The following is a 115,343-nucleotide window of genomic DNA, read 5'->3' on the forward strand; positions in this document are numbered from 1 at the left end:
GATTAGTTTTATCTCTAAAATATTAATCAAATAGGTGCATATATGTTTTTTCAGTACTTATTTTGTTACAAGTTTGATTTTTATATGCCTTTTTAACCAATCAAAAGGTCATAAAAGACTATTCTTCTATATCCTATTGCTATAAAGAAAGAGTTGATAGATATTGAGTATATTGTGTTGTCAAAGTGTCGGGGGACATCATGGATAAACAGACAGAGACGCGTGTAGAGTTTGATTACACAACATTTCTTGGCGCCTCATGCAGTAAAAAATGGACTTTTCTGGAAGCACTAACCACGATTGCGCCAGTATTTAGTACCGTCTGGCGAGATAGCATTAAAGAGCTCGCAAGCCCTGAAGATCGTTTATGGCAGATGGCATTGAAGTCGATGTCGACGCGTAAAAGTGATGAATCAAACATTGTTACCTTACTCAAGCTAGCCAAGCTAGAGGGGATCAATGAACTCAAAGTTGCTATGCCATATTCTCTTGAAGAAGAGCAGATCGAGTATATTGAATCGCGCAGTCATTTGGTGATTGCCGAGAATACTGGAGAAGAGTTTACTATCAAGCTGTGATCTTTCAGTATTGCTTAGAGCTTAGAGCTTAGAGCTTAGAGCTTAGAGCTTAGAGCTTAGAGCTTAGAGCTTAGAGCTTAGAGCTTAGAGCTTAGAGCTTAGAGCTTAGAGCTTAAAACATAGAGCTTAGAGCTTAGAGCTTAAAACATATAGCTTAGAGCTTAGAGCTTAGAGCTTAGAGCTTAAAACATAGAGCTTAGAGCTTAAAACATATAGCTTAGAGCTTAGAGCTTAGGCTTAGAAGCGAGCTCAAAGAATATTAAAAATCGTACACGTAAAAAGGGCCTCAATAATGATGAGGCCCTTTTAGTATCTGAAACTTGTGTTTAGAAGCTTTCTAACTTTCTAGAATGCAATCAATCAGTCGACTAGGCCGTAGTTGGCACGCAATACATCGATGATCTCTTGCTTCGGATTCTCACTCAGTACGATTTCCGCACCTGTAATTTTTGCCGCGATATCAAGATAAGTACGCGATAGAGACATCAATGAATCCAATGGAAGTTCATTGTCACGAGCTAACGCTTCACGCTCTGGCATACGTTCTTTGTTCAAAAGAATATCAGCATCAGGGAAGTAGTTAAGCAAGAACTGGCGGAAACCTTCTTTTGAATTCTCAACGATGTTGCCGTTGTTGTATTCCTTAGTGTCCCAAATGCGAGATGAATCTGGGGTACCGACTTCATCCATGTAGATAAGCTTTTCTTTGCCTTGAGCATCGTTGACGTAGCCGAATTCAAACTTCGTATCAACAAAGGTTTGATCGACTTTTGCTAGCGCTTGGCTGATTACGTTGAAGCCTTCTTTTAGCAGCTTCTCGTAATGCGCAATGTCACTTGCTTGAGTAAAGTTGAATGCTGCGAAGTTGTGTTCGATGTTGTGACGCGTGATGTTCACATCGTCAGCTTCTGGAACGCCAGGAATACCTTTCAAAATCCCTTTTGTTGAAGGTGTGATCAGTAGCTCAGGCAATTTCTTGTCTTTCTCAAGGCCTTCTGGCATCTCGATACCACAGAACTCACGTTCGCCATTCGCGTACGCACGCCACATTGAACCTGTGATGTATTGACGACAAATCGCTTCGATCATGACTGGGCGAGCTTTTTGTACAATCCATACGAACGGGTGAGGGATATCAAGAATATGACTGTCAGCGAGGCCGTTGTCTTTAAACAATTTGAACCAGTGGTTAGAGATAGCATTCAGAGCCGCTCCCTTACCTGGAACACCTTTAAGATTACCTTCACCACGCCAGATACAATCAAACGCAGAGATACGGTCACTGATCACCATGATTGCTAAAGGCGCATCTGGTGCTACATCGTAGCCTTTCTCTTTAATTAGTCGTTGGCTATCTTCTTCAGTTAACCAGTAGACTGAGCGAACCTTGCCACTGTGGACAGGTTTATCAGTACGGATTGGTAGGTCATCATTTACGGCAAGAACTTGATCAGCAAGGCTCATTTAGACATTCCTATCTTTTATCAAACGTCATACAGAGAAGTGCGGTGTGCACATGATTAGACGGGCATTATACCCAATCTACTATTTGCTTCCAGAGGAAAAGCAAACGATTGCTAAATATATTGTTCAATTAAAAACCCCCGCCTAACTAATCGCTAAAAAATTGGCGAATTGTAGGGCAGGGGAAGGCAGTATATTTGAACTGTGTTTTGGAGCTATTCTGTTAAGTTAACTTCAGTTTGTTAGCTAAAAGATTAAGCTATGTTTATGGGCTATGTTTATGAGCCAACAATGTTATTAAGCCAACATGATATTAAGCAAGGCGGTCTAGTGAATACGCTCTGAATTGGCATCAATAAAGAAGACTTCACACTGAAAGCGCAGTCCTAATGTTCTTAGGTATTGCTGACTGAATTGATCAATCGAAGCACTCGCAACAATCGCGCTCGCATTCTTAGAGCGAATAGCTTTCTCGACGGTTTCTACTTCTGTCATTTGATTAGAGGCTTTCATGTGGATAACACGATCACAGCAAACATTATGTTGCTGCAGCTGTTTAGCTGATGGTCTTGGTGTTTGAGCTGTAAACAGTAACCATTGATGTTGATTGGACAGCAACGCCATTTTGGCAAACAACGCTTCTTCGTTTGAACTTTTTGTTTCACGAGAGACGGATGTAAATGCGCAGTGAGTTAGCGGGCTAGAGTGTTGTGCTTTAACGTGAGCTGGAATCATTTTGCTGTCCTTATATACATGCTGTATGTGTATACAGTAGTTTTTGTTGCTTATAAGATCAAGCGTTTTTTGAGGGATTATTGGACGATCTTGCTTGGTTAGGGCGGTGGATTTTATTTAAGTAATTGAAAATATTATAAAAATTAAATTTTAATGAATTTGTTGTTTTGTCTCATAAGTTGAAGGAATGTGAGCTTTATACAGGTATACACAGTGGTTTTTACAGAAAAGTACTGTATACACCTGTGTAGAAGGTAGAAGATCTAAAACCACAGGCACAAAAAAAGCGCCTTAGGCGCTTTCTTATATTTCACGGTGTTGCTTATCTCAATGTCGCTTGGGAGATTTTTGCTCTCATTTCCATTTCACCAATATTGAACAGGCGAACATCAATGGTTGCCATATCATTGCACTCTTTACATGCATGATGACACTTACCATCTAGGTAATCGTGCTTTTTAACTAGGCTTGGCTTTTTGCACCAATCACAAACGCCTTCTACTGTGAACATATTCTCTCCTCACCTGTTTAAGTCAGGTGTATTTTCGGCGCAAATTATGACACAAGAAAGACTCATTAGTTAATAGTTTGTTACTCGTTTTTGAGAGGGGGATCGATTGCAACACTAATAAAATCGATACATTTGTGACTATGGAAATCTAGTTAGCGCATTGGTTTACGTTTTTGTAACACTTTTAAGGATGGTTTTTAGCGAATTGTTCAAACGTTTCATCTCTTCGTCACATCCGTAACCATCGGGGTGGTAGATTTTGGATAGCTGTTTATATCGAATTTTAATGCTTTTTTGATTCGGAATTGAACTCGGTGTATAGCCAAATAGAGCGCAGGCTACTTGTAAATTGTTCAGACTGTTGTCATTTTTCTGTTTTTTTAACTCATGGAACATGGTGTGTAGCTGACGTTTTTGCTGCTTAATAGTGAAGTCCTTCGAGCTAAGCTGTGCTTCAAGTGTCTGCTTTTGTTGCCCTAATTCCCCCGACTTTAGAGCGTGTCTTCTTTTTGATATCACCAGAGTCATGATAATGCTGACAATTGAAATCAACACGGCCAAGGCTGCGCCAATCAGATAGTCTGAATACGTTAGGTTAGAACGTGTTGCCTGATATCTAGGGGGCAGAGAAGAAGGGGAGCTACTTGCTCGCTCTGGATTAGATAGCTTCTGATTCGTGCTGCTTTCAGCAATGACGTTGTCATTGAGCTTCTCAATCGAAGAGATCTGCTTGGCACGTTGCTGGTTGAATTGCGCTTCCAGAATACGGTTATAGCCATCTTCGGCTTTTGGATTGTTTTTTAGGGCCGCTTCATACCATAACTGTGCTTCATCCAATGGTTTTAGGAGTTTTTTCTCTAGTGAGGATTCGTAGAGCTTTGCGACTTCGATAGGCGCGCGCGGGTTACCTTGCAAGGCTGATTTAATAAACCATTCCAAAGCAAGCTTATTGCTTTGTTCTACATCTGATCCTGCCAAGTACCATTCACCCAGCCTAAACTGCGCATTGGCATTGCCGTTTTCTGCGGATTGCGAGTACCAATAAAATGCATCGCTGGTGCTCAAAGGGACATCATTACCTGATTCATAAGCTTGAGCTAGTTGGTATTGAGAAACTGGATCTTGAGGTTGAGATTCTATCGAGAATGCAACGTTGCTTTCTGCATGAACGATGTGTGCAGTAGAGAACTGTATTGTAGAAAAGATGAGGGTGAAAAATAGAGTTCTAAGAAGTGATAATGACAGAAAGTTGGATAGGATAAACAATAGATAAGTCTCGTAAAAAAGCCCAGAGTCGATAGTTCAGTATGAATACATTTATGTTTGTTAGTCGTATTACTTTGAACAAGCAACACGACGGTAAGCAACTATATAGAGGTTAATTCAATAGATAAAGACGAGCTGGGCTTTAATCGTGCTACTTAAGTGGCAAGATTTGAATTTCTACGCGACGGTTACAAGCACGACCTTGAGAGGTGTTGTTGTCACATAGAGGGTAACGTTCACCGTTACCACGAGCAATAGCACGGCCTGCAGCAACGTCTTGAGAGATCAAGAATGCACGAACCGATTCAGCACGACGCTCAGAAAGTACTTGGTTAGAAGACTCGCTGCCTGTGCTGTCTGTGTGACCTTCGATTACTAGGCTAGTGTCTGGGTATTCAACTAAGATACGCGCAACGCCGCGAAGTGTTTTGTGGATACTTGACTCTAAAGCGTAAGAACCAGAATCGAAGCCAATGCCGTTCTCTAGGCGAAGTAGAAGTTGGTTCTCACCAACACGCTCTACTTGAACGCCTGAGTTTATGAGTTCTTCACGAAGTGCAGCTTCTTGTTGGTCAAAGTAGTAACCGATACCACCGCCAACAGCGGCGCCACCTGCAGCACCGATGAGCGCACGTTTACGACGGTCTTTAGAGTCGTCGCCCGTAGCAACACCAGCAACGGCACCTGCAATAGCACCGATTAAAGCGCCTTGAGTTGCGGAGTTAGTTTCAGATTCGCCGGTTGTAGCGTTTTGGCGCTGTGTCGCTTGACAGCCCGTTAGAGCAACAGTGAGTGCTAAGGCTAGTGTGATTTTTTTCAACGTATTTCTCCATCATGTACTTCTGTCAAACGCATGAATTACGAAAGACAACAATAAGTCCTATTGATGGTTTTTATCAATACGCTGAAGCATTGTAAAGTGGCTCTATGATTTAGTTATCTTTTTAACGGCTTGAGTTCCGCCAACTGGTCGATTTACAGACAGCTTTCGACCTTTCTTCAAACCAACTTCATAGTCTGCGGTGAGGTTTTTCATCGCTTCTCTGAGTTGTTGTTTGAAGGTTTCACGGTCAATATTTTCAAATTCTTTATCAATGTAGTTATTGATTTTGTTGTTTGACTCGTCGTCTGGGGTAATAACAGGCAGTTTTTCAAGCGCACCTTCTACCCAACCCGAAACGTAAGAGTTTACGCGACGTGTTACTTCTAGTGTCCCTGTTCCCGAGCCCGCAAAACTGTTTCTGAATTGGCCAGTGTGCTCATTCAGTTCGCGATAAATAATATCGAACGCAAAAGCTGCGAAGATAGCGCGATCGGCTTCACCAATGAATTCAACGCGTTTAAGGCCTTTGTGATTCAGTAACACGGCTTCTACGCCAAACTTGGTGTTAATACCACGAATAACACGCAGCAGTGTAGAGCTGATATTTGCAGGTAACAGGTGACTGGATTGAGTTTTTCCCATCTTGATAAATTCAATATCGTCCTTTTCGAGACCATATTTCATCATCAAGTTATGCGCCATTTTTATCGCATTGGCAGCTTCATTGACGTTCGCAGAGTTTCCAAGCTCAAGACACTTGGCAATTTTCTTTAGGGCTTTTTTCTTATCCATCGACAACTTAATCATTACCGCAAATTTTTAAAAGTCCAACATTTTACATGTTTTGGCGAGTAACAGCAAAGTCAAAAGTCATTTGTAGGAATGTGGTGAACGATTATGGAAGATAAGGACATAGGAAGGAAGCGGCGGGTCCCGGACAAAACAAAACGCCATCAAGAGGATTGATGGCGTTAGTGACACGATTTTCTTGATTAACTAGAGTATTTGTAACCTAGATTCCAAGTTCATCGAGTAAATCAGCTGCAGAATCGTTGCCTGAACTTGGCTCTGGCTGCTTTGGTTCTTGCATTTTTTTCTGAGTCGCTTCAAGAATGCTGTCTGGACATTCGTCTTCAGCGATTTCGAATTCTTCCAATTGGATGAATTCTGTTTTGTCCATTGCAAGCTCAAGGTAGAAAATGTTGTTGTCGGCAGTAGAGAAAGTAACACGACGAGCTTGCGGGCGATCTAAGTTAGTATCAACAGAAAGGTTCACTTGCTTGTTCAGTGCTAGCATTTTCGGTTGGTTTTGTGTGATGTTAGTTTGCAGTTCTTTACGGATTTTGTTGGTAAAGTCGCCAACCAACTGGTTCATCAACTCACCTAATACATCACCTACTTCGTCTGAAGTATGAAGTACAGCGAGTTCGTCTTCAGGCATGCCCATGTTACGCATGTAATTTGTGTAGATCTCTAGCGCTGCTTTCGACGTAAAATTGATCACAACAAGACCTGAAAAACCGCCGTCGAACAAGACGAAACAACCAAAATCTGGCTTAAGGCTTGTCTTGTTGATCTTTTGAACCATGGCTGAGTAGGACACCTGTGAAGCCGTCGCTGAAGTAAGTACGTTTGAGACTGATTGGCATAGCTTAAGAAGAATATCTTCAGTTGTGACTGTTTTGCTTTTTTTCATTGTTATTTGCTCATGGAGATGTCGTAATAAAGTTATTTACTATCTTACTACTGAATTAAGACGAAAGTGACTATTTCTCCATTCTTGCACCGAGATTCTTATTTGATCACCTTTTTATATGATCTTAATAGTAGTAAAGTGACGAAATTCAAAGAAAAATATTAAAAATCTCAGATAACCCAATGCTGATAGGATCAGCGAAGTAGGGGCAGGAAGCAAATGTTACCAAGACTTCAACTCAATGCTGATGTCGATCCAGTTGTCGTACGTTTTTTAGATGAATTAAAAACAGCGGGCTTTACTGGCGACATTGAATCTCAATATTCTAGCCGTTTGGCTGTGGCGACTGATAACAGTGTCTATCAGCAATTGCCGCAGGCAGTTATTCTCCCTAAAACAACTCAAGACGTTGTGTTGATCGGTAAAGTGGGTGCAAAATCTGCTTACGAACGCGTGACCTTTTCCCCTCGTGGCGGTGGTACCGGTACTAACGGACAGTCTTTAACAAAAGGCGTCGTGGTTGACCTGTCTCGTTATATGAACAAGGTTCTTGAGATTAACGAGCAAGAAGGCTGGGTAAGAGTTCAGTCAGGTATCGTTAAAGACCAATTGAACGATGCTGTGCGTCCGTATGGTTACTTTTTCTCTCCAGACCTTTCTACCAGTAACCGAGCAACCTTAGGTGGAATGATCAATACCGATGCTTCGGGTCAAGGGTCATTGAAGTACGGTAAAACGTCTGACCATGTGTTGTCGCTACAAGCGGTGTTCGCAGATGGTTCATGTCTCGAATCCGATTTATCACACGGCTTACCTGCTGAAGGTGAATTTGCTCATCATGCCCTTGCAGTAACTGAGGCCGTTTGTCGAGATAAGCGCGCTCAAATCCTCAATAAATTCCCTCCGTTAAACCGTTTCCTTACGGGCTACGACCTGAAGAATGCGATCAACGAAGAAGATGACAGCTTTGACCTGACTCGTGTTCTATGTGGTGCGGAAGGTTCATTAGCCTTCATCACGGAAGCAAAACTTAATCTAACGCCGATTCCCAAAGCGCGAACGCTGGTTAACGTGAAATACAACACGTTCGATTCTGCACTGCGTAATGCGCCGTTCATGGTAGAAGCGAAAGCGCTGTCTGTTGAAACTGTTGATTCAAGAGTATTGAACCTAGCGAAACAAGATATTGTTTGGCACACCGTGAGCGATTTGCTGATGGATGTTCCAAATAAAGAGATGCTTGGCATCAACATGGTTGAGTTTGCAGGCCAAGATGAAGCGGAAGTTGAACAACAAGTTCAAGCGCTGACCGCACAGCTTGAAAGCATGGTAGAAACTGAAGAAGCCGGTGTGATTGGCTTCCAAGTGTGCAGTGATTTGGCGAGCATTGGCCGAATCTACAACATGCGTAAAAAAGCGGTGGGTCTATTAGGTGCGGCGAAAGGCCGAGCTAAACCGGTCGCTTTTGCTGAAGATACCTGTGTACCACCGGAAAACTTGGCGGACTTCATCTCTGAATTTAGAGTGCTGCTCGATTCAAAAGAGTTGAACTACGGCATGTTTGGCCACGTTGATGCGGGCGTACTGCACGTTCGTCCAGCTTTAGATTTGTGTGACCCGATGCAAGAAGCATTGATGCATGAAGTCTCTGATGAAGTGGTTAAGCTGGTGGCGAAATACGGCGGTTTGATGTGGGGTGAACACGGTAAAGGCTTCCGTTCTGAATATGGTCCTGACTTCTTTGGTGAAGAGCTGTTTACCGAATTAAGACGTGTAAAAGCGGCATTCGACCCGCACAACAAGATGAACCCTGGCAAAATCTGTACGCCGTTAGAAAGCGATGCTGAGTTGGTGAAAGTGACCGATACCAAGCGTGGTTTCTACGACCGTCAGATCGACGTACAAGTCCGTGATAGCTTCAAGCAAGCGATGGAATGTAACGGTAACGGTTTGTGCTTCAACTACGATACTAGCTCGCCAATGTGCCCATCGATGAAAGTCACAGCAGACCGTCGTCATTCACCAAAAGGCCGCGCAGGCTTGGTAAGAGAGTGGTTACGTCAGTTGACGGAACAAGGTGTTGATATTCTCGATTTAGAGCAAGAAGCGCTGAAAGACAATACACCCGTTAAGACTATGATTGAGCGTGTTCGCAATACGATGAACAAACGCCATGAGTATGATTTCTCGCATGAAGTTCATGAAGCGATGAACGGTTGTTTGGCGTGTAAAGCGTGTGCGAGCCAATGTCCTATTAAAGTTGATGTACCGAGTTTCCGTTCTCGATTCTTAAATATCTACTACTCGCGTTACCAGCGCCCAGCAAAAGACTATTTAGTCGCCAACATTGAAACCATGCTGCCGCTAATGGCGAAAGCGCCAAAAGTAGTGAACGCGGCATTGGGTCAAAAGTGGATACAAGCCGCAACGGCTAAGACGGTCGGATATGTTGATGCACCACTGATGTCGGTGCCTACGCTAAAAAATCGTCTAGCGAGCAAAGAACTGCAACTCTTCGACTTACAGTACTTAGAAGGCTTATCTTCTGAAGAGAAGAAACAGCATGTGCTGATCGTTCAAGACCCGTTTACCAGCTTCTATGATGCTGAGGTGATTGAAGACTTCGTCACTCTGGCTCAAAAACTTGGTAAAACTCCGGTGTTGCTGCCGTTTAAGCCTAATGGTAAAGCGCTGCACATCAAGGGCTTCTTAAATCGTTTTGCTCGTGAGGCGAAATCTACTTCGGATTTCTTGTCGATGGTGGCGGATATCGGTATTCCTTTGGTCGGTGTTGATCCTGCACTGGTACTTTGTTATCGCGATGAATACGTCGAGATCTTAGGTGACAAGCGTGGCGACTTTGATGTGCTCACCGTTCATGAATGGTTAATGCCATCGTTAGGTGAGTTCGAAGCTCGCTCAGCAAGTGAAGAGATGTGGTACTTGTTTGCTCACTGTACTGAGAAAACCAAAATGCCGAACGCAGAAAAAGAGTGGGGCACTATCTTCAAGCACTTTGGTGCTGCGTTAACCAGCGTTCCGGTCGGCTGTTGTGGTATGGCGGGTACTTTTGGCCACGAAGTGGATAAGCTACAAATGTCGAAAGACATATACGGTTTAAGCTGGAAGCCTCAAATGCAGGACTTACCAAAAGATCGTTGTTTGGTGACGGGTTATTCTTGCCGTAGCCAAGTGAAGCGTTTTGAAGGTGAGAAGCTTGCTCACCCATTACAAGCGCTAGCAAAAATTCTTTAATACATTTAGCCCAGCAATTGCTGGGCTTTTTTCTAAACTAACAAAGGAATGTTAATAAGGAAAAGTATGAAATTTCTAGAATTAAAAGTACCACCCGTTGCACTGTTCATTATTGTATTCGTAGCATCATACTTCTGCGCTCAGCAGTTGAGCCAAGGAACATTGGCACTGCCTTATCGAATGGTTGTGCTCGGTATCGGGATTGTCTTGAGTGGTGTTATTGGAATATCAGGCATATGGGAGTTTCGCAAACAGAAAACCACCGTTAACCCGATCAAAGTCGACACCGCTTCTGCAGTTGTGGACAGTGGAATCTTTGGCTACACGCGAAACCCAATGTATCTAGGGCTATTTATCCTACTGTTTTGTTTTGGCTATTTCTTCCAAAACCTGTTCAGTGTTTTACTCAGTTTTGTATTCGTAATGTACATGAATCAGTTCCAAATTAAGCCAGAAGAACGCGCTCTAGAGCAATTGTTCGGTGCGGAATATGTTGATTATAAACAAAAGGTTAGGCGCTGGATTTAGTTCTGACTTGAGTGCTGGTTTAATGGTTTAATGGTTTAATGGTTTAATGGTTTAATGGTTTAATGGTTTAATGGTTTAATGGCTTAATGGCTTAATGGCTTAATGGCTTAATGGCTTAATGGCTTAATGGCTTAATGGCTTAATGGCTTAATGGCTTAATGGCTTAATGGCTTAGAACTTAGAACTTAGAACTTAGAACTTAGGGTTTAGTATAATTAGTAATCGAAATGAAAAAGCCCAGCTTGTGACACCAAGCTGGGCTTTATTGATCTTGTTTTAGCTATTTACACTAAGTGATGTAAATAAGGATGCTTATTAAGCGGCAGCTGCGAACTGAGCTAGAAACATCTCTTTACGTTCGTTGAAGCGGTTTACTAGGTCGTCAACAGAAGCTTGGTCGTATGGCTTAAGGCCACTTGCTACCATGCGTTTCACGCCTTTACCGACAACGCCGCCGTCTTCTTTGAAATCGAAGTTCAGTGTCACGATGCCACGCTTGCCTTCAACATTAAAAGTCGCACCAGAGAATTCAACTTCTGGGTGAGATAGGTCTAGGCGAGTAAATTCAACTTCCATGCTCTCGTAAATCACAAGAGGACGCTGGCAGTTGATCATCATTTGCTGTTCTTCCATTAGAGGAACCATGATGTGTGGGAAGTTCATACCAGAGAACTTAACGTAGTTTGTTACTACGTGTTCGATGAATGCTTGATCGTGGCTCTTTTCACCTTCACAAGACATGTGTAGGTACTCTTTGCCTTTCTCGTCAACCAGTGAGCTTTCTTTCTCACACTTGTTGTCAACGCTTAGCGCAATACCGTTACCCACCATACCTGAAAAATCAAAACGCATTTTTTGGCTGATGCCTTCTTTTTGCAGAAGTACTGCAAACAAAAGATCGCCAGGCACGCAGAAGCGCTTGTTGTCTTCATCGTGAATTGGGTTGAAGTCAGCAGCTACTTTTTTAGCAAAGTGGCTAGCTTGTTCACGAGTGAATTGAAATTGATTGTCTTCAGTAGAAAAGTAAGGTGTCAGAAACATAGTATCGCTATTAGTCATCAAATCTGGCGGGGATTATAGCTAACTAACTTGGTTTTAATGGTCTATCCAGTTTACGAGGGCCGAAAAGGAGGGAGATTGATGAGAAGGCGGGCTGGTGAGAAAAATAATAAAGGTCTAGAAAATCTAGACCTTTATTTATATAAGCTTATTTTTTATTAGGGAAGAACCACTTATCTAAATAATCACTCATTGGTGTAAAAGCAAGGTTCGCATAGTTAAATGGGTAATTAGCGGTTGTTGTTTCACCACTTGCGATTTTACCGACCGCAGTAAAGCCTTTTGGCTGGTTTGCGTCTTTCAGCTCATTCGGGAACTTACCGTTAGCAGGGTTCACTTTGTATTCGTAAACCAATCCTAAAAATGCGCCTGGGTTGAGGTTCTTTTTGACAGTATGGACTGAGTCTAATTTGCCATTCGAAATGTCATCACCATCGTCATTAATACTTGTACCATTACTTGAGAGACATTTGCTTGGAGTACCATCAATACGATCTGCACCTAACTGCCCGTTGCCGTAGTTACATTCATCGTATTTTAGGTAGCCTAAAGCTGGTGTGCCGGTTCCTATCTTATTGTTAATAAGGTTTTTGAATCCTGCGTAGCTTTGGGTTAGCTCAGCGCCAACCTCTGTGTTGTTGTCACCATCAACGTAGTAATCGAAAACTTGCAGTAGTTTTTGATATGTCGTGGTGCTTTTTGTTTCATCTACGCCTGACAGGTCAGTATAAATAAGCTCTAAACCATTGATGTTAGGGGTGCTCGCATACATATTTTGTGCAAGTGCAAGCACGAATTTACCATGAGCTGTAGAAGGATCTGGTTCTCCTTCTGTTATGCCAATGAGTATTTTTTTCTGGCTAAACTGTTTTCTCACATCATCATGAGCCCATTTAAGCAAATTTTCGACTTGCAGTTTTACGGCATCTTGCTGAACTTGAGTAATGTTTGGACCAATCGGCAGAATGTAAATACCTTTTTCAAAAGCACAGTTTGGCACTTCAGCAGCCGTTGAACAGTTATCGATACTTGTATAGGTTGCGACTTTAGTTAGCGTAGGTGTAGTAGGTGTAGTAGGAGCTGTTTTGCTGTCTGAGCCACAGCCTCCTAAAACTAAAGTGCTGATAAGGGCTGTTGTAAGCAGGATTGGGGATTTTTTTGTTATCATTGGTAATGAACTTTCCGACAGTGAGTGATAATTTTTCGGATAATATCATTCCTATCAATAAGTGTGTTCATTTTTATGGATAAGTGGGCTGTAACGAGAGTACAGCCCAGTATACGGAAAGTATTAAAAACTTGACAGCGTACCTTCTGGCATTAAGTGGTTATGGACGGATAACTTGAGCAACAGGTTAGCTTGTTCAATATCCGGTGCAAAATATCTGTCTTTGTCGTAGAAGCTCACTTTCTCACGCAAAATTTGCTTGGCTTCTTCAACGCGAGGAGATGACAGGTTTGGCGCTCGGAAATCGAGCCCTTGTGCTGCTGCTAAATATTCTACTGCCAATATCCCACGGGTGTTTTCAGCCATGTATCTAAGCCTACGAGCGGCAAAGGTGGCCATTGATACGTGGTCTTCTTGGTTTGCAGAAGTAGGTAGGCTGTCTATTGATGCCGGGTGGGCCAATGTTTTGTTCTCACTAGCGAGTGCTGCAGACGTTACTTGAGCAATCATAAAGCCTGAATTCACGCCGCCGTTATCGACTAAGAAAGGTGGAAGCTTGCTTAGTGCGCTATCAATCAGCAGTGCCATTCTTCGCTCTGACAAGCTACCGATCTCGGCAATGGCCAATGCAAGGTTATCTGCTGCCATTGCGACGGGCTCTGCGTGGAAGTTACCGCCCGAAATGATGTCGCCATCGTCAGCGAAAACTAGCGGGTTGTCGGATACTGCATTTGCTTCAATGTTTAAGGTTTCTGCTGAATTACGAATCTGCTGTAAACACGCCCCCATCACTTGAGGCTGACAACGCAGTGAGTAAGGGTCTTGAACCTTTTCACAACAAGTGTGTGATTCACCAATCTCACTCTTTTGATCAAGCATATGACGGTAAGCAAGTGCTGCATCCATTTGGCCACGGTGACCACGAACGCGGTGAATACGAGGATCAAACGGACGACGGCTACCTAGCGCGGCTTCTACAGACATTGCACCACACACGGTTGCAGACGCGAATAGGTCTTCAGCTGCGAATAGACCTTCTAATGCAAATGCTGTCGATGCTTGTGTGCCGTTTAACAGCGCCAGACCTTCTTTAGGTGCTAGCGTTATAGGCTCCAAGCCTGCGATCTGCATTGCTTCTAAGCCAGTGATGATCTTGCCGTTGTGGCGTGCTTGGCCTTCACCTAGCAGTACCGTACTCATGTGGGCGAGGGGAGCAAGATCTCCGGAAGCACCCACAGATCCTTTTTGTGGAACACATGGGTAAACCTGTGCGTTCACAAGATCGATAAGGGCATTAATCACTTTGAGGCGGATACCCGAGTAACCGCGAGACAAGCTGTTAATCTTTAACACCATCATCAAGCGAACAGTTTCATCAGACATGAATTTACCAATGCCCGCCGCGTGAGAAAGCACGATACTTTTCTGTAGTACTTCTAAATCCTCAGGGGCGATTTTGGTATTTGCTAACAAGCCAAAACCCGTGTTGATGCCATACACAGTGCGATCTTCAGCAATCACTTGTTCGACAACGTGCATGCTCGCTTCTATATCAGGAATCGCTGCAGGATCGAGAGATAAATTCACAGGGCTACGGCTAATCTTACGCAGTTCAGGCAGGCCTAGAAGTCCTGGCTTAAGTAATAAATTCAACATGTTTTCTCCAGACATTAAAGGCGACGAAGTTCTTCGTTTAGCATAGGTAAATCAAGCTTCTGCTCTTTAGCACACTGCTTGGCAATATCGTAACCCGCATCAGCATGACGCATAACGCCAGTAGCCGGATCATTGTGAAGTACACGAGCAATACGTTGTGATGCATCTTCGCTACCGTCACAACAAATCACCATACCCGAGTGTTGTGAGAAGCCCATGCCAACGCCGCCGCCATGGTGCAGAGAAACCCATGTTGCGCCACCAGCTGTGTTCAGAAGGGCATTCAAAAGAGGCCAATCAGAAACTGCATCAGAGCCATCCATCATGCCTTCTGTTTCGCGGTTCGGGCTTGCTACTGAGCCCGAATCTAGGTGGTCACGACCGATAACAACGGGTGCTTTCAGTTCGCCATTTTTCACCATTTCATTGAATGCTTGTCCTAAACGTTCACGATCTTTCAATCCAACCCAACAGATACGAGCTGGTAGGCCTTGGAACTGAATGCGTTCACGCGCCATATCTAGCCAGTTATGTAGATGTGGGTTGTCAGGAATCAGTTCTTTTACTTTTTGGTCTGTTTTGTAGATGTCTTCTGGGTCGCCAGAAAGGGCAGCCCAACGGAACGGACCGATGCCTTCACAAAATAAAGGTCGTATATAGGCTGGAACGAAGCCTGGGAAATCAAATGCGTTTTCCACACCTTCTTCCAGTGCCATTTGGCGAATGTTGTTGCCGTAATCTACGGTCGCAGCGCCACGGTACTGAAGATCTAGCATAGCTTGTACTTGAATGGCCATGGACTGCTTAGCGGCTTTCACTACTTTAGCTTCATCAATGGTTCGTTCTTGTGCTGCTTTCTCCATCGTCCAACCTTGCGGCAAGTATCCGTTCAGCGGATCGTGGGCAGAGGTTTGGTCAGTCACTACGTCAGGCGTGATATTGCGTTCAACAAGCTCTGGGAATACGTCTGCTGCGTTACCGAGTAGGCCAACAGAGATTGGCGTGTCTGATTCTTTAATCATAGCCATCGCTTCATCGATGCTGGTGGCTTTTTTGTCGACATAACCAGTACGCAAGCGGTAATCGATTCGTGATTCATCACATTCAACCGCAATCATCGAGAAACCTGCCATTGTTGCAGCAAGAGGTTGAGCACCGCCCATGCCGCCAAGACCACCCGTTAGAACCCACTTACCGTTTGCTTCGCCTTGAAAGTGCTTCTTCGCGATAGCAACAAAGGTTTCGTAAGTACCTTGAACGATGCCTTGAGAGCCAATGTAAATCCAGCTACCTGCTGTCATTTGGCCGTACATCATCAAGCCTTCTTTATCGAGCTCGTTGAAGTGCTCCCAGTTTGCCCAGTGTGGAACAAGGTTAGAGTTCGCGATCAGTACGCGAGGCGCGTTTTTATGAGTCGGGAACACGCCCACAGGTTTACCTGATTGAACAAGTAACGTTTGGTCGTCTTCTAAACGCTCCAATACTTCAACAATCTTGTCATAACATTTCCAATCACGCGCCGCGCGACCGATACCGCCATACACAACCAGTGCATGTGGATGTTCTGCCACATCAGGGTCTAGGTTATTCATCAGCATACGCAGTGGTGCTTCTGTTAACCAAGATTTAGCGCGCAAAGTGGTACCATGAGGTGCGCGAATTTCGCGAGTCGTGTCGAGACGAGGGTCACTGTTGTGGTGTTCCGTCATTTTGGAATTCCTTCTGTTTCACGTTATATCGTTGTAGTTGTAGTTGTAGTTGTAGTTGTAGTTGTAGTTGTAGTTGTAGTTATCGGTATAGCTGGATTAGTCGCTGGCCATTGCACTGGCTATATCCCAACACAAACGTGCCGCCAATCGAGCCGTTTGGCCATCGATGTCGTAGTCTGGGTTGTATTCCGCAATGTCCGCGATAATGAGTTTTTCTCTGTGTTGGAAAATCTGTTCTAGAAAAGGAGCAAGTGCTTCATAGCTCACGCCTCTTGCCGCTGGTGCACTTACGCCCGGTGCTGCCGCTGCTGGGAATACGTCAAGGTCGATAGTGAGATAGAGATAATCACACTCAGCGATGAATTTTTGCAACTTAACCAGTTGAGCGACTTGGTTTACTTGGGTCATGTTGCGGTCGTGTTCATACCAAACACCTAGTTGGTCAGCTTTGTTAAACAGCGCTTTGGTATTACTAGCCGCGCTAACGCCAAGACAAGCGTAATGAAACGGCCATTGATACGTTTGGCTGTAATTACTTATTTGGTTGAAAGGTGTGCCTGAGCTCGGTTTAACATCAGCGATGTCGCTTTCAAATTCACGAAGATCAAAATGAGCATCAAAGTTAACGATGCCAATCTTAGGTTTGCGTACTGGCTGATCTTTATCAAGGCGTTCCGCATTATGTAGGTGCTCCGTTTGATGTAAATGCTCAGCGAGGCCTTGGAACGATGCCCAAGCAACCTCGTGACCACCGCCAAGGGTAATCACTTTGTTGGTTGATAAAGCATTGGCAATAACCGAAGCACACTGTTTTTGACTGACTTCAAGTTGGCCATCATTGCACTCGATATCACCGAGATCCGCTATGTGTGCGTCACTGTGCCAAGCCATATTCGCCAGAGCTTGGCGTATCAGGTTAGGCGCTTGTTTCGCACCCACGCGTCCTTTATTTCTTGCAACACCGGCATCACTGGCAAAGCCAACCAAGGCGATGCCGCGGTCATTAAGCTCGTCACTTAAATCACTATGTTGCACTTGTTTGGTAATGTGATGTACGCGTGTGCCGAGTGCGCCATCTTCAAGATCATTACGCCCAGTCCACACGAAGTTATGTACGGTTTCTGAGTTCTTTTGAATGCCGTTGGAATTAGATTGAGTCATGACACACCTCGCCATTAACAATGCGTTTATGCAGATGAGGAACACCAACTTGATAGCTCAGATCTGCTGGGTGCTCGAGATTCCAGATAGCCAAATCAGCGGCATAACCCACTTCGACTTTGCCTTTGGTTTGTGAGTCGCCAATGGCAGCGGCTGCGTTACAAGTTACACCACGCAGTGCTTCTTCAGGCGTCGTGCCAAATAAGGTGCAGCTCATGTTCATCATCAGCGTCAAATCAGCAAAGGGAGACGTGCCGGGGTTTAAGTCGGTCGCGATCGCCATTGGAATGTTGTGCTCGCGAAGTAGGGCAACAGGCGGCTGTTGAGTCTCTTTCAAGAAATAGAAAGCGCCGGGTAGCAAGGTCGCAACTGTGCCTGATTCTGCCAGTGCCTTGACTCCGGTTTCATCTAAGTACTCAACATGGTCAACAGAGAGTGCGCCGTATTTAGCTGCAAGCGCACTACCACCCATATTCGAAAGCTGTTCTGTGTGACCTTTAATCGCGAGCCCATGCTTTTTGGCTGCTGCAAATACACGTTCGGTTTGTTCTAGGTTGAAGCCGATAGATTCGCAGAAGACGTCAACTGCATCGGCTAGGCCTTGCTCTGCAGCTTTAGGAATGATCTCTTGGCAAACCAGATCGATATAGCTGTCCGGTTGTTCTTTATATTCAGGTGGCACAGCATGCGCTGCAAGGAGAGTGGTGGTGATCTTAATTCGGCGATGATTCTCTAAGGCTTTGGCTGCGCGTAACATCTTGAGTTCGTCATCAAGCGTTAAACCATAACCCGATTTTACTTCGATGCTGGTTACGCCACTTCTTAGCAGGCCATCGAGTCTCGGTAGCGCCATTTCAACCAGTTCGGATTCTTGCGCTGCTCGTGTCGCGGTTACTGTCGCTAGAATGCCACCGCCTTGCTTGGCGATGTCGGTGTAAGACACACCATTCAAACGTTGCTCAAACTCGTTGGCACGATTACCCGCAAATATAAGGTGAGTGTGGCAATCAATCAGCCCTGGAGTGACGAGCTTGTTTTTGCAGTCATAGGTGATGTAATCCGCAGAGCTATCAATGCTCGGTTGTTCTACCTCAGAAGCAAGTACGCCTTGGTTTGAACAAGAGATGGACACGATCTTACCGTCTTCGATAACGATATCTTGAGGGGAAGAGGGCTGATAACCATCGGCTCCCGAACTCATGGAGACCACTCGTGCGTTTTTGAGGATCAAATTCATAATCACCTAGATCTTTGCTAAACATTAAATGTATATACAAATAAATAGGCTAAACGCTGACCCGAATCAAGTTGATGTTGCAAAAATGTGATCGTCGATCAGGATGATGTTCTTTAATCTAGAAGTATCTTGGAGCTTAATTTGTACTTAGAACCAGGATGGTAGAGCAATGCAAAGCTGATTAGGCGCTCTTTACTCCATGTTCTTCTATTCAAAAGTAGGCAAGGCTCTGATTCAGATAGTTTTAGTGACGTTCTGATTTGAGAGTCAGGAATAATGGCTTCAACCGTGTGCTCGATAGCACTTAACGGGCAGCTTTTTGAAAGGTATTCATTGGGTGTCGAGGTTGAAAAGTCTTGCTCTAGGTATTTTGGGGCGGCTTGAGAGTTCACCCAACGCGCTTCCAGTTGTATCGGTGCGTTGTCGGCAAAGTGTATGATTTCACTATAGAACACTTCAGCATTGATCATCACTCCTAACCGTGTAGCCGTGCTTTCATCAGCTTTGATGCTATCGTGTTTGATAACTTGGCTAGTATACGTTTGGCCACGGTCTTTGATCTCTTGCGCGATGTTGTTGATATCAAGCAGCGGAGATTGCGCTTTTTCGTCTGGTTCACAAACAAAAGTGCCGAGCCTTGGCTTCCTGATGAGTTTGCCTTCAGACACCAGATCTCGAATGGCTTTATTCACTGTCATTCGACTCACTTTGAACTGCTCAGTGAGTTCTAGCTCTGTGGTTATCTGGTAACCCACTGGCCAGTGACCACTGGTGATATTGTCGTCTATGAACTGTTTTATCTGAAGGTAGAGCGGCGCTTTCGACATAATGAAACCTTATTTGATTATACAAATAGAGTAACGGATTTATTCACGATTTCAACATTTCCTCGGGCAATGTGACCTTATTCAACATAGATGGGGCAAATTGCTTGATTCTGTGAGGCAAGTGTCGCAAATTGTCACGCAATAACTATTCGTAAATCAGATAATTAGAAAGGGAAATAATATGTTTAAGAAATTAAAGGCCTCGTTGGGCATCGGTGCAGCAAAAGTTGATACCGTCTTAGATAATGTTGAAGTTTTCCAAGGTGGAGAGTTGTCTGGCAATGTTCACATTGTTGGTGGTGACGCTGAGCAACAAATCGACCTGATTAACTTAGTTCTCAACACAGAAGTAAAAGTTGAAACGGAAGACAGCACCAGCTACGAAACCTTTTCACTGGGTCGTATTCAAGCGGTAGAGCCTTTCGTTATCCAACCGGGTGAAACCAAACTGGTTCCATTCCGTCTTAAGTTAAATGATGAAACGCCAGTCACCGCGTTGAACGCGCAAATGAATCAGTGTCACGTGTGGGTAGAAACCAACCTAGATATAGGCTTCGCGATTGACCCTAAAGACCGTGACTTCATCTCCGTACACCCATTGCCAACGGTCGCTAAAATTATCCAAGGTGTTGAAGCATCGGGTATGGCAATGGTGAAAGCAGACGTAGAGAAGGGCTTCTTAAAAGGCAACAGCTTTGCTTCTCGTTCGGGCTGTTACCAAGAGATTGAATTTCGCAGTGGTGGCTTTATGAATAATAAAGAGATCGAGCTGTCATTCATCGTTGAAGGCTCAATGGTTCACTGCTTAGCAGAAATCGACCGTTCAATGAGCTTCCGTGGCGACCAATACATCTCATTCAGCTTGCCTGCTAACGCTGCTGACTCAGACATCCGCAACGCTGTATCAAGAATCATGAGTGCGTAGTTGCTCTCTCTGTTAGTAGTTACTCTTTCTATTAGTAGAGACAAGACAGTAAGATTTCTAAAGCCGAACTTTTTAGTTCGGCTTTTTTGTTTCTACTCTCTCGACCTGAAACGTGTTTACCACTGATGCCGATAGGCCAATTGAAAAGCGACATCGGTGGAGTTGTCCATGTTGAAGATGTTCTCGATTATGGATATCTCGACCGCTGAGCGTTGCATGAGATAGCGATACCCAAACATCACTTCATTCGCGGCTTCTGAAAATTCAGTGTCACCGTCTTCATACCAACGATACTCAAGGTGCAACTCGTGGTGTGATATCCCCCCATTCAGGGCCAAATTATAATAAGAGATTTTGGAGGAACTGAGTTCCAATATCTTAAGTTGTGAGTTTTGATACATGTTGGTTAGAACTTATAGGAACCTAGAGGAATATCATGTATTTTTATAGCAATTCATTATATTAAAATCAAAGAGATAGCATGGGCTGTAAGACTATTGGGACAAGTTGGTATCCGTTACGTGAATCTATGTTTGCTAAACGAGCAGATAAAACCCTCGTTAGTGAAAAAAACAGTGGGCTTCCTAGTGAGCTCCATGAGTTTTTTGGCATTGATACAACAGTGAAAAGACAGGTTGTCGAGCTGGAAGTCAACGGTAAGCTGATAAGCGCAAATGTTACGCAAAAAGACCCGTCTAGGTATCAAATAGACCTAAGTTCGATTATTGCTGAGTTATCTCCTCTGAAGTTCGAAATTGACAAAGAAGCACTGATTTTCGAGAAGCATGCATCCAAAATTGAGGTTCGCCTCTCTAACCTAGATTTGATATATCAAAATTACTTTTTTAAGAGCCTGGAAGAGTGGCACTCGAAACGTCTTCAATGGGCAATGCAGAAACAGGGTGAAATCGTACCTTGGAAAGATATAAATCAATCTGATTTCATGATTTGCTCAACGGCGAAAGGTATATATAAGCCCAAAGATATGCCTTTTGCATTGTCAGTAAAGCAAACGTTAAGTAGTCCATATGCAGATGAATTACCCGTTTATGATGAAGATGGGAATTGGAGCTATAAGTATTACCAAGAAGGTGAACCAAATTCTAAGGCCGATAATTATGCGACCAATCAAGGTCTAAATTACTGCAAGCTGAATAATATCCCTGTTGTAGTTTGCATTCAGGAAGCTAAAAAGCCGCAACCTGTAACGTATAAGATTGTGGGTATTGGTCGAGTTGCGTCTTGGAAGGATGGAATTTTTACCATTCAAAGTATCAACACTCTCACGTATAAACGTCATCAAGATTTAGCTATTGATAAGATCTCTGATTCACAAAGTGCGAATAACCAATATGACCCGAGAGATGAACAAGATGGCCGTGAACGAGCTTATCGACAGATAGTCGCAAGACGCGGGCAGGCTGCTTTCAGACGTTCATTGTTAAGAGCTTATAACTCTCGTTGTGCCATTACTGGAACAAGCATTGAAGGTGTTCTGGAGGCCGCTCATATAACGCCATATAACGGCGCTGATTCAAACCATGTTACCAATGGCATTCTATTACGAGCTGATATACATACTTTATGGGATCTGGACTTATTAGCTATTGACGAAGAGACATACACGGTCCTGATTGCCGATGAGCTTAAAGGTAGTGTCTATTCTGATTTGAAAGGGAAGGCGGTGTCATTACCTGAAGACGTAAATGACAGACCTTCTAAAACTTGCTTGTCTATACATCGAAATACTTTTGGTCTGTAGGTACCTCTGACGCCTTAAGGGTTGCAAACGCGGACACACCGCGCGAAATAAAAATTTTTTGGGTTATATGGTCACCACCACTCCTAAGGGTTTTCCAATATGGTTGGAAAAACCAAGGTTGAGCATGATGCGTAACGCAGTGACAAAATCTGATTTTAAATCACAAATTAAGCAATTGGTTGAGTGTAATATTGATTGCATATTTTTATTTTAAAACAGAAGGAGTTAACGATGGAAGAGCTTCATCGACGTATAGCGCATGCTTTGCATAAAGATGGTTGGAATTTTGAAGGAGGAATTCGAGCCTCATTACTTAAAGGTGCAAAAAGAATCAAGCCAGATGAGTATGAGGTGGGTATGAAAGGTAGCTTGTTTTGTCCTATGTGCTTTACGAATTTAAATAGAGTGCCACATGACAGAGAACATACAACTTCCAGTATGGAAGCTCATTTTAGACATCTGCCCAAGTACAAAGGAATCTTTTGCGCTTTGCGCTCTGCTAAAGCCGAAGGTAAAAAGTACACTAGCTCAGAATCAGTAAAGCAAGCGATTGATAATGAGGAACTAGTAATAGTTAGCGGTTTTATGAAAGACAAGCCAGAACAACGCCTACCAGGAGAACCTAAACCATTTGACGACGCTCAAATTGAAGATGTCGAAGGGCCGGAGGCTGACGTACCTTTGGGGGTTCATGATGGGGAGTCATTTAAAGTTCCAAGTAAGGTTACTTCTTTAAGAGGCATATGTCGTAACTTTGATAAAAACTATTATCGCTATTATTTTTTCCCAGGCTATCAGCATGCAATTGCTCTGACATCGCTTATTCATGACGCTCGAAATGTTAAAGACGAAGACACAAAACCTAAACTTTATGTAGTCAAACTTAAGAATTCTAATCATTTTGGGAATCCACCAGGAGATAACAATATTCGTATGACTTTTATTGAAAAGTCTACAGAAGTGAAAGACTTTTGCATTAAAACTCCTCACTGGCTTCAGCATGAGCACGGAATCGGAGATGAGACGGAAGGGCGTTACGCTTTGGTCTATGGAAAAGCAACTGAGAATGGTATCGGCTTGTGTTTTGAGGACCTTGGATGGGGTGAATTAGCATTAATACCAGAGAAGTATAACTACCTAATTGAAGATGTTTATACCGTTGCTCATCAAGCTAACTAAATAACGTTAAAGGCACCAATCGGCGCCTTTAACTATTTTAAGTCACTAACTCTTTCCTTTCACTGTCATCAACTCCGCTAATCTAGAATTCGCCGTCTCAGCAATCTTTGCTATCAAAATTTCCCAATATGTAAAGTTTAACTTTTCAATTTCATTTCTTGTTTCTTCCTACTAAAGTAGGTTAAAATAGGAAATGAAGCGTTGCAGCTCGAATTACTCCAGAAGGAATATAAATGAATACGAATGTTGTAAAAACTTGGGAGTCAGATGAAAGCTCCCTACAAGAAGAGACAGTTCTTAATATCGATAAGCGTGTGTTTATTGATGCGATACAAAGTGGGATCTATCAGTATAAAAGCGTGAACAAATTTCATCCAATAACCGCCGCTGGTTCTAGAGCTTGGGAAGAGATCGTTTCTTCTTTTCGTCAAATGGTAGTTGATCAAAACCAAGGTTGGAAAGCCATACATAAAGACGGAATGCCTCTATTAGTTAATTCATCTGAACAACTTACTATCGTTATCACTAGCGGTGATTCTAATACTGGCATCGATGGTGACATACAACCAAGAACACGAAATCAAAAAGGGCAAGCGACCCAAAGTTTTGTAGAAGCAAACTATCCTCTTTTCGAAGATGTTGCTACTATTGATATATTACCTAGTACGGCAGATGGCCATGAAACATGGGTATTTCTATACCACATAGACAGAGGTAAATTAGAGGTGAGATTCGAGCTTGCTCTACCTACAGAAACTGCTTTGTCAGGCTCTAAAGGAAGAGTGAAGATTTCAAGCTGGTCTCATAGGCATTTGTTTGAAGCCGTTCCGTTCGATGGACAGATTTCAAACCCAATCCCACCTACATTTACTGATGATGAAGCAGATTTTTTCGACCCTATTAAGAAGTAAGTAGTAGAAAATATGTCAGTTAAATTTAATCCATCGAGGCTAAAGTTAGCCAGAACAAGGAGACAACTTACTTTCAAAACATTGGCTAGTGAAGTAGGTTTGACGCCTCGCATGGTATCAGAGTACGAGAAAGATTATTGTAACAGTGAGCCGCCAGAAGCGACTGTCGAGGCTTTTTCACGTGCTTTGAATTACCCACCAGAATTTCTTTTAGATGAAGATGCAATAGAAAACGTATCTAAAGATACGGTATCTTTCCGCTCGTTAAAAAGTATGAAAGCAGCTCAAGAGCACGCGGCCATAGGGGCTGGGCAAATCGGTGTAATCATCAATGACTTTTTTGAGAGTAGATACTCATTAAAAGATGCCGAATTGCCTGATTATAACGGCTATGAGCCGGAAGTTGCTGCAGAGGCATTGAGGCAAGAGTGGGGGCTAGGAAATTACAGTATTAGCAATATGATTCACCAACTTGAAAAGCATGGTGTTCGAGTGTATTCACTCGCAGAAAATACCCAAGACGTAGATGCGTTTTCATTTTGGAAAGGAAATGTTGCCTATGTTTTCCTGAATACTAAAAAATCAGGCGAGCGCAGCCGCTTTGATGCCGCTCACGAGCTTGGTCATTTGATCTTACATAAGCATGGAACAGCACAGGGTAAAGACGCCGAAGCAGAAGCAGATAAGTTTGCTTCCAATTTTCTGATGCCAAGAAGTACTATTTTGCCCTATAAGGGAAACAATATTTCTATCGAAAGCATTCTAACGCTTAAACATAACTGGAAAGTTTCCGCTATGGCGCTCATTGTACAGATGCGCTCTGTTGGTGTTTTAAGTGAATGGCAATATAAGTCTTTAATCATAGTTGCAAGTAAAATGGGGTTGAGAACGCGAGAAATTGATGGGATCACGCGTGAACAATCGCACGTCATTAGCAAGATTTTGGCAGCGCTAGAATCAGAAGGTGTGTCTATTGCATCACTAGCTAAGATGTTACACCTGCCTTTAGATGAAGTTACGAGCCTATTGTTTAGCTTTGGCGTAGTTCATAGTGACTTTACTAATACAGCTAACAGGCAAACACCCTCCCATAAGCCAGCACTAAGATTAGTGAAATAGATTAAGCCCCTTTAAATGGGGCTTTTTTATAACTGGAACTTTGCATATACAGAGACTAAAATCATGTTAACTGTATATATAGCCAGTTAATGATGAAATCTATACGCTACCGTCAAAACTACAAATACCATGTCTACACTAGAAATGATCGAGGTTTGATCCCTGCATTGCTACGTGATGGAGAATACGCCTTTAAGCCATTTGGCGGCTTTCTGCCGTTTGAAGATAGTGAAGAGTATCAGTTCGTAAAACTAGTGAGCCTGACAGCCTACACGGTTGAGAAGGAAGGGGTAGAGGTTTGGGAAGACATTCGACCTGGCTACTACGTACTCGGCTGCTATCGATTCGGCGCGTACTTTATCCTCGAAAGAAATGATGGTCTTTTTACACTTGAAAAATGACACATTTATGTACCTATTTACGTCCAAATAAATTTATGCGGATATTTTATAGTTAATAATATTTGTGGGTGCTCAGGTGGGCAAAGAATCGAAAAATAAAAGCGTTTAATAATTTACCATACGTATGATTTGTGACTACCACTTGCACTCAAGTGGGTGTATAAATGCATATAAAATTATGGGGTTATAGGAGCTGCGATGTCTGTTCGCAATATGAAATCAGTCTTTATGCCTGAAGATGATAAATATTTAGATGCAAATGAGTATTTAGACCATTGTGACGACGATGATTTTTTTAAATTCCGTCGACGAATAGAAGAGTCTCGGAAGAGTAACCCTATAGCTTTATGTGATGTCTGCTACCAGCCAGTAGTATTGAGGGGAACAACTGATCGGACAAAGTATTTTGCTCACCCCAAAAACTCTGAAGATTGCCCAATAAAAGTTACATCTCAATTTACTGTTGATGAACTATTGGCGATGCAATTTAATGGAAAAAAAGAGAGTCGAGCTCATCGAGAACATAAAAACCTTATCGCGGGAATAATACGAAAAGACACTTTTTTTGAAGATGAGGTTGCCATTGAGCCCACATATAGAGAAAAGCATAGTTTTGGAGTAGCTAAGCGGTGGCGTCGACCTGATATTAGCGCAGTGTACAAAGCTGGCAATCAAAATGTCGTCTTCGAGCTTCAAATCTCGACCACGTTTTTAGATGTGATTATTAAGCGTGAAGACTTCTATAGAGAAAATGACACTTATATAGTGTGGGTTTTTCTTGATTTTGACCCTGAAAAATTCACCTCTTTAGATATTAGCTATGCGAATCGAGCTAATGCATTTGAATTTGACGACGTAGCTAAAGAGAAGTCTCTTCAAGAGGGGAGGCTTTTTTTAACCTGTCATTATCGAGTACCACACCAGAATGATGATTTGACAATATGGTATAAGTGGGACTCCATCTTAGCTGATTTCTCAGAGCTTAATTTTGACCATTTAAGTAAAAAAATATATGCAGTGGATACCGAAGCTATACTCGCCAATGTAAAACAAAATATAACTGACGAAAAAAAGAATCGGGCCGAGCTGGCAAGATTGAAAAAAATCCAAGATGAAGAAGTTCAAGAGAAGATCCGTCTCATCATTGAAGATGAAAGAGAAAGGCAAAGAAAAGAACAAGAGCTAAGACTTTCGCGTCTTCGCGATACAAACAGAACATCTAACACTTCAGCTTTTGATAAACAATCAACTCGAAATACGTATGCTAATAGAAGAAGTTCCTCTATTAGCAGTAGTTTCGCCTCAGCATCAGGTGTAAGTAAATCATTTGGAGATACGCGTCTATGCTCTAACTGCGGAGTTAGAGAGACCCCAAGAAAAATTGGAAGTGCGCTTTTCTGCAAAAATTGTACATATGCGTTTGACCAATGATCATAAACTAACTGTCATTTAGAGATGACAGTTTTCCTCGACCTCATGTCTAGTGCATTATTGTCATTTCATATAATTTCGTTACAATGTTCGGCTACTCACAAATGAGGCATCTGTATTTGCTTTTATGTGGGTATCTTTATTATGCATATATCTCCGATCAACATACTTGTTGGTTGAAAAACATATATTAAACATTTTCATGTGTTGCTTGGTGTGCAACACCACTGTAAAGGACAAATAATGCCAATTATTACTCTTCCTGACGGTAGTCAGCGTCAATTTGACAACCCTGTATCAACTCTAGATGTTGCCCTATCAATCGGTCCTGGTCTTGCGAAAGCAACCATTGCTGGTCGTGTAGACGGCGAGCGTGTTGATGCTTGTGATCTTATCGAAAACGATGCAAGCCTAGAAATCATCACAGCTAAAGATGAAGTTGATGGCCTTGAGATCGTTCGTCACTCTTGTGCTCACCTTTTAGGTCACGCGATTAAGCAGCTTTTTCCAGAAGCGAAAATGGCGATCGGTCCTACCATCGATAACGGTTTCTACTACGATATCGACCTTGAGCACTCTCTAACGCAAGAAGATCTAGAAAAGATTGAAAAGCGTATGAAAGAGCTAGCGAAGACCAAGTATCAGGTTGTTAAGAAGAAAGTTAGCTGGCAGGAAGCGCGTGACGCATTCGAAGCTCGCGGCGAGACTTACAAAATCGAAATCTTGGATGAGAACGTTTCTAAAGACGATCGTCCAGGCCTGTACCATCATGAAGAATACATCGATATGTGTCGTGGTCCACACGTTCCACATATGGGCTTCTGCCAACACTTCACACTACTTAACGTAGCGGGTGCTTACTGGCGTGGTAACAGTGACAACAAGATGCTTCAACGTATCTACGGCACTGCATTCCACGACAAGAAAGCACTTAAGGCTCACCTAGTGCGCCTAGAAGAAGCGGCTAAGCGTGATCACCGTAAAATCGGTAAGCACTTAGATCTATTCCACATGCAGCAAGAAGCTCCAGGTATGGTGTTCTGGCACCACAACGGCTGGACTATCTTCCGTGAGCTAGAAGTATTTATCCGTCAGAAACTGACTGAGTACGATTACCAAGAAGTAAAAGGCCCATTAATGATGGACCGTGTTCTTTGGGAACGCTCTGGTCACTGGGATAAGTACGCTGAAGCGATGTTTACGACTTCTTCAGAGAACCGTGAATACGCGATTAAGCCAATGAACTGTCCTGGTCACGTTCAAATCTTTAACCAAGGTTTGAAATCTTACCGTGATCTACCGCTACGTATGGCTGAGTTTGGCTCATGTCACCGTAACGAGCCGTCTGGCGCACTTCACGGCATTATGCGTGTTCGTGGCTTCACTCAAGATGATGCTCACGTATTCTGTACTGAAGACCAAGTTCAGCAAGAAGTTAAAGCTTGTATTGAAATGGTTTACGATACTTACACAACTTTCGGCTTCGATAGCATTGTTGTTAAGCTATCTACTCGTCCAGAACAACGCGTAGGTTCAGACGAAATGTGGGACCGTGCAGAGGCTGACCTTAAGCAAGCGCTAGAGGCAATGGACATTGCATACGAGATTCAAGAAGGCGAGGGTGCGTTCTACGGACCTAAGATTGAATTTACTTTGCATGATTGTTTGGACCGCGCATGGCAATGTGGTACAGTGCAGCTCGATTTTGCATTACCAGAACGTTTAGGTGCAACTTACGTAGGTGAAGATAACGAGCGTCACACGCCAGTTATGATCCACCGCGCGATTTTAGGTTCACTAGAACGCTTCATCGGTATTCTTATTGAAGAATACGCTGGCTTCTTCCCAACGTGGTTGGCGCCAGAACAAGCAATTGTTATGGGCATTACAGACAAACAGTCTGAATATGTACAAGAAATTGCGAAAAAACTGCAAAAAAGTGGATTTAGAGTCAAAGCAGACTTGAGAAATGAGAAGATTGGCTTTAAAATCCGCGAACATACTTTGAAACGTGTACCGTTCATGCTTGTGTGTGGTGACCAAGAAATGGAAGCCGGCGAAATTGCAGTACGTACACGTAAAGGTAAGGACCTTGGCAAATTTAAAGTGGATGACTTTATTTCATACATCCAAGCTGAGGTTTCAAGCCGTAAGCTCAATCTGGAGGAATAGCTATTAAAGGCGGAAGACGTGGCCAACAACCGGCCAAACAAAACCAGCACCGTTTAAACGGTGACATTCGTGGCGTTCGTGAAGTGCGTCTAACTGGCGCAGACGGCGAAGCTGTTGGTGTAGTAACAATCGCGGAAGCGATGGAAGCTGCAAATGAAGCTGGTATGGATCTCGTAGAGATCAGCCCTAACGCCGAGCCGCCAGTTTGTCGTGTGATGGACTACGGTAAGTTCCTCTTCGAGAAGAGCAAAGCTGCGAAAGAGCAGAAGAAAAAGCAAAAGCAGGTTCAGATCAAGGAAATTAAATTCCGACCTGGAACTGATATTGGAGACTATCAGGTAAAACTACGCAACCTGACTGGTTTCCTTGAAGACGGCAACAAAGTGAAGGTAACAATTCGCTTCCGTGGCCGCGAAATGGCTCACCAAGAAATCGGTGTTGACGTTCTTAATCGTTTGAAAATCGATACTGAAGAATTTGCAGTTGTCGAATCTTTCCCAACGAGAATTGAAGGTCGCCAGATGATCATGGTGTTGGCCCCTAAAAAGAAGTAATTAACGGCTTTACAAGTAATTAAACCTTGCAGCCCTAGGCTGTAGGGTTTTATTCGCCCTAATTACTATGTTATTAACAACTCAACAATGCGGAGTTATTCATCATGCCTAAGATGAAAACCAACAAAGGTGCTGCTAAGCGTTTCCAGAAAACTGCTGGTGGTATTAAGTTTAAGCACGCTGGTAAACGTCACATCCTGACTAAGCGTACTACTAAGAACAAGCGTCAGCTTCGTCCGAACTCAATCCTTCCAAAATGTGAAGTGGCTGCAGTTCTACGTATGATGCCATACGCTTAATTCTTTTTAGTTTATAAATTCGTTTAGTTTAGGAGAAGCATAATGCCTCGCGTAAAACGTGGTGTACAAGCTCGTGCACGTCATAAGAAAGTTCTAAAACAAGCTAAAGGTTACTACGGAGCACGTTCACGTGTTTATCGTGTAGCTTTCCAAGCAGTTACCAAAGCTGGTCAATACGCTTACCGTGACCGTCGCAACAAGAAACGTCAATTCCGTCAACTTTGGATTGCACGTATCAACGCGGCATCTCGTCAAAATGGTCTATCTTACAGCCGTTTCATCAATGGCCTTAAGAAAGCATCTATCGAGATCGACCGTAAGATTCTTGCTGACATCGCAGTATTCGACAAAGCAGCATTTGCTGTTCTAGTTGAAAAAGCGAAAGCATCTCTATAATTTAGAGTTTGCTTAAAGGTTTAAGAAAAGGAGAACTTCGGTTCTCCTTTTTTATTGCCTGCTATTTGGCTCTTGATAGAGATTCCCTAATCCTTCCTTCGTCAGTCTATGGAATGACGAGATCAACGGCTCGCATTAGCGGTCGGCCTTTCTATATTTCATTCGCTTCGCTTTCCTTTCTGTTATATAACTTAGCCTCAATATTACCTTTAACTAATACTAGGTTTTTTATGAGCGCACCGACTACTATGACGTTCTTCGAGCGTTTTGAAACTGATATCCTTTCTGGCAAAAAGACCATTACTATTCGCGATGAATCTGAACGCGACTACCAACCAGGTAGCGTTGTGGAAGTATCAACACTAGAGCAGGGACGTGTGTTTTGTAATCTTAAAATCATCAGCGTTGAACCAATCTTGTTTGATGACTTAGGTGAGTTTCATGCTCAGCAAGAGAACATGACGCTGCAAGTACTCAAAGACGTGATTCAAGATATCTATCCGGGTATCTCTCAGCTGTATGTGGTTTCTTACGAGCTTGTATAGCCGGCTTTTAATTGAATTTGTTGATTAATACAGTGTATAACGCTGAGAAATAGGATGGGGAGGTCGCAGTGAGTGAATTACAGAACGGAACAGGTCAGCAAATTTTGCTTCAACTTTATTGTCGTGAGCAAACTGATCAGCCGCTAGTTTCTCTAACTGATCTCGACATTGCTCTTTATGAAAGCGAAGGCTTTCTCGCGTGGTGTGATACAAAGCGTGCCTTAGTTGTTAGCGACATCGAAAACCGAGTATGGGTCAAGAGTTGCCCCGGCGGCTACATCACGGAAGTACACTTCAATGCTGACGGTTCTCTAACTGAATACCGTTTGTTCGACCGATTTGAAACAACAGGGCAGTGGCAGTTAGCAGACGGTTTGTTACACGTCGAGATTCTGAAGGGTGACAACCGCTACCAGTTTGCTGTTGTGGCTCGTGCTGACCTTAATATTCACTCTGCGGTGGAATATAAAAATGGTGAGCTGCATTCGTATCTGAAATTGGTGCAAGCTGAACGTTAATCCTTTTTAGTAGACCTTGTTTGCCCATTAAAATGAGTGATGTTCCAAAAATAACAAAGCCAACAGTGATGTTGGCTTTGTTGTTTTCAATTCGACCGAGTATTTCTAATCAACGCGCTATTAAGTTAAGCCATTAAACCATTAAACCATTAAGCCATTAAGCCATTAAGCCATTAAGCTTCGAAGTTCGCCAATCGAGTATAAAGCTCGCTGTCTTGATCTTGCTTTGCACAAACCGTCAGTAGGTCTTCAATAAAGTACTTCAATGCACGCGCTTCAATTCGGCGAATGCCTTGTTGCTGCTCTTCAGTCAGGTAACCGTAGATAGTCGCCGCTCCGAAGTCACCAAAGATCATCTGACCTTGTTCGTTAACTAAAGTGTTGTGTGCGTATAGATCACCATGACAAACTTTGTTGGCATGCAGGTGTTCAAACACATCAATCATCTGAGCTGTAATACTGTTGATCTGAGCAATTGAAAGCTCAAAGCCTTCATTGAACGTATCGCGAGTACAGCTTTCAAGAGTAGGAGGTAAGCCTAGGTTGTAATAGCTGCTTGGGATAAGTTCCATCACCAATGCGAGATAGTCTTGTTCATCTACTTGAGCTATCGACTTCACTAGGTTGTTATGTTGGCCTGCTTGAAGACACGCTTCAAGTTCATCGTGTGGGTAGCCGTCACTGGTCACTTCGCCTTTGAATACTTTAACGGCCACTTCTTGTGGGAAATCAAAGTCACGGTTTAACCAGTTAGCATGTGAAATTACGCCAGATGCACCTTGTCCAAGTACTTGATTGAGTGAGTAGCATTGCGAACTCGCGGCTGGCACGCTATCTAAGCTGCTTGGGTGTTTGCAAAACGGGTTACCCGCAAATGCCAACCAAGCCAGTTTTGGTAGCTTGATTAAGAACTCAGGGAACTCAGTCAGTTGGTTTGCAGACAGACGAACTAGCTCAAGGTTTGATAGGTTTTCCATGCTTTCTGGTAAAACGCGAATCTTGTTACCCGCTAATGCGAGTTTTTGTAGGCGTGGTCTTTCACCTAAAGAGTGAGGGAGAACCTCGATCGCATTGTCTGTCAGGATCAACCAACGTAATTGAGCAGGTAAAGATTGCTCGCTAACGGTTTTAATGTGGTTAGATTTGAAGCCAACCATTTCGAGATTAGGAAGTGACCCCAGAACATCAGGCAGGTGCGTAAACAGGTTATTCGACGCGAAGATAATACGCAGGTTAGTTAGCTGTGATAACTCGACTGGTAGGTCTGACAGTTGATTACCTGAAAGGTCTAGGATCTCAAGAGAATCTGCAAGCTCTATGATTTCTAGAGGAAACTCGGTGAGACTTTCCGATAGTTTTAGACGCTTAATACCTTTAAGTTGCCCTGATTTAAGTTGTTCTAGAGTATGCAAACCTTAGCCTTATGAATAGATGTTCGAGGCGCGTAGTTTACTTGTCTCAATCAAGAAAGGCGAGCACCGGAACGATGCTCGCTCAACTAAGCTAAGTGAACGAATTTACGAAGGTTAAAGTCGTATATGATTTTGGCTGACGCCGACCTCCTCAACAAAGTCGCTGTCATGACTCACCAAGATAAATGCGCCTTGGTATTCACGCAGAGCCGAAGCCAATATTTGCTTTGAGTCTATGTCCAAGTGATTGTCTGGCTCATCAAGCAAAAGAAGTGGGGCATCCTGTTTATGACTGACGATCAACATCGCCAACTTCATTTTCTCGCCACCACTGAGGTGAGCGACTTTGCGATATACAGACTCTCGCCTGAATCCAATTCCCGCTAGCAGGGTTCGCGCGTCGCTCTCTGTTAATCCAAAGCTATGCGTTGTTAAACTATCGAACATCGTATCGTTGTTGTCTAACAGACCAAAGTGTTGATCCAAATAGACGGTCGCCTCCAAGCGCTTAATCGAGCCTTTATAATTGGCGTGTTGACTGTGAATCGCTTTTAACAGTGTCGATTTTCCGCACCCGTTAGCCCCGGTTAGATAGCATCGTTCCCCTTGTGATAGAGAGAAGCTAATAGGAGCACCAGAACCAAAACTCAGGCGACACTCTTCAACGGTTAATAGTGAGTGATTTTTAGAACTATTCGCTTGTTGTAGGTACAACGCTTGCGGCTTCAGTTGCTCTTGCTGTTCTTTAAGAGATTGAAGCTTATGTTGGTTTTGAGCCTTTAAGTTCTTGTGGCTTGTTGCCGATGCGCCTTGGGTTCGCCCTGCTTTATCTTTCATGGCATCCAATAATATCTTGGGTTGGCTACCTGATTTTCGGAGTCGGTTACCTTGAGCCTCACGTTGTTGAGCTTTTTCCTTGTTAATCTGAGCTTGGCGCTCGAGTCGTTTTTTTTCCGATTGATGATGTGTTATCTGCTTGTCCAGTGCTTCACTTTGACTCGACATTTGCGTGAAGTAATCATCGTAGTTTCCTTTGTAGAAACGTAATCCCAAACTGTTGAGATGATAGATCCCTTCCATGTGTCTCAATAAGCTTCGATCGTGACTGACGACAAGCACTTTTCCTTCAAACAACTGGCACTGTTCTAGTAACCAATTACGCCCGTCGCTATCCAAATGGTTTGTCGGTTCGTCGAGAATCAGTACGTCGTAGTTTGATACGAATAAGCGATGAAGCTGCAATAGGGATAGCTGCCCGCCGCTCAATGTATGGCACGGTGTGGTTAACCCACTGGTTATTTTCAATGCGGCTAAAAGTTGCTTTGTGTTCGCTTGTAAATCCCAATCCTCGCCAACGATATTGAAGTGCTGAAGTTCGCAGCTGCCTTGTTCTATGGCATGTAATGCGTCTAACTTTTCGGTGATCCCCAAGAAGTCAGCAATGCTGGTTGTGCTATCCAATAGCTTTGAAGGCAACTGGGAGTAAAAGCCGATCGAGCCTTGTCTGGAAACACTGCCTGATGTGGGTTGTGTTTGCCCGACCAGTAACGAAAGCAGTAGTGACTTTCCAGCCCCATTTCTTCCGACCAAGCCTGTCAGGCGACAGCTCAAACTAAAGGTGATGTCTTTGAATAACCACTCACCAGTATCGAGCTGGAATGAGAGATTGTTGGCTAATATAGTAGGCATAAAAATACCTCCCTTTACGTGTAAACGAGTAAAAGGGGTGAGGCGCTTTTCTACATAAAATCCATGTCGGACTCTAACAGCAGATCGCCAAAGACGTTACTTAGGTAGCGTACCAATCAAAGATAGGAAATAGAGTGCTGATCTGATTTCTGTTTTTAAGGTACTGATCTTAAAGATGTAGCTTGTCAAAAAACGGATCTTTAAGAGCTTGATTTGTCGCGAAAATAGATGACGAAGTAACGCCCACTAACCCCGAGTGTCCAAATGATTTTTATAAAAATAAATCGGATGTCAGGATGTTAGTACTTCATTATGGCGTTATTCTCTTTTGAAATGATGGTGGGATGGTACTGAAAGAACGTACTCTGAGTCAATATGCTAAAGTGATTAAATTGTGTTCAAATGATTAAAGCGCCAGTGAGGCGCTCTAGAACGTTCTTTGGAAACCAGACTTTTCGACGGTAGTTACAGTTTCTGCCCACCGACGGCACGCCAGCACATGTCAAAGCTATCGCTGATGTACTTGGCTGACTGCTCTGGTGGTAACTCATTCTGCTCAGTCAACCAGTTTGCACAAATCAAAAAGTGGCTGTGGATGAAGTGCCTAACAAGGTTGATGTCTAACACCATCAGCTCACCAGTTTCCTGTCCTTTCAAAATGACCTCGTCTAACGATGCGAACATCTTTGAGACGATGACTTCTCGAGTTTGAGTCGTTGGGTCGAAATGAACATTGGTGAAAAACTTCATCGCAACTGGATTTTCTAGCGCCCATTCAAGCCCTGTGATCCACATGAACTTAAAGGCTTGGTAGCGATCTTGTTCAGCGATTTCTGTGTGCTGGTCAAGGGTAGAAAATAGCTCTATTTTCAGTTCACGAAACAGTTCATCAATCAGTAGAGATTTGTTCTCGAAGTGGTGAAACAGTGTCGCTTTTGCGACGCCTGCTGTTTTCGCTATTTGTCCTGTAGATGTGCCCTCTAGCCCTTGTTGAGAGAAGAGCAGAAGCGCAGCATCTAGGATTTTTTGTCTTTTAGTGATCATCGATTGAGTACTTTGAACATCAGTTTTTTGATTGGGTTGTTGTAAGGAGGATGCATTAACTTGGTGAAGTTGATTTTTCCTCTACTTAGAACGGTTTTGGCATGACTAAAGGTCTTGAAGCCTTCGATGCCGTGGTAGTGACCCATGCCTGAAGGGCCGATGCCACCGAACGGCGCGTCTTCTGCTGCCACATGTACTAAAGAGTCGTTAATGCAAACGCCACCGGAATGTGTGTTCGACAAGAACTGGTCTTGGGTTTCTTTAGTATGGCTCATCAGGTACAAAGCAAGTGGACGTTCTCTTGCTGTGATGTAGCTGATCGCTTCTTCAATAGAATCATAAGGCACGATAGGCAGAATAGGGCCAAACAACTCTTCTTGCATCGCGACCATGTCGTCATTCACTTCGGTGAGAAGGTGTGGTGTCATTCTGTGGTTCACATCATCTTGTGCTTGTTCTGTCACCGTGTGAACAACCGCGCCTTTCGCTTGCGCGTCTTCAATCACACCTTTCAAGCGATTGTATTGGCGCATATTGATGACAGAAGTTAAGTCCTTACTCTCAATACCTGCTTTATACAGTTTCTTGAAATAACGTTTATAGGCAGTGATGAACTCGTCCGTTTTATCTCGCGGCAATAATATGTAATCGGGTGCCACGCAAATCTGGCCAGCGTTTAAGCTTTTTGCAAACAGGATGCGTTCAACGGCGTCAGCCACATCAAAGTCAGGGGCAATGATGGTTGGAGATTTGCCGCCTAACTCCAAAGTTACTGGCGTTAAGTTGTCGGCTGCTGCTCTCATTACGTGCTTACCCACAACAGTCGAGCCAGTAAATAGAATATGGTCAAACGGGAGCTGACTAAATTTAGCAGAAACATCTGCTTCGCCTTCGATAATCGCAACCTGATCTTCGTTAAATCCTTCAGCCAACATGGCTTTTAAAACTCGGTTGGTCGCTGGAGTGAACTCAGACATCTTGAGCATTGCAGTATTACCTGCCGCCAGCGCCGTGATGAGGGGCCCTAAAGAGAGCATCACCGGGAAGTTCCAAGGAACAATGATACCGACAACACCAACTGGTTGATAATGAACGGTGATCTTCGCGGGTGTCAGCATTAAGCCTGCTTTTCTGCGAGATGGCTTCAACCATTTCTTAAGGTTCTTCAGGCTGTAATTGATCTGGTGAAGAGAAGGGGTGATATCAGCAATCAAGCTGTCATGTTTTGCACGATGGCCATAATCTTCAGACACCGCCTCAATCAATTGCCCTTGGTAGCGCATTAGCAACGCTTTTAATTCCGAGAGGTTTTTTCTTCTCTGCTCAAGCGTTGGATTAACATTACTGCGGTAGTGATTTTTTTGTCGGTTGAATATTTTATCCATGTCGTTGATGTTCGACGTGGTTGGTTCAAGGTCTAGATTATGGCTCATAGTATCCCCTAAATTCGAAAGCTGACCGATTGGTTGGTCAGTTGAAATTACAAGAATATCCATGTGAATACAAGATATGTGCAATAAAAGTTCAATAATTGAGCGGTTTCGACATTGAAGTGAGTGAGTTTTAGTTGGAAGAACGAAGTGTTTATAGGTATCGAATCACGGGATACAAGTTGTGTTTGTGATAGCGAGGGTTCAGATTGGGAAGTGCTCTTATTCGTCACTACTCTGACTTAACCTCACCCAATGACTAAGGGTTTTATGCTTCCAATGTATTTTATTCAGCTGATTTTTTATTAGAAAGTGCTTTGTGTTTAATGCGCTGTAGCTTGTTTCTTACCCTAAAACCTTGTAATACCTTACCTGCCACTTTAAGTCGGATCGTCGATAAAAAAACGCAATCGTCACCACAAATATCAATGGTTGGACTCGCTCTTCATAATATCGGTTAATGCAGCCAACAAATCGTTTTCGAGCGTTTTTTGTTGGGTTATACCTCGCTATTCCCAAGAGGTATCTTCTGTTGATGGCCCTATAGTGTGAGGTCTCTAGAATTGGAAAATTCGGTTAATTTGGAACGCATCCGTGCTGAGTATAATGTAAAGCACTGGAGCCAAGGTTTTTATGGAATTGATGATAACGGCGAGGTGTATGTTTCACCGAGCGAAACTGATCATCAAGTTCCACTTAGTCAGATCGTAAAACAGTTAGAGCAGCGAAATATTGGTTTGCCTGCTCTTGTGCGTTTTCCTCAAATAGTGCATCAACGTGTGCACAATATCTGTAACGCATTTAACCAAGCGATCGACGAATATCAGTATGACAACCGTTACCTGCTTGTTTACCCGATTAAAGTTAACCAACAGAAAGAAGTGGTTGACGAGATCTTAGCGAGCCAAGCTCAATTAGAGCAAAAGCAGCTAGGCCTAGAGGCGGGCAGCAAGCCTGAACTATTAGCGGTATTGGCACTGGCTCAAAAAGCAAGCTCAGTGATCGTGTGTAACGGTTACAAAGACAGAGAATACATCCGTCTTGCGCTGATTGGCGAGAAGCTAGGGCACAAAGTATTTATCGTTCTAGAGAAGTTATCAGAGCTTGATCTTGTTCTTTCTGAAGCGAAAGCGCTTGGCGTGAAACCTCGTTTAGGTTTGCGTATTCGTCTTGCTTCTCAAGGCGCAGGTAAATGGCAAGCAAGTGGTGGGGAGAAGTCGAAGTTTGGTTTGTCTGCATCACAAGTGCTGACCGTTATTGAACGTTTAAAAGCAGAAGACCAACTCGATGTTTTAGAATTAGTGCATTTCCATCTTGGCTCACAAATGGCCAATATTCGTGATGTGCGAAATGGTGTGAGCGAAGCGGCTCGTTTCTACTGTGAACTGCGCGATATCGGTGCTCAATTGAAGTACTTAGATGTTGGTGGTGGTTTGGCGGTCGATTATGACGGTACACGCAGCCAGTCTTCAAACTCAATGAACTACGGTTTGCTGGAATACGCTCGCAATATTGTGATGACAGTAGGGGATATCTGTAAGCTCTACAATCAGCCACAACCTGTGATCATTTCTGAATCTGGTCGCTCACTGACTGCGCACCATGCAGTGCTTGTGACTAACGTGATTGGTACTGAAAGCTACTCGCCAGAAGACATGGCAGCGCCAGAAACAGACGCCCCAATGTTGCTAAACAACATGTGGAAGAACTTCTTAGAGCTAGATGCGGGTAATGATGACCGAGCGTTGATCGAGATCTACAACGACACGCAAAGTGATATCGCAGAAGCACATAACCAATTTGCCACAGGCATGCTGAATCTTCAGCACCGTGCTTGGGCTGAGCAGATGTCTTTGCGTATTAACTATGAACTTAGTTCTCGAATGAGCACTAAGAACCGTTATCACCGTCCAATTTTGGACGAGTTGAGCGAGCGTTTAGCCGACAAGTTCTTCGTGAACTTCTCGCTGTTCCAATCGTTGCCAGATGCTTGGGGTATCGATCAGGTATTCCCTGTATTGCCTCTAAGTGGTTTGGATAATGCGGATGAGCGACGCGCTGTAGTACTGGATATCACCTGTGATTCTGACGGTACGATTGATCAGTACGTTGACGGTCAAGGTATTGAAACAACGCTGCCAGTTCCTGCGTGGAACCCAGATGAACCATACCTGATGGGCTTTTTCTTAGTCGGCGCATACCAAGAGATCTTGGGTGATATGCATAACCTATTTGGTGATACCCACAGTGTCGTGGTGAATGTTGATGAAAGTGGCCAAGCGAATATCGACTACATCAATGAAGGCGATACGGTTGAAGACATGATGCGTTATGTTCATATCGATACGGATCTGATCCGTCAGAACTACAAAGAATTGGTCACGGCGAAAGTACCAGCTCAAGAGCAGCAAAGCGTACTTGAAGAGTTAGAACAAGGCTTGATGGGTTATACTTATCTTGAGGATTTTTAATGGACGATTTATTTACCAAACCCGATTACTCGCTGTACTCCAATGCGATGACGTTTATGCGTCGTCCGTTGGTACAAAACCCAATTGATAACGACGCTGATGTGGTTGTGTTGGGTGCGCCGTTAGATATGGCGACGTCGGGTCGTCCGGGCGCTCGTATGGGACCGGATGCGATTCGTCGTGCGTCAGTAAACTTGGCGTGGGAAGGCAAAAAATTCCCTTGGGACTTCAATGTATTTGAACATACCTCGGTGATTGATGCTGGCGATCTTGTGTTTGATTGCGGTGATGCTGAAGATTTAACTCAGCGTTTAGAAGCGGCTGCAAATGCGATTCTAAACAGTGGAAAAACACTGTTAGGTTTAGGTGGCGATCACTTCATTACATTGCCTTTGCTAAGAGCATACGGCAAGAAGTACGGTGAAATGGCTCTGATTCACTTCGACGCGCACACTGACACGTACAGTCAGGGCAGTCGTTACGATCATGGAACTATGTTCTACCATGCGCCAAATGAAGGTTTAATTTCGCCTGAACATTCAGTGCAAATTGGTATTCGTACAGAGTACAAGCAGGAAGGCCACGGCTTTAATGTTATTAATGCGATGCAAGCGAATGACATGAGCGTTGACGAGATTATTGCTCAAGTGAAAGGTATTGTTGGTGATAAGCCTGTGTATCTGACATTTGATATCGATTGTCTGGATCCTGCTTTTGCTCCGGGTACTGGCACACCAGTGTGTGGTGGTTTGAATTCAGATAAAGTGCTCAAAATCATCCGCGGCTTACAAGGTATCAACATGGTTGGTATGGATGTGGTAGAAGTGTCTCCAGCCTATGACCAAAGTGAAATTACCGCTCTAGCTGGTGCAACTATCGCACTTGAGCTACTCTATGTTTGGACAGCAAATCGCTTAACCAAATAAAATAGTTAGCGAGCCATATTGAACGTGACAATCTCGTTTTACGGATAAATACGATATTGCGGTACATGATCTTCTAAAAGCCGCCCGAGTTAAACTCGGGCGGCTTTTTTGTATCTATTTTTTGTCCTAAAACGTATTCCTTTTGATATGTGTATATCCAATGATAAGTCATGACTACTGTTCCTCCATAGCACTTTAATATGTTGATGGGTATATATGAAACTGGCAAAATATACGCTTAATAAATGGTTTTTCATCCGCTTTGTGCTGAACATTGTCTCAAGTTTGGGACTACTCTCTGCTTTATTGCTATCACATCGTTTGCCTCAAGCAATGTCTTATATTCGCTCATGATTTATCTACTTTATTCCTGTATATCTTTATAAGATTAAAGAGACGCAATATCGATGTGAGTTTATTTGCATATAAATCAATACACTACTAACGTTTAATTTGTGTTTTAGAAATCCATAGAGAATAAGTGAATTTGTGAAAAGGAGCCTCTTAGCACAGACATGGCATTTTTTATCAGGAAGACTAGGCTTAACAGTAAGTAAACTATAAAAAAACAGGCTAAATACTTATCTCTTTTTAATTCGACGAGGCACAACAATAGATTGGCCGTTGATGAGCGTTAAGTATGAATTTGATTAAAGCCTGTAATGACAAGCAGAAATAATTTGCACAGCTCTAGATAAGAGTACTGTGATAACGGGGGATATATGGATATTGAGGTTTCACGCCAAGCTGCGGTTGTTGAAGCAGTAAGTGGAGATGTGGTTGTAGTAAAGTCTGACGGCGCTCCAAGAAAAGTGTTAGTTGGCGATATCATCCGTGAAAATGAGATAGTTATTACGGCAAATAATGCAGAACTTGTATTAGGTGTTGCAAATGGCGAAGTCCTAGTTGGAGACAACTGCGTTGGATGTCTTGAACAAGAGTTATCTTGGGCTGATGCACCAATCGCCGGAGAAGTTAATTTCGATCTCGAGCAAGCTGACGACGGAGCCTTTGCTGCTGATGATATTGCGGCAATCCAAGCCGCTATTTTAGGTGGCGCTGACCCGACTGAAATTCTGGAAGCAACGGCTGCTGGTGAAGGGCTAGGGTCAGCAAATGCTGGTTTTGTTACTATTGAGTACAACAATATTCAAACTCAGCCCTCGACATTCTTTGAGACTTCAGGGCTTGCGAGGGAAGAGGTAGACGAACCACGCGAGGAATTTAGAACGATCACACGTTCTGCTGGTGGTCAATCAATCAGTGAATCACTCACTGAAGGTTCCATTTCTGGTAATACCTACCCCCAATCTATTACAACCACCGAAACCATTACAGCGGGCAGCTTAGCTTTAGACCCAGACTCTTTTGTACCAGACACATTATCCCTCGCTTCACTCCTCAGTGAGCTTAATAGCGACATTACCTCAAGCGGTCAAGTCGTCACGTTTACTTACGACTCGGTGACGAATTCCATCGTTGGTGTTCAAGGCTCTGACGAAGTATTACGTATCGATATTGATGCTACTAGTGTTGGCAATAATATCGATATCTCGTTAACCACCACGATTTCTCAATCTATTGATCACGTTCCGTCTATCGGTGGTGGTCAGGTCTCTTATACTGGCGATCAAATTAACTTAGCTTTTGATATTCAAGGTGAAGACTCCGCAGGAAACCCAATAGCATCACCAATTAATGCACTGGTTACTTTATTTGACGGGGCGAATCCGTCTGCTGAAAGCGTTAATATCAATAATGTAGAAACGAGTAGTGCACCTATTGAAGGCACTTTTTCTAATATTGGAAGTGATAAACTTCAATCCGCTGTCTTTGATGCACGTGCGTTAGAAGAGTTTGATGGATTGCTCAGTGATAACCAAAATACGGTTGCAAGACTGTCTGATGACGGAACAACGATCACTCTGTCTATTCAAGGGAGAGGTGAGGTTGTTCTCACAATCTCTCTCGATACCGATGGCACATATAATTTCCAACAGTTTAAACCAATAGAAGAAGTGAGCTCCGACACGCTTTCATTCTCTCTACCGATCACGGTTACCGATTTTGACCAGGATGTCGTAACGAATACGATTAAGGTTGATATCTCTGATGGTGATAGCCCGTTCATTATTAATGTTGATGGCATCGATGTTGATGAGTCAGGCATTGTTGGCGGGTCACAAGAGGGAACAGCCCCAGTAGGTGGTATTGGCAGTATCACAGCAAGTGTTTTTGAAAGTGACATTATTGACCATTACGAACTTGAACCGACTGAATTTAATACAACGGGAGCCTTGGTTTCTAATGGTGCTGCCGTTCAGTTAGAGTTAGTTAGTCAAACCAATGGTGTGAGAACGTATGAAGGTTATGTTGAGGTCAATGGATCTCGAACTACGGTCTTTGACATTAAAGTCGATAGCCCATCACTAGGAAATTACGAATTTACTCTGTATGAATCGCTTTCACACCAAGGTGCTGAAGGTGAGTTGCTAACCTTTGTATTGCCCATTTACGCGGTTGACGCGGATGGCGACCGCTCTGCACTATCTGGTGGGTCAAATACACCAGAAGCTGCTGAGATTTTAATCAGTGTAAAAGATGATGTGGTCGAACTCATCGATAATGTCGTTTCCGTCGATGAACCGACTTTGGCGGGTGATACTGTTGTTTCTTATAATCTATTCAACTTTGAGGGCGCGGATGGTTCGACAATCCAATCACTGTCTTACGATGGGGTCGAATACAAGTTAGACCAAAATCTACTCCCAGATACGGCACAAACTTTCCCATTTACAGAAGGGGTGGCAACGATTTCACTCAATGGTGATTTTAGCTTTGAAGTCGCTCGTGATATCAACCACTCAAGCAGCGAAACCATAGTAAAACAATTTTCCTTTTTAGCTGAAGATGCTGATGGCGACGAGAGCTTTTCAACGCTTGATCTTAGTATTACTGATGGCCAAGATCCGGTAATTAACCTAGTTCCACCAGTGACATTATCTGAAACGAATCTTGGTGATGGATCTTCGCCAAGCGGAAATGCGGTTAGCGCCACTGAAACGATTACGTTTACAGCCGGTAGTGATGATGTCGCGAGTTTTCGAATTGATCCAAACTTGTTCAATACTAATGATACGCTCAAATCGAATGGGCTTGTCGTTGAACTCAAGGAAGACCCCCAGAACTCAGGTACTTACATAGGTTTTGTTAACGATGGGGTAAACCCTGATGTCCCAGTATTCACGATTAGCTTTTCTACCAGTACATTAGGGGAATACACCTTCACGCTGCTTGAAGCGTTAGATCATGAAGATGGCCTTGCAAATAACGAGCTAAACTTTGAACTGCCTGTTTACGCCGTGGACACTGATGGCGATAGCTCGCAAATTTCCCCGCTTACAATGACCATCGGTGATGATGTGCAAATCATGAAAGATGGTGTGCTCAATATTGTTGAACCGACGGTTGCGGATTTGGCTGCTGGTACGGTGACGACTGCCACCATTGATGTAATGCCTGAGCAGAGTGCTGATGGCGCGACCATCACCCAGATCACGTATGATAATACCGTTTATACCTTGGATCAGAGCTTAACGGGAGAGCAACTGATTCCAGTTTCTGAGGGCAAACTGTTCGTTACCCTTGAAGGTGAAATACGCTTTGAACCCAATCGCGATTTAAACCACACAAGCAGCGAAGATATCGTTAAGACGATCGTGGTGACGTCAAGTGACTTTGATAAAGATCCGGTGACATCCACCGTTACTTTGACCATCACCGATGGTGATATTCCAATCATCAATACTATTCCAAGCGTCACGCTATCAGAATCTAACCTTACAGATGGCTCGGCAGCAAGCAATGTTCCTGTGAGTCAAACTGAGACTATTCAGTTTACCAATCAAAGTGATGATGTAGTCAAGTTCCGTATCGACCCTGCTCAATTCAACACGAACGACGCGCTTAAATCGGGCGGGTTGGTCGTTGAGCTTAAAGCTGATCCAAACACGACTGGTGCTTATATCGGCTTTGTGAAAGATGGAGCCAACCCAGAAGTTCCGGTCTTTACGATTAGCTTCTCTACCAGCACGGTGGGTGAGTACACCTTTACTCTACTTGAAGCATTAGATCATGCTGATGGCCAAGCAAATAATGAATTGAGCTTTGAGCTTCCTGTACTTGCGGTCGATCGTGATGGTGATGATTCATTGATGTCGCCATTGAAAGTGACGGTCAGCGATGACGTGCAAGGCATGCAAAACCAAACGCTGAGCATTACTGAACCAACGGTGGCTGATTTGGCTGCTGGTGTTGTCACGACAGGTACTGTCGATGTAATGCCAGTTCAAAGTGCTGATGGCGCGACCATCACCCAGATCACTTACGATAATACCGTTTACACCTTGAATCAGAGCTTAGCGGGAGAGCAACTAATTCAAGTTGCTGAAGGTAAACTGTATGTGACTCTTGAAGGTTTGGTGCGCTTTGAGCCGAATCGCGATTTAAACCACACGAACAGCGAAGATATCGTTAAAACGATCGTAGTGACGTCAAGTGACTTTGATAAAGATCCGGTGACATCCACCGTTACTTTGACCATCACCGATGGTGATATTCCAATCATCAACACCATTCCAAGCGTTTCTTTATCGGAATCCAACCTTACAGATGGCTCGGCAGCAAGCAATGCTCCTGTTAGCCAAACTGATACTATTCAGTTCACCAATCAAAGTGATGATGTAGTCAAATTCCGTATCGATCCTGCTCAATTCAACCCGAACGACACACTTAAATCGAATGGGTTGGTCGTTGAGCTTAAAGCTGATCCAAATACGACTGGAGCGTACATCGGCTTTGTGAAAGACGGAGCTAACCCAGAGGTTCCCGTCTTTACGATTAGTTTTTCTACTAGCACGGTGGGTGAGTACACCTTTACTCTGCTTGAAGCGTTAGATCATGCTGATGGCCAAGCGAAGAATGACTTGAGCTTCGAACTGCCCGTTTATGCAGTAGACCGCGACGGTGATGACTCATTAATGTCGCCACTGAAAGTGACGGTCAGCGATGATGTGCAAGGCATGCAAAATCAAACGCTGAGCATTACGGAACCAACGGTTGCAGATTTAGCTGCCGGTGTTGTTACGACAGGCACTGTCGATGTGATGCCAGTGCAAAGTGCAGATGGTGCAACAATTACTCAGTTCGTTTATGACGGACAACTTAGAACATTGGTTCAAACAGATACTGGTGAGCAGCGGTTTGGTTTCACTGAAGGGACGTTAGTCATCACCCTGCAAGGTGAAGTGCGTTTTGAACCCAATCGCGATTTAGTTCATACAAACAACGAAGACATCGTTAAAACAATCGTAGTGACGTCAAGTGACTTTGATAAAGATCCGGTGACATCCACCGTTACTTTGACGATCACCGATGGTGATATTCCAACGATTAATACCATTCCAAGCGTCACGCTATCAGAATCTAACCTTATCGATGGTTCGGCAGCAAGCAATGCTCCGGTGAGCCAAACTGAGACTATTCAGTTTACTAATCAAAGCGATAATGTCACCAGCTTCCGCATTGAGCCAAGCTTATTTAACCCCAACGACACACTTAAATCGAACGGTTTGGTCGTTGAGATTAAGGCCGATCCAAACACGACTGGGGGGTACATCGGCTTTGTGAAAGATGGAGCTAACCCAGAAGTTCCTGTCTTTACGATTAGCTTCTCTACTAGCACGGTGGGTGAGTACACCTTTACTCTGCTTGAAGCATTAGATCATGCTGATGGCCAAGCGAAGAATGACCTGAGCTTTGAACTACCTGTCTTTGCGGTCGACCGTGATGGTGACGACTCATTGATGTCGCCATTGAAAGTGACGGTCAGCGATGATGTTCAAGGCATGCAAAATCAAACGCTGAGCATTACGGAACCAACGGTTGCAGATTTAGCTGCCGGTGTTGTTACGACAGGCACTGTCGATGTGATGCCAGTTCAAAGTGCAGATGGTGCAACAATCACTCAGTTCGTTTATGACGGACAACTTAGAACATTGGTTCAAACAGATACTGGTGAGCAGCGGTTTGGTTTCACTGAAGGGACGTTAGTCATCACCCTGCAAGGTGAAGTGCGTTTTGAACCCAATCGAAATTTAGATCATACAAACAACGAAGACATCGTTAAAACAATCGTAGTGACGTCGAGCGACTTTGATAAAGATCCGGTGACATCCACCATTACTTTGACGATCACTGATGGCGATATTCCTATCATTAATGTCATTCCAAGCGTGACGCTATCAGAATCTAACCTTACAGATGGCTCGGCAGCGAGCAATGCTCCGGTGAGTCAAACTGAGACTATTCAGTTCACCAATCAAAGTGATAATGTGACCAGTTTCCGCATTGAACCGAACCAATTTAATACTAATGGTTTGCTCAAATCGAATGGGTTGGTCGTTGAGCTTAAAGCAGATCCAAACACGACTGGGGCGTATATCGGCTTTGTGAAAGATGGAGCCAACCCAGAAGTTCCTGTCTTTACGATTAGCTTCTCTACTAGCACGGTAGGTGAATACACCTTTACTCTACTTGAAGCATTAGATCATGCTGACGGCCAAGCAAAGAATGATCTGAGCTTTGAACTGCCTGTTTATGCGGTAGACCGTGATGGTGATGATTCGTTAATGTCGCCACTGAAAGTGACGGTCAGCGATGACGTTCAAGGCATGCAAAATCAAACGCTGAGTATTACTGAGCCAACGGTGGCTGATCTGGCTGCTGGAACGGTGTCGACAGGCACTGTCGATGTGATGCCAAACCAAAGTGCCGATGGCGCGACAATCACTAAGTTTGTTTATGACAATCAAGCTGAAAAAGCGTTGGTGCAGACAAATACAGGGGAACAGCAGTTTATAGTCGATGAAGGTGTCCTGTATATCACTCTGGAAGGTGATGTCCGTTTCGAACCTAATCGCAACCTCAATCATTCAGGGGGAGATATTGTTAAGACTATTACGGTCACGTCTGAAGATAAAGATGGTGACGAAGTCACGTCGACCGTTACGCTTACCATTTCAGATGGTGCTCCACCTGTTATTGATAACATACCACCAGTCGCCTTGGCTGAAGCAAACTTGCTTGATGGCACCTCTCCGAGCATAACGGTCACTCAAACCGGAACAATGACGTTTACATCTGGTAGTGATGATGTGAACCACTTCCGTATTGATACTGCGCAGTTCAACACAACTGGGGACCTAAAATCGGATGGTCTGGTTGTTAAGCTAAAAGAAGATCCTCTAAACAGCGACAATTATATTGGCTTCGTAGAAAACGGTGGTGTCCAAACGGACATTTTCACCATCACTTTTGATAGTTTGGTGCTTGGTCAATATACCTTCACATTGTTAGAAGAGTTAGATCACCTGCCTGTGCAAGGTAATAACGTTCAAATCTTCATTTTGCCAGTTATTGCGGTCGACCAAGACAATACGGATTCAGTAATTAAGCCTCTTACGGTGACTATTACTGATGATGTACCCGTCATTACGGATACAACAGTCGCGAGTACGTTTGTTGTTGATGAAGATGATTTAGGCTCTGTTGTGGCTCAAGCGACAGGCTCGTTTGTGACCACAGAAGGTGCAGACCAAGTTGAGGCTTATGAGCTACGTAACATCTCTGACCTAGAAGATGCTCTGACATCAGGCAACGAAGCGATTTCGATCACTGAGGTCACTGGGGCTGCGGACACAACCACCTACCAAGGTGCGACCACAAGCGGGACTCCGATTTTTACTCTTGCACTGGGTAACGATGGGTCATACACATTTACCTTGCTTGGCCCTCTAAACCACGCTACTACGCCGAACAACCTAACCATACCATTTGATGTTGTGGCGGTAGACGGTGATGGCGATGATTCCAACCAGTATCAATTACCAATTCAAGTCATTGATGATGTTCCGGAAATGACGCCGCCGACTGGCGAAACGGTTGTCGATGAAGACGATCTTTCAGGCATAGGTTCGGATCAATCTGAAGACACCATTATCAATGGACTATTCACCGTCGATGAAGGTGCCGATGGCGTTGTGAAGTATGAACTGGTTGATGAAGATTTAGTCTTGAGCGGTTTAACCTCCGATGGAGAAAGCTTAGAGTGGCTAGCTGTTTCACAAAACGGCACAACATTCACCTATGTTGCTCAAACTGCAACCAGCAATGAAGCCGTGTTTGAGATTGTTTTCGATACCTCTGATAACAGCTATCAATTCGAATTATTTAAACCACTGAAGCACCCTGACGGTGCAAACGAGAACGCGATAGATCTTGATTTCTCAATCGTTGCTGAAGATTTTGATCAAGACCAATCGAATGCGATTGATCTCAAAATAACAGTCACTGATGATATTCCATTAGTGACAACACAATCGATTACTCGTGTTGAAGGTCAGGGTTATCGCGGCTCTATAGTCGATATGTTTGCTGATGCTACAGATGTCGGCGCCGATGGCGCAGTACTGAGCAAAATTGAGGCCTTTGACGGAAGTGGAATTGTTTTCCGTTCAGGGAACAGTGGGTCTTACAGTAGTGACTTCGATTTAATTAGTGGTACTCAAGAGGTACGAGTATATGAGCAGATCAATGGCGCTGTTGATCCTCGAGAGCTGGGTCGACTGAAAATAAACTCAAATGGTGAGATAGAATTTAGAGCCAATAATTACTTAGAGCATGTTGGTGATGAAATTAATTTCTCTATTAATGTAACAGCGAAGGATGGCGATTCAGATACGTCATCGACACCCTTGGACATCACTATTACGGATAGGAATTCGTCGAAAATCGCGCTGACAGTGACCACCTTTGAGGATGCGGGTAGAGACTCAACAATACCATATGCTGCAGGTGATGCTCCGATTTTTGAAAATATACAAGACAACCAAAGCGGATTACCTAATGCACCAGCTCAAGTTGCGCTTCAGGTTAACCTGAATGACAGGGATAACAGCGAGTCTATCGGTCAACTGATTATAAAAAACAGTAACCATAGAGGCACGTTCTATTACTTTGAGGGTGGTGAGTATCACAAGTTAACGCCTGAAACTAACGGTCAAATATTATTTGGACCGCCTCAAATGCAACAAAGCTATGCTTTAAACCCAAGTGAAGTAAGACAAACCATTGCAACCATCGAAAACCTTTATTTCGTTCCTGACCAAAACTATGGTTCAGATAGTAATGGCGTTGAGATCCGCTATCAATTGGAGATCGATAATGGAGGCACTCTTGACCACAAAGTAAACTCAAGCTTCAAAATCGAGATTGAAGCGGTAGCGGATATTGCTACTTGGGATGATGGCAATAGCACTTATCAGTATCAAGTCAATGAAGATGAAGACAATGTCACATTACAGCTGAATGCAGAATCACAAGATAACACTCAAACTGAAACGATCACTTATGAGTTAAAAGTTATCAAAGGCGACGGGAAGTTTGAGCTTCTTGATAAAGACGGCAACGTGCTTACGCTTACGGCGGATGGTGTATATAAAATAGCGGCAGAAGACATTAACACCACCGTGGTCAACCCTATTGATAATTTCTCGGGTCAGATTGAATTTAAAGCAACAGCGCTTACAGAGGAAACACTGAACCCTTATAAAGATACCGACAACGGCGGAGCAAATGATAAAACTGAGGCCCGTTCTGTAGAGCAAAACATCATTATTGATGTCACCGCTGACGCGGATGCTGGAAAGTTCAGTGTTAATCGTATTCAGATTAACGAAGACAATATAGATGATCCTGATTACATAGGTCCGCTAGCTAACAAAGATGCATTCACGTTAGATGAAGTCATTTCCATGACAGGATCGGTCGATACGGATGGCTCTGAAGAACTGTTTGTTCGTATCAGCAATATTACAGAAGGCGCAGTGCTTTACTTTGTAGGTACAAACACGGCAGTTCCTATTGTCAGTGGTACCAATTACCACGAAATAGCGTATTCCGATTTGGCTAATGTTGAAGTGGTTCCAACTAAACACAGCAATGTGGATTTCACTTTTGATGTTACAGGTGTAGTGAAGGACACTGCAAACCTGTCAACCAACCCACAACAAGTCGATGTAGAAATACTTGGTACTAAAACGGTTAACGTTGAAGTGAAAGGGGTTGCTGACACACCTTATGGTGGGACGAATGGTACCGATTGGACCGCAATTACAGATGGCACTGCAAGCGGCGTTCAAACGACGATTCAAGAGAGTCAAAACGGCGACAGCTTTGCTCTGCTTGATTTCACGGTATTGTCGGGTGAGAGAAAGCCTGCTTCAGGCACTACACCATTACCGGACGATGGTTCCGAATCAATAACGGTCATCTTATCGGGTATTCCTGATGGCGTTATAATCGAGGATGGTGACGGTACGGTTATTGATCTTAACTTTGTGGGTTACGAAACTGGACCTGGCGGTAGCCCTGATTTATCAAAACCTATCTATGAAGCGAATATTACGGAGGCGGGTACAACGTCAGGTATTCGTATTCGACCTGTCGACTCTTCGACCGAGAATATCCACATTCAAGGCAAAGTGGTCGTAACGGAAAACGATGGTCACACACTTTCTTTTGATCAAGAAATTCGAGTGTTGGTTGAGCCTATCATCGATACCTCAGCAACCTACAACAACGTCACAAACGGAAACGAAGATACTGCAATCAACATTGATTGGCACCCTGAAGGGGTTGACTATATCGACTCTGATGAGCATTTCACTTCAATTAAGATTTCCGGTATTCCACCGGGTGTCACACCCACCGTAAATGGCGATGTGACTGTTGTGAACGATGGTGCGGGTACGTTAACGATTACCCCTAAAGACGCGAATCAAACGCCGGAACAATTTACCCAAATTGCATTGGCGAATAACTTTATTCAAATGACTCCGCCAACTGACTCTAGCGTTGATTTCACATTGACGACAGAGGTAGACGTTGAGGAGCGTGATCACGAATATGTGGACTCTTCTAACCCAGGAGAGGGTATTGCGACTGCGACGGTTACAGGTACGATCAATGTTGTCGTAAGGCCCGTTGTTGAGACTCATGATGACATCGATAACAAACTTATCGTTGACGACGTGGCTGGAACAGGTTCTTTGGGAGCGGTGAGCGCTGATCCTCTGACTGGTGTACTTAAGTTTACAACCAACAGTGATAACCCATCCGCTACGGATGAATTTGTCATTCGATACCAAGAAAGCGATGGATCCTCTGCTATTGAAGAAGTCGACCAACTGGTGATTCAATTAACAAATAATGACACGAATAGCACACCATTGTCAGATGACGTATTGAATCAATTACTCGTTATTGGTGCTTTTTATGAAGGCGATGGTCGTTGGGTTGTAACAAACGAGGACCTGTTTAGTATCAGTGCTCCGAATGGTCTTGTTTTTCCTTCAGGAAGTAACGGGGTCAACGGGCTTAATGATATCAATATGGACATCTTTAGCACAGTAATTGACCGAGGTGATGGTGTTGAGGTTGAAGCATCTGCAGCGGCTCGCAGAGACGGGCAAGTAACTCTAACATTCCCTCAAGTGGTTTCTGGGAGTACACAGGTTGCTGCAGACATTGCGATGACACCAAACAGTGTTGTCGATGCCATTGAGGACACACAGTTAGATTTGGGATCTGCGCTAAATAGTCTGGTCACTTTCTCTGGAGAAGATGCTTCAAAAGATCTAGTTACCATTATTATTGATGACTCTGTGACTATCAGTTCTGGCGGCATTTTCCCGATCACCTTAGGGGGAAGCAGCGAAGTCGATTTCGTTAATGGAAAATATGTGTTCGAAACAACCGTTGAACAGGGCGTCCCAACAGACTTCTCTGGGCTGTTACTTAACTTGCCAGCAGACTACTCTGGTGACTTTAGATTACCACTGACAATCGTAACCAAAGATACGCTCTCTGGTGATGAGAAAACGTTAGTTACCGAAGTCGTCATCAAAGTCGCGCCAGATGCGGAGACGGACCCTACGATCGAGGTGAATGTTATTGGCTCTCTTGATGATGCCTTTAATCCAGTCGATAACGATGGTCAGGCTGGACAAGATCCGGTGGGTTACGAAGACACCTACATTCAACTCGACTTCAATTCGACTATTTCGGATCAGGTCTCAGGCGACGAAGGCGGTCAAGAAGCGTTTACATCGATTACCTTAACGTTGGATGACCCTTCGATAGGGGCATTCTATGACAATACGGGCACCTCACTAGGTACTTCTGTAACGTATAATCAAGCTGAAATCGCGGCGGGGGCACTCGATAATGTGCTCTTTAGAGCGATAGAAAATTACCCGACTGGAAATGATATTAACCAAGTGCAGGTTAATGTTAGCGGTACAGTCACAGATACCGCAACCTACAATGATTCAGCCTCTCCGGTAGGCACGGCAACCGACTCCGATACCTTCAATACAAGTGTTCGTTTTGATATTGTTCCGGTTGTCGATGATGTACTTGTGTCTGGGCCGGGTAGTGATCCTGATGTTATCGAGATTACCGGCAACGAAGACCAGCTTATTTCCTTGTCAGGTACAGGACCAGTATCGATTGCACTGACTGACCTTGATGGATCAGAACAGTTTGTATCGATTAAGTTCACTGATGTCCCTGATGGCTTCCAAATGCGTGTAGATGCTGGCTCAGCTTACACGGTGAAAAACAACGGTGGCGGTGAGTGGAGTGTTCAACTGCCTCAAGCTTCAGGGCTTTCATTCGACTTAAGTGAAATTTCGATTTTACCGCCTAAAAACTTCAGTGGTACTGCTGAGTTTGGTGTTGAAGTCTTCACTCAAGAGTCGCTACTGGGCGTACCGACTGCGGCTGCAAACTTACCAAGCTTCAAACTGCATGTGGTGCCTGTTGGTGACGATGTTGATACCAACCCTACGGACTCTGTAACGGGCAATGAGGGGCAGAATATTGATATCGAAATCAATGCGACTATTTTAGATAAAGAATTGTCGGCCACAGGAAGCGGAACGTATACCGAAAATGCGCCAGAAACCCTTCGAGTCGAAGTGGCTGGCGTTCCTCAAGATGCTTCTATCTACTATCCTGACGGAACCACTTTAGGTAGCTATGATTCAGCGACGCAACTATGGACACTAAACGTTCCAGCTCAGTCGCTAGATAAGATCGTATTTAATTCTGGCGAACATAATAGTGATACGGGTAATGCTTTGGGTATTAATGGTCCACTGCAGATTACCGTTCGTTCTGTGGATACAGACGCTGATAACACTGAGTATTTAGGCACACCAACGAGTTTCGATGTCGATTTGGTTATTGATCCGATCAACGATCAACCGACCTTTGTCAATGTGACTAACCTTGAAACGACAGAAGACTCTAATGGGGTCGCGATTAACAACTTTAGTATTTACGATATCGACGCTAACTTTGATAATCCAGATGCTCCGTATGTACTGACGCTGAAAGTTGACCAAACACTGCCGGGTGCGCAGGGCGAGTTTGTGCTCCCAAGCTCTCAATCCAACGGTGTGACATTTGTATTGCAGGCTGATGGCTCACTTGTCATGACAGGTAAAGAAGCTGACATCAATGCAGCGCTAACTAATGGTGAGGTTACGTTCAAACCGGACCCGGATCAGAACTATCTCAATCAGAGTGGGTTAGTGACCATTAATGCTACGATCGATGACGGTGGTAATAACGGTTTGATTGATGCTGGTGATCCGAATACCGCTCAAACGAATCAAACTACTTTCACTATTAAAGTGACGGAAGTGAACGATGCTCCGATAGCGGCCAATATTGATTTGGGATCGATTCCGGAAGATGGCCAAATCGTGATTGTTGAGGGTGACTTGATTACGGCAAGCTCTGATAACGAAAATCATAACCTTACCGTAACGGATCTCAATCTTACTCAAAATCAAGGTCAAGGTCAGCTTCAGAGGTTTGAGAACATTGCAGGGGTGGATGACAACTCGATTAATGGTCCATTCTGGGTGTTCACGGCAGCTGATGATTATAATGGAGACGTCAAATTCAATTACTCCATTATCGATGATGGTACAACCAATGGTGTGAATGACTTCAAAACGGATAGCGCTGAGATTAGCCTTATAGTTACAGAAGTTAACGACCAACCAGTGGCGACCGATATTGATTTGGGCACCATGCTTGAAGAAGGTCAGCTAATCATCAAAGCTGAAGACCTGATTGCAGCGACGACCGATCCTGAGGGGCATGCCATTACGGTAACTAAGGTCGAAATTGATCAAGGTCAGGGGCAAATTCAGAAGTTTGAGAATCTTGGTGGGGCAGATGACAATTCGATTAATGGCCCATACTGGGTATTCACTGCAGCCGATGATTACAATGGCGATGTTACATTCACCTATACCGTAGAAGATAACGGTACAACCAATGGCTCAAATGATTTCTTAACGGATACCGCGGAAATCAGCGTTGTGGTACAAGGTGTTAACGATACACCTGTTGTTAATGGTGACAATGTCACTGATTTTATTGATGAAGAATCGGGTCAGCTGCTGAGTGGCATCAATGTCAGTGATCCTGATTATGTTGATTCATTTTCTAATGACTTGATGACGGTTACTTTGACGGTGGATTACGGAACGTTAAATGTGTCGCTGCCTGCCGTGACAACTGTGATGGTGAATGGCAACAACACAGGTTCGGTCATCTTAGTAGGTACGTTGAACGACCTAAATGCATTGATTGACACACCGACTAGCCCTGCGGGTGTTTATCTGGATGCGAGCCTGTCTCCAACCAATAGCATTGGCTTGGAAGTCATCGCGAAAGATAGCGGAAACCCTTCTGGTATCGTCATTGAAACCACGCCAGTTGTCTATGACATCGCAGTGACTCCGGTGGCGAATGCGCCGACCTTGTCGATTGATACTGCGTCTAACTACGTCAGAAATATCACCGCCAACCAGTCAGTAAGCGCTAGCGGCGTTCCTTTGGTTGGTATTATTGCTGCCTTGACCGATATTACGGAAGAGCTAACACTACGTATCAGTGATGTGCCTGTTGGTGCTCAAATTACGAGTGATGTGGGTTCAGTGACTGATGTCGGTGGTGGAGTTTGGATTGCCACTGCGGATGCGATTGACACTGTGAAAGTGGTCGGGCTCTCTGAAACGCCGGGAAGCTACACACTCAAAGTGGAGGCGGTTTCAGAAGAGCTAGATAACAGCGATACTGCAACATCGGCTTCGATAGACCTCAACTTGAACATTGTGTCTAACGGTGTTGATATCGATTTAGCTACAGAAACCGACGATGTTCAGTTATTGGCAGGGGCTGGCAATATCGACCTGACAGCGGGATCTGGAAATGATCGTCTGGAAGGAGGTTCGGGTGACGATACGTTAGTTGGCGGTGATGGTAACGACACTCTCATCGGTGGAGGCGGTTCCGATATTCTGACTGGTGGCGACGGTATGGATTCGTTTGTATGGTTCAACATCGAAGATGGTGTCGAAGATACGATTACCGACTTTAGCCTATCTGAAGGAGACCAACTCGATCTAAGAGAAGTGTTACCTGAGCTGAAAAGTGCCTCACCAGATATAACAACACTGCTGCAACACATTGATGCGAAGGTCGACGGGGATGATATTGAGCTTACGATTAACCCTGATGGCTTAGGCACGACAGAACAAGTGATTGTGGTTGAAGATCTTGCGCCTCAGCTGACGTTAAATGGCACCATGCCTTCTGATATTCTGGATGCGCTAGTACAGCAGAATGTTATGACTCACGGTTAACGCTCAATTGATAAGCACTAGTGATTAGAAGTGAATAACTAAACCATAACGAAATAGGCCAGCAATGCTGGCCTATTTTTTTGTCACGATTTATTGATTGAGCCTGGATTAACCAAGAAAAAGCCCATGTTATTGAATAACATGGGCTTCATTATTGGTTTTAACTTGTTAGTCGGGCCTACTTAGCAACTGACTCGTTGGTCATCTTCGCTGTAGCTCTTGATGCGTTGATTAATAGTATACCTACTGTCAAAACGATTGTGCCACACAGCACGAACATTGAGCGACCAAACATGTCGTTTGGAATCAATGCCATCAATAGAACACCAAGGCCTGCAACTGAAATCAATTTACCAAGCATACTGCGTTGTTTCATATCTAACTGTTGCTGCTCTGCACCTTCTGAGATAACAGGTGTATTCCAGTTTTCAAACAGCTTTTCAACTTCCGCTTCGCGCTCTGGCGTACGGCCTTTATAGAGCAGCATTGTTAGCAAGAAGAAACCACCGGTAAAGATAACATGGGCAGCAAGACTGAGACCTACTTTTAAGTCACCCCACTCACGTGCTGTTAATGCTTGATCTAGGTTAAACCAGTTTTCAATATCTTCTGCTTGTAATGAAATACCAAAGATATAAGAAACAACACCACCAACAACTAATGTTGCCCAGCCAGACCAGTCTGGAGTCTTGCGAATCCACATACCCAGCAAGATTGGAATTAGCATTGGGAAACCAATTAATGCGCCGATATTAAGTACAATATCAAACAGACTTAGGTGACGCAGTGAGTTGATGTATAAGCCAAGGCCTATAATGACCAAGCCCATAAAAATTGTCATTGCCTTACTTACTATAACCAACTCTTTCTGCGAAGCATTTGGGCGAACAAACGGGTTATAGAAGTTAACAACAAAAATACCTGCATTACGGTTAAGGCCAGAGTCCATTGAAGACATGGTCGCAGCGAACATTGCAGACATCAATAGCCCAACCATACCAGCTGGCATCACATTTTCCACAAACGCAAGGTAAGCAGCATCTGCGCCAACACTGTAGTCACTTACAAAATCTGGCATAAATGCAGAAACGTACCAAGAAGGAAGGAACCAAATTAGCGGGCCAACAATTGCTAGAACTGTTGCTAAGCCTGCAGCTTTACGTGCGTTTTCGCTGTCTTTAGCACACAGGTAACGGTAAGCATTAATACCATTGTTCATTACACCGAACTGTTTAATAAGAATGAAAACAATCCATAGAATGAAGATACTCATGTAGTTGAGATTGTTACCAACCCAAAAGTCACCAGTAAAGTTTGTAACAATGTTCGATACACCACCACCGTGGAAGTATGCTGCCACAGCACAGGTAATGGTTACTGCCATTATAACTAACATCTGCATAAAGTCAGACGCAACAACCGCCCATGAACCACCAGTTACCGACATGATCACTAGTACAACACCAGTGAAGACAATCGTCACCTCCATTGGAATGTTGAATACGGCAGATACAAAAATTGCGATACCGTTTAAGGCAACACCCGCAGAGATCAAGCTATCTGGCATACCAGCCCAAGTGTAGAACTGTTCTGAACTTCTACCAAAACGCTGACGAATAGCTTCGATTGCTGTAACAACACGAAGCTGCCTAAACTTAGGCGCGAAGTAAACGTAGTTTAAGAAATAACCAAATGCATTGGCCAAGAATAGGATTACAACGACGAAACCGTCGGTGAATGCGCGTCCTGCGGCACCTGTAAACGTCCATGCTGAAAATTGTGTCATGAAGGCAGTTGCACCTACCATCCACCACAACATTTTGCCGCCCCCTCTGAAGTAATCGCTGGTAGAGGTAGTGAACTTACGGAACATCCAACCAATCGCGATTAAAAAGAAGAAGTAGGCGAGAACAACAAAAGTATCAATAGTCATCTTTTCAGCCTTTTAAGTTTCATAATTAACTGACACCTAGATTACTTCTTCTGTATGCTTATTTGTACTACAATATGTCTTTATCGTGATCTGAGGCGCATGTTTATTTCATCATAGATGGCACTTGAAGCCGTTTAAGAGCTTAATTTTTTGCAATTATTTCAAATTTCATCGTTGTCGTTGGATAAATACTTGAAAGTAAGTATTTAAAATAATAATACAAATATCCGTGTGGTTATAGGGATTAGTTGAGCGAGTGTGTTGATTGAGAAGCGACAAAACTCCAATAAGTATGGTTAAAAATAAAATAGGTGTGTCCACTTTATATCACGTAATAAAAAAGCGAGCACAGAGCTCGCTTTCGTCGTTGAACAAGTGTCAGCCGGTTAACGCGAACCTATCTATTGACTAGCTCGACAGCGTCACGAACAAGCTTGCCTAGTTCGTCCCACTTACCTTCGTCGATAAGGTTAGTTGGAACCATCCAAGTACCGCCACACGCAAGAACAGAAGGGATCGATAGATATTCATCTACATTCTTCAAGCTTACGCCGCCAGTAGGCATAAATTTAACAGGGTAAACTGCTGTTAGTGCTTTAAGCATACCAGTACCGCCAGACGGCTCAGCAGGGAAGAACTTCAATGTGCGAAGGCCCATTTCCATTGCTTGTTCAACTAGGCTTGGGTTGTTAACACCCGGTACAATAGCTACGCCTTTATCGATACAGTATTGAACAGTACGTGGGTTAAAACCTGGGCTTACGATGAAATCAACACCAGCTTCGATAGATGCGTCAACTTGCTCGTTACTCAGTACAGTACCTGAACCGATTAACATGTCTGGGAATTCTTTACGCATGATACGAATCGCTTCGATTGCACATTCTGTACGCAGTGTGATTTCTGCACATGGCATGCCGTTTTCAACCAGTGCTTTGCCTAGGGGGATGGCATCTTCAGCACGGTTGATAGCGATTACAGGGATTACTTTTAGGTTTGCTAGTTGTTCATTTAATGTAGTCATGAATTCTTTCTCACGTTAATAATGGGTCTGCTTTCAACTAAGCAAACCCTTGATTAATAGTTAAAGTGCGTAATTATAGAGACAAATCAGGCGTCGCATCTACAGGAATGATAGCACCTGGATGCTGAATCACGGTCCCTGCCACAATGTGGCCTGCTAATGCTGCGTCACGCGCATTGCCACCGCTCAAGCGTTTAGCTAAGAAGCCTGCACTGAACGAGTCGCCAGCGGCTGTTGTATCAACAATGTTGTCTACTGGGTTTGGTGCAACGTACTGAGCACTTTGGCTTTCAACCACTAGGCAGTCTTTCGCGCCACGCTTAATGATGATCTCTTTCACACCGGACTCAGACGTACGTGCAATACACTGTTCAATGCTTTCGTCACCGTACAGCTCTTGCTCGTCATCGAACGTCAGTAGCGCTGTGTCGGTGTACTTAAGCATCTTCAAGTACCAAGAAATCGCTTCTTGTTGGCTTTCCCAAAGTTTTGGACGAAAGTTATTGTCGAAGAATACTTGGCCGCCTTGAGCTTTGAATTTGTCTAAGAAGCTGAATAGCTGTGCGCGTCCGTTCTCCGTCAAGATAGCAAGCGTAATACCACTTAGGTAAACCGCGTCAAAAGAAAATAGTTTATCAAGTAGAGCAGGCGTGTCTTGCTGGTCAAACATGAATTTTGCTGCAGCATCATTACGCCAGTAGTGGAAACTGCGTTCACCAGTTTCATCGGTCTCGATGTAGTAAAGCCCTGGTTGTTTGTGATCAAGCTGAGCAATTAAGCTAGTGTCGATACCTTCCGCTTGCCACTTTTCTAACATGTCGGTACTGAATGGGTCAGTGCCTAGTGCTGTTACGTAGCTCGTGTTGATATCTTGCTCTTTTGTTAAGCGAGACAAGTAAAGTGCTGTATTCAGTGTATCGCCACCAAAACTCTGCTGAAGCCCGTCTTGTTTCTGTTGTAGCTCAACCATGCACTCGCCAATGACCGCGATGTTTAATGATTTCATATGCTTACCTTAGCAACTGAGGTTGCGCTAGTTATTATTTTAGGAAATCTTCACGCGCAGGATTGAAGATATCAAGAAGGATGCTGTCTTGCTCTAGAGCAACGGCGCCGTGCATCATGTGTTTACGCGCGAAGTAAGCATCGCCTTCTTTAAGCACTTTCTTTTCTCCTTCGATTTCAGCTTCGAAGCTACCACGAACAACATAACCGATTTGGTCGTGAATTTCGTGAGTATGAGGATGGCCAATTGCGCCCTTATCAAAGCATAGGTGTACAGCCATAAGATCGTCAGTGTACGCGACGATTTTACGCTTGATACCACCGCCCAATTCTTCCCATGGGTTTTCATCTAGAATAAAGAAAGAGTTCATTGTGTATCTCCTAATCTGTTTAAATCTTTTAAGTGTTACTTAACTGTGTTCATCATAAGGGAATGAAGTTAATTGTAATACAATATATCTAGTGTTGTGTGATATTGATCAAGCGATACTTTATATAGCGCAAATAAATCAACAACTTAATAAATGCCTGATATTTGGTGTTATCTATTTATATCAATAGCTTATGCGGGTTTGTGTGATTCTGCTCATCATTTTGCGACGAATAGGTACAATTAAAGCTAATATTGTATTACTTTATATGGAGTTTGAAAATTTAATCAAAGTTTAAACCGATAAACTCTTTATTGAGGGTGACAAAGAATATGACGACTAAACCAGTATTGTTGACTGAAGCAGAAATAGAGCAACTTCACCTTGAAGTGGGCCGTTCTAGCTTAATGGGCAAAACCATTGCAGCGAACGCGAAAGACCTAGAAGCGTTCATGTGCTTACCTATTGATGTTCCTGGTCACGGAGAAGCGGGTGGTTACGAGCATAACCGCCATAAGCAAAACTACACGTACATGAACTTAGCTGGTCGCATGTTCTTGATCACTAAAGAGCAAAAGTACGCTGACTTTGTTACAGAACTACTAGAAGAATACGCAGACAAATATCTAACGTTTGATTACCACGTACAGAAAAACACTAACCCTACAGGTCGTTTGTTCCACCAAATCTTGAACGAACACTGCTGGTTAATGTTCTCAAGTTTGGCTTACTCTTGTGTTGCTTCAACACTGACACAAGAGCAGCGTGACAACATTGAATCGCGCATTTTCGAACCAATGCTAGAAATGTTTACGGTTAAATACGCACACGACTTCGACCGCATTCACAACCACGGTATTTGGGCAGTAGCCGCTGTGGGTATCTGTGGTCTTGCTCTAGGCAAGCGCGAGTACCTTGAAATGTCAGTGTACGGCATCGACCGTAACGATACTGGCGGCTTTCTAGCTCAAATTTCTCAGCTGTTTGCACCTTCTGGTTATTACATGGAAGGTCCTTACTACCACCGTTACGCGATTCGCCCAACATGTGTTTTCGCTGAAGTCATTCACCGTCATATGCCTGAAGTAGATATCTACAACTACAAAGGCGGCGTGATTGGTAACACAGTACAAGCCATGCTGGCGACGGCTTATCCGAACGGTGAGTTCCCGGCTCTGAATGATGCTTCTCGTACAATGGGTATCACAGACATGGGTGTTCAGGTTGCAGTCAGTGTTTACAGTAAGCACTACTCTTCAGAAAACGGCGTAGACCAAAACATTCTTGGTATGGCGAAGATTCAAGACGCAGTATGGATGCACCCATGTGGTCTTGAGTTATCTAAAGCATACGAAGCGGCTTCTGCTGAAAAAGAAATCGGCATGCCTTTCTGGCCAAGTGTTGAATTGAACGAAGGCCCTGAAGGTCACAACGGCGCGCAAGGTTTTATCCGCATGCAGGATAAGAAAGGCGACGTTTCTCAGTTAGTGATGAACTACGGCCAACACGGCATGGGTCACGGCAACTTCGATACGCTGGGTATTTCTTTCTTCAACCGCGGTCAAGAAGTACTACGTGAATACGGCTTCTGCCGTTGGGTGAACGTTGAGCCAAAATTCGGCGGTCGTTACCTAGATGAAAACAAATCTTACGCACGTCAAACGATTGCTCATAATGCAGTAACCATTGATGAAAAATGTCAGAATAACTTTGACGTTGAGCGTGCAGACTCAGTACACGGCTTGCCTCACTTCTTTAAAGTAGAAGACGAGAAAATCAACGGCATGAGTGCATTTGCTAACGATCACTACCAAGGTTTTGACATGCAACGCAGCGTGTTCATGTTAAACCTTGAAGAGCTTGAATCTCCGCTATTGTTAGACCTTTACCGCTTAGACTCTACAAAAGGCGGCGAAGGCGAGCACCAATACGACTACTCACACCAATATGCAGGTCAGATTGTTCGCACTAACTTTGAATACCAAGCAAACAAAGAGTTAAACACGCTAGGCAGCGATTTCGGTTATCAACACTTATGGAACGTCGCAAGTGGTGAAGTCAAGGGCACAGCACTTGTGAGCTGGCTACAAAACAACACGTACTACACTTGGCTAGGCGCAACGTCTAACGACAATGCTGAAGTTGTCTTTACTCGCACTGGTGCTAACGATCCAAGCTTCAACCTACGTTCAGAGCCTGCATTCATTTTACGTAGCAAAGGCGAAACAACACTGTTCGCTTCTGTTCTAGAAACGCACGGTTACTTTAACGAAGAGTTCGAACAATCAGTAAATGCTCGCGGCGTTGTGAAAGACATCAAGGTTGTAGCGCATACAAACGTCGGTTCAGTCGTCGAAATCACCACAGAGAAGTCAAATGTGACAGTGATGATCAGCAACCAACTTGGCGCGACTGAGAGTACTGAACACAAAGTAGAACTGAACGGCAAAGTATACAGCTGGACGGGCTTCTACTCAGTAGAAACAATTTTAAACCCAGATTTAGCAAGCACAGCAGAGCAGGGGAAATAATAATGAGCTATCAACCACTTTTACTTAACTTTGAAGAAGCAGCAGAGCTTCGTAAAGAACTTGGCAAGGATAGCCTTTTAGGTAACGCACTGACTCGCGATATTAAACAAACTAACGCTTACATGGCGGAAGTTGGCATTGAAGTTCCAGGTCATGGTGAAGGCGGCGGCTACGAACATAACCGTCATAAGCAAAACTACATCCACATGGATCTAGCTGGCCGTTTGTTCCTTATCACTGAGGAAACAAAGTACCGTGATTACATCGTTGATATGCTAACAGCGTATGCGACGGTATACCCAACTCTTGAAAGTAACGTAAGCCGTGACTCTAACCCTCCGGGTAAGCTGTTCCACCAAACGTTGAACGAGAACATGTGGATGCTTTACGCTTCTTGTGCGTACAGCTGCATATACCACACCATCTCTGAAGAACAAAAACGTCTAATCGAAGACGATCTTCTTAAGCAGATGATCGAAATGTTCGTCGTGACTTACGCACACGACTTCGATATCGTGCACAACCACGGCTTATGGGCTGTGGCGGCTGTCGGGATTTGTGGTTACGCAATCAACGATCAAGAGTCAGTAGACAAAGCGCTTTACGGCCTGAAACTAGACAAAGTAAGCGGTGGTTTCTTAGCGCAACTTGACCAACTGTTCTCGCCAGACGGCTACTACATGGAAGGTCCTTACTACCACCGTTTCTCTCTACGTCCAATCTATCTGTTCGCAGAAGCGATTGAACGTCGTCAGCCTGATCTTGGCATCTACGAATTTAATGATTCAGTGATCAAGACAACGTCTTACGCGGTATTTAAAACGGCATTCCCAGACGGTACATTGCCAGCTCTGAACGATTCATCGAAGACGATCTCTATCAACGATGAAGGCGTTATCATGGCAACGTCTGTGTGCTACCACCGCTATGAGCAGACTGAAACGTTACTTGGTATGGCTAATCACCAGCAAGATGTTTGGGTTCACGCTTCAGGTAAAACATTGTCTGACGCGGTTGATGCAGCAGACGACATTAAAGCATTTAACTGGGGTAGCCTGTTTGTAACGGATGGCCCTGAAGGCGAAAAAGGCGGCGTAAGCATCCTTCGCCACCGTGATGAGCAAGACGACGATACGATGGCGTTGATCTGGTTTGGTCAACACGGCAGCGATCACCAGTATCACTCTGCACTAGACCACGGTCACTATGATGGTCTACACCTAAGCGTATTCAACCGTGGCCACGAAGTGCTGCACGATTACGGCTTCGGTCGCTGGGTAAACGTTGAGCCTAAGTTTGGCGGTCGTTACATCCCAGAAAACAAGTCTTACTGTAAGCAGACGGTTGCGCACAACACAGTGACAGTTGATCAGAAAACACAGAACAACTTCGATACAGCATTGGCTGAGTCTAAGTTTGGTCAGAAGCACTTCTTCGTAGCAGACGAAAAATCTCTACAAGGTATGAGTGGCATGATTTCTGAGTACTACACTGGCGTAGACATGCAACGTAGTGTGATTCTTGCTGAACTTCCTGAGTTTGAAAAGCCACTAGTGATTGATGTATACCGCATTGAAGCTGACGCTGAGCACCAGTACGATCTACCGGTTCACCACTCGGGTCAGATCATCCGTACTGATTTCGATTACAACATCGAAAAAACGCTTAAGCCGTTAGGTGAAGACAACGGTTACCAGCACTTATGGAACGTTGCTTCAGGTAAAGTAAACGAAGAAGGTTCTCTAGTGAGCTGGCTACATGACAGCAGCTACTACAGCCTAGTAACCAGCGCGAATGCGGGCAGTGAAGTGATTTTTGCTCGCACTGGTGCTAACGATCCAGACTTCAACCTTAAGAGTGAGCCTGCGCTTATCTTACGTCAGTCTGGTCAAAACCACGTGTTTGCTTCTGTATTAGAAACGCATGGTTACTTTAACGAGTCTATCGAAGCCTCTGTAGGCGCTCGTGGTCTGGTTAAATCAGTATCTGTTGTGGGCCATAACAGTGTCGGGACTGTTGTTCGCATTCAGACTACTTCTGGCAACACTTACCACTACGGTATCTCAAACCAAGCTGAAGACACGCAACAAGCAACTCACACTGTTGAGTTCGAGGGTGAGACATACTCGTGGGAAGGGTCATTTGCTCAACTGTAAATGATTAACATACATGTCGTTTAACGATGGTGTGTGCTGATGTGGTGCTTTGCGGGAACGAAGCGCCATATCATGTTCGATTGTAAGGGTGTTCGCATCTAAGTAACTGAACGAAATTAATGTCGATGACAAAGAATATCGGAAATAAGTCAAACCGAGTAACTCGTTGCGAGTTGCTCGGTTTTTTTATTCGTGTGGTTTGAGGGTGAGATCGTTTGAATTAATTGGGTTCAATTTACATCTGATGTTTAGGGTTGATGACTAGGGGCTGTTGACCTTTCGTGGTTAAGTTTTGTTCGAGATAAAATCGTTTTAGGCGTGGCGAAGAGTATGTAGCCTAGTCATTCTAAGCAAATATTCTTCAACAAAGCATAAAACGATTTTAGCCGAACCCTCGGGCAGCTCTTGTGGTTCATTTCTACAGCGTTATCGGCTTTTCATGTAGGCCAGCTACACGTCAAAGCCTCTTCCTTGTATAAATTTTCCACAAGATGCTGCAAAACCCAGCTCGAAAGATCAACAGCCCCTAAATTTAGAGAAACGTTCAACTCTGCAGCGGCGCATTGACAACGAAACGATTTAACAAAATGAACGTTGTTATCTGGTTCTACGAGTATTGTTACGATAACTTCCAATGACTTTTAGAACTTATAAGTAATACAATTGGTGGTATTATATTGTTCGAAATTTATTACTTACTGGATAAGGTTGTTGAAAAATGACAGTGTTTTTGCCGCATTATTCTTGACTCGGCAAGTTCTTGTTGTGAGCTACTCTAGTACCTTTAGGGGGCCGGGAAAGGTGTCAGACGCTTTGATTTATTGGGGGGAACTTTAAGAGTGTGCCTGACTCATTTTTCTTTGGTCAGAACGATAGGAATGTACACTAATTAAACCTATCAAGCTTTATCTGTAAGTGATTTACTGATTCGTATCCGGTTAGATATTGTCGGATATGAAGGACGAAAGACTGAGTTGCTATCTGATTTGTCACTTATTAATCACAAGACCTATTCTTTGGGTTTATATGAGGCCAATTCGATAAGTGATGTCAGTATCCGCATTCGAAATTCATGCGCTGGATCACGCACGAAAGTCCTAAAGCGGTTGCCTTAGGGGATTCGGCTAGTTATTATAATGAGCATATAATCATACAATAACATATTTGGAGTTGAACATGACTAAACCTGTAATCGGTTTCATTGGCCTAGGTCTTATGGGCGGCAACATGGTTGAAAACCTGCAAACACGCGGTTACCACGTAAACGTAATGGATCTAAGCGAAGAAGCGATGGCTCGTGTTACTGCTCGTGGCAATGCTACAGCTTTCACTTCCGCTAAAGAGCTTGCAGCTGCAAGTGATATTGTTCAGTTTTGCCTTACCACCTCTGCTGTTGTTGAAAAAATCGTTTACGGCGAAGACGGCGTTCTAGCGGGCATCAAAGAAGGTGCAGTACTCGTAGACTTCGGTACGTCTATCCCTGCTTCTACTAAGCAAATCGGCGCAGCTCTTGCTGAAAAAGGCGCGGGCATGATCGACGCACCTCTAGGTCGTACTCCAGCCCATGCTAAAGATGGTCTTCTGAACATCATGGCTGCTGGCGACATGGAAACTTTCAACAAAGTTAAACCTGTTCTTGAAGAGCAAGGCGAAAACGTATTCCACCTAGGCGCTCTAGGTGCTGGTCACGTGACTAAGCTTGTAAACAACTTCATGGGTATGACAACGGTTGCGACTATGTCTCAAGCTTTCGCTGTCGCTCAACGCGCTGGTGTTGATGGTCAGCAATTGTTTGACATTATGTCTGCAGGTCCATCTAACTCTCCGTTCATGCAATTCTGTAAATTCTACGCGGTAGACGGCGAAGAGAAGCTAGGTTTCTCTGTTGCTAACGCAAACAAAGATCTTGGTTACTTCCTTGCTCTTTGCGAAGAGCTAGGTACTGAGTCTCTAATCGCTCAAGGTACCGCAACAAGCCTACAAGCTGCTGTAGATGCTGGCCTTGGTCAAAACGACGTACCAGTAATCTTCGACTACTTCGCTAAACTAGAGAAGTAATCACGTCGTTTAGACACGGTTGGATAAAGAACCTGCTCATTTGAGTGGGTTTTTTTATGCTTGTTTTTAGACATTCTTGGAACGATATTTTTTAAGGAAGTGTACTTAATGAAGAGTGGGAAGAATGAAAACGGGTTTGTAGAGTTGGGTATCTGATTCGCTAATGTGTTGAACATGAACATAAGGATCAACTGGTGATATGAGATTATGAAATTACAAGGCGATGTTTGCCCAATAATTAGTATATAGACACACGTATTGTCAGGTATTGCTCAAAGAGGGCAATAACCCGAACGATAACCCACTCAACGCCATTTGATAATGAGGAATATACGGTGACTAGCAAGGTTACCATTATTGTTTACTAGGACTTAATGCAGCCTTATTCTTTATGGCGTAGCGAAATGTCTAGGCTCTTCGTTTGAGCTATATCGATCTAAATGAGATAAGCCTGAGACTACACAAGCAGTTCAGACATTTTCTCGGGACAGTAACTTTGTTACTTTTTGGTGGCGATCAGTCATACATCAATTCGTTGGCTTTGTTTGAGTCGAACTCAATCAATGACTTGCGAGCAAGATGTCTGAAGGGCAGCGCTTTTACTAGCTCTTCAAAGGGCTGGATGGCAAATGCCCAAAAGATAGAGCCGTCTAATCCAAAGATGATCAATGCACACAATGGAATTGAAATTACCCATTGACCAGTAAAGTTGATTTTGAAGACTGCGGTTGTTTTTCCTAGTGCTCTCAATACATTTCCATGGACTGTGTTGTAGCCACGAACAATCGGTAAAAAGATGTAGAGTGGGGCGATAACGGCCAACGCTTGATATGTAGACTCGTCCAAGTTCGGGTAAATGTCACCAATCACCATACTTAAGCCTGCTAACAAGATTGCACACACAAAAGAAATGACTACCGCAATATCAATGCTGGTATCGACGTTTTTGACTAGGTCATCCATCTTTTTGGAGCCAATCGCTTGGCTGATAGTAATCGCGGAAGAGTGAGCCCAAGCAGTAATAAATTGAGAGACAGCCCTGATCCAAGGCATCACCAAAGTAATCGCAACATACGCGTTGATGTTAAGCTGCGAATACAGTAATTGATAAATCGTTGCGCCAATCAATAGCATGGTTACATTTGCTGCGACAGGGAATATCTCGATAAAGTGACGGCGAACGTTGGTCATGAACTCAGATCGTTGGGCGTCTAATTTGAGTGATATTGCTGAGCTCAAATACACGCAAAGAACCAGATACACAAGGCGAAGGGTGATAGCAATAACACTGCCTAGCGCGGCGCCTTGAACACCAATACCTTCGAAATTTGAAAAGCCGTGAATGAGCCCATAAGAAAGTACAGCGTTGATCGGCAATTCAATCAAATACCCTTTAAACGGTATCTTGGTTCTTCCTAATGCGTTAAATAGGGCGATAATCACTTGCGTTAATGCAGTGAAAATGACGAGATACTTTGAGATATCAAGGTAGTGGCTGATTTCTAAGTAAAGGGCTTTATCGTCGGTTAAGGCTTGAATTAAAGGCTGTTCTAAAAAGGTGAGTAGAAACCAAAATATTGTCGCGATACCTAAGTTGATGAACAGACCTGCCCAAAACGCTTTGGATAATGAAGCGGTGATGCCAGAACCCACGGCGCGGCTTAATACTAGTTGAGTGCCGTTTGCCAGCGCCATTTGAATACCGAGTACAAAGGCAACCATAGTCGTCGCAATTCCCATGGCAGCCAAAGGTATTTCACCAAGAGGAGAGACCAGCAGCGTATCGATCATCAACATCGACTGCATCAATATACCGTTTAGGGCTAGGGGCCAGGCGAGAGAGAAATTTTTCCTTACATACGATTGTGTAGACACAAACAACACCTTATGTGTGTAACCGTAAGTTTTCTCTGAGAGGACCCGAGTTCAACATTCAAAGATGAAACACTACGGTAATGGATGGTTAAAAATGGGCGCTAAAACTGACTGACTCGTGTATTGGGATACACGAGTCAGTCTGGTCAATCTTGGTTATGCGATGGCTAATTCAACCCTAGACAGCTTTTGATTTTCATCATCAAGTAAAGCTTGAGAGGCTATTCGAGCCTGATTCGCATTGCCTGACATAATCGCATCATATATCGCTTTATGCTCTTCTAAACAGAAGCGACCGCCTTCGGCAGAGTGGTCGATAAACTGTTTGAAAATCGTCGACAGAATGTTCGCGAACGGAATGTAAAACTGGTTACCCGTCGATAAGAAAATCGTTTGGTGAAACAGATGATCGTTGGTTGTCCACTCTTCATAATCAAAGCCATTTGCCGCGATGGTCATATTTTGGAAAAGAATCGAAAGCTCTTTACGTTGCTCTACCGTAGCGTTGGATGCCGCAAGCGCACACGCTTCTGGGTCAATCGCTTTTCTTAAGCCTAAAAATTGAGATAAGAAGGGTTTGGTGTCTTCCAGATCTTGAATCCAATCTAGGAGTTGAGGGTCTAAAAAGTGCCATTGAGTACGTGGCCTGATATGAGTCCCCACTTTTGGTTTTGATTCGATAAGCCCTTTGGCTGAAAGTAGCTTTGTCGATTCGCGAAGTGCAGTTCGACTGACGCCAAAGACTTCACACAACTCCATTTCACTGGGTAATTTCTCTTTTTCTTTGAGTTCTCCCGACAGAATTTTACGCGCAATCTGTCGAGCCACTTGAACATGAATTCGGCGGCTTGAATCTGCCACCAATGAAAATATAGCCATATAAACCACCTCAGGCTGACGTATTAAGTATAAAAACAGCGGATAGATTTAAGTTAGCGCGACTTTAAGCTTGAGGGATAATGCTTGTAGCGGCTATCGAGTCAAACATCTACAGTCACCTATTATTTTTAATAAATCATACAATAACACCTAGTTCAATCAAGTGTACAACGATAGAAATGCGTCGCAGTGAAGGGGAACTCACAAGTTAAGGTGATTTTTGTGATGTTACGCATGCCAAAATTGCGTAAATAGGAACTATTTGTATGTATAAATAAGAAGGTACGACTGGTAGTGATAAGCTTCGAAAAGTTTGTGGGATTTTGATAGAACCATAGAGTATAAGGGAGCTCACGTTATTATCCCCCTCATTTGGTGCATTATACTTTCAGTGCTATAGTACGAGTTAAATAATACATATCTAATAAGTAAGTAGACTCATGGCAGAAACTTTCAAATCTATTTCAGGCTCTAAGCGAAGCCTTCATGTGCAGGTGGCTCGTGAAATCGCTCGTGGTATTTTGTCGGGTAATTTACCTCAGGGTTCGATTATCCCTGGTGAGATGGCTCTGTGTGAGCAGTTTGGTATTAGCCGCACGGCGTTGCGAGAGGCGGTGAAACTTCTAACTTCAAAAGGCCTTTTAGAGTCACGCCCTAAAATCGGCACTCGCGTTGTTGATCGTGCATACTGGAACTTTTTAGATCCTCAGCTTATCGAATGGATGGATGGACTAGCTGATACCGATCAGTTTTGTCATCAGTTTTTAGGTTTACGTCGTGCGATTGAACCTGAAGCGTGTGCATTGGCAGCTAAGTTTGCAACTGCAGAGCAACGAATTGAATTATCAGAAATTTTCCAAAAAATGGTGGAGATATCTAGCGAAGAGGTTCTTGATAAAGAGCGTTGGTTAGATATTGATATGAAGTTCCATAGCCTTATCTTCAATGCAACGGGTAATGATTTCTACTTACCGTTTGGCAACATATTGACGACGATGTTTGTTAACTTTATTGTGCACTCTTCAGAAGAAGGCAGCACATGCATTAACGAACATCGCGCAATATACGAAGCCATTATGGCAGGTAATAGTGATAAAGCACGCCAAGTTTCGGCAAGTCACTTGCAAGAATCAAACCACCGATTGCCTGTAACAAGCTAACTGAAAGCACTTGATGTGCCCTTACAAATTTTAAAGCACGCATTTAGCGTGCTTTTTTGTATCTGTATTTTTATGTTTCTGACATTGCACTTCTTATTCTGATCTCTAAAACTTGATCAATTCTGCTATTCAACCTAAAAATCAACTCGCAACTCGATATATTAATTATATAATAATACTAATCAAACAAATGCGAGTATGGTTATGCCTCAATCTCTTTTGCCAAATATTCTTCAATTTATCGGTCAGATAGATCCTTTCGATAAGATCCCTAAACAAGCACTTCGTGAACTTGCCTCCAATGTTCAGATCACTTATCTCGGCAAGGGGGATGTGGTTGATCTATGTGAGTCGGGTAAAGAAAAGTCGCTCTACATCATTCGAACCGGCTCTATGGAACAAAGAAAGTCTGACGGTGTACTTCGTGCGCGTTTAGGCAGTGAAGATTTGTTCGGCTTTACATTCTTAGACTCTGAAGTCAATGATGAGAAAGGCTACAGAGCGATTGCGATCGAAAACACCTTACTTTATGTGATTCCACACTCGGCACTTCAAGCGTTGTTCAAAGCATTTCCAAGTTGCGCAGAACACTTTGCGTCTCAGGCCCAGGTTCGTTTGAAGTCAGCACTTGATGTGGTGTGGTCAAATAAAGAGAAAGGCTTGTTCATTCGTAAGGTTGAAGAAGTGGCAAGCGGGCAGGTGGCCATCGTTAAGTCTGAACAAACTATTCAGTCGGTCGCGGTTGAAATGCTTCATCAACGCTCACCATGTGCCGTGATCTATGAGGGTGAAACGATCGTTGGTTTGATCACCGACCGTGATATGACCAAGCGAGTGATTGCTCACGGTGTCAGTACCGATAACCTGATTTCCGAGGTGATGACGCATTCTCCACTCACGGTTAAACCGGATGATCTTGTGTTGCATGCCGCGTCTATCATGATGCAATTCAACATCCGTAATTTGCCTGTGGTGAAAGAGAACAAAGTTGTTGGCCTGCTTACGACATCTCACTTGGTTCAAAACCACCGTGTTCAAGCGATCTTCTTAATCGAGAAAATCAAATACGCGGGCAGTGTGAAAACCATGTCTTCGTTTACCCCAGAGCGACAAGCTATTTTTGAAGCGCTGGTGGAAGGCAAGGTTGCACCGGAAACCGTAGGTAAGGTCATGACCATGATTATGGACGCCTACACACGCCGATTGATTCAGATAGCGATTGATAAGTTAGGCCCACCACCTTGTGATTTTTCTTGGATTGTTGCGGGCTCGCACGCTCGTAATGAAGTCCATATGCTGTCGGATCAAGATAGTGCGATTGTACTCTCTGACGATGCGACAGACAGTGACCGTATTTACTTCAAACATTTAGCGATGATGGTGACTAACGGATTAGCGAGTTGTGATTATCCATTGTGTCCGGGTAAATTCATGGCTGCGACACCAAAATGGTGTCAGCCACTCAGCGTTTGGAAGCACTACTACAAGAAGTGGGTGGCTAACCCTGAGTACGAACGCTTACTCAACATCAGTGTGTTCCTAGAAATTCGAACCATCTATGGCAACAGTGAGTTCGAAGGCATTCTTCGTGATGAGTTGCATTCTAACATTCGCAGTAACCGTGAGTTTTTAAGCACACTAGTGAAAGATGCGGTAAACACCAACCCGCCATTGGGTATTTTCAATAGTTTGGTTCTAGAGAAATCGGGTGAGAACAAGAAAACACTCAATGTGAAGAAGTACGCCATTAACTTGATTATTGATCTTGCGCGTATTTACGGATTAGCGGTGGAATGTGATTTGTCAGCAACCGATGAACGTTTCGCAGCTGCCAATGAAAAAGGCATGCTGAGCGACGACGCATTCAAGAACATTCTGGGCTCTTACCAGTTCATTCTCTCTTTCCGATTTGGTCATCAACTTGAAGCGCTGAAGAACGGGGATGTGCCTGACAACAACATCAACCCAGATAGCTTTGGTAGCTTTGAGCGTAAACACTTGAAAGATGCCTTTAGGATCATTGCTGACCTTCAAGAAGCCGCGAAAATCCGTTTCGGAGCACGCTAATGAAGCCACGCTCAATAAATAAGTGTTTAAAGCACATTCTGAACTACTTTCATCCTCTTGAGAAAATTAAGCGCACACGAAAGCAATATTTGAATACGGTTAAGCTGCCAGAGGCGTTACATGCTCTTGTGGATCAACCTTGCCCAGAGATGACGGACTTGGCCAAAGATAGCGAATATATCGTTTTAGATCTTGAAACTACAGGCTTAGACAGCGAGCAAGACCTTATTCTATCTATGGGTTGGGTCGATGTGGTCAAGGGGCGAATAGACTTAGCGTCCGCCAAGCATATTTATCTTGATAACGATTCGCAGATCAATGCTGAAACTGCAGTTATCAACCACATCACACCACAAATGCTGGAAGAGGGCGCTTCAATTCATGATGCTATGCTGACGTTTTTCGAAGCCGCAAAAGGTAAGATCATCGTCGCGCACGCTTGTGTGGTCGAAGAGAAGTTCATTAGCCAGTATCTATTAAGATGCTATGGCTTAAGGCAGTTGCCTTTACTTTGGCTAGATACACTATGTATTGAGAAGAGCATGGAGAAAGCGATCAGTAACCATGAAGAGGTGGATTTAACTCTAGCGGGTACGCGACACAGGTATGGGCTTCCCGAGTACAACAGCCACAATGCGTTAGCGGATGCGGTCTCAACAGCAGAATTGCTATTAGCTCAGCAGAAGCGAGTGGTGCCTAACGATGAAGTGACACTTTCCTTTTTATATCGCATCAGTCACTAAGGAAGCAGCTTCTTGTAAGTGAATCATTGTTGAATGACCTGATTTGAACACATAAAAAAGCCAGCGATTAAGCTGGCTTTTGTTTAGGTCTTAGAAAATTAGGACAGTAATTATCTTAGATTATTTATATAGCTATCGATTAGAAGCTGTAAGTTAGACCAACACGGCTACGCAGTTCACGAGTTGCTTTTGTTGATGAAGTGCTCACATCACCAAATTCTACATACGGTGCCCATTGACCCATAATGTGGCGAATACTTGCATTCAACTCGTAGTTGGTATCGTCGTTGTCGTAGATATTGTAATCATCTGCTTTGTAGTAGTTGCCTTCGAAACCGAAACGCCAGTTTTCCATTGAGTAGTTGATGTTTGCGGTTAAGCGATGGCGACGTTGGTTTTCATCGTTTTGATAAGTTAAGTAGCCGTTATCTAAGATAGGCTTGCCGTCCGAATCAGTTGCAATTGATTTAGTGTTTTGTCTCATATCGTAACGGTAACGAGCACTTAGACTTAAACCGTCAATGCTGTCGACACTGTATGTCGCGCGAACTTGAGGTTTGTACGTAACACCTGATTCGCGACCTTCAATTGGCATACCGTAAGTCATCGTCCAATTGTCGTTAAGTACGTGGCGGTAGTTTAGACCAAGCTCCCAACCATTGTTCTTCAGATCTTCCATGAATTTACCGTCTTCTCCCTTGAATTTCGCTTCGATATCTACAAGGAAGTTGCCAATGCTATCGCCAAGTTTTACACGAGTAGCGTGTTGATCTGTATGGCTTTTGTATTCGTGTCTCATATCGAAAGACGCAGCAGACACAGAGCCAGCAGCGAGTACAGATGCCACAGCAATCACGATTTTAGTTTTATTCATGGTATTAGTTCCATATTTATAGGTTGAGTATTGGCCATAATTACAAGCCAAATAGAGTAGTTCTTGTCTTCAATGCATTTTGTGTTTGAAATTATTTCTTGGTTATCTCAAATTTCTCTTGCATTTAAATAATACAAATATACTAACGATTCGAAGGCGTATGATCTGTGAATTGGATCGTGTTGTTAGGACAAAACCCTTATTTACAAAGGGTTACAAAATCAATGAATGGTATAACCTGTTGTTTTTAAGTGATATTGCTTTTTTGGGTCTTGATTTGTAAATTTCTTGTTTGTCAATAAATGTGCGCTACAGCAAAAAATTGAACCTTTATATTTTACTTTTATTTGTAATACATTATTATTTTATTGAGTTTATGTGGCAGCACTTATCTTTTGTGCGTTGAATATATGTACATTCAACAAAGAGGCGTTAAGTGGTGAAGTACAGTCGATAGATGAACGGATAGTTCAAAGGACGAAGCATTTGCTTGAGGTGATAAAAGCTTCAATCAGAGAGGGTTTGAAATGTAGTGGGCAAGGCAGTAACACAGCCTGCTATATAGAGAATAGAGAATAGAGAATAGAGATGAGTTTAGCTCGGACAGTTAACGTCTCTGTAAATCAGTGAAAAAGAAGAAATCGTTGAGGTACTTCCAAAAGCATTTTGATTATTGCTCCCAACTATTCTAATTATAACTTCTGCTTTCGTTTAGAAAGGTAGGAGATGGTAGTCGAAGATCTACCCTTGCGCTCATGTTGATACAGGCAACATGAGCGTTTTTTTTATCTGAAATCTAATAAAGGTGAGTTATTTCTCTACTACTGAAGTCGCATTTTTCTAAGTCGGCTTTATAAGATGACAAGCTGAAAGGCCTGTTATGTGGTCTTTAAAGGTCAGTCCTTCCACCTTGCCGCCGTTAAGGTTCCAGCGTGTCAATTTTCCATTCGCCATTTACCTTTTACGTAATTCACTTTAGAAGCAATTTTCAGACTGAACCTTGTGATACTTGTAATACAAACACGTTGTGTTGATTCATTTTTATAAACTATATCTAACGACGTTTTGGTTTCTCATCAGCAATTCCTATTTTTCACGATTAACTATTTTTAGCGTTTCTGATCAGATTTTTAGCGGTGACGCCCGTACTTTTAGTGACTTTCTTCATGTTTTTCGAGGTTTTGGTGAGTTTGTAGTACGGGTAGGTGCAGTTAGTTGATGAGTTGCGCTCGAGAGTAGTGCAAATTTGAACTCGGTCACTTGTATGATTATTTAAGTCCTGGACTGTAAGATCACTGTCACGCATTTAAATTATTGTAGTACAAATGTGATTACCATCTATCTATAGTGACCTTAACAAAAAAACATAAATAAAAGGTCTAACGATGGAACTCAATACCCTGATAGTTGGCATCTACTTCCTATTCTTAATTGCGATAGGGTGGATGTTCCGAACGTTTACAAGTACGACAAGTGATTACTTCCGCGGGGGAGGTAACATGCTGTGGTGGATGGTAGGTGCAACCGCATTTATGACCCAGTTCAGCGCGTGGACATTTACTGGTGCAGCAGGTAAAGCCTTTACCGATGGGTTTGCCGTAGCGATTATCTTCATTGCTAACGCATTCGGTTACCTAATGAACTACCTTTACTTCGCTCCGAAGTTCCGCCAACTGCGTGTTGTGACGGTTATTGAAGCGATTCGTATGCGTTTTGGTAAGGTGAATGAGCAAGTGTTTACTTGGTCTGGCATGCCAAACAGCGTTATCTCCGCTGGTATCTGGTTGAACGGTCTTGCGATCATCGCATCGGGTATCTTCGGCTTTGATATGACAACGACGATTGTCCTAACGGGTCTGGTTGTATTGGTGATGTCAGTAACGGGCGGCTCTTGGGCGGTAATCGCATCTGACTTTATGCAGATGGTTATCATTATGGCAGTGACCGTAACGTGTGCCGTAGTCGCGGTCTACCACGGTGGAGGTGTTACACAAATCATCAATGACTTCCCAACCGATTCATTTATCACGGGTGATAACCTTAACTACCTAAGTATCTTCAGCATCTGGGCGGTGTTCATCTTCTTGAAGCAGTTCAGTATCACCAATAACATGCTGAACTCTTACCGTTACCTTGCAGCGAAAGACTCAAACAACGCACGTAAAGCGGCACTGCTTGCTTGTGTGCTGATGACACTGGGTCCAATCATTTGGTTCATGCCTTCATGGTTCATGGCGGGTCAAGGTGTTGATTTAGCTGCAGCTTACCCAGAAGCAGGCAGCAAAGCGGCTGATTTCGCTTACCTATACTTCGTTCAAGAGTACATGCCGGTTGGTATGGTTGGCCTTCTGATTGCCGCGATGTTTGCAGCAACAATGTCTTCAATGGACTCTGGTCTAAACCGTAACTCAGGTATTTTTGTTAAGAACTTCTACGAGCCGATTCTTCGCCCTAAAGCGACAGAGAAAGAGCTAATGGTTGTTTCTAAGTTAACGTCTACCTTCTTCGGTATCGCGATCATCTTGGTTGCTCTGTTCATCAACTCTCTTAAAGGATTGAGCCTGTTCGACACCATGATGTACGTGGGCGCATTGATCGGCTTCCCAATGACGATTCCAGCATTCTGTGGCTTCTTCATCCGTAAAACACCGGATTGGGCAGGTTGGGGCACGCTAGTAGTCGGTGGTGTGGTTTCTTACTTCGTTGGTTTCGTTATCACAGCGGACATGATTCAAAACTGGTTCGGTCTAAACGAACTAACTGGCCGTGAGTGGGCTGACCTGAAAGTGGCTATCGGCCTTATTGGTCACATCGTATTTACTGCTGGCTTCTTTGTTCTTTCAACACTGTTCTACAAGCCATTACCGGAACACCGTGAGAAAGATGTCGACAAGTTCTTCAACAACCTAGCGACACCTTTGGTTGCTGAAAGTAATGAACAGAAGAAATTGGATAACAAGCAACGTCGTATGTTGGGTTCACTTATCGCAGTCGCGGGTGTGGGCGTAATGACCATGTTCGTACTGCCCAACCCAATGTGGGGACGCATGGTATTCGTTCTGTGTGGCTTGATTGTGTTCTCTGTCGGTCTGTTACTTGTTAAAGCGGTTGATGACAAAGTCGAGCAACAAGACGAAGTGACGCCAGCCGAAGGCTAATTTAGTAGGTATCCTAAATAACATCACGGCCACCCAAATGGGTGGCCGTCAATTTTTAAAGCCAATATTTAATGTGTACTACTTAATGGTTTGAGCTATCAAATAAGTTCACGATAGCTGTCTTGGTCATTAGCACCTAAAAAGCCTCAACGGGTAATGTCTGTTGAGGCTTTATCGATCTTACGTCGTGACTATCTCGATCTTACGCCGTGATTACCGTGCTTTATATTTATGCAGTAGATCCCAAGGGATATTGCATAAGTGATGGTCTTCAGGAAACTGGCTTAGGTGATGCTGGTGGATATCATCACTCGCGACATAACTGGTCAATGGCAATATCTCGAGTGCGATACGGTCGGCGTCGTCACGAGAGGCAATATAGTGCTTAGCTTCGGTTAAGTGTTCTGCGTTAGTACTGTAAACGCCTGTGCGATATTTTTCTCCGACATCGACACCTTGTTTATTGACGCTGTAAGGGTCGATAATCTCAAACAAGTGTTTCATCAAAATCATTACAGACGTGACGCTTGGGTCAAATTCAATTTGTACGCATTCAGCGTAGCCATCATAAGCGTTTTGGGTTTCATCGCTTTGTGATGTGTCCTTTTCTGTTGATTGGGAGCTGCCATTAGCACGACCTGCTTCTGTGTTGATCACGCCGGGTACATACTTGATGAACTCTTGTACGCCCCACAAGCAACCGCCAGCTAAGTAAATTTGTTCCATACTTACCTTTTACTTCTCTGTGTTTGTGGATGTTTGTTCGATGCGTGAATCAATACGATGATACCCGCACGTATAAAAAAGCGTCTATAAAAACTAGCGCTCATATAAAAACCAGCGTTTAGGCATTGTAAACCTGTGCGACTGAACAAACATAAGTTTAATAGGATTTGTGATTATATAAGTAAGTATTGCTTTGTCATCAACTCGAATCTCAACATCAAGTGAGCGTTACTCTAAATATGTTTGATCAAATAAAAGACTTCATAAATCCAAGCAAGAATCCCGATCTTACTCAGGCTCATGAATACCAGCGTCAGCATCTGCCGACATTGTGGCTGTTGGGGAAAACGGGGGCGGGCAAGTCATCGTTTATTCAAGCAATCACAGGTGACTCTTCTGTTGAAGTTGGCAATGGTTTTGCGCCTTGTACCATGACGGCGATGTCGTATGAGTTTCCTCAAATTAAGCCGGTAATGAGATTCCTCGATACCAGAGGACTAAGCGAAGCGAATTACGATGCGAAAGAGGATCTGGAAGAGATTGGTCAGGCAGGTAATGCGTTAGTCGTTGTAATGAAAGCCGACGAACCTGAACAATCCGCTGTGCTTGCGGCTCTAAAACAGATTAAGAAACAGAAGAAGATTAAACACTTGTTGCTGGTTCATACTGCGGTCTTGTCCTCCAGTGAAACAGACCGAGCAAGGCAGATTCAGTTCAACACCAACCAAGTAGAAAAGGTTTGGGGTAAAGGGTTTGAGTCGGTATCGGTCGATTTTGAAGTTGATGGCAACGCTACCTCTAACAGCGAAGCGGTTTACAACTATGACATCTTGTTAGAAAAGCTGACCAGTATTCTTCCTGTTATAGGGATGATGGTGCAAGACAAAGAGCATTCCACGCAAGAAGAAGCCAACTTTGATCAAGTAGAAAACGAAGTGCTTTGGTATTCGGGAAGTGCGGCAGCGAGCGACCTGATTCCGGGTGTTGGTTTGGTGTCGGTACCTGCGATTCAAGCGAAAATGCTACATAGTTTAGCGAATCAATATGGGGTCGAGTGGAACAAGAGAGTCTTCAGTGAGCTGATAGGCACTCTGGGAAGCAGCTTTGCTTTGCAATACGGAATGAAGCTAGGCACTCGACAGCTGATAAAGCTGATTCCAGTTTATGGTCAAACGGTAGGGGCGGTGGCTGCAGCGGCAATGAGTTTCGGCACCTCTTATGGCTTAGGTCGCGCGGCTTGTTTCTACTTCTATCATAAGAACAAAGGCGAAGAAGTGTCTGAACAAGAGATGCAGAAGATCTACAAAGAATCCCTGAAAAAAGGAAAGGCGGCGTCGGGCTATGAAGAAAATTAGAAACCTATTTCGATTACTGGCGGTGCTATCGAGCGGCCGTTGGGGCATTGCCCTGATTTCGGCCATCTTCCCAAGCATTATCATGATGGGTTTTGGTGTCTTCTTGGCGATCAAATACGGTTACCTACTCGAAATGTCGATTGCCATTGCCGTGAGTACCTTGGTATTCACCATTCCTTTGTTTATTTCTAGCCGTTCTTCTCGCGATTCTTCAAGCCGCTCTTCACGCCGATCTTCAAGTACGGAGCCCTTCTCAAATAAAGAGAGCGACGGCCTTGGCGAAGATGCTTCTGAATCTGAATCACAACATAACAAAGCTGATATCAACGATGCATTGGTTAAGGCTTCGACTGATTGGTCTCAAAAAGAACTGTCGATCTGGAATGATTCAAAACACCATGTACGCCAACAATTAATGGTCGACATAGAGTGGGGCAACCTAGACCAAACCGGTTTAGAGGTACTTGAGTTTGTGGCCAAAAAGTTTGATAAAAAATCGCTCGATTTTTCGATTCCTGAAGGGCTTAAGCTATTTGAAGAGGTCAGCCGCCGTTACAAGTTGGTGGTGAAAGAACACATTCCCGGCATTGAATACCTTAAGGTTTCTTACATTAAGGCGGGCTACGAAGCCTATGATAAATATGGCGAGCTAGGGCAGAAGATCGTTAAGGCCGCTATTTGGGGGAATCACCTCAAAAACCTCTATTTGAACCCGCTAAAAGTTGTTTCTGATTTAGGGAGAGATCAAGCGACATCTTCAATGACAAGAGGTGTGGTTGATGACATGCAATACGCCGCTAAACAAGCCTTATTAGATGAAGTGGCGGCGGTGGCGATTGACCTCTACAGCGGACGTTTCAGCATTGAAGATGAAGCACTTAAAGCGTCCGATGTTTCTGAACTCGACGAACAACGCTTTGCTCCTGAATTAGAGCCTGTGCGAATCGTGCTGGTGGGGCAAACCAGCTCTGGTAAATCTTCACTGATTAATGCGCTTAAGCAAGAGTTGGTTGCAGAAGTGGATGTGCTGCCATCAACCGACACTTCAACCGTATACAACGCGTTTGTCGACGACAATGATGTTCGCGTGGTTGATCTTCAGGGGCTTGATGGCAATCCTAAAACCGAAGCCTTAATGCTGAAAGAGATGACCCAAGCAGATGTGGTGCTATGGGTGCTTAAAGCCAATCAATCTGCACGTGATTTGGATAAGCAATTGAAAGATAGATTTGATGCTTTCTATGACGATCCTAAGAACATCTCACGCAAGAAGCCGATTGTGGTGTCGGTTGTGAATCAGGTAGACAGATTAAAGCCTGTAGACGATTGGCAACCACCGTATGACTTAGAGAATCCAACATCGACCAAAGCGAAGATCATTGCTCAAGCACTCGAATACAACCATATATTGCTGCAGTCTGATATCGTGTTGCCGCTCGCTATTGCGCCAGAAAAGGCGGATTTTGGCTTAGAAGCACTCAAGCAGATGCTAATCGAAGGCATAGCTGATGCTAATAATGTGCAAAGAAACCGCCAACGTTTGGAGGCAATGAAACGGGGAACGTCGGTTAAAGGTCAACTGAACAAAGTAGTGAAGGCCGGTAAGAAGGTCGCACCAAGTGCACTGAAAGCTGCGACACCGAAGTTAGCTGAAATGGCAATTAAACAAGTGGTTAAGAAGAAGTAAGTCATTCACTGCGAATACGGTTCTGGTGGGGCTTGAGGCTCATCAGAACTTAGCTATTCTAGATCGGCGATTTTTAGTGCTTGGCTTTATTAGAAGATAGCTTTTTAGAAAACAGTCATCTTCGCCCCTTATTAGAGAGGTATTGAGTTTAAAAGAGATTCGATATTATTAAGTAACTCGCTGAACTAGTTTAATAGTATATAAACGGCTGTGATTCACAGTTTATATAACATGCTATCGTATTTAATTATCATTCTAAATGTTGATCACATTTATACTTTTCTAAACTGTATTTATAAAACAATTGCACTATATTTAAATTTCGGATCATCTTGATTTCAACGTAGGGATATATTGTGAACATGTATCTGAAATGGCAATCAACAACATGGCTAACCTTGTTAGCTTGGTATACCTTAGATCACCAGCTCTCGTTCCGCCTTTCTTCAGAGTAGTACCCTCTAGGCGTCACGCGCCAGCAAAGCAGCGCGCTTTGTTTACCTATCAGCAGCTTTGATAACCTTTGAACGCATGAATGTCGCACTTATTATTTCGTGCAGAATATTCGTTGTTTTGTCGTTCTCGCTAATTATCTCAGCCTCTGTTTAGGTTCGATTAATAACTAATTATTTAACTTGTTTATTTTCATTGTTAATTTCCGTCTATCTTTATGCGGAGCTATTAAATTAATGGTGAGGATTCGTGACATCTAAAGAAAATAGATTTCGACCTGATCGGAATGTATAGAAAGGTACTATTATGGAAAACTTCAAACATCTACCAGAACCGTTTCGTATTCGTGTTGTAGAACCAGTAAAAAGAACAACCTCTGCATATCGTGAACAAGCCATTGTTGACGCGGGCATGAACCCATTCTTACTGGATAGTGATGATGTGTTTATCGACTTACTGACAGACAGCGGTACAGGTTCTATCACCCAACGTATGCAAGCCGCGATGTTAATGGGGGATGAAGCTTACAGTGGTAGCCGCAGTTACTATGCATTGTCGAATGCGGTTAAGGATATCTTCGGTTACGAGTTGACGATTCCAACACACCAAGGGCGCGGCGCAGAGCAGATCTACATTCCTGTTCTTATCAAGAAGCGTGAAATGGAAAAGGGACTCGATCGCAGCAAAATGGTCGCTCTGTCGAACTACTTCTTCGATACAACACAAGGTCACACCCAAGTGAATTGCTGTGTGGCAAAGAACGTTTATACCAAAGAAGCGTTCGATACCTCTGTGAATGCGGACTTCAAAGGCAACTTCGATGTGGCGAAGCTGGAAGAAGCGATCTTAGAAGCGGGCGCGGCTAATGTTCCTTACATTGTGAGTACCATTACTTGTAACTCTGCTGGTGGACAGCCAGTGTCCATCGCCAATCTAAAAGCCGTTTATGAAATTGCTCAGAAGTACGATATTCCTGTGATCATGGACTCGGCACGTTACGCTGAAAATGCCTACTTCATTCAACAACGAGAAGCGGGTTATCAAGATTGGACAATCGAACAGATCACGCGTGAGTCTTACAAATACGCGGATGGCTTAGCCATGTCTGCTAAGAAAGATGCCATGGTACAAATGGGCGGCTTGTTGTGCTTTAAAGACGACTCTTTCATGGATGTGTACACAGAGTGTCGAACCTTGTGTGTCGTACAAGAAGGCTTCCCAACCTATGGTGGCTTAGAAGGCGGCGCGATGGAGCGTCTTGCGGTTGGCCTTTATGACGGCATGCGCCAAGATTGGTTAGAGTACCGTATTGGTCAGGTTCAATACTTAGTTGATGGCTTAGAAGCGATGGGTATCGTGTGCCAGCAAGCAGGTGGTCACGCTGCGTTTGTGGATGCGGGTAAACTACTTCCACACATTCCAGCAGGTCAGTTCCCAGCACATGCTTTGGCGTGCGAGTTGTACAAAGTCGCGGGTATCAGAGCGGTTGAGATTGGCTCATTGCTGCAAGGTCGCGACCCAGCAACCGGTGAACAACACCCATGCCCTGCAGAGTTATTGCGCCTTACCATTCCTCGCGCGACCTACACACAAACTCACATGGACTTCATCATCGAAGCATTTGAAAAAGTGAAAGAGAATGCAGGACAAGTGAAAGGGCTCGACTTTACCTACGAGCCGCCTGTGTTAAGACACTTTACTGCGCGCTTGAAAGAGGTAGAGACCAGCGAGAAACAAACAGAAAAAAAGAACGAACAAACGCTCGAAGAAGCATTTTAAAATAAAAACATAAGCGAATAGTCACTAGAACCCTAATCAAAGGCTCCCTCGGGAGCCTTTTCTTTTTTGGATGATTGGGGAGTTATGTCGTTAAACAGCTAATCCTTTAAGCCTTTAAGCCTTTAAGCCTTTAAGCCTTTACGCTTTTAAGCTCTTAACCCGTTAATCATTTAGGCCTTTAGATGTTGAACTACGCTTGTTTGTTTTTTAGGGTGGATTTCAACATTTGGAATAGCCATTGATTCAAAGGCGCGTCTTTCTGTGAACGACGGCAGCTCATCACATAACCCACATCGATCGTTAGTTTTTCGGGCAAATCAATACTACGACAGCCTTCTGGTACGCTGCCATTGAGGGTGATACCAAAATAGTCGGATTTGAACACAACATCGTGAATCATCGCAGGGTGATCGACTTCCACTCTTGGGTTTACGTGAAATCCGATATTTCTAAGGCGATCAAGGATCGGGTATTTATTGTCATTCCATCCCGGGGTTTTAAATAGAATGATTGGGTAGTTGGCGAGCGACTCAAAGTCTTTCGCTGGATGATCCTCTCTCACGAAGAACACCACTTTTCCTTTGCCGAATTCCATTTGAGAAATTGACTGTGGCAAGGTTTCATCAAAGTAATGAACCGCTATGGATTCTTCGCCGTCGATGAGCCTGTTCCTCACATTGCTTCCCCACCGAACGAATGAGTAGTGAGCATGCGGGGCTTCTTTACTCAGAGCAAAGTAGAGCTTCGAGCCAAAGCGCTCCCAGAACAAGGTATTTGCGTAGATTTTGATATCACCTTGGTAAGTTTCTGGCGAAAATACTTGGTGTTTAATGGCTTCAACGCTGCTCAAGATCTGCTCAAAATTTTCGATGTTGGTTTCAACAAAAGTCGTGGGTTCAAACCCGTGTTTGGTTTGAATGAACAGTGGATCGTCGAGCTGCAACTTTAACTTCGAGAGGTTCTTGCTGATCGCCCCAGAGGTTTTTCCTAGCGACTCCGCAACCAGTCCAACATTGCGAAGTTCATACATACGCTTGATGACGAGGATATTTTGAATGTCTAGATTGATGTCCACAGGCTCTCCAAATGAATCCTTTTATAGGCAGTAATTTCGGTGCGGTAGGCGTACAGAAATTATGTGACTCTAATATCATAGTGGTAGTACAAAACAGATAAGACAGAACAGCGTCAGAACTTCGCTAATCCCTTGATTTTCCATTTGGTAAATCTTGCTTTTCCTCGAATGGCTTTCACTCAAGCGCTAAAGTTACCTCAACAAAGAAACACAGATACCAAACGAACAAATAATTAAAAATAATATGAGGTGATGTATGAACAAGTTTATCGCACTTGGCTTGTTGGCTCTTTCAATGAACACAGCTTTCGCTGCTGACGGAACGTATGTCGGTACTATCGACATGGCAACGAGCGAAGCTAATCAAGTAAAGGCTGAGCGTGTTGAATCTGACTTAACACTTGAAGGAAGAAATGAAGCTGCTTACGGTGGTTTAAAGTTTCAAACGAACATTACGCGAGACCAAGCGATTCAGTTGAATGGTCGTCGCGACTAACGCTCACATCGTGCTTACGATCGGGATGGGCTTGAACACCCAGCACATAGTTATGAAAATGCTACGCCCTTGGGTGTGGCATTTTTCGTTATTGGTTTATGGAGTATTTTATAAACTCTAGTGGTCTAGCCTTGGCATGGTGTGTAACGTGTGGCATTTTGTGTTCCTATTAACTTTAATTCGTGACGAAGTGTGGGCTCAGCATGACACACGAGCAAACGAAGACTCGAAAAGGACTAGGAATGAATCGAAAAGAAACGGGAATGATTCGTCATATTTTACTGATTAAGTTTAAACAAGATGCTGAAGCTTCTGAAATAGAGAAACTGAAAGGACTGTTTGAAGCGATGCCCAGTAAGGTGGAAGGTGTTGCCTCGGTAGAGTGGGGCTTAAATGACAGTCCGGAAAACAAGAACCAAGGTTATACCCATTCCGTTTTAATGACGTTCGCAGATGAAGCGGGGCGTCAAAACTATCTTCCGCACCCAGAGCATGATGCGTTGAAAGATGTATTTCGCCCTTTGTTAGATGACATCATCGTGTTCGATTACTCCCTGTAATCAGTTTTTCAGTGCGTCTCTATCTATCTTTAGTCATCTTTGATAATGAAGAGTTAGGGCTTGTGTGACTAAGCCCTAACTAAATGAGAAACGACTTACTCTGTCGGCGAGATAGTCACAGGGGCAAACGATGCAACAGCATTACCGCCAGCGCCTGGGCGGTCTACATAAGGCGTGTTTTGCATTAAGTTGTAGTACACGTCTACAAAGTCATCGTCATTCACTAATACGCCATCAGGAATTACGTCGATAATCTTACCTGTGATTTGCGGGATGATTGCATAGCCCTGAGCTTCAGGATCAGGAATCATATTGAGTATCTCTTCGGCAGCTTGCACCAAGAGTTTTGCTAACGCTTTATAGTCAGTACCATCATCCTGCTCCATCAAAATCATGTCCGCAGCACCCCAACGGTAGCGAGGCCAAAAGACGACGGTTTGATTTGGGTAATATGTTTGCTTGTCGTAATCGAGATAAGGCATATCAACGAGATCAATTTGTGGCTCTAAACGACTTGAATCGACACCTGTCACAATAGCGTAGATCTCCGCTTTACCTGAGATCCAAGGTTCTTGGTCTACTTCCAAACGAATCTGAGTTAATTGAGTTGTGCTTAACGGTTTTGGTTCAGGCTGGTCGACAAAAGCGAAAGCTCTAGCGTGATTGTTTTTGTTATTAAATTGACGACTATCACTGTCAGTATCGGCATTGATTTGTGTGGTTGTCCCTAGCTTTTGCATCTCAGCTTGCATCGCCATTAAGCCTGCTTTGAGTTCTTCAGCACCATTGCTGTCCACAACAAACACAGGAACGTCAGGCATTTGGTACACGTCTAATTGATGAACTTGTCCGTATACATCATACGCTTCAATGTATTGCCAATTTGAATCATCGCCCGATGGTTCGAATGCAAATAATGGGTTCTCGCCATTTTTCCACGCTTGGATCATCGCTTCATCAGCCATGCGAATCTCTAATACAGAGTCGCTAAAATCTTCAATACCTTTCATTTTACGATAGCTTAGGTCAGCTTCTTCCATCTCGTAAGAAAATGCAGAATAAGCTTGAGAAGCGCCAAGTGTGTCGAGTGAGGTTGATGGGTGTTTCTCTGTGATCTGATCTTTTAGTTGGATCTCAAGGTCGGAATAACGCTCGCTGATTTGCAAAGCCAAAGATTGTTTTTGCGCAGCACTGCTCTTTGTAATAGATGTGGGCTCTGAAATAAAGTGCAGCTCTGAAATAGAGTGTGGATCTACGGGAGAGATTGATTTTGCTGTGTCGATATTATTTGCATAAGACTGGAAGCCAACCACTGTCGTTGCAAGCGCCATACTGATAGAAAAAGATAGTCTCATATATAACCCTTATTCGAATTCTTATATTGATAGAGTTTTTACTCTACAGCTCTAATCTATCAGTAATCTGAATAGGTTTGAAGTTGATCAGTGGTTTTTGTTTTGTTTTGTAGCTCAACTTTACCTGCAGGCTTATCCTTTAGTTTCTCCGGTATCATCACAGTACAAGTAAAAATTGCGTTCTAACAAGAATCTACGTTTAGAAGAAGGCAGTATAAAAAGTGCTCCCTATTTCGCTTTTCAATCAAGGAAGTAAGTGCAACTTTGTTGTGTCTGTAGCCTAGGGATGTTGCAAATTGAGATCCATGATTGAGCTTGGTAAACGCCAAGTGTTGTTTGTCGGGCTTATACTTTATAGTTTCATAACCCGTTCTGTGTCGAAGGAATAAGTGAAACCTCTCGTGAGGGGTGACATGAGTTTTATGAGCCGACGAACTGACATGAAATAGATGTATGTGATGAATTAAGGATAATTATGCCGGATATCTCCCTCCAACTTGAACTTGCTAGCACTGACGATATCCAACAGTTGCAGAGCTCGGCACTCAGCGCATTTGCAGACGATGTGGAAAAATACGGTGCGTTCCCGCCAAACATAGAATCAACAGAGTGGTTCCAAGCTGAGGTTAGTAAAGGCAACTTTTATAAAGTGCTGTACAACTGCGACTATGCTGGGGCGATTTGTGTAGAGTGTGGTGAGCAGAGCAGTATTGAGATCCGATATTTCTACATTGATGTTGAGTATCAAAATAAACATATTGGTTCTCAAGCGATGAGCCTTATTGAACACCAGTATTCGCATATCGCAAACTGGACTTTGTTCACCCCTTATCAGTCCTACAGAAACCACCATTTCTACGAAAAGTTAGGGTATATCAAAGTCGGTGAAGTTCAGCCAGACCAATCAGACGAGTTCAAATTGTTTGAATATTCAAAGAGCCATTTAAGTTGAAATAGCGGCATATAAACCGTACACGGCAAAATTCAGCTAAGGGAATTAGATGAGTGAAAAAGTGAAAGTAGCACTGAAGTGGCTCAAAGAACTCTTGGATGCCGAGGGTGTTGAGTATCAAATTGTCGGAGGGCTAGCTGCAACGATACATGGTGGCAGTCGTGAAATCGCAGACATAGACCTTTATATCCACAACTTCGACGCAAATAAGGTTTTGGCTCACGTATCGCAATTCATATCTAAACCGTTAACTCACTACGCAGAATACGGTTGGGATATCGAGTATTTCCAGTTAGTTTACCAAGACCAAAAAATTGAAATTGGTTTATCTCATAATACGAAGATACAGTCGGCTCTAGATGGCTCTTGGCATCAACTCGAAATCGATTTTTCAGAGTCAGTCATTAAAGGCTATCAAGGAATCGAGTTGCCAGTTATCCCAGTTCATCATTTAGTAGAGTACAAGCGAATATTAGGTAGGGAAGTCGATCTAATTGACATACAAGAACTGGCGTTAGCCATTTAATTTGAGGTTTTGTGCATAAGGAAATGAGTATGAATTATGACGAGTTTAACCATTTTTGCGGGACATTTACTGGGACGAGTCATGTCGTTCAATGGGGCAATTCAGATGTCTGGAAGGTGGGTGGTAAAGTCTTTGCCATTGGTGGTTGGAGTGATGGCAAAAAAGCAGCATTCACTTTTAAGACATCCAACTTAAATTACGATTTTCTCAGTGATTGTGAAGGCTATAAACCGGCTCCGTACTTTGCTAACCGTGGGATGAAATGGATACAGCAAGTTGAGACTGCCGGTCAATTAGACGATGACCTAAAGTATTACTTGTCTGAGTCTTATCGTATTGTTGCTAGTGGCTTAAGTAAACGTAAACAACGAGAGTTGGGCATAGAGCACCTATCTGAACCACGAACGTAAATGCTTGAAGGCAGATTTTGCAGTTGACGTAATGCTTTTTAATCTTTATTGACAGGCCAATAGCCCTTTGGAAGATCCTGACGACGAGATTGATCAAGTTATATCGCAACAGTAAATGACACACAAACGTAGAGGTAGCGCACAGAATCGAAAAAGGGGATATCGCGATTACGTAATCATTGATCTAGCCGATAGTGAGATAGTGATAAGAGGCCGATAATTCGTTGTCGGATCTAAATTAGAACTTTAAATCTAATTTCTAAGTAGTTGTTATCTCAGGAAGAGTTTTTGTGCTATGCGCCCCTATATTAAATACATTATCCCTATTTTAATTCCTTTCATTATCCTCGTAATGCCGCTATCAGCGTTTCCATTTGAAGGTCTTACGATTATTCAACAACGCGTTATCGCGATCTTTTTATTAGCGGCATTGTGCTGGGTGTTCGAGCCTATCCCGATCTACGCGACGTCTGTTGTTATTATCGTTCTGCAATTATTGATGTTGTCGGATAAAGGGCTGATCTTTTTAAGGTTTGAGCATGGGCAGGAACATTTTGGTGAGTTGTTAAAATACAGCGATATCATGGCGACATTCGCCAGCCCAATCATTATGCTGTTTTTAGGTGGTTTCTTCTTAGCGATGGCTGCCACTAAGTATCGATTAGACGTAAACTTAGCTCGCGTGTTGTTGAAGCCATTTGGACAAGACCCGAAGTTTGTGATGCTCGGCTTAATGCTGATCACTGGTATCTTTTCGATGTTTATGTCTAACACGGCAACCACGGCAATGATGCTCTCTATTTTAACGCCGGTACTGGCTGTGTTTGGCCCGAAAGACCCTGGTCGTATAGCGTTTGCGCTCTGTATTCCTGTTGCCGCTAACATCGGTGGTATTGGTACGCCGATCGGTACCCCGCCGAACGCTATCGCACTTAAATATTTAGTTGGTGACAACCTCATTACGTTCGGTGAATGGATGGCATTTGGTGTGCCGTTTGTCGTTATTATGATGGCGTTAGCGTGGTTTTTAATAGGCTTTATGTACAAAGCTGACCAAAAGAAAATCGAGCTAAGCATCAAAGGTAAATTCCTTAAAACGCCCAAAGCCATTGCGGTATACGTCACTTTTGCGCTAACCATTATTCTTTGGTTAATGGGCTCGAGCCATGGCATGAACTCTTATACCGTCGCTCTTATTCCTGTCGCTGTGTTCTCACTCACAGGGATCATCAATAAAGAAGACCTGAAAAAGATTTCTTGGGACGTACTGTGGCTTGTATCAGGTGGTATTGCGCTTGGTTTAGCTCTCGATAAAACTGGCTTAGCAAGGCTCGTGGTACACAGCATTCCGTTTGATGCTTACTCACCCTATGTGGTGTTGTTCGGAGCGGCGTTCCTGTGTTTGGTAATGGCAAACTTTATGTCTCATACCGCAACGGCTAACTTGTTAATGCCAATTATGGCTGCATTAGGTTCGTCTATGGCTTCACTCACGCCACTAGGCGGTGAGTTAACGTTAATTCTGGTTGTGACTTTTGCTGCTTCATTAGGTATGTCGCTGCCAATCAGTACGCCACCGAATGCGTTGGCTCATGCCACAGGTCATGTGCAAAGTAATCAAATGGCCAGAATCGGTATTATTTTAGGTGTGGTTGGTGTGCTACTGAGTTTTGTTATGGTGTGGGTGCTACATTCAATTGGTCACATAGGATAACGATACTTGTATCAACAAAAGCTAGAAGCACTTATCGATCGTTATTTTAATCAGACAGAACGTCGGGTGACGTGCCGTGCCGGTAACACCATTATTGAACAATCAGCGTTAAACACTCGTTTGTATTATGTGTTTAGTGGAGAACTGGAAGGGTTTTATACCGAAGCGAATGCACCGCGAGTACGCGTGTTTAGCGCGGGTAGTGGGGCTTTTATTGGCGTTCATAGCTTCTTTTCAGGTAATTGGACAGCATCTTCAACGGTTGTTGCTAAAACCGATGTTGAGTTAGCGTGGATCGATAAAGACACGCCTGCAGAAGATGAACGTAACTTTGGCCCTCTTACCGCACAGTTCACACCTGTGATTGTCAATGAGTTGTCGCGTCGTCAACGCCGCGCAACACAAGAAGCGATAGCGAAACAAAAAGCGCTAGAGAAGTTACATACTGCTGAGCAAATGACGACCTTGGGTCAATTGGCTGCAGGGATTGCCCATGAGCTTAACAACGCTATTGGTGTAGTAAATAGTAAATCTGGTCGACTTGAAACGGTCATCATGGATCTACTTGAAGAAGTGCATCCAGAAGCCAGTCAATTTTTCGATTTTGGCTTAATGCATGGTCAGAAAACGTCGTCGTCAGAAGCGCGAACACGTGGGCGACAATTTGAAAGAAAATATGGTTTAGACAAAAACATTGCTCGCTCTTTTGCAAAGGCGATTCCAATTGACGCTTCATATGCAACAGACGTTATTTCAAAACATTGGCTGAAAAACCCGGAAGAAGCGATTCGTTTTTGGCAGATGGGCTGTGATTTACATGATTTACGTTTGGCATCTAGACACACCGTCGGCATCGTAAAATCGGTTAAACAACTTGGCAGAATTGATATTGACACCGAAGAAGCGGTTGATATTAACGACTCCATTAATCATGCCTTATCGTTGTTACAAAGTGAGTTACGACGAGTGTCTGTGCGATTGAGCCCTGCAGATTTGCCGACTTTTAAAGGCTCGAAAACAGAGCTCGTTCAGATTTGGGTCAACATTGTAAAGAATGCTTGCGATGCAATGTCGAATTCAGACGATGCTGCAATAGAAATTCAAACCAGATTAAGTAAGAAAAGAATATTAGTTACGATCACGAATAACGGCCCTGAGATAGACGAGGTGACTCGTAGAAAGGTATTTCAGCCCAACTTCACCACTAAAAAAGGTGGTTTATCGTTTGGATTGGGCTTGGGTTTATCAATCGTTAAGCGGATTGTGGCGGGTTATGGCGGAAGTATCATTGTGAAAAGTGATGCTTCTAAAACTGTATTTAGAATCAAGTTACCAATAGAGGGTGAACATGGAGAAGCTTAATTTAATCTGTGTCGATGACCAGAGAGAAGTACTGAGCGCAGTGATACAAGATTTAGAGCCGCTGGCGAGTTGGCTGAATATTGAAGATTGTGAATCAGCGCAAGAAGTGCTTGATCTCATTGATGAACTTGACGCAGAAGGCGAACACATTACCGTCATCGTGTCTGATCATGTGATGCCAGGGAAAACGGGCGTGGAGTTACTCACTGAAGTGTTCCATGACAGCCGCTTTCCGAATACAAAGAAAATTCTTCTTACGGGGCAGGCCACTCACACCGATACCATCAATGCGATTAATGCAGCAGGTATCGACCGTTACTTTGAAAAGCCTTGGCAAGCAAGCACGTTAGTTGAATGCATTCGCACTCTTGTCACTGAGTACATATTTGATCAAGGACTTGATTACACGGACTATCAGAATGAGCTCGACCAGCAGGTTGTATTGAGACGCTTGCGTTAGTCTCTTATGTTAGCGACTTACATGAGTCACTAATGTAAGTCGCTTGAAAGTATATGCACCGAAGGAAGCTTTCTGAAGGAGTTTGTCTTTGAAAGACGTAATCATTCGGTGCATATATTACCTATCTTTTTTAGTCGTTCAGGTTTTAGTACTCAGTTATTAACACACTGGTTGCTGGCTTAAGTCTATAGCTCATACGCTACGCCAACGCCAGCATTGTGTTTTCTTCAGGAACGATTCCCTGAACATACAGCAGAACTTCGTACGATGCCGCTTTCTCTATATTCAACATTTGAATGCAATTTGTGGAATATATCAAAATTAATTGAATTGATGGTAAGTTATTACTTTTCATTATGTTAGGGTTCTTCTAGTTTTTATAAGAAGGCGACTAGATTATGAAAAAGAGATTTGTCATCGCAGTATCAATTGGCTTTGTTGTCTTCTTCCTCGTTGGTCGTGAACTCCAGTGGTTCGGGTCCAGTAATTCCGAGTCGTTTCCTAAACTTCCTGATAGTCCCCAATTTATCCCTTCTACCGATTTCGACGGTGAGTGGCTAGGTCGTCGTATTAATACTACTGGCAATAATATGTGTGAACGCACAACCATCACCGGAACCATTAATGATGGCAAAGCCACGCTCAGGCTTACTTACAATGGAACGCCGCTACAAGGTTGGGTTTCTGAAAATGGAGACTTACGTCTATATGCCAAGCATCGCCAGTGGGATTATCGATTTTCAGCACATGGCAGTGGCAATAGATTTGATGGTCGTTGGCATTTAACCAATGGCCCGTGTAAAGGCACTTGGTTTATAGAAAAAGCCAATGACATGTAGGGCCATAAACGCATTATATACTTGGAATAACTTAAACAATATCCACACGCATGTGTACGATTTAGTTTAAACGTATAGATAGGGAAACCCATGAGGATTGTGATTTTTATCGCTACAGTGATTTTAGTTAAATCAATTGAAGCAAAGTTTGGGCACACCTATAACATCTTTTCAGATCCACTTGATATCAAGTTAGCTGCTCTCGATTTTGTCTTGTGGGTTTCAGTCTACTTTGGTTTATCTTTTGTTTATGAGAAGGGCAAAGGCATCCTGACTAAAAATGGGTAAAGTTAAGAATCCTTAATGGGTTGTATGAATTAGCCGAACAAGATGTTTATGGTAAATTCTAGTTATTAATGAAGTTGTACATGGAGGTGCAATGAACATCGGAATCTATATTTATAATCAAGCAGAAGTTCTCGACTTCTCTGGCCCATTTGAAGTTTTCAGCACTGCAAAGCGTTTAGGTGCTGAAGATCTAAATGTATTCTTAATCTCCGAAAATGCGGGACCAGTTATAGCTCGTGGCGGTTTCAAGGTATTGGCTGACTATTCGTTAAACAATCATCCAAAGATCGATTTATTAATGGTCGTTGGTGGTGTGCACACTGACGAAATGAACAAACGAAATGTACTCGATTGGTTAGCTTCTGCTTCAGGTTCAGCCTCGCAAGTAGTGTCTGTTTGTACTGGTGCATTTCTTTTGGCTAAAGCTGGTTTACTTGAGGGATTAGCAGTCACGACTCATTGGGAAGATATTTCCGACTTAGCGTTGCAGTTTCCAGGTTTAGATGTGATCAGTGATAAACGATGGGTGACATCAGAAAAATTCACAACTTCTGGAGGGATTTCTGCAGGTATAGATATGAGCTTACATTTAGTATCAGTACATTACGGTCTGCAATTTGCCTCGAAAGTAGCGCGTCAAATGGAGTACAGTTGGCATGAATGTACATAACTAACCTTTCTAAAATGATTCAGCATATGTGGCATTTCTCAATGCCGTACTCAGGTGTGATTTAAAAACAAGGACAGAGTATGGAAGTAAGGTTAGTCAAAGCCTCAGACCCTAAGTTCGCTGAATCGATCACCAAAACGAATATGACCAGTTACTATCAAGTGCGTGGCATCGCTTGGGGTCATAGTCAGTTTTTACGTAGCTGGGATGAACTGGATAACTATGAAGTTTATGTGGGGGATAGCCGTATTGGTGTTATTCGCTTCAGTTACACTAGTGATACAACGTTTCTTAGGGACTTGCAGATATTAGCTGAGTATCAAGGTAGAGGCTTTGGTTCTAAGTGTCTCGATTTAGCTATTGAACATGCGAACAATCAATCATCGGCTCAGTTAGTGTTGCGCGTGTTCAGTGAGAATCCCGCCATTAAGCTTTATCAATCAAAAGGTTTTACTCAGTTGTCTGAAGTGAAAGGACTCGTTGAAATGGAACTGATTTTAGGAAGAACTATGGACACCATTATCAAACAAGCAATCGAATTGCGAAAAGAAGAGAAGTACCAGGAGTCACGTGACTTGTTGGCAACGCTACTCACTGATGAAAATTATGCCGCGAAAGCGCACTTGCAGATCGCGTGGTCTTACGATAATCAAGGTAAAGAGCGACAGGCGATTGAGCACTATGTGCTATCTCTGTCTGGCGTGCTTTCTTCAGTAGAGCGGTTTGATGCGCTGTTCGGTTTGGCGAGTACTTATCGAAGCCTTGGTCTTTATGCAGAGGCTTTAGGCTATTTCGAACAGACTATGGCTGAGTATCCTGACTCGATAGAGGTGAAACCTTTCTACGCAATGTGTTTGTACAATTTGGGTCGCCATAAAGACGCGACGTCGCTGTTACTTGAGCTTTTGGTATCTACGACTAATAGCGAGGCGATTAAAGAGTACCAACGCGCGATCTCTTTATATGCTCAAGACTTAGATAAAACCTTGTAAGCCGCTGCTTATAAAGATCATGTACTAATATAGAAAAAGCCTAAGCATCAATAGGATACTTAGGCTTCAAGAATTCGGTTTTAGTTTTGGTTTGAGTTTAAACCGTTACTCTGAAAGTTCTTTACGAACGATCTCTGCGCCAGCGCTTAGCGCATTGAGCTTAGCTGAGGCAATTTCACGAGGAAGGGGCGCCATGCCGCAGTTGGTGCACGGGTAGAGCTTATCGGCATCAACATACTTCAGTGTTTCTCGTAGAGTGTCGGCAACTTCTTCTGGTGTTTCAATAGAATTGGTTGCAACATCGATAGCACCGACCATCACTTTCTTACCTCGAACAAGCTCAAGCAATTCAACCGGAACATGAGAGTTATGACACTCTAATGAGATGATATCGATATTCGATTGCTGAAGCTTAGGAAATACCTCTTCGTATTGGCGCCATTCGGTACCTAGTGTCTTTTTCCAATCCGTATTTGCTTTGATGCCATAGCCATAACAAATATGAACTGCCGTTTCACACTTAAGCCCTTCAATGGCTCTTTCTAAACAAGCAATACCCCAATCATTCACGTCATCAAAAAATACGTTAAACGCAGGCTCATCGAACTGAATAATATCAACACCAGCCGCTTCTAACTCTTTTGCCTCTTCGTTAAGGATTTTTGCGAACTCCCATGCTAGCTTTTCACGGCTTTGGTAATGCGCGTCGTAAAGCGTATCTATCATGGTCATTGGCCCCGGTAGAGCCCACTTAATTGGTTGATCCGTTTGCTGGCGTAAGAACTTAGCATCTTCGACAAAAACCGATTTTTGACGAGAAACAGGGCCAACGACTGTTGGTACACTCGCATCGTAACGGTCGCGAATTTTAACGGTTTCACGCTTTTCAAAATCCACGCCATTCAGGTGTTCAATGAAGGTTGTTACAAAGTGCTGACGTGTCTGTTCGCCGTCACTCACAATATCAATACCAGCTTGTTGCTGGTCTTGAAGAGACACACGTAGCGCATCTTGTTTGCCGTCGGTTAATTCGTCGCCTTCCAGTTTCCATGGAGACCAAAGTGTCTCTGGCTGTGCTAGCCAAGATGGCTTAGGTAAGCTGCCTGCTGTTGAAGTCGGTAATAATGTTTTCATAATTAATACTGCCTATCCTTGGTGATTTAAGAGCGTAATTGCTCGATTAAAGCGCGTAGTTGGCAGACCAGTTCTCTAGAACTGACTGGTATGGCTTAATGAAAGTCTCTTCTGCGAATTTACCTTGTTCGATAGCTAATTTGCTTCGTTCTTCTCGGTCATACACGATTTGAGTTAGCGAGTGATCCAAGTTTTTCAAGTTTGGTTGGTAACAGTTGCCCGCAACGGCATTCGCGTTGTAAATCTCAGGACGGTAGATTTTTTGGAATGTACCCATGGTGCTGATGGTGCTGATAAGCTCTAGGTTTGAGTAATCGTTCAGTAGATCACCAAAGAAATAGAAAGCTAGAGGTGCAACACTGTTTGGCGGCATGAAGTAACGAACCTGTAAGCCCATCTTCTTGAAATATTGTTCAGTTAAAGAAGACTCATTCGGTTGGTATTCAAAACCTAATACTGGGTGTTGGTTTTCAGTGCGGTAATAGGTTTTATTATCTGACACGCTTAAGCAAATAACCGGTGGTTTATTAAAGTTCTTTTTGTAAGCGTCAGAGTTAACGAAATATTTAAAAAGCTTGCCGTGTAAATCCCCAAAATCTTCTGGAATGCTGAATTTCTCTTGGCCTTTATTATGATCCAATAGACGTACGCTAAAGTCATAATCTCGAACATAAGAAGAGAAGTTATTTCCGATAATGCCTTCAATACGCTCGTTAGTTTTACGGTCTAGAATATTAGTTTTCAGTACTTCAATGGAAGGGAATGCTTCGCCGTTGCTTTCAATGTCCATATCAACAGAAATGATTTCAAGCTCTACAGAGTAACGGTCGCCCTTTGGGTTGTCCCAGTGTGCTAATGCGTTGAAACTGTTGTCAATCATCTGCAGTGCATTGCGCAAGTTTGCTTGGCGGCTGTCACCACGCGCCAAGTTAGCGAAGTTGGTGGTGATACGTGTGCTGTCCGCAGGTTGATAGTTCTCGTCGAGGCTAATGCTCTTAATTGTAAAATTAAATTCTGTATTCATGTTGATCTGATATCCCAATCTGTAGTCTGACTTTCTCGGTCTTTAGAATTAAAATAGCTTTTATTTTTGCTTGTGACCGGATTAATAGTTGAAGGCAATACTGTATGAAAATTTAATACGGTATTAAGTTAATCGCTTGGTATTTTTATACTTGGTTCGATAAATGATTAACAATGGTATTCTTTCACAATCAACATGAGGAATATTCATGATCTATTATGTTTGAAAATATTAGGTGGTGTCAGTTATATTAATTGGCTTGATGGAAATATAACCACATTAATAGTGTGTTATTTAAGACAATTAATTTAATTAAGAGATGGACGAAATGAGTGAGTTGCTGTTGTTGATTTTATACTGTGCATTATTAGGCAGTGGTGTTGGGTTTCTAGCTGGTTTGTTAGGGATTGGCGGAGGGCTGATCATTGTTCCGGTGTTAAGCAGCATTTTACTTTATTTAGAAGTTCTACCGTCTGACCAAGTTGTTGTCGCTGCGATTGCGACTTCCTTGGCCTCGATTCTATTTACTTCCACTTCTTCTGCGCTTGCTCACCACAAGAATGGAAACGTGCCTTGGGATTTGGCACCTTGGATCATGTTGGGTGTTGCTCTGGGTGCGTTGGTTAGTGGTTTTATGGCAGCCCTGTTGCCAGAAAAAGTCGTTCGTATTGTGTTCGCCGTGAGTGTGGTTTTGATTGCGATCAAGATGTTCTTAAGCAGCAAAAATGACGCACCTAAGGAACGAAAACTACCAAACAAGGGCGTACTAACAGTTCTAACAACCATTACAGGTGGCTTGTCTGCCATGATAGGGATTGGTGGTGGTGCATTGTTGGTTCCACTATTGACGTTCTTCTCAGTCGATATGAAGAAAGCCATTGGTTGCGCGTCGGCTTGTGGCATTGTCATCGCCTTGTTTGGCTCGGTAGGTTACATCAGTTCAGGCAGCAGCCACTTTGCTCTAACAGACGGTTTTGCTGGTTTTGTTTATCTGCCTGCGCTGTTGGGTATCGTATGTACCTCTTGGTTTACAGCTCCGTTAGGCGCAAAAGCCACCAACCATTTACCGGTTCCAACGATTAAGAAGATTTTCTCAGTACTGTTGGTTGTTATCGCAGTAAGTATGGTAGCTCGCTAATTAAAGATTGTTTAAATATGATTATAGAGAGCAAAAACGAATAAATTAATCGACAACCTATAATTAGAAAAGGGCAGCTTTATAACTGCTCTTTTTCTATTTATCAGTCTATGATTATAGCTCTATGTATATGAGTATATTGATAAAGCTTGCAGTTTATTCTATTCAATAAAACGCTATCAATGAGTAATTTATGGATCCTTTAACACAGGGCGTGCTAGGCGCTTCTTTGTCACAGTCGGCAAGCAAAAAACAGCATTTAGTTGTCGCTGGTGTATTAGGGCTGCTCTCCGGGTTGGCTCCAGATTTAGATGCACTGATTAAGTCTCAAAATGACCCTTTGTTGGCTTTGGAGTTCCATCGGCAATTTACCCATTCACTCTTCTTTATCCCCATTGGCAGTTTGATCTGTGCCTTGGTTCTGCATCATCTGATTGCAAAAAGGCGCGGGCTTACTTTCAAACAAAGCTGGCTGTTTTGCGCTCTGGGTTATGGCACTCATGCACTGTTAGACGCTTGTACCACTTATGGCACGCAGTTACTTTGGCCTTTGACTAATGCGCGTTTTGCTTGGAATACCATATCAATTATCGATCCTGTTTATACGCTGCCCATCTTAGTTTTGCTTGTGTTTGCAACGTTGAAACGAGCACCTTGGCTAGCACGTGTCGCATTTGCTTGGGCTTTGGTTTACCCAACATTAGGGATGATTCAGCGAGATAGGGCAGAGGCGATTGGGTGGCAATTAGCGGAACAAAGACAACATACGCCGATTCGATTAGAGGCAAAACCAAGCTTTGCGAATATCTTAGTTTGGAAAGTGGTGTACGAAACAGAGGCTCATTATCATGTAGACGCAGTGCGGGTTGGTACATCGGTAAACGTATATCCAGGAGAGTCGGTCGCTAAGCTGAACGTTAGCAGGGACTTACCTTGGCTTGACCCTGATTCGCAACAAGCCGAAGATATTGAACGCTTCCGCTGGTTCTCTAATGGTTATATTGCTCAGGACCCAACGGACGAGTTGCGTATTATCGACGTCCGATACTCAATTGTACCGAATCAAATGAAAGCACTTTGGAGTATCAAGTTATCAAAATCTGTTGATGCCAATTCGCATATAAAATACGAAACTCATCGAGACAACACCCCAGAGTCGAGACAGATCTTCTTCGATATGCTCACTGGCGATAAATGATCTAGTTTTCAACAGTAAAAAGGCTGAGTCAGATAATCTGCTCAGCCTTTTTTTTTCTGCTGACTAATAGAAAATTATAGGTAACGCCTTCTCAAATGGTCTTTGAAGTATTGCGCATTCAAAGTTTCACCGGTTGCACCTTTCACCAAATCATCAGTGCTCAGCAGGCTACCTTTGCTCCAAATGTTCGATTCTAACCAAGTGAAGATAGGAGATAGGTCACCGCTTTCAATCACTGAGTTCACATCAACCGTTTTCTTCATTGAAGCCATGAACTGCGCCGCGTACATCGCACCTAGTGTGTAAGATGGGAAGTAACCAAATGCGCCATCAGTCCAATGTATGTCTTGCATACAGCCATTTTTGTAGTTGTGCGTCTTTGTAGTAGACATTTTGCCTTTGGCGTCTGTCCAGTGGATGTCTTGCATGCAGCCATTAGTGAAATTGCCTTGAGTGCCTAAGCCAAGGTATGACTGCATCTTGGTATTCCATAACTCTGGAACGTCGGTGTGTTTGATCTTGCCGTTGATCAAGTCACGCTCAATCTCGTAGCGCAAGATAACGTGTGCAGGGTAGGTCAGTTCATCAGCATCGACACGGATGAAGTCTTTCTTCACGCGAGTGTAGATCTTCTGGAAGTTCTCTTTCTCAAACTCTGAGCCTGAGAACTGCTGGCCAGCCAAGTTTGCTAAGTGTCCGATGAATGGATCGCTGCGGCCGACTTGCATCTCGAAGAACAAAGACTGAGATTCATGGATGCCCATAGAGCGCGCTTCACCCGCTGGTTGGCCTGCTAGGTGTTTTGGTAAGCCTTGTTCGTAACGTGCGTGCCCTGTTTCATGCACAATGCCCATTAAGCTTTGAACGAATTCCGCTTCGTCGTAGCGGGTTGTGATGCGCACGTCTGAAGGCACGCCGCCACAGAATGGGTGAACACTTTCATCTAGTCGGCCGTGTTCAAAATCGAACTGAAGCAGCTTCATGACTTCTAAACCAAGTGCTTTCTGTTTCTCGGTCGAATAGATCCCAGATGGCGCATTAAATTGCTCGCTCGACTGTTTTTCGATGACTTCGTCAATCAGGTTTGGTAGCCATGTCTTAACGTCGGCAAACAAGATATCAAGAGAAGCTGAGCTGGTGCCCGGTTCATAGATATCCAGCATCGCATCGTAAGGCGTTAGATTTGCTGCGTCGGCGCGGATCTGTGCTTCTTCACGAGATAGCTCAACCACTTCACGCCAGTTCTTTTCGAATCCAACCCAGTCGTTGTTACCACGTTGGCTGCGCCATGCATGTTCACATTTCGAACCCGCTAGAGATTTCGCTTCAACCAGTTTTTCTGGCAATAAGTTTGCTTGTTGCCATTGGCGTTTAATTTCACGCAGAGACGATTGTTGCTCGCCATTTAGCGCTTCGCTTTCAGCGTCTGCAATCCAATCGCCAAGCTGTGGTTGCGTCATCAACCCGTGAATATGAACCGAAAGCTCGGCCATTGCTTCACTTCGAGCTTGGTTACCACCTGCAGGCATCATTGAAGCTTGGTCCCAACCACAAATAGAGGCTAGGTGTTGAAAGCGTGAACATTTTTGAGAGTGTTCGACTAGTTTTTTGAATGCGCTCATTTGACTACTCTTAATTTGGTTTCTTTAAATGAACCTTAGGACTGCGTCAGCGTTAAGGTTCATCTCTCGTTTACTTTGATTATGGCTCTACTTTTAAAAGACGCTGACCTTCGTAGTCGAAGATAGAGCGAGAAAAGCATGAGGCGGTACGATGCCTTGAATTTACTATTTCTTAACAAATTAAACTGTTCTATTGTGCACAAAATCAGTGAGTTGTATAGCTGGTGGCAATTGTTGCTTGCGAATTGTTCAGATACACGGTATTGATGACAGATCGCTGAACAAGAATGACAATGATATGGATATTTTGAACTTTGAGGCATTTCTGATTGCCATCACTATTTTAACGCTAACGCCGGGTTTAGATACGGCATTGGTAATTCGCAATACTAGCCGTTCTGGCTTATCTGACGGTGTGATGACCAGCTTTGGTATTTGTAGCGGCCTTTATGTACACGCGTTTTTCTCTGCTGTGGGTATTTCTGCAATCCTCGCTCAATCCGCTGAACTTTTTCAAGCCGTTAAGATGGTGGGTGCGGTTTACCTGATCTGGCTCGGCTTAAGCAGTTTACGAGCGTTGATGAAAAACGGTGGCGGTTTGAAGGTAGGTGAACAAGCTCAGCAAGCATACAGTGCAAAGCGTTCTTTGCGTGAAGGCTTCTTGTCTAACGTTCTTAACCCCAAAACCGCGGTTTTCTATTTGGCCTTTTTACCTCAATTTGTAAACCCTGAAGGCTCGCCTTTATTGCAATCTATGCTGATGGCTTCGGTACACTTTATGATTGCTATGGTGTGGCAATGTAGTTTGGCTGGGGCTCTTAACTCCGCTAAAAACTTGCTTAAGAATGCGAGCTTTATGAAGTGGATGGAAGGCGTGACGGGTATGGTGTTAGTGGGACTTGGTGTGAAGCTTTTAATGGAAGAACCTAGCTAAGTCATAGTAACCTAGTGTATTGAATTCTAAGTCATTGGCACATAGCCATTGGTTTTCTAATAAAACGCCCGCACATCATTGCGGGCGTTTTTGATCGCTCAATTCTAATACCAATCACAGTAAGTAAGTGATCAAAAATAGCGTAGAAAAAAAGCTTGAGAACGAGGCAGCTCTTTTTGACAAGTAGCTTCGATAAGTAGTTATTCTACAATCAAAAATTCTAACGAAGTTATCGAGATTTTTAACAAGCTAGGGTGAGCAGTTATTTACTACGATTGGTATAATTATGCTTTAACTGCTTCACAGTCATTTGAAGAAGTTAACGGTTTGAAGAATAGCTTTGTTTCTTCGATAACAACGTGGCGTAACAAAATCAGTCCGATTAGGTTCGGAATTGCCATTAGGCCGTTCACGATATCCGCCATTATCCAGATCATGTCGAGCTTTAAGAATGCACCAGAGGCAACCAAGGCGATGAAGATGATCTTGTAAGGCAATACTGCTTTGGTACCCAGTAAGAACACTACACAGCGCTCACCGTAGTAGTTCCAACCTAAAATTGTTGTAAACGCAAAGAAGATTAAGCCAACAGAAACCAACATAGGGCCAAGGGTGTCAGCATTCAAACCTACAGCGAATGCATGAGTGGTCATTGCAGCGCCAGAAAGGTCAGTCTGCCAAGCGCCCGTTAAGATAAGCGCCAGACCTGTCATCGTACAGATGATGATGGTATCGAAGAAGGTACCTGTCATAGAGACAAGCCCTTGTTTCACACATGAGTCTGTTTTAGCCGCAGCGGCTGCCATTGGTGCGCTACCTAGGCCTGATTCATTCGAGAACACGCCACGAGCGATGCCTGATTGGATAGCAAGCATGATGCTCGCGCCAAAGAAACCACCGGTTGCGGCTGTGTTGGTAAACGCAGAAGTCACAACAAGGGTAATGGCATTCAGTAGTTGGTCTGCATTTGAAACAAGAACGCTTAAACACGCGACGACGTACATCACCGCCATCGTAGGAACGACTTTCCCTGCTACTTTAGCGATAGATTGAATACCACCAAGGGTTACAACCGCCACGAGTATCGTGAGGACAACCGCTGACATTTCACGCGGGGCGCCAAATGAAATCTGAGTTGCATCTAAGATAGCGTTTACTTGTGGGAAGGTACCAATACCGAAGCAAGCAACACCGAGCGCGAAGACAGCGAACATTACCGCTAAGATTCGTGAGCCGACACCGTATTGCAGGTAGTACATTGGGCCACCAACCATTTCTCCATTGCTATCGGTTCTGCGGTATTTAACGGCAAGTAGGCATTCTGCGTATTTGGTCGCCATACCAAAGACAGCGGCAAGCCACATCCAGAATAGGGCACCAGGGCCACCAATCTTGATTGCGGTCGCTACACCAACGATGTTACCTGTACCAATAGTGGCAGAAAGCGCTGTACACAAAGCGGCGAAGCTTGATACGTCACCCGTACCGGATTTGTCTTTGCTGAACACCATTTTTAGCGCAGTTGGAAGGTGTCTAAACTGGAGTAAGCCTAAGCGAAAAGTAAAATAGATACCTGTACCCACTAGCAGAATAAGCAGTGGTGGTCCCCAAACGAATTGGTTGATGGTTTGTAGTGTAGCTTGTAGGTGGTTCATAGATTCCCCTTAATAAATATAAAATTTAAGGAGAAGAGGGAAGGCAGTGCAGATCACAGGGATCGGGAGCACTACTTAATACATACGAATTTCTAGATAGAATTCTTTTGTTAATTAAGGCTGTTGCTTTCCACTCCTCTGTCCTTTTGCCTGAGAGTTTCACTTAGCGAATCACTTATAGATAAGTAACGGGCACTAAGCTTGCTCCTTCGGCGACCGCTTGCTACAAAAAAGTAGTACGGTTCTCTCCAGAGGTTCCTCCAACGACAGTCCTCACTTTTCTGGATTTCTCCAGCACAAAGCGCCTGAAAGATTTACTTCTTCGGCGGGTTTATCTAACTAAATGTTAATATTTAGTTAAAAACCACTCTCCTGCAGTCTTCATCGGAACAATTACCTAAATATTTAGGTAATCTGTAAGCGTATCCTAGATCATATAAAATGTGATGTCAGCTACAAAATATCTGTTTGCTTAAATGTTGTTCAACTAAATGATCAAACAACGAGTCTCTGACGTAACTTGCTTATTTAAATGGTATAAAATAGAGAAACAAGGAGGAGTTATGACTCGATTAATAGCGATTGTTTTTTTATTGGCTTTGGCATTTGTACTGTTTCGTTACCGGACGAACGAAAAACTGCAAAAATGGGTAGTGATAGTTATCGTTAGCAGCTTCCTTTTGTATACTGCCAGCCTGATGATTTCAGAGTTAACTCGTTAAACCTATCTTTGAGCTGTGATCGGTAGGTATTAACGAGTTATCAAAGCTCAAGTGCTTCTGGCTTGGGCAATAGATTTAACTGAGTCTATTGTATCAGTATCAGTATCAGTATCAGTATCAGTATCAGTATCAGTGTCAGTATCAGTATCAGTGACCGTGTAACGTAAAAACAAATTTTTGGGAGTACCCGCTCGTGAACCAGCAATCTGGACAAAGCGAACAAGATGAAGTGGTTGTTATTGAAGAACGTGATAAACGTAGTCAGCTCTATATCGGCATTGCTGCGGTTATCGGTTTGGCGTTAGGCGGCTTAATCGGTTCTACAGTCACGGCTTCGAAGTGGGAGTCCACTTATCAGGTACTAGAAACTCGTTATCAAGAACTGCGTGATAGCAAAACGCAGTTGGTGACATCAGTTGAAGAGAAAGTGGCAAAAGTTGATACCGAAATCGATGCGAAAGTAGAAGCTGCTCTAGTGAAACAGGAAGAAGCGCATCAAAAAGAGCTTCAAGATTTAGCGAAACAGTCTGCAGTTTTGGAGAAGGCGAACTACTCGCTAGAACAGCAAATAAACGAACAGAAGCAAGCGTTAGAGCAAACTCAACAAAACAATCAAAAGTTGAGCCGTCAAGCTGATATGCAGTCGACTTTGTTTGAACGTTCGCGTGAGCTTTTCCGCAAAGAATTACAGATATCTCAAGAGCTTGAAAAACTCGAGAAAGAAAGAGATGACATCGAACAGAAACTTGGTTCTTTGAAACAAGCATGTGATGTTTTCTTGGATGGCACATCATGGGATGCAAAATCTGACGCTTGTGAGAAGCAGGATAACGCTAACTCGCGCTTGAGTGACATCAGACAAATGATTGAAGTTCACACCATGGATATCAAGCAGATCAAAACTCTCACTGAAGAGATGGGTCTATAAGCCCGGTACTTAATCTCATCAGCAATTAACTTGTTTGATTGTTGGTACTCAAACGCCCACATCATGTAAATGATGTGGGCGTTTTTGCGTTGCTCTACGCGACAATCTGTGAATTGTCCCTAAAATTTATTATCATATGCAACTAGTTGGCTCTTGGTGACTTTGCATGCATATTTAGATAACCGGAAAGCAGCACAATGGTCGCGATCAAGGATAAGCCCGCGGTTTACTATTACTTCGTGACTCGATAAATGTCTAAGGATGGATAATATAATGCATGAATACGAATGCGAAAACTGCCCAATAGTTTATTGCTTTGATGATTGCCATTCGCCACAAAAAGAGGCGAAAATTATAGACATTGAAGCGCTAGCGAAAAGAGCTGATGGAGAAACATCACAAAGCGTGAGAGTGACCAAAATCCTTCAGGATCTCGATCAGCAATAGGCTATATGTGATAGCTGTTGCTTAAGGCACCCAAGTAAACTATTCACTTGAGTCAAACATAAAAAATCCCCACCAACAAAGTTGGCAGGGATTCTAGATCAGTAGCATTATTGTTCTCGCTTTTTCAAGCAAAAGGGTAACTTCCTAGAAGTGACTGTTTTAGAACAATATCATTTTGCTACAAACTACTTCTCGTAAGTTTTGATTTCGCCTGATTTAACACGAGCAACGAACGATTGCAGTTCTTTCTTCACAACAGGCATCAAGAAGTACAGACCAAGAATGTTGAAGATAGACATTGCAAAAATAGCCGCATCAGAGAAGTCGATTACCGCGCCGAATTGAATCGTGGCACCAATCACAACAAACACACAAAACATCACTTTAAAAATCAGTTCAGTCGTTTTTCCTTCACCAAATAGGTAAGTCCAAGCCTTAAGACCGTAGTACGACCAAGAGATCATGGTAGAAAACGCAAACATGATTACCGCGAGAGCGAGTGTGTATTTGAACACTTCTGCCGTTTCGGTAAATGATGCAGCAGTAAGCGTTACACCCGTTAAACCAGAACCATCGAATGGACCCGTATTTAGACCAGCGATAGTGATAACCAATGCTGTCATTGTACAAATGATTACCGTATCAACGAACGGTTCTAATAGTGATACTAGACCTTCAGTGATTGGCTCTTTTGTTTTAACTGCTGAGTGAGCGATAGCTGCTGAACCTACACCTGCTTCGTTCGAGAACGTCGCACGTTTTAGACCTTGGATTAAAGCACCTATGAATCCACCAACTACACCTTCGCCGGTAAATGCACCTGTAAAGATTGCACTGAACGCAGGACCTACTTGATCAAGATTAGAACCGATAACAATCAGAGCCATACCGATATACAGAGCAGCCATCCAAGGAACAACTTTTTCCGTTACCGATGCGATAGAAGGCATACCACCAACAATCACAGAGAAAACTAAAGCAGCGAGTACAAGGCCAGTGATCACACCGTATTCACTCGGTACATCGAATGCGTAAGTTAACATGGCGTGTGCTTGGTTAGCTTGGAACATGTTGCCGCCGCCCAATGCGCCTAAAATACACATAAGTGCAAAACCAATAGCAAGGCCTTTACCGAGTCCACCCAATCCTCTTTCGCTTAGGCCTTGGCTTAGGTAGTACATTGGACCACCTGAAACAACACCTGAAGGTAGGATAGTTCGGTATTTCACACCTAGGGTACATTCACAGAACTTAGACGCCATACCCAGAAGACCACACAAGATCATCCAGAATGTCGCACCAGGACCACCAATTGCGAGTGCAGCACCCACACCGGCAATATTACCAAGCCCAACAGTTCCAGAAAGCGCGGTTGTTAACGCTTGAAAGTGAGAAACTTCCCCTTCGTGTTTGGAGTTAGGGTCTGTGTACTTACCTTTAATAATGTCTATTGCCATCCCGACACGTTTAAATTGAACAAAGCCAAAGTAAACAGTAAAGATGATCGCAGCGAGCAATAGCCAGCCAACAATAATCGGGAAGTTTGCTTCACCAAGCGGTACGCTTTTAAATATTAGTCCAACGAACCAACCTGTGTATTCGTTGAAAAAACCATCAACACTTTGACTTAAGTTACTGATAGTTTGATTAAATGATCCTTCTTCTGCAAATGCACTGGAACTAAATAATAATATAAACCCAAAAAATAATTCACGTATGTTTTTCATGGTTTTCCCTGTCTTTTTATTAAATTATGTTTGTTGCTGTTGTGTTTTTTCTATTTGTTTTTTTACGTTTCAGTGACTCATCTACTTCATTCGACGGCAACATAAACGGCTGTAGCTAGGTCGAAAAACGAAATAAATATAAGTACTGATCTTGCTTTATATGGATATCCTTTTGGTATGTGCACCAATTAGACTATGGCATTCGGCCTGCCAAGTCCTACTGATAATCCTATACACAAAAATAATGCCCTTAAAGAATTTTTTACAATAAATTTACAATTGTTCGGGTTTTGTCATTGTTTGGGAATAAGCAGGTGTTTTTTAGGCTGGAAAAGTATATGCAGTAGCTGTTATAGCGATGGGTATGGTGAATGATCTAGGGTGGCGATAGGGAAGTCGGCGAGTTTGAATGTACGATATATGCTTGAGAGGTGTTTAAACAATTGATGGACGAAGTTGTAATCGGGGCTGAGGGCGTTAAAGCGCCTTATATTGAAGTGACCCAGTAAAATTGGTCATTCTTGTTAAACGGCTTTCAAGGCTCGGGATTGATGCGCTAGGGCTTGTTCTTCATACTAAAATGCCACCGCAAATCTGCAGTGGCATTTGAATGACAACAAACCATCATGTAAATCTTTAACTACAGCTCTAATACACACTATAGCTCTAATACAAACTATAGCTCTAACAGTTTGGCTAATTCACGCTCTTCGAGAAGTTCTTCAATGCGTTGACGAGCCTTAGGCCCTTCAGCTTGTGCTTTGGTTGACTTGCCGGCTTTTTTGCTGCGGCTCGTTTTTGTTTTTTCCTTAGTTGTCATCGTAACCTTCCTTGTATTTTTTATCTTACAGGTTGCATGTCTCTTTTAGAGCTTTACCTGCTTTAAATGCTGGTGTTTTTGACGCTGAGATTTGAATCTCTTCTCCAGTTCTTGGATTGCGACCAGTGCGAGCAGCGCGGCTATTTACTTTGAAGCTACCAAACCCAAGGATCGATACATCATCGCCATTTGCAAGCGTAGTCGAGATGCCTTCAACGAGTGCATTGAGTGCTGTGCCTGCTTGCTCTTTTGATATGTCAGCGGAAGTTGCGATGTGTTCAACTAATTGAGATTTGTTCATATTTTAATTTCCTTATCGAGTTCGTATGGTGTCTAGCTTTTGCAAACTAGTTGTTTGAATCTACCAATATGAACTGAAGTTATGTCATTGCTAGGATTGAACTTTGTAAAGTAACAAACGATGTTGATTATAAAAACATATCACGCCTCATTCAATGCAAATCATTGAGTATTGCCTGTTTTCGGCCAGTTATGGACAGTGAGTCATGAAAATGAGCATCGTTTTGTTTTAATTAATTCATGATGTCAATTAAAGTTGATATTTGGCTGCATGCAGAACAGACGAAAAAGCCCAGCGTGTGTGCTGGGCTCATACTTTTTGTGAAGCAATTGGTTTTTGAAGCTAGCTGTTTTTTGAAGCAATCGTTTGAAGCAAATGAGTATTTGAAGCGGTTTCGTACTCGGAGCTAACGTAACGAAAACTACTTAGTAATAAAGATCTGTTCCGTTTCTAGCGAGGTCATAGAACGAACTTGGCGCCAAATGTAGTAGAAGATACCTAACATCATCAACATACTCGGGATAGCGATGGCCGGGTAGCTGTAAAGTGTCAGCTTCCCCAATTCTTCATTAAAAGCTGCAGTACCAGCCGGGCTAGTGACAATCCAAGTCGCTAGAAAGTAGTTCATCGCAGAAGAAAACGCGAAGGTACTAGCGAATAGGTAGTTTGACTTCATTAGGCAACGATTAAACTCTGCTTGGTTACCGAACTGTCTTAAACGCTCTTCGATTAGAGATATGTTTAACAGTGCCGGTGTGAAGATAACTTTCTGGATAAACGGGTAGCGAGTGAAGGTTGATCCAAGAACCGCTAAACCAATTAGGCCGGGTATTAATGCTTCTTTTAGTGCTAACCAACGAGTGTCGAGTTCGAAGAAGCCAATACCGCCGGTTAATAGCACGCTGATAAAGCCAAGTGCCGCAATGAAGTTAAACTTCTTGTTGCGGATTAACTCCATACCACCGTAAGCAATAGGGAAGGCAAGGGCGACAAGTAGTGCTAAGCCAGTTCCTAGGTGTTCCTCTCCACTGAACTTCATTAAGATAAATGAAGGAAGAAAGACGTTAAATACGACTTCGAAAAGAGGACTCGATTTTTTGTTTTCTGTACTACTCATAATTTCTAAATACATTATGTTATGGATTTATTCTCAGGGATTGTTGTTTACCTCGCTCAAGATGTAAAGCCTTAAGACGTCATGCTGTGTAACGACATGTGACATCAACGACATCCCAGAGCTTATTTATGGGTAATTCAGCAATTTCGTGTCTGAGTTCTGGACTAACTTGGGGCTTATTGTGTGAAAGCCGTGGCTTGGTGAGTCAATTTCTATGAACTCAATAGCCAAGTTTTTCGCGTTTTTTGCTTTGATCCATAATCATCAAATCACCTAAGGCTACAAAGGCATCTCCATATAATTGGAAACATGATAGGCAAATTGCTTGCGATGTTTTGGTTATGTTATAACATAACTTTAAGCGTTCTCTTACTGAGAATAACGATCCTGTCGGTAAGAGAAAAACGATAAGCATGTATCAAGGAGATGACGTAATGAATGCTGTGTTAACTAAACCTTTGGCAGCCCATAATAATCAGCCACTTAACATTAGTTCAGCTGTGGATATCAAGGATCAGGTGGATCATGATCCATGCTTTAGTACTTCTGAGCAGCCAACGGTACTGGCTGACATCTACCAAAGCGATATCAACATCGCGATTTGGCAGCGTACATTTGATGCTGACTTAACAAGTGCCATTTGTGAGTTTATGGCGTCGAATCCAAACTTTAGTAAGTCTATTAGCCTGTCACCCGATAACGCTTTTGAGAAATTAGAGTTTGCGACAGGCGGAACGGCTTCTAAAGCGCTATTAGAAAACATGGCAGAGTTAGTGGATATGTTCTGTTGCTTGTTCGAACTTGAAGACGTAGGGCTGCGTCTAGCCGTTCTGAATAAAGCGATGTGTCCCCGTTTCCATTTTGACCAAGTACCTTGCCGCTTAGTGACGACGTATCATGGTGTCGCGACTCAATGGCTACAGAATGACTCGGTCGATCGTTCAAAGTTAGGTCGTGGAAGCAACGGGCAACCCGATTCTGCTTCAGGCTTATATGCTCATGAATCTGATATTCAACAAATGGTGAGTGGTGATGTGGCGTTGCTGAAAGGAGAGAGTTGGAGTGGCAATGAAAATGCGGGTCTTGTACATCGTTCTCCCGTCACTTCATCTGCCGAGACGCGATTGTTGCTGACGCTAGATTTCGGCTAATAAGCTATTTTATGAGATGAGATGAGATGAGATGAGATGAGATGAGCAAGCGACTAAGTGCAGCTTGCTCTTATTCGTTTAAGCGAAGACGCGGATACGGTGTCCGTCTGGATCCACAGCAAGAAAGTTGATGCCGTAAACCGACTCTTCTGGATCTTGTTCAAACTGAATGCCTTTTTCTTTCCATGCTTGATAAAGATTTTCCAGTGTTTCTTTATCTGCGATAGGCATAGAAAGCTCAGTACCGCCGCCCTTGATGTTACTTGCTGGTGTTAGAACGTCAGCCTGCTTGAGGGTGATTTTAACGTTGTCTGCAAAATCTAGGGCAGCAAAGGTGGGTGATAAAAGCTTTGGCTCGCAATCAAATGCTTTGGCATAAAAGTCCATGCTGCGATGAATGTCTGCGACATAAAGAACAAATGAATCAATGGTAAACATAATAACTCCTAGGCTGATCAATTTGATTTGCAATGTGGTTTCTGAGTTAACTCGTTTCGTCTCTGAGCAACTTGACTTTCATCGAGTTCGCTCGGCTTGAGAGAGATATAACGCGTGCTAGTGACAGTTTTTGTCAGTAGTGAATCACTTTATCTGCAATACCTTCTATGTTCTGCCAATCTTTGATCAAGTCATGACGCGGGCGCTGATATTTTTCTTTGAGCATTTTCCATTCAGCTATTCTATCTAGCCTAAAATTCCGATACGCATTTCGCGTTTCACACCAAGCGACCAAGACATAGTGTTGTTCGAATAAGCCAATCAACATTGGCCAAACGATTCTTGAACTCACATTAGCTTTTGCGTCTGTGTAATGGAGCTCAGCTTTGTTCTGCTGCTTAATTGCCAACTTGATGTCTGACAGTTCAATAGTTAACTCTGCAACCTCAATGATTGAAGCAACACGGACAATGTCTTCACTGCGTTTGGCCTGGTGGTCAGCAGGCAACACCGCAGAAATCTTAGCAATGGCATTTCTAGCCGATTCACTGAATTCACCATTGGCTTGCTTGGCGACCCATTCAGCGCCAAGCCGTAACGCTTCCAATTCTTCCGTTGAAAACATCATTGGTGGGAGAGTGAAGGTAGGTTTCAATTGATAACCCACTCCAGCTTCACCATCAATTTCAGCACCTTGTGTTTGCAGCGTCACGACATCGCGATAAATGGTGCGAGTACTCACGTTTAGCTCGCTAGCCAAGTAGTCAGCGGAAACTGGGTATTTATGACAGCGCAATAATTGGAGCAGATCGAAGAGACGTTGACTTCGGGACATAGGAAAACTCTGAGTACTTAACAGTTTGTAAGATTAATGGATTGAGAATACTAACGCCATCTACATTAAGATAAATGAAGCAAAAGGCTCGGCATTTTATTTTCTTATTAACGTTATTCAACCTTAGCGTATGTCGTTCGTCGGCTAGAGTTGATCTGGATCTAATTTTTGGCCCGCATTTATCGATAATACAAGAGGTTAGCACGTTTAATTATTTATTTTAACATGTAAAATAAATGGTGCTTGCAAACTGTGTTGGTGACAAATTTGTCGCCGCGGTTTTTTACTTCCAAATTATAGGTTTTCTATGTTAAAGAAACTCTCGCTCAAAAATAAGCTGGCGATCTCTGCCAGTATGGCCATTATCCTGGGGGGGATTTTGGTCGAGGTATTGTCTTTTCGTGCTTCACTGCAACGTTTAGATATTGAAGTTGAACAGCGCTTAGAGGGGGCATCCGCTTCTTACAATCAATATGTATCGGATTGGATCTTATCCAAAGAGCGTGCGCTCACTTCACTTTCGAAAGAGTCCAAACAAGAAAGCTTGGTAACTCACCTAAAACAGGTCCGTGATTCTGCCTCTTTTGATAATGTCTTCCTGGCATTCCCTGACGGTTCACAAAAGAATGCGAATGGTGTTGTGTTGCCACCAGGCAATGATGATCCACGCGTATGGGGTTGGTACACCAATGCGGTTGCGAATCCAAGTAAAGTGTTCATGGACAACCCAACGGTTGCAGCGGCAACGGGCGCTAACGTTGTGTCGCTGGGTACCGCAATGCAATTACATGGTCAGCAGGTCGTGTTGGGTGCAGACGTAGAAATTACCGACATCCTTAATAGCCTTGAAAAGGTAATCCTTCCGGGCGAAGGTTACATGTTCATCGCGACCAATAAAGGCACGGTTTACACGCACGCAGATACTAAGCTACTGAACAAGAATATCAGCTCGCTTGGGTTGAATTTCTCCGATGTACAAAAGGCGTTGGTGAGCGGTAAAGATACTTCTATCGATTTGAACGGCAGTGACTATGTTTTGTATGCACGAGCGATTGATGGTACCAACCTGATTACCATCAGTGTTGTTAATCATGACTCTTTGGTTGCACCGTTATTTGATGCAGTACTCGGCCAAGTTTTAGTGACATTACTGGTCGTGATTGTATGTACCATTTTGTTTAACCTTTTGTGTACTATTCTATTCCGACCGTTGAACCACGTATCTCAAGCATTAGCGCAGATCGCTAATGGTAGTGGTGATTTAACTCAGCGTATTCATGTTGAGAACCAAGATGAAGTAGGAGAACTAGCACAGAACTTCAACACTTTTGTAGGCAGTTTACAGCAGTTGATTGGGCATATTCGTGGGCAATCAGAGCAACTAAACAACCAGTCTGAGAAAAGTACTCAGCGAGCGAATCGTTCGGTGGACGAGCTTAATCATCAACAGCAAGAGATCACCATGGTGGCGACGGCTGTAACGGAAATGGCGAGCGCAACGCAAGAGATTGCATCGCATGCCGAGCAAACAGCAAAAGCGGCGCAAGATTCAGCGACAAGCACTAACAGCGGTCACGCTCTGGTTGTGGATACCAAAGGTTCGATCAATAACCTTGCCAATGAAGTGAATGAAGCGGGTAATGTGATCAGCGAGCTAAACAAGCATGCTCAAGAGATCTCGACGGTACTTGCTACGATTCAAGGTATTGCAGAACAAACTAACTTGCTTGCTTTGAATGCTGCGATTGAAGCGGCGCGTGCTGGTGAGCAAGGTCGTGGTTTTGCTGTGGTTGCAGATGAAGTACGTGTGCTTTCTCAACGCACTCACTCTTCTACAGAAGAGATAAAGTCAACGATTGATGTTTTACAGCGCACAACGGCTCAAGCGGTTGATCTTATGGAGAGCAGTTCTAA

At 43.5% G+C, this 115,343-nt stretch carries 85 protein-coding genes, 3 pseudogenes and 1 riboswitch (1 of these 89 cut by a window edge); of the genes and pseudogenes, 49 read left to right on the forward strand and 39 right to left on the reverse strand.

Translation table 11 applies throughout. The features are described 5' to 3' along the window. Positions 1-200: 200 nt before the first annotated feature. Positions 201-578 (forward strand): hypothetical protein, encoded by a 378-nt coding sequence (locus tag K08M4_RS05980; RefSeq protein ID WP_009846478.1) that lies wholly within the window; start codon positions 201-203, stop codon positions 576-578. A 360-nt stretch (positions 579-938) separates the two neighbouring features. Here the strand turns inward: K08M4_RS05980 and K08M4_RS05985 are convergent, their stop codons facing one another. From K08M4_RS05985 to K08M4_RS06015, 7 genes are all read right to left on the reverse strand, one after another. Beyond that, positions 939-2,042 (reverse strand): phosphoribosylaminoimidazolesuccinocarboxamide synthase, encoded by a 1,104-nt coding sequence (locus K08M4_RS05985; protein WP_086049191.1) that lies wholly within the window; start codon positions 2,040-2,042, stop codon positions 939-941. Positions 2,043-2,369: 327 nt separating this feature from the next. Then, entirely contained in the window at positions 2,370-2,777 is a 408-nt protein-coding gene (locus K08M4_RS05990) for a SulA-like leucine-rich domain-containing protein (protein WP_086049192.1), read from the reverse strand. Between the two features lie 322 nt (positions 2,778-3,099). Beyond that, positions 3,100-3,288, reverse strand: coding sequence for a hypothetical protein (locus K08M4_RS05995; RefSeq protein ID WP_086049193.1), 189 nt, complete (start codon positions 3,286-3,288; stop codon positions 3,100-3,102). Between the two features lie 165 nt (positions 3,289-3,453). Further along, the gene (locus K08M4_RS06000) at positions 3,454-4,554 is read right to left on the reverse strand and encodes a tetratricopeptide repeat protein (protein WP_086049194.1); all 1,101 of its coding nucleotides are present in this window, start codon (positions 4,552-4,554) and stop codon (positions 3,454-3,456) included. 151 nt (positions 4,555-4,705) lie between these two features. Beyond that, on the reverse strand, positions 4,706-5,374 hold the full coding sequence (locus K08M4_RS06005; RefSeq protein ID WP_086049195.1) for a YiaD family glycine zipper/OmpA-like lipoprotein: 669 nt from the start codon (positions 5,372-5,374) through the stop codon (positions 4,706-4,708). Positions 5,375-5,479: 105 nt separating this feature from the next. Continuing rightward, positions 5,480-6,169 carry a DUF2786 domain-containing protein gene (locus tag K08M4_RS06010; RefSeq protein ID WP_086049196.1) on the reverse strand — a complete coding sequence of 230 codons (690 nt, stop codon included), beginning with the start codon at positions 6,167-6,169 and terminating at the stop codon, positions 5,480-5,482. A gap of 220 nt (positions 6,170-6,389) precedes the next feature. Beyond that, entirely contained in the window at positions 6,390-7,073 is a 684-nt protein-coding gene (locus tag K08M4_RS06015; protein WP_086049197.1) for a DUF3334 family protein, read from the reverse strand. Positions 7,074-7,292: 219 nt separating this feature from the next. Between K08M4_RS06015 and ydiJ the strand changes: the two genes are divergently transcribed. Continuing rightward, positions 7,293-10,328 (forward strand): D-2-hydroxyglutarate dehydrogenase YdiJ, encoded by a 3,036-nt coding sequence (gene ydiJ / locus K08M4_RS06020; protein ID WP_086049198.1) that lies wholly within the window; start codon positions 7,293-7,295, stop codon positions 10,326-10,328. A gap of 66 nt (positions 10,329-10,394) precedes the next feature. Then, complete coding sequence (locus K08M4_RS06025) at positions 10,395-10,856, forward strand: methyltransferase family protein (RefSeq protein ID WP_086049199.1); 462 nt, start codon at positions 10,395-10,397, stop codon at positions 10,854-10,856. 315 nt (positions 10,857-11,171) lie between these two features. Here the strand turns inward: K08M4_RS06025 and K08M4_RS06030 are convergent, their stop codons facing one another. The 7 genes from K08M4_RS06030 to hutC all read right to left on the reverse strand — a co-directional run bounded on the left by K08M4_RS06030 (position 11,172) and on the right by hutC (position 19,673). Continuing rightward, complete coding sequence (locus tag K08M4_RS06030; protein WP_086049200.1) at positions 11,172-11,897, reverse strand: DUF3581 domain-containing protein; 726 nt, start codon at positions 11,895-11,897, stop codon at positions 11,172-11,174. 166 nt (positions 11,898-12,063) lie between these two features. Next, the gene (locus tag K08M4_RS06035; protein ID WP_086049201.1) at positions 12,064-13,083 is read right to left on the reverse strand and encodes a histidine ammonia-lyase; all 1,020 of its coding nucleotides are present in this window, start codon (positions 13,081-13,083) and stop codon (positions 12,064-12,066) included. Positions 13,084-13,206: 123 nt separating this feature from the next. After that, positions 13,207-14,739: a histidine ammonia-lyase gene (gene hutH / locus K08M4_RS06040; RefSeq protein WP_086049202.1), complete on the reverse strand. Its 1,533-nt coding sequence runs from the start codon at positions 14,737-14,739 to the stop codon at positions 13,207-13,209. 14 nt (positions 14,740-14,753) lie between these two features. Further along, positions 14,754-16,448 carry a urocanate hydratase gene (gene hutU / locus K08M4_RS06045; RefSeq protein ID WP_009846491.1) on the reverse strand — a complete coding sequence of 565 codons (1,695 nt, stop codon included), beginning with the start codon at positions 16,446-16,448 and terminating at the stop codon, positions 14,754-14,756. Between the two features lie 96 nt (positions 16,449-16,544). Next, complete coding sequence (hutG, locus tag K08M4_RS06050) at positions 16,545-17,609, reverse strand: formimidoylglutamase (RefSeq protein ID WP_086049203.1); 1,065 nt, start codon at positions 17,607-17,609, stop codon at positions 16,545-16,547. Beyond that, complete coding sequence (hutI, locus tag K08M4_RS06055) at positions 17,596-18,846, reverse strand: imidazolonepropionase (protein ID WP_086049204.1); 1,251 nt, start codon at positions 18,844-18,846, stop codon at positions 17,596-17,598. Before hutI ends, hutG begins: the two co-directional genes overlap by 14 nt. A 113-nt stretch (positions 18,847-18,959) precedes the next feature. After that, on the reverse strand, positions 18,960-19,673 hold the full coding sequence (gene hutC / locus K08M4_RS06060) for a histidine utilization transcriptional repressor HutC (protein WP_086049205.1): 714 nt from the start codon (positions 19,671-19,673) through the stop codon (positions 18,960-18,962). A gap of 181 nt (positions 19,674-19,854) precedes the next feature. On the opposite strand from hutC, the gene K08M4_RS06065 reads away from it, so the two are divergent. Continuing rightward, entirely contained in the window at positions 19,855-20,598 is a 744-nt protein-coding gene (locus K08M4_RS06065) for a sporulation protein (RefSeq protein ID WP_086049206.1), read from the forward strand. 116 nt (positions 20,599-20,714) lie between these two features. Here the strand turns inward: K08M4_RS06065 and K08M4_RS06070 are convergent. Next, positions 20,715-20,912: pseudogene (locus K08M4_RS06070) on the reverse strand (DUF3187 family protein); the annotation flags it as partial. 167 nt (positions 20,913-21,079) lie between these two features. On the opposite strand from K08M4_RS06070, the gene K08M4_RS06075 reads away from it, so the two are divergent. The 12 genes from K08M4_RS06075 (at position 21,080) to K08M4_RS06130 (ending at position 31,885) form a co-directional block, all read left to right on the forward strand. Continuing rightward, positions 21,080-22,360: an HNH endonuclease gene (locus tag K08M4_RS06075; RefSeq protein ID WP_232460225.1), complete on the forward strand. Its 1,281-nt coding sequence runs from the start codon at positions 21,080-21,082 to the stop codon at positions 22,358-22,360. Between the two features lie 231 nt (positions 22,361-22,591). Further along, positions 22,592-23,539 carry a hypothetical protein gene (locus K08M4_RS06080; RefSeq protein WP_086049207.1) on the forward strand — a complete coding sequence of 316 codons (948 nt, stop codon included), beginning with the start codon at positions 22,592-22,594 and terminating at the stop codon, positions 23,537-23,539. A 233-nt stretch (positions 23,540-23,772) separates the two neighbouring features. Continuing rightward, positions 23,773-24,450, forward strand: coding sequence for a hypothetical protein (locus K08M4_RS06085; RefSeq protein ID WP_004733491.1), 678 nt, complete (start codon positions 23,773-23,775; stop codon positions 24,448-24,450). Positions 24,451-24,462: 12 nt separating this feature from the next. Next, complete coding sequence (locus K08M4_RS06090; protein WP_155758979.1) at positions 24,463-25,569, forward strand: helix-turn-helix domain-containing protein; 1,107 nt, start codon at positions 24,463-24,465, stop codon at positions 25,567-25,569. Between the two features lie 89 nt (positions 25,570-25,658). Then, positions 25,659-25,970: a hypothetical protein gene (locus K08M4_RS06095; protein WP_157665732.1), complete on the forward strand. Its 312-nt coding sequence runs from the start codon at positions 25,659-25,661 to the stop codon at positions 25,968-25,970. Positions 25,971-26,168: 198 nt separating this feature from the next. After that, entirely contained in the window at positions 26,169-27,401 is a 1,233-nt protein-coding gene (locus K08M4_RS06100; RefSeq protein WP_086049208.1) for a DUF6035 family protein, read from the forward strand. 243 nt (positions 27,402-27,644) lie between these two features. Then, positions 27,645-29,573, forward strand: a complete 1,929-nt coding sequence (gene thrS, locus K08M4_RS06105) for a threonine--tRNA ligase (protein ID WP_086049209.1) — start codon at positions 27,645-27,647, stop codon at positions 29,571-29,573. A 2-nt stretch (positions 29,574-29,575) separates the two neighbouring features. After that, positions 29,576-30,127 carry a translation initiation factor IF-3 gene (infC, locus tag K08M4_RS06110; protein WP_076646145.1) on the forward strand — a complete coding sequence of 184 codons (552 nt, stop codon included), beginning with the start codon at positions 29,576-29,578 and terminating at the stop codon, positions 30,125-30,127. Positions 30,128-30,231: 104 nt separating this feature from the next. Beyond that, positions 30,232-30,426 (forward strand): 50S ribosomal protein L35, encoded by a 195-nt coding sequence (rpmI, locus tag K08M4_RS06115; RefSeq protein ID WP_004733518.1) that lies wholly within the window; start codon positions 30,232-30,234, stop codon positions 30,424-30,426. 42 nt (positions 30,427-30,468) lie between these two features. Beyond that, the gene (rplT, locus tag K08M4_RS06120; RefSeq protein ID WP_004733517.1) at positions 30,469-30,822 is read left to right on the forward strand and encodes a 50S ribosomal protein L20; all 354 of its coding nucleotides are present in this window, start codon (positions 30,469-30,471) and stop codon (positions 30,820-30,822) included. A gap of 230 nt (positions 30,823-31,052) precedes the next feature. Beyond that, positions 31,053-31,367, forward strand: coding sequence for a N(4)-acetylcytidine aminohydrolase (yqfB, locus tag K08M4_RS06125; RefSeq protein WP_086049210.1), 315 nt, complete (start codon positions 31,053-31,055; stop codon positions 31,365-31,367). Between the two features lie 68 nt (positions 31,368-31,435). Next, on the forward strand, positions 31,436-31,885 hold the full coding sequence (locus tag K08M4_RS06130; protein WP_086049211.1) for a hypothetical protein: 450 nt from the start codon (positions 31,436-31,438) through the stop codon (positions 31,883-31,885). A gap of 173 nt (positions 31,886-32,058) precedes the next feature. Here the strand turns inward: K08M4_RS06130 and K08M4_RS06135 are convergent, their stop codons facing one another. From K08M4_RS06135 to K08M4_RS06155, 4 genes are all read right to left on the reverse strand, one after another. Continuing rightward, positions 32,059-33,297 (reverse strand): leucine-rich repeat-containing protein kinase family protein, encoded by a 1,239-nt coding sequence (locus K08M4_RS06135; protein WP_086049212.1) that lies wholly within the window; start codon positions 33,295-33,297, stop codon positions 32,059-32,061. A 114-nt stretch (positions 33,298-33,411) separates the two neighbouring features. Then, positions 33,412-34,986 carry an ABC-F family ATP-binding cassette domain-containing protein gene (locus K08M4_RS06140; protein WP_086049213.1) on the reverse strand — a complete coding sequence of 525 codons (1,575 nt, stop codon included), beginning with the start codon at positions 34,984-34,986 and terminating at the stop codon, positions 33,412-33,414. A gap of 465 nt (positions 34,987-35,451) precedes the next feature. Then, a complete protein-coding gene (locus K08M4_RS06150; RefSeq protein ID WP_086049214.1) occupies positions 35,452-36,030 on the reverse strand; it encodes a TetR/AcrR family transcriptional regulator in 579 nt (192 codons plus the stop codon). Next, positions 36,027-37,463: a coniferyl aldehyde dehydrogenase gene (locus K08M4_RS06155; protein WP_086050392.1), complete on the reverse strand. Its 1,437-nt coding sequence runs from the start codon at positions 37,461-37,463 to the stop codon at positions 36,027-36,029. The genes K08M4_RS06150 and K08M4_RS06155 overlap by 4 nt, the downstream gene beginning before the upstream one ends. 560 nt (positions 37,464-38,023) lie before the next feature. Here K08M4_RS06155 and speA point away from each other — a divergent pair. The 3 genes from speA to K08M4_RS06170 all read left to right on the forward strand — a co-directional run bounded on the left by speA (position 38,024) and on the right by K08M4_RS06170 (position 56,705). Further along, positions 38,024-39,931 carry an arginine decarboxylase gene (speA, locus tag K08M4_RS06160; protein WP_086050393.1) on the forward strand — a complete coding sequence of 636 codons (1,908 nt, stop codon included), beginning with the start codon at positions 38,024-38,026 and terminating at the stop codon, positions 39,929-39,931. Then, the gene (gene speB / locus K08M4_RS06165) at positions 39,931-40,857 is read left to right on the forward strand and encodes an agmatinase (RefSeq protein WP_086049215.1); all 927 of its coding nucleotides are present in this window, start codon (positions 39,931-39,933) and stop codon (positions 40,855-40,857) included. Before speA ends, speB begins: the two co-directional genes overlap by 1 nt. A gap of 722 nt (positions 40,858-41,579) precedes the next feature. Next, on the forward strand, positions 41,580-56,705 hold the full coding sequence (locus K08M4_RS06170) for a retention module-containing protein (RefSeq protein ID WP_086049216.1): 15,126 nt from the start codon (positions 41,580-41,582) through the stop codon (positions 56,703-56,705). Positions 56,706-56,883: 178 nt separating this feature from the next. Here the strand turns inward: K08M4_RS06170 and K08M4_RS06175 are convergent, their stop codons facing one another. The 4 genes from K08M4_RS06175 to K08M4_RS06190 form a co-directional block, all read right to left on the reverse strand. Further along, positions 56,884-58,638 carry a sodium:solute symporter family transporter gene (locus K08M4_RS06175; RefSeq protein ID WP_086049217.1) on the reverse strand — a complete coding sequence of 585 codons (1,755 nt, stop codon included), beginning with the start codon at positions 58,636-58,638 and terminating at the stop codon, positions 56,884-56,886. A 397-nt stretch (positions 58,639-59,035) separates the two neighbouring features. Beyond that, a complete protein-coding gene (locus K08M4_RS06180) occupies positions 59,036-59,662 on the reverse strand; it encodes a bifunctional 4-hydroxy-2-oxoglutarate aldolase/2-dehydro-3-deoxy-phosphogluconate aldolase (RefSeq protein WP_065680256.1) in 627 nt (208 codons plus the stop codon). A 73-nt stretch (positions 59,663-59,735) separates the two neighbouring features. Then, positions 59,736-60,668, reverse strand: coding sequence for a 2-dehydro-3-deoxygluconokinase (gene kdgK / locus K08M4_RS06185; RefSeq protein WP_086049218.1), 933 nt, complete (start codon positions 60,666-60,668; stop codon positions 59,736-59,738). 34 nt (positions 60,669-60,702) lie between these two features. Then, positions 60,703-61,038, reverse strand: a complete 336-nt coding sequence (locus K08M4_RS06190; protein WP_009846518.1) for a cupin domain-containing protein — start codon at positions 61,036-61,038, stop codon at positions 60,703-60,705. 332 nt (positions 61,039-61,370) lie between these two features. Between K08M4_RS06190 and K08M4_RS06195 the strand changes: the two genes are divergently transcribed. From K08M4_RS06195 to K08M4_RS06210, 3 genes are all read left to right on the forward strand, one after another. After that, positions 61,371-63,569, forward strand: a complete 2,199-nt coding sequence (locus tag K08M4_RS06195; protein ID WP_086049219.1) for a heparinase II/III domain-containing protein — start codon at positions 61,371-61,373, stop codon at positions 63,567-63,569. Positions 63,570-63,571: 2 nt separating this feature from the next. After that, entirely contained in the window at positions 63,572-65,725 is a 2,154-nt protein-coding gene (locus tag K08M4_RS06200; protein ID WP_086049220.1) for a heparinase II/III domain-containing protein, read from the forward strand. Positions 65,726-66,901: 1,176 nt separating this feature from the next. Next, positions 66,902-67,783 (forward strand): NAD(P)-dependent oxidoreductase, encoded by an 882-nt coding sequence (locus K08M4_RS06210; RefSeq protein WP_012603741.1) that lies wholly within the window; start codon positions 66,902-66,904, stop codon positions 67,781-67,783. 516 nt (positions 67,784-68,299) lie between these two features. On the opposite strand, the gene K08M4_RS06215 is transcribed toward K08M4_RS06210, so the two are convergent. Together K08M4_RS06215 and K08M4_RS06220 are read right to left on the reverse strand one after the other, a co-directional pair. After that, positions 68,300-69,667 carry an MATE family efflux transporter gene (locus K08M4_RS06215; RefSeq protein WP_086049221.1) on the reverse strand — a complete coding sequence of 456 codons (1,368 nt, stop codon included), beginning with the start codon at positions 69,665-69,667 and terminating at the stop codon, positions 68,300-68,302. Between the two features lie 147 nt (positions 69,668-69,814). Beyond that, a complete protein-coding gene (locus K08M4_RS06220; RefSeq protein WP_086049222.1) occupies positions 69,815-70,537 on the reverse strand; it encodes a FadR/GntR family transcriptional regulator in 723 nt (240 codons plus the stop codon). 440 nt (positions 70,538-70,977) lie between these two features. Between K08M4_RS06220 and K08M4_RS06225 the strand changes: the two genes are divergently transcribed. The 3 genes from K08M4_RS06225 to K08M4_RS06235 all read left to right on the forward strand — a co-directional run bounded on the left by K08M4_RS06225 (position 70,978) and on the right by K08M4_RS06235 (position 74,507). After that, complete coding sequence (locus tag K08M4_RS06225) at positions 70,978-71,697, forward strand: FadR/GntR family transcriptional regulator (protein ID WP_086049223.1); 720 nt, start codon at positions 70,978-70,980, stop codon at positions 71,695-71,697. Between the two features lie 204 nt (positions 71,698-71,901). Further along, positions 71,902-73,764: a DUF294 nucleotidyltransferase-like domain-containing protein gene (locus K08M4_RS06230; protein WP_086050394.1), complete on the forward strand. Its 1,863-nt coding sequence runs from the start codon at positions 71,902-71,904 to the stop codon at positions 73,762-73,764. Next, on the forward strand, positions 73,764-74,507 hold the full coding sequence (locus tag K08M4_RS06235) for a 3'-5' exonuclease (RefSeq protein ID WP_086049224.1): 744 nt from the start codon (positions 73,764-73,766) through the stop codon (positions 74,505-74,507). The genes K08M4_RS06230 and K08M4_RS06235 overlap by 1 nt, the downstream gene beginning before the upstream one ends. Before the next feature lie 139 nt (positions 74,508-74,646). Here K08M4_RS06235 and K08M4_RS06240 read toward each other — a convergent pair whose 3' ends face one another. Further along, complete coding sequence (locus K08M4_RS06240) at positions 74,647-75,381, reverse strand: oligogalacturonate-specific porin KdgM family protein (protein ID WP_086049225.1); 735 nt, start codon at positions 75,379-75,381, stop codon at positions 74,647-74,649. Between the two features lie 1,385 nt (positions 75,382-76,766). Between K08M4_RS06240 and K08M4_RS06245 the strand changes: the two genes are divergently transcribed. Continuing rightward, positions 76,767-78,539 (forward strand): sodium:solute symporter family transporter, encoded by a 1,773-nt coding sequence (locus K08M4_RS06245; RefSeq protein WP_017092962.1) that lies wholly within the window; start codon positions 76,767-76,769, stop codon positions 78,537-78,539. Between the two features lie 213 nt (positions 78,540-78,752). Here K08M4_RS06245 and K08M4_RS06250 read toward each other — a convergent pair whose 3' ends face one another. Continuing rightward, positions 78,753-79,265 carry a peptide-methionine (S)-S-oxide reductase gene (locus tag K08M4_RS06250; RefSeq protein WP_086049226.1) on the reverse strand — a complete coding sequence of 171 codons (513 nt, stop codon included), beginning with the start codon at positions 79,263-79,265 and terminating at the stop codon, positions 78,753-78,755. A gap of 239 nt (positions 79,266-79,504) precedes the next feature. Here K08M4_RS06250 and K08M4_RS06255 point away from each other — a divergent pair, with 239 nt between their 5' ends. From K08M4_RS06255 to tnaA, 3 genes are all read left to right on the forward strand, one after another. Next, positions 79,505-80,620 (forward strand): YcjF family protein, encoded by a 1,116-nt coding sequence (locus K08M4_RS06255; RefSeq protein ID WP_086049227.1) that lies wholly within the window; start codon positions 79,505-79,507, stop codon positions 80,618-80,620. After that, a complete protein-coding gene (locus tag K08M4_RS06260; RefSeq protein ID WP_086049228.1) occupies positions 80,607-82,307 on the forward strand; it encodes a GTPase family protein in 1,701 nt (566 codons plus the stop codon). The genes K08M4_RS06255 and K08M4_RS06260 overlap by 14 nt, the downstream gene beginning before the upstream one ends. 759 nt (positions 82,308-83,066) lie before the next feature. Beyond that, complete coding sequence (gene tnaA, locus K08M4_RS06265; protein ID WP_086049229.1) at positions 83,067-84,539, forward strand: tryptophanase; 1,473 nt, start codon at positions 83,067-83,069, stop codon at positions 84,537-84,539. A 190-nt stretch (positions 84,540-84,729) separates the two neighbouring features. On the opposite strand, the gene K08M4_RS06270 is transcribed toward tnaA, so the two are convergent. Continuing rightward, positions 84,730-85,614, reverse strand: coding sequence for a LysR family transcriptional regulator (locus K08M4_RS06270; protein ID WP_017090766.1), 885 nt, complete (start codon positions 85,612-85,614; stop codon positions 84,730-84,732). A gap of 256 nt (positions 85,615-85,870) precedes the next feature. On the opposite strand from K08M4_RS06270, the gene K08M4_RS06275 reads away from it, so the two are divergent. Both K08M4_RS06275 and K08M4_RS06280 read left to right on the forward strand, forming a co-directional pair. Then, entirely contained in the window at positions 85,871-86,110 is a 240-nt protein-coding gene (locus K08M4_RS06275) for a VPA0252 family protein (protein ID WP_086049230.1), read from the forward strand. 242 nt (positions 86,111-86,352) lie between these two features. Continuing rightward, a complete protein-coding gene (locus K08M4_RS06280; protein ID WP_198299314.1) occupies positions 86,353-86,670 on the forward strand; it encodes a Dabb family protein in 318 nt (105 codons plus the stop codon). A 95-nt stretch (positions 86,671-86,765) separates the two neighbouring features. Here K08M4_RS06280 and K08M4_RS06285 read toward each other — a convergent pair. Continuing rightward, a pseudogene (locus K08M4_RS06285) lies at positions 86,766-87,860 on the reverse strand (DUF3103 domain-containing protein); the annotation flags it as partial. A gap of 640 nt (positions 87,861-88,500) precedes the next feature. Here K08M4_RS06285 and K08M4_RS06290 point away from each other — a divergent pair. From K08M4_RS06290 to K08M4_RS22240, 11 genes and pseudogenes are all read left to right on the forward strand, one after another. Further along, the gene (locus K08M4_RS06290; RefSeq protein ID WP_086049232.1) at positions 88,501-88,977 is read left to right on the forward strand and encodes a GNAT family N-acetyltransferase; all 477 of its coding nucleotides are present in this window, start codon (positions 88,501-88,503) and stop codon (positions 88,975-88,977) included. 49 nt (positions 88,978-89,026) lie between these two features. Then, on the forward strand, positions 89,027-89,503 hold the full coding sequence (locus K08M4_RS06295) for a MazG-related protein (protein ID WP_086049233.1): 477 nt from the start codon (positions 89,027-89,029) through the stop codon (positions 89,501-89,503). Positions 89,504-89,532: 29 nt separating this feature from the next. Further along, the gene (locus tag K08M4_RS06300) at positions 89,533-89,913 is read left to right on the forward strand and encodes an MmcQ/YjbR family DNA-binding protein (protein ID WP_086049234.1); all 381 of its coding nucleotides are present in this window, start codon (positions 89,533-89,535) and stop codon (positions 89,911-89,913) included. 295 nt (positions 89,914-90,208) lie between these two features. Beyond that, positions 90,209-91,627: an SLC13 family permease gene (locus K08M4_RS06305; RefSeq protein WP_004733551.1), complete on the forward strand. Its 1,419-nt coding sequence runs from the start codon at positions 90,209-90,211 to the stop codon at positions 91,625-91,627. Between the two features lie 6 nt (positions 91,628-91,633). Beyond that, on the forward strand, positions 91,634-92,989 hold the full coding sequence (locus tag K08M4_RS06310) for an ATP-binding protein (RefSeq protein ID WP_086049235.1): 1,356 nt from the start codon (positions 91,634-91,636) through the stop codon (positions 92,987-92,989). Next, on the forward strand, positions 92,976-93,449 hold the full coding sequence (locus K08M4_RS06315; protein WP_017070648.1) for a response regulator: 474 nt from the start codon (positions 92,976-92,978) through the stop codon (positions 93,447-93,449). Before K08M4_RS06310 ends, K08M4_RS06315 begins: the two co-directional genes overlap by 14 nt. A 398-nt stretch (positions 93,450-93,847) precedes the next feature. Then, positions 93,848-94,288, forward strand: coding sequence for a hypothetical protein (locus K08M4_RS06320; protein ID WP_086049236.1), 441 nt, complete (start codon positions 93,848-93,850; stop codon positions 94,286-94,288). A 90-nt stretch (positions 94,289-94,378) separates the two neighbouring features. Further along, on the forward strand, positions 94,379-94,576 hold the full coding sequence (locus K08M4_RS06325) for a hypothetical protein (protein ID WP_086049237.1): 198 nt from the start codon (positions 94,379-94,381) through the stop codon (positions 94,574-94,576). A gap of 91 nt (positions 94,577-94,667) precedes the next feature. Next, positions 94,668-95,246, forward strand: coding sequence for a DJ-1/PfpI family protein (locus tag K08M4_RS06330; RefSeq protein ID WP_086049238.1), 579 nt, complete (start codon positions 94,668-94,670; stop codon positions 95,244-95,246). Between the two features lie 80 nt (positions 95,247-95,326). After that, positions 95,327-95,758 (forward strand): annotated as a pseudogene (locus K08M4_RS22235) (GNAT family N-acetyltransferase); the annotation flags it as partial. After that, entirely contained in the window at positions 95,756-96,238 is a 483-nt protein-coding gene (locus K08M4_RS22240) for a tetratricopeptide repeat protein (protein WP_232460236.1), read from the forward strand. The pseudogene K08M4_RS22235 and the gene K08M4_RS22240, both read left to right, overlap by 3 nt. A gap of 105 nt (positions 96,239-96,343) precedes the next feature. Here K08M4_RS22240 and K08M4_RS06340 read toward each other — a convergent pair whose 3' ends face one another. Continuing rightward, complete coding sequence (locus K08M4_RS06340; protein WP_009846559.1) at positions 96,344-97,372, reverse strand: methionine synthase; 1,029 nt, start codon at positions 97,370-97,372, stop codon at positions 96,344-96,346. A 46-nt stretch (positions 97,373-97,418) separates the two neighbouring features. Next, positions 97,419-98,396, reverse strand: coding sequence for a DUF1852 domain-containing protein (locus tag K08M4_RS06345; RefSeq protein WP_029222927.1), 978 nt, complete (start codon positions 98,394-98,396; stop codon positions 97,419-97,421). Positions 98,397-98,724: 328 nt separating this feature from the next. Here K08M4_RS06345 and K08M4_RS06350 point away from each other — a divergent pair, with 328 nt between their 5' ends. Next, positions 98,725-99,534, forward strand: coding sequence for a sulfite exporter TauE/SafE family protein (locus tag K08M4_RS06350; protein ID WP_086049240.1), 810 nt, complete (start codon positions 98,725-98,727; stop codon positions 99,532-99,534). Between the two features lie 193 nt (positions 99,535-99,727). Then, positions 99,728-100,732 carry a metal-dependent hydrolase gene (locus tag K08M4_RS06355; RefSeq protein WP_086049241.1) on the forward strand — a complete coding sequence of 335 codons (1,005 nt, stop codon included), beginning with the start codon at positions 99,728-99,730 and terminating at the stop codon, positions 100,730-100,732. Between the two features lie 74 nt (positions 100,733-100,806). On the opposite strand, the gene K08M4_RS06360 is transcribed toward K08M4_RS06355, so the two are convergent. After that, on the reverse strand, positions 100,807-102,354 hold the full coding sequence (locus K08M4_RS06360; protein WP_086049242.1) for a carboxypeptidase M32: 1,548 nt from the start codon (positions 102,352-102,354) through the stop codon (positions 100,807-100,809). Between the two features lie 298 nt (positions 102,355-102,652). On the opposite strand from K08M4_RS06360, the gene K08M4_RS06365 reads away from it, so the two are divergent. Then, positions 102,653-103,288 (forward strand): LysE family translocator, encoded by a 636-nt coding sequence (locus tag K08M4_RS06365; RefSeq protein ID WP_086049243.1) that lies wholly within the window; start codon positions 102,653-102,655, stop codon positions 103,286-103,288. 284 nt (positions 103,289-103,572) lie between these two features. On the opposite strand, the gene K08M4_RS06370 is transcribed toward K08M4_RS06365, so the two are convergent. Beyond that, positions 103,573-104,943, reverse strand: a complete 1,371-nt coding sequence (locus tag K08M4_RS06370; RefSeq protein WP_086049244.1) for an alanine/glycine:cation symporter family protein — start codon at positions 104,941-104,943, stop codon at positions 103,573-103,575. A 128-nt stretch (positions 104,944-105,071) separates the two neighbouring features. Continuing rightward, a riboswitch (glycine riboswitch) is annotated at positions 105,072-105,205 on the reverse strand. A 301-nt stretch (positions 105,206-105,506) separates the two neighbouring features. Between K08M4_RS06370 and K08M4_RS22075 the strand changes: the two genes are divergently transcribed. Together K08M4_RS22075 and K08M4_RS06380 are read left to right on the forward strand one after the other, a co-directional pair. Then, entirely contained in the window at positions 105,507-105,665 is a 159-nt protein-coding gene (locus tag K08M4_RS22075; RefSeq protein WP_004733573.1) for a hypothetical protein, read from the forward strand. A gap of 193 nt (positions 105,666-105,858) precedes the next feature. After that, entirely contained in the window at positions 105,859-106,593 is a 735-nt protein-coding gene (locus tag K08M4_RS06380; protein WP_086049245.1) for a chromosome partitioning protein ParA, read from the forward strand. A gap of 632 nt (positions 106,594-107,225) precedes the next feature. Here the strand turns inward: K08M4_RS06380 and K08M4_RS06385 are convergent. From K08M4_RS06385 to K08M4_RS06395, 4 genes are all read right to left on the reverse strand, one after another. After that, positions 107,226-108,767 carry an alanine/glycine:cation symporter family protein gene (locus tag K08M4_RS06385; protein ID WP_086049246.1) on the reverse strand — a complete coding sequence of 514 codons (1,542 nt, stop codon included), beginning with the start codon at positions 108,765-108,767 and terminating at the stop codon, positions 107,226-107,228. Between the two features lie 676 nt (positions 108,768-109,443). Continuing rightward, positions 109,444-109,587 (reverse strand): hypothetical protein, encoded by a 144-nt coding sequence (locus K08M4_RS22080; RefSeq protein ID WP_009846967.1) that lies wholly within the window; start codon positions 109,585-109,587, stop codon positions 109,444-109,446. A 25-nt stretch (positions 109,588-109,612) separates the two neighbouring features. Continuing rightward, positions 109,613-109,888 carry an HU family DNA-binding protein gene (locus tag K08M4_RS06390; protein ID WP_009846966.1) on the reverse strand — a complete coding sequence of 92 codons (276 nt, stop codon included), beginning with the start codon at positions 109,886-109,888 and terminating at the stop codon, positions 109,613-109,615. Positions 109,889-110,309: 421 nt separating this feature from the next. After that, entirely contained in the window at positions 110,310-111,005 is a 696-nt protein-coding gene (locus K08M4_RS06395) for a VC0807 family protein (RefSeq protein ID WP_086049247.1), read from the reverse strand. Between the two features lie 434 nt (positions 111,006-111,439). On the opposite strand from K08M4_RS06395, the gene K08M4_RS06400 reads away from it, so the two are divergent. After that, the gene (locus tag K08M4_RS06400) at positions 111,440-112,156 is read left to right on the forward strand and encodes a DUF1826 domain-containing protein (protein ID WP_086049248.1); all 717 of its coding nucleotides are present in this window, start codon (positions 111,440-111,442) and stop codon (positions 112,154-112,156) included. Positions 112,157-112,234: 78 nt separating this feature from the next. Here the strand turns inward: K08M4_RS06400 and K08M4_RS06405 are convergent, their stop codons facing one another. Then, positions 112,235-112,594, reverse strand: coding sequence for a VOC family protein (locus K08M4_RS06405; protein WP_086049249.1), 360 nt, complete (start codon positions 112,592-112,594; stop codon positions 112,235-112,237). 133 nt (positions 112,595-112,727) lie between these two features. After that, positions 112,728-113,429 carry a helix-turn-helix transcriptional regulator gene (locus tag K08M4_RS06410; protein ID WP_086049250.1) on the reverse strand — a complete coding sequence of 234 codons (702 nt, stop codon included), beginning with the start codon at positions 113,427-113,429 and terminating at the stop codon, positions 112,728-112,730. Between the two features lie 307 nt (positions 113,430-113,736). On the opposite strand from K08M4_RS06410, the gene K08M4_RS06415 reads away from it, so the two are divergent. Continuing rightward, positions 113,737-115,343: the 5' portion of a methyl-accepting chemotaxis protein gene (locus K08M4_RS06415; protein ID WP_086049251.1), read on the forward strand. Its footprint extends 280 nt past the window's final position; the window shows 1,607 of its 1,887 coding nt (coding positions 1-1,607); its start codon is at positions 113,737-113,739; its stop codon lies off the right edge, out of view.

It is taken from the genome of Vibrio syngnathi (assembly GCF_002119525.1).
In the GTDB taxonomy this organism is placed as follows: Bacteria; Pseudomonadota; Gammaproteobacteria; order Enterobacterales; family Vibrionaceae; genus Vibrio; species Vibrio syngnathi.

What these genes read in the sequence shown, in the direction of transcription:
- K08M4_RS05980 (WP_009846478.1), top strand. Translation starts at nt 201, where the DNA reads ATGGATAAACAGACAGAGACGCGTGTAGAGTTTGATTACACAACATTT.
- K08M4_RS05985 (WP_086049191.1), bottom strand. Translation starts at nt 2,042, where the DNA reads ATGAGCCTTGCTGATCAAGTTCTTGCCGTAAATGATGACCTACCAATC.
- K08M4_RS05990 (WP_086049192.1), bottom strand. Translation starts at nt 2,777, where the DNA reads ATGATTCCAGCTCACGTTAAAGCACAACACTCTAGCCCGCTAACTCAC.
- K08M4_RS05995 (WP_086049193.1), bottom strand. Translation starts at nt 3,288, where the DNA reads ATGTTCACAGTAGAAGGCGTTTGTGATTGGTGCAAAAAGCCAAGCCTA.
- K08M4_RS06010 (WP_086049196.1), bottom strand. Translation starts at nt 6,169, where the DNA reads ATGGATAAGAAAAAAGCCCTAAAGAAAATTGCCAAGTGTCTTGAGCTT.
- K08M4_RS06015 (WP_086049197.1), bottom strand. Translation starts at nt 7,073, where the DNA reads ATGAAAAAAAGCAAAACAGTCACAACTGAAGATATTCTTCTTAAGCTA.
- ydiJ (WP_086049198.1), top strand. Translation starts at nt 7,293, where the DNA reads ATGTTACCAAGACTTCAACTCAATGCTGATGTCGATCCAGTTGTCGTA.
- K08M4_RS06025 (WP_086049199.1), top strand. Translation starts at nt 10,395, where the DNA reads ATGAAATTTCTAGAATTAAAAGTACCACCCGTTGCACTGTTCATTATT.
- K08M4_RS06030 (WP_086049200.1), bottom strand. Translation starts at nt 11,897, where the DNA reads ATGTTTCTGACACCTTACTTTTCTACTGAAGACAATCAATTTCAATTC.
- K08M4_RS06035 (WP_086049201.1), bottom strand. Translation starts at nt 13,083, where the DNA reads ATGATAACAAAAAAATCCCCAATCCTGCTTACAACAGCCCTTATCAGC.
- hutH (WP_086049202.1), bottom strand. Translation starts at nt 14,739, where the DNA reads ATGTTGAATTTATTACTTAAGCCAGGACTTCTAGGCCTGCCTGAACTG.
- hutU (WP_009846491.1), bottom strand. Translation starts at nt 16,448, where the DNA reads ATGACGGAACACCACAACAGTGACCCTCGTCTCGACACGACTCGCGAA.
- hutG (WP_086049203.1), bottom strand. Translation starts at nt 17,609, where the DNA reads ATGACTCAATCTAATTCCAACGGCATTCAAAAGAACTCAGAAACCGTA.
- hutI (WP_086049204.1), bottom strand. Translation starts at nt 18,846, where the DNA reads ATGAATTTGATCCTCAAAAACGCACGAGTGGTCTCCATGAGTTCGGGA.
- hutC (WP_086049205.1), bottom strand. Translation starts at nt 19,673, where the DNA reads ATGTCGAAAGCGCCGCTCTACCTTCAGATAAAACAGTTCATAGACGAC.
- K08M4_RS06065 (WP_086049206.1), top strand. Translation starts at nt 19,855, where the DNA reads ATGTTTAAGAAATTAAAGGCCTCGTTGGGCATCGGTGCAGCAAAAGTT.
- K08M4_RS06075 (WP_232460225.1), top strand. Translation starts at nt 21,080, where the DNA reads ATGGGCTGTAAGACTATTGGGACAAGTTGGTATCCGTTACGTGAATCT.
- K08M4_RS06080 (WP_086049207.1), top strand. Translation starts at nt 22,592, where the DNA reads ATGGAAGAGCTTCATCGACGTATAGCGCATGCTTTGCATAAAGATGGT.
- K08M4_RS06085 (WP_004733491.1), top strand. Translation starts at nt 23,773, where the DNA reads ATGAATACGAATGTTGTAAAAACTTGGGAGTCAGATGAAAGCTCCCTA.
- K08M4_RS06090 (WP_155758979.1), top strand. Translation starts at nt 24,463, where the DNA reads ATGTCAGTTAAATTTAATCCATCGAGGCTAAAGTTAGCCAGAACAAGG.
- K08M4_RS06095 (WP_157665732.1), top strand. Translation starts at nt 25,659, where the DNA reads ATGATGAAATCTATACGCTACCGTCAAAACTACAAATACCATGTCTAC.
- K08M4_RS06100 (WP_086049208.1), top strand. Translation starts at nt 26,169, where the DNA reads ATGTCTGTTCGCAATATGAAATCAGTCTTTATGCCTGAAGATGATAAA.
- thrS (WP_086049209.1), top strand. Translation starts at nt 27,645, where the DNA reads ATGCCAATTATTACTCTTCCTGACGGTAGTCAGCGTCAATTTGACAAC.
- rpmI (WP_004733518.1), top strand. Translation starts at nt 30,232, where the DNA reads ATGCCTAAGATGAAAACCAACAAAGGTGCTGCTAAGCGTTTCCAGAAA.
- rplT (WP_004733517.1), top strand. Translation starts at nt 30,469, where the DNA reads ATGCCTCGCGTAAAACGTGGTGTACAAGCTCGTGCACGTCATAAGAAA.
- yqfB (WP_086049210.1), top strand. Translation starts at nt 31,053, where the DNA reads ATGAGCGCACCGACTACTATGACGTTCTTCGAGCGTTTTGAAACTGAT.
- K08M4_RS06140 (WP_086049213.1), bottom strand. Translation starts at nt 34,986, where the DNA reads ATGCCTACTATATTAGCCAACAATCTCTCATTCCAGCTCGATACTGGT.
- K08M4_RS06150 (WP_086049214.1), bottom strand. Translation starts at nt 36,030, where the DNA reads ATGATCACTAAAAGACAAAAAATCCTAGATGCTGCGCTTCTGCTCTTC.
- K08M4_RS06155 (WP_086050392.1), bottom strand. Translation starts at nt 37,463, where the DNA reads ATGAGCCATAATCTAGACCTTGAACCAACCACGTCGAACATCAACGAC.
- speB (WP_086049215.1), top strand. Translation starts at nt 39,931, where the DNA reads ATGGACGATTTATTTACCAAACCCGATTACTCGCTGTACTCCAATGCG.
- K08M4_RS06170 (WP_086049216.1), top strand. Translation starts at nt 41,580, where the DNA reads ATGGATATTGAGGTTTCACGCCAAGCTGCGGTTGTTGAAGCAGTAAGT.
- K08M4_RS06175 (WP_086049217.1), bottom strand. Translation starts at nt 58,638, where the DNA reads ATGACTATTGATACTTTTGTTGTTCTCGCCTACTTCTTCTTTTTAATC.
- K08M4_RS06180 (WP_065680256.1), bottom strand. Translation starts at nt 59,662, where the DNA reads ATGACTACATTAAATGAACAACTAGCAAACCTAAAAGTAATCCCTGTA.
- kdgK (WP_086049218.1), bottom strand. Translation starts at nt 60,668, where the DNA reads ATGAAATCATTAAACATCGCGGTCATTGGCGAGTGCATGGTTGAGCTA.
- K08M4_RS06190 (WP_009846518.1), bottom strand. Translation starts at nt 61,038, where the DNA reads ATGAACTCTTTCTTTATTCTAGATGAAAACCCATGGGAAGAATTGGGC.
- K08M4_RS06195 (WP_086049219.1), top strand. Translation starts at nt 61,371, where the DNA reads ATGACGACTAAACCAGTATTGTTGACTGAAGCAGAAATAGAGCAACTT.
- K08M4_RS06200 (WP_086049220.1), top strand. Translation starts at nt 63,572, where the DNA reads ATGAGCTATCAACCACTTTTACTTAACTTTGAAGAAGCAGCAGAGCTT.
- K08M4_RS06210 (WP_012603741.1), top strand. Translation starts at nt 66,902, where the DNA reads ATGACTAAACCTGTAATCGGTTTCATTGGCCTAGGTCTTATGGGCGGC.
- K08M4_RS06220 (WP_086049222.1), bottom strand. Translation starts at nt 70,537, where the DNA reads ATGGCTATATTTTCATTGGTGGCAGATTCAAGCCGCCGAATTCATGTT.
- K08M4_RS06225 (WP_086049223.1), top strand. Translation starts at nt 70,978, where the DNA reads ATGGCAGAAACTTTCAAATCTATTTCAGGCTCTAAGCGAAGCCTTCAT.
- K08M4_RS06230 (WP_086050394.1), top strand. Translation starts at nt 71,902, where the DNA reads ATGCCTCAATCTCTTTTGCCAAATATTCTTCAATTTATCGGTCAGATA.
- K08M4_RS06235 (WP_086049224.1), top strand. Translation starts at nt 73,764, where the DNA reads ATGAAGCCACGCTCAATAAATAAGTGTTTAAAGCACATTCTGAACTAC.
- K08M4_RS06240 (WP_086049225.1), bottom strand. Translation starts at nt 75,381, where the DNA reads ATGAATAAAACTAAAATCGTGATTGCTGTGGCATCTGTACTCGCTGCT.
- K08M4_RS06245 (WP_017092962.1), top strand. Translation starts at nt 76,767, where the DNA reads ATGGAACTCAATACCCTGATAGTTGGCATCTACTTCCTATTCTTAATT.
- K08M4_RS06250 (WP_086049226.1), bottom strand. Translation starts at nt 79,265, where the DNA reads ATGGAACAAATTTACTTAGCTGGCGGTTGCTTGTGGGGCGTACAAGAG.
- K08M4_RS06255 (WP_086049227.1), top strand. Translation starts at nt 79,505, where the DNA reads ATGTTTGATCAAATAAAAGACTTCATAAATCCAAGCAAGAATCCCGAT.
- K08M4_RS06260 (WP_086049228.1), top strand. Translation starts at nt 80,607, where the DNA reads ATGAAGAAAATTAGAAACCTATTTCGATTACTGGCGGTGCTATCGAGC.
- tnaA (WP_086049229.1), top strand. Translation starts at nt 83,067, where the DNA reads ATGGAAAACTTCAAACATCTACCAGAACCGTTTCGTATTCGTGTTGTA.
- K08M4_RS06275 (WP_086049230.1), top strand. Translation starts at nt 85,871, where the DNA reads ATGAACAAGTTTATCGCACTTGGCTTGTTGGCTCTTTCAATGAACACA.
- K08M4_RS06280 (WP_198299314.1), top strand. Translation starts at nt 86,353, where the DNA reads ATGAATCGAAAAGAAACGGGAATGATTCGTCATATTTTACTGATTAAG.
- K08M4_RS06290 (WP_086049232.1), top strand. Translation starts at nt 88,501, where the DNA reads ATGCCGGATATCTCCCTCCAACTTGAACTTGCTAGCACTGACGATATC.
- K08M4_RS06295 (WP_086049233.1), top strand. Translation starts at nt 89,027, where the DNA reads ATGAGTGAAAAAGTGAAAGTAGCACTGAAGTGGCTCAAAGAACTCTTG.
- K08M4_RS06300 (WP_086049234.1), top strand. Translation starts at nt 89,533, where the DNA reads ATGAATTATGACGAGTTTAACCATTTTTGCGGGACATTTACTGGGACG.
- K08M4_RS06305 (WP_004733551.1), top strand. Translation starts at nt 90,209, where the DNA reads ATGCGCCCCTATATTAAATACATTATCCCTATTTTAATTCCTTTCATT.
- K08M4_RS06315 (WP_017070648.1), top strand. Translation starts at nt 92,976, where the DNA reads ATGGAGAAGCTTAATTTAATCTGTGTCGATGACCAGAGAGAAGTACTG.
- K08M4_RS06320 (WP_086049236.1), top strand. Translation starts at nt 93,848, where the DNA reads ATGAAAAAGAGATTTGTCATCGCAGTATCAATTGGCTTTGTTGTCTTC.
- K08M4_RS06325 (WP_086049237.1), top strand. Translation starts at nt 94,379, where the DNA reads ATGAGGATTGTGATTTTTATCGCTACAGTGATTTTAGTTAAATCAATT.
- K08M4_RS06330 (WP_086049238.1), top strand. Translation starts at nt 94,668, where the DNA reads ATGAACATCGGAATCTATATTTATAATCAAGCAGAAGTTCTCGACTTC.
- K08M4_RS22240 (WP_232460236.1), top strand. Translation starts at nt 95,756, where the DNA reads ATGGACACCATTATCAAACAAGCAATCGAATTGCGAAAAGAAGAGAAG.
- K08M4_RS06340 (WP_009846559.1), bottom strand. Translation starts at nt 97,372, where the DNA reads ATGAAAACATTATTACCGACTTCAACAGCAGGCAGCTTACCTAAGCCA.
- K08M4_RS06345 (WP_029222927.1), bottom strand. Translation starts at nt 98,396, where the DNA reads ATGAATACAGAATTTAATTTTACAATTAAGAGCATTAGCCTCGACGAG.
- K08M4_RS06350 (WP_086049240.1), top strand. Translation starts at nt 98,725, where the DNA reads ATGAGTGAGTTGCTGTTGTTGATTTTATACTGTGCATTATTAGGCAGT.
- K08M4_RS06355 (WP_086049241.1), top strand. Translation starts at nt 99,728, where the DNA reads ATGGATCCTTTAACACAGGGCGTGCTAGGCGCTTCTTTGTCACAGTCG.
- K08M4_RS06360 (WP_086049242.1), bottom strand. Translation starts at nt 102,354, where the DNA reads ATGAGCGCATTCAAAAAACTAGTCGAACACTCTCAAAAATGTTCACGC.
- K08M4_RS06365 (WP_086049243.1), top strand. Translation starts at nt 102,653, where the DNA reads ATGGATATTTTGAACTTTGAGGCATTTCTGATTGCCATCACTATTTTA.
- K08M4_RS06370 (WP_086049244.1), bottom strand. Translation starts at nt 104,943, where the DNA reads ATGAACCACCTACAAGCTACACTACAAACCATCAACCAATTCGTTTGG.
- K08M4_RS22075 (WP_004733573.1), top strand. Translation starts at nt 105,507, where the DNA reads ATGACTCGATTAATAGCGATTGTTTTTTTATTGGCTTTGGCATTTGTA.
- K08M4_RS06385 (WP_086049246.1), bottom strand. Translation starts at nt 108,767, where the DNA reads ATGAAAAACATACGTGAATTATTTTTTGGGTTTATATTATTATTTAGT.
- K08M4_RS22080 (WP_009846967.1), bottom strand. Translation starts at nt 109,587, where the DNA reads ATGACAACTAAGGAAAAAACAAAAACGAGCCGCAGCAAAAAAGCCGGC.
- K08M4_RS06390 (WP_009846966.1), bottom strand. Translation starts at nt 109,888, where the DNA reads ATGAACAAATCTCAATTAGTTGAACACATCGCAACTTCCGCTGACATA.
- K08M4_RS06395 (WP_086049247.1), bottom strand. Translation starts at nt 111,005, where the DNA reads ATGAGTAGTACAGAAAACAAAAAATCGAGTCCTCTTTTCGAAGTCGTA.
- K08M4_RS06400 (WP_086049248.1), top strand. Translation starts at nt 111,440, where the DNA reads ATGAATGCTGTGTTAACTAAACCTTTGGCAGCCCATAATAATCAGCCA.
- K08M4_RS06405 (WP_086049249.1), bottom strand. Translation starts at nt 112,594, where the DNA reads ATGTTTACCATTGATTCATTTGTTCTTTATGTCGCAGACATTCATCGC.
- K08M4_RS06410 (WP_086049250.1), bottom strand. Translation starts at nt 113,429, where the DNA reads ATGTCCCGAAGTCAACGTCTCTTCGATCTGCTCCAATTATTGCGCTGT.